The 115343-nt window shown below is 42.1% G+C and carries 95 protein-coding genes (1 of these 95 cut by a window edge); 45 read left to right on the forward strand and 50 right to left on the reverse strand.

Annotated features, from left to right (window positions below):
- The 7 genes from C8D94_RS06310 to C8D94_RS06340 all read left to right on the forward strand — a co-directional run.
- Window positions 1-816: T9SS type A sorting domain-containing protein (locus tag C8D94_RS06310; protein WP_147278504.1), on the forward strand; the 816-nt coding region annotated here is incomplete at its 5' end.
- Window positions 817-993: 177 nt separating this feature from the next.
- Window positions 994-3741, forward strand: coding sequence for a T9SS type A sorting domain-containing protein (locus C8D94_RS06315; protein WP_115123095.1), 2748 nt, complete (start codon window positions 994-996; stop codon window positions 3739-3741).
- A 79-nt stretch (window positions 3742-3820) separates the two neighbouring features.
- Window positions 3821-4822, forward strand: a complete 1002-nt coding sequence (locus C8D94_RS06320; RefSeq protein WP_115123096.1) for a glycosyltransferase — start codon at window positions 3821-3823, stop codon at window positions 4820-4822.
- 28 nt (window positions 4823-4850) lie between these two features.
- Complete coding sequence (locus C8D94_RS06325) at window positions 4851-5801, forward strand: YbbR-like domain-containing protein (protein ID WP_147278505.1); 951 nt, start codon at window positions 4851-4853, stop codon at window positions 5799-5801.
- A 5-nt stretch (window positions 5802-5806) separates the two neighbouring features.
- Window positions 5807-6391 carry a dephospho-CoA kinase gene (coaE, locus tag C8D94_RS06330; protein ID WP_115123098.1) on the forward strand — a complete coding sequence of 195 codons (585 nt, stop codon included), beginning with the start codon at window positions 5807-5809 and terminating at the stop codon, window positions 6389-6391.
- Between the two features lie 74 nt (window positions 6392-6465).
- Window positions 6466-8028 (forward strand): sensor histidine kinase, encoded by a 1563-nt coding sequence (locus C8D94_RS06335; protein WP_115123099.1) that lies wholly within the window; start codon window positions 6466-6468, stop codon window positions 8026-8028.
- 3 nt (window positions 8029-8031) lie between these two features.
- The gene (locus C8D94_RS06340) at window positions 8032-8748 is read left to right on the forward strand and encodes a response regulator transcription factor (protein WP_115123100.1); all 717 of its coding nucleotides are present in this window, start codon (window positions 8032-8034) and stop codon (window positions 8746-8748) included.
- A gap of 37 nt (window positions 8749-8785) precedes the next feature.
- Here C8D94_RS06340 and miaA read toward each other — a convergent pair whose 3' ends face one another.
- From miaA to C8D94_RS06360, 4 genes are read right to left on the reverse strand one after another with little or no spacing between them, the layout of a single operon-like run.
- Complete coding sequence (gene miaA / locus C8D94_RS06345) at window positions 8786-9706, reverse strand: tRNA (adenosine(37)-N6)-dimethylallyltransferase MiaA (protein WP_115123101.1); 921 nt, start codon at window positions 9704-9706, stop codon at window positions 8786-8788.
- Entirely contained in the window at window positions 9706-10569 is an 864-nt protein-coding gene (locus tag C8D94_RS06350; protein ID WP_245946213.1) for an ion transporter, read from the reverse strand. Before C8D94_RS06350 ends, miaA begins: the two co-directional genes overlap by 1 nt.
- A gap of 42 nt (window positions 10570-10611) precedes the next feature.
- Entirely contained in the window at window positions 10612-11991 is a 1380-nt protein-coding gene (locus tag C8D94_RS06355) for an exonuclease domain-containing protein (protein WP_115123102.1), read from the reverse strand.
- Between the two features lie 24 nt (window positions 11992-12015).
- On the reverse strand, window positions 12016-12675 hold the full coding sequence (locus tag C8D94_RS06360; RefSeq protein WP_115123103.1) for a YggS family pyridoxal phosphate-dependent enzyme: 660 nt from the start codon (window positions 12673-12675) through the stop codon (window positions 12016-12018).
- 113 nt (window positions 12676-12788) lie between these two features.
- Here C8D94_RS06360 and C8D94_RS06365 point away from each other — a divergent pair, with 113 nt between their 5' ends.
- Window positions 12789-13757, forward strand: a complete 969-nt coding sequence (locus C8D94_RS06365; protein WP_115123104.1) for a winged helix-turn-helix transcriptional regulator — start codon at window positions 12789-12791, stop codon at window positions 13755-13757.
- On the opposite strand, the gene C8D94_RS06370 is transcribed toward C8D94_RS06365, so the two are convergent.
- The 5 genes from C8D94_RS06370 to C8D94_RS06390 all read right to left on the reverse strand — a co-directional run bounded on the left by C8D94_RS06370 (window position 13754) and on the right by C8D94_RS06390 (window position 19153).
- Window positions 13754-14992, reverse strand: coding sequence for a DUF1015 domain-containing protein (locus C8D94_RS06370; protein WP_115123105.1), 1239 nt, complete (start codon window positions 14990-14992; stop codon window positions 13754-13756). The two genes, C8D94_RS06365 and C8D94_RS06370, sit on opposite strands and share 4 nt — an antisense overlap.
- Before the next feature lie 82 nt (window positions 14993-15074).
- Window positions 15075-15962 carry a 3-hydroxybutyryl-CoA dehydrogenase gene (locus C8D94_RS06375; protein WP_115123106.1) on the reverse strand — a complete coding sequence of 296 codons (888 nt, stop codon included), beginning with the start codon at window positions 15960-15962 and terminating at the stop codon, window positions 15075-15077.
- A gap of 70 nt (window positions 15963-16032) precedes the next feature.
- Entirely contained in the window at window positions 16033-17001 is a 969-nt protein-coding gene (locus C8D94_RS06380) for a Gfo/Idh/MocA family protein (protein ID WP_115123107.1), read from the reverse strand.
- 113 nt (window positions 17002-17114) lie between these two features.
- Window positions 17115-18446 (reverse strand): M28 family metallopeptidase, encoded by a 1332-nt coding sequence (locus C8D94_RS06385; RefSeq protein ID WP_115123108.1) that lies wholly within the window; start codon window positions 18444-18446, stop codon window positions 17115-17117.
- Between the two features lie 53 nt (window positions 18447-18499).
- The gene (locus tag C8D94_RS06390) at window positions 18500-19153 is read right to left on the reverse strand and encodes a M23 family metallopeptidase (RefSeq protein ID WP_115123109.1); all 654 of its coding nucleotides are present in this window, start codon (window positions 19151-19153) and stop codon (window positions 18500-18502) included.
- A gap of 120 nt (window positions 19154-19273) precedes the next feature.
- On the opposite strand from C8D94_RS06390, the gene C8D94_RS06395 reads away from it, so the two are divergent.
- Window positions 19274-20338, forward strand: a complete 1065-nt coding sequence (locus tag C8D94_RS06395) for a helix-turn-helix domain-containing protein (protein ID WP_115123110.1) — start codon at window positions 19274-19276, stop codon at window positions 20336-20338.
- Here C8D94_RS06395 and C8D94_RS06400 read toward each other — a convergent pair.
- Window positions 20330-21868, reverse strand: a complete 1539-nt coding sequence (locus tag C8D94_RS06400) for a nuclear transport factor 2 family protein (RefSeq protein ID WP_115123111.1) — start codon at window positions 21866-21868, stop codon at window positions 20330-20332. The two genes, C8D94_RS06395 and C8D94_RS06400, sit on opposite strands and share 9 nt — an antisense overlap.
- A gap of 107 nt (window positions 21869-21975) precedes the next feature.
- On the opposite strand from C8D94_RS06400, the gene C8D94_RS06405 reads away from it, so the two are divergent.
- A complete protein-coding gene (locus C8D94_RS06405; protein ID WP_115123112.1) occupies window positions 21976-23130 on the forward strand; it encodes an endonuclease/exonuclease/phosphatase family protein in 1155 nt (384 codons plus the stop codon).
- Window positions 23131-23188: 58 nt separating this feature from the next.
- Here the strand turns inward: C8D94_RS06405 and C8D94_RS06410 are convergent, their stop codons facing one another.
- The 4 genes from C8D94_RS06410 to C8D94_RS06425 all read right to left on the reverse strand — a co-directional run bounded on the left by C8D94_RS06410 (window position 23189) and on the right by C8D94_RS06425 (window position 29228).
- Complete coding sequence (locus tag C8D94_RS06410; RefSeq protein ID WP_115123113.1) at window positions 23189-24994, reverse strand: acyl-CoA dehydrogenase family protein; 1806 nt, start codon at window positions 24992-24994, stop codon at window positions 23189-23191.
- Between the two features lie 108 nt (window positions 24995-25102).
- Window positions 25103-26293, reverse strand: a complete 1191-nt coding sequence (locus tag C8D94_RS06415) for an acetyl-CoA C-acyltransferase (protein ID WP_115123114.1) — start codon at window positions 26291-26293, stop codon at window positions 25103-25105.
- Window positions 26294-26367: 74 nt separating this feature from the next.
- Window positions 26368-28776: a 3-hydroxyacyl-CoA dehydrogenase/enoyl-CoA hydratase family protein gene (locus C8D94_RS06420; RefSeq protein ID WP_115123115.1), complete on the reverse strand. Its 2409-nt coding sequence runs from the start codon at window positions 28774-28776 to the stop codon at window positions 26368-26370.
- Window positions 28776-29228, reverse strand: a complete 453-nt coding sequence (locus C8D94_RS06425) for a MarR family winged helix-turn-helix transcriptional regulator (RefSeq protein ID WP_115123116.1) — start codon at window positions 29226-29228, stop codon at window positions 28776-28778. Before C8D94_RS06425 ends, C8D94_RS06420 begins: the two co-directional genes overlap by 1 nt.
- Window positions 29229-29907: 679 nt before the next feature.
- Between C8D94_RS06425 and C8D94_RS06430 the strand changes: the two genes are divergently transcribed.
- The gene (locus tag C8D94_RS06430) at window positions 29908-31764 is read left to right on the forward strand and encodes a PLP-dependent aminotransferase family protein (RefSeq protein ID WP_115123117.1); all 1857 of its coding nucleotides are present in this window, start codon (window positions 29908-29910) and stop codon (window positions 31762-31764) included.
- A 25-nt stretch (window positions 31765-31789) separates the two neighbouring features.
- Here the strand turns inward: C8D94_RS06430 and C8D94_RS06435 are convergent, their stop codons facing one another.
- The 4 genes from C8D94_RS06435 to purL form a co-directional block, all read right to left on the reverse strand.
- Window positions 31790-32752 (reverse strand): VPGUxxT family thioredoxin-like (seleno)protein, type 2, encoded by a 963-nt coding sequence (locus C8D94_RS06435; protein WP_115123118.1) that lies wholly within the window; start codon window positions 32750-32752, stop codon window positions 31790-31792.
- A gap of 132 nt (window positions 32753-32884) precedes the next feature.
- Window positions 32885-34663: an AMP-dependent synthetase/ligase gene (locus C8D94_RS06440; RefSeq protein ID WP_115123119.1), complete on the reverse strand. Its 1779-nt coding sequence runs from the start codon at window positions 34661-34663 to the stop codon at window positions 32885-32887.
- A 107-nt stretch (window positions 34664-34770) separates the two neighbouring features.
- Entirely contained in the window at window positions 34771-37152 is a 2382-nt protein-coding gene (locus C8D94_RS06445) for a M14 family zinc carboxypeptidase (protein WP_115123120.1), read from the reverse strand.
- Between the two features lie 57 nt (window positions 37153-37209).
- Window positions 37210-40890: a phosphoribosylformylglycinamidine synthase gene (gene purL / locus C8D94_RS06450; protein ID WP_115123121.1), complete on the reverse strand. Its 3681-nt coding sequence runs from the start codon at window positions 40888-40890 to the stop codon at window positions 37210-37212.
- 229 nt (window positions 40891-41119) lie between these two features.
- On the opposite strand from purL, the gene C8D94_RS06455 reads away from it, so the two are divergent.
- The gene (locus tag C8D94_RS06455) at window positions 41120-43288 is read left to right on the forward strand and encodes a CARDB domain-containing protein (RefSeq protein WP_115123122.1); all 2169 of its coding nucleotides are present in this window, start codon (window positions 41120-41122) and stop codon (window positions 43286-43288) included.
- Window positions 43289-43401: 113 nt separating this feature from the next.
- Here the strand turns inward: C8D94_RS06455 and C8D94_RS06460 are convergent, their stop codons facing one another.
- Both C8D94_RS06460 and C8D94_RS06465 read right to left on the reverse strand, forming a co-directional pair.
- Window positions 43402-44451: an endonuclease gene (locus C8D94_RS06460; RefSeq protein ID WP_115123123.1), complete on the reverse strand. Its 1050-nt coding sequence runs from the start codon at window positions 44449-44451 to the stop codon at window positions 43402-43404.
- A 6-nt stretch (window positions 44452-44457) separates the two neighbouring features.
- The gene (locus C8D94_RS06465) at window positions 44458-45666 is read right to left on the reverse strand and encodes an RsmB/NOP family class I SAM-dependent RNA methyltransferase (RefSeq protein ID WP_115123124.1); all 1209 of its coding nucleotides are present in this window, start codon (window positions 45664-45666) and stop codon (window positions 44458-44460) included.
- A 107-nt stretch (window positions 45667-45773) separates the two neighbouring features.
- On the opposite strand from C8D94_RS06465, the gene C8D94_RS06470 reads away from it, so the two are divergent.
- Together C8D94_RS06470 and C8D94_RS06475 are read left to right on the forward strand one after the other, a co-directional pair.
- Window positions 45774-46814 (forward strand): sialidase family protein, encoded by a 1041-nt coding sequence (locus tag C8D94_RS06470; RefSeq protein WP_115123125.1) that lies wholly within the window; start codon window positions 45774-45776, stop codon window positions 46812-46814.
- Window positions 46815-46932: 118 nt separating this feature from the next.
- Window positions 46933-47925 carry a DUF695 domain-containing protein gene (locus C8D94_RS06475; RefSeq protein WP_245946215.1) on the forward strand — a complete coding sequence of 331 codons (993 nt, stop codon included), beginning with the start codon at window positions 46933-46935 and terminating at the stop codon, window positions 47923-47925.
- A 5-nt stretch (window positions 47926-47930) separates the two neighbouring features.
- Here the strand turns inward: C8D94_RS06475 and C8D94_RS06480 are convergent, their stop codons facing one another.
- From C8D94_RS06480 to C8D94_RS06510, 7 genes are all read right to left on the reverse strand, one after another.
- Window positions 47931-48362 (reverse strand): hypothetical protein, encoded by a 432-nt coding sequence (locus tag C8D94_RS06480; protein WP_115123126.1) that lies wholly within the window; start codon window positions 48360-48362, stop codon window positions 47931-47933.
- Between the two features lie 7 nt (window positions 48363-48369).
- Window positions 48370-48885 (reverse strand): hypothetical protein, encoded by a 516-nt coding sequence (locus C8D94_RS06485; protein WP_115123127.1) that lies wholly within the window; start codon window positions 48883-48885, stop codon window positions 48370-48372.
- A 21-nt stretch (window positions 48886-48906) separates the two neighbouring features.
- Window positions 48907-49461, reverse strand: a complete 555-nt coding sequence (locus tag C8D94_RS06490) for an RNA polymerase sigma factor (protein ID WP_115123128.1) — start codon at window positions 49459-49461, stop codon at window positions 48907-48909.
- Window positions 49462-49967: 506 nt separating this feature from the next.
- The gene (locus C8D94_RS06495; RefSeq protein WP_115123129.1) at window positions 49968-51794 is read right to left on the reverse strand and encodes an ABC transporter ATP-binding protein; all 1827 of its coding nucleotides are present in this window, start codon (window positions 51792-51794) and stop codon (window positions 49968-49970) included.
- Complete coding sequence (locus tag C8D94_RS06500) at window positions 51795-53513, reverse strand: phospho-sugar mutase (protein WP_115123130.1); 1719 nt, start codon at window positions 53511-53513, stop codon at window positions 51795-51797.
- Between the two features lie 156 nt (window positions 53514-53669).
- Complete coding sequence (locus tag C8D94_RS06505) at window positions 53670-54623, reverse strand: glycosyltransferase family 2 protein (protein ID WP_115123131.1); 954 nt, start codon at window positions 54621-54623, stop codon at window positions 53670-53672.
- A 12-nt stretch (window positions 54624-54635) separates the two neighbouring features.
- Window positions 54636-55166 (reverse strand): DUF4199 domain-containing protein, encoded by a 531-nt coding sequence (locus tag C8D94_RS06510; protein ID WP_115123587.1) that lies wholly within the window; start codon window positions 55164-55166, stop codon window positions 54636-54638.
- A gap of 186 nt (window positions 55167-55352) precedes the next feature.
- Between C8D94_RS06510 and C8D94_RS06515 the strand changes: the two genes are divergently transcribed.
- Together C8D94_RS06515 and C8D94_RS06520 are read left to right on the forward strand one after the other, a co-directional pair.
- The gene (locus tag C8D94_RS06515) at window positions 55353-55637 is read left to right on the forward strand and encodes a type B 50S ribosomal protein L31 (RefSeq protein ID WP_115123132.1); all 285 of its coding nucleotides are present in this window, start codon (window positions 55353-55355) and stop codon (window positions 55635-55637) included.
- A gap of 146 nt (window positions 55638-55783) precedes the next feature.
- A complete protein-coding gene (locus C8D94_RS06520; protein WP_115123133.1) occupies window positions 55784-56959 on the forward strand; it encodes a GlmU family protein in 1176 nt (391 codons plus the stop codon).
- Window positions 56960-57155: 196 nt separating this feature from the next.
- Here C8D94_RS06520 and C8D94_RS06525 read toward each other — a convergent pair whose 3' ends face one another.
- The 6 genes from C8D94_RS06525 to lysA form a co-directional block, all read right to left on the reverse strand.
- Window positions 57156-59591 carry a T9SS type B sorting domain-containing protein gene (locus C8D94_RS06525; RefSeq protein ID WP_115123134.1) on the reverse strand — a complete coding sequence of 812 codons (2436 nt, stop codon included), beginning with the start codon at window positions 59589-59591 and terminating at the stop codon, window positions 57156-57158.
- A gap of 74 nt (window positions 59592-59665) precedes the next feature.
- Window positions 59666-60505: an ABC transporter permease gene (locus tag C8D94_RS06530; RefSeq protein WP_115123135.1), complete on the reverse strand. Its 840-nt coding sequence runs from the start codon at window positions 60503-60505 to the stop codon at window positions 59666-59668.
- Between the two features lie 5 nt (window positions 60506-60510).
- Window positions 60511-61410: an ABC transporter ATP-binding protein gene (locus tag C8D94_RS06535; RefSeq protein ID WP_115123136.1), complete on the reverse strand. Its 900-nt coding sequence runs from the start codon at window positions 61408-61410 to the stop codon at window positions 60511-60513.
- Between the two features lie 141 nt (window positions 61411-61551).
- The gene (locus C8D94_RS06540; RefSeq protein ID WP_115123137.1) at window positions 61552-62610 is read right to left on the reverse strand and encodes a nucleoid-associated protein; all 1059 of its coding nucleotides are present in this window, start codon (window positions 62608-62610) and stop codon (window positions 61552-61554) included.
- Window positions 62611-62667: 57 nt separating this feature from the next.
- On the reverse strand, window positions 62668-63189 hold the full coding sequence (locus tag C8D94_RS06545) for an IS1096 element passenger TnpR family protein (protein ID WP_115123138.1): 522 nt from the start codon (window positions 63187-63189) through the stop codon (window positions 62668-62670).
- Between the two features lie 89 nt (window positions 63190-63278).
- Window positions 63279-64484, reverse strand: coding sequence for a diaminopimelate decarboxylase (gene lysA / locus C8D94_RS06550; RefSeq protein WP_115123139.1), 1206 nt, complete (start codon window positions 64482-64484; stop codon window positions 63279-63281).
- 216 nt (window positions 64485-64700) lie between these two features.
- On the opposite strand from lysA, the gene C8D94_RS06555 reads away from it, so the two are divergent.
- Window positions 64701-65636: a peptidylprolyl isomerase gene (locus tag C8D94_RS06555; protein ID WP_115123140.1), complete on the forward strand. Its 936-nt coding sequence runs from the start codon at window positions 64701-64703 to the stop codon at window positions 65634-65636.
- Between the two features lie 69 nt (window positions 65637-65705).
- Complete coding sequence (locus C8D94_RS06560) at window positions 65706-66236, forward strand: YfiT family bacillithiol transferase (protein WP_115123141.1); 531 nt, start codon at window positions 65706-65708, stop codon at window positions 66234-66236.
- Here the strand turns inward: C8D94_RS06560 and C8D94_RS06565 are convergent.
- Window positions 66233-67120, reverse strand: a complete 888-nt coding sequence (locus C8D94_RS06565) for an alpha/beta hydrolase (RefSeq protein WP_115123142.1) — start codon at window positions 67118-67120, stop codon at window positions 66233-66235. The two genes, C8D94_RS06560 and C8D94_RS06565, sit on opposite strands and share 4 nt — an antisense overlap.
- 102 nt (window positions 67121-67222) lie before the next feature.
- On the opposite strand from C8D94_RS06565, the gene C8D94_RS06570 reads away from it, so the two are divergent.
- The 3 genes from C8D94_RS06570 to C8D94_RS06580 all read left to right on the forward strand — a co-directional run bounded on the left by C8D94_RS06570 (window position 67223) and on the right by C8D94_RS06580 (window position 69132).
- A complete protein-coding gene (locus tag C8D94_RS06570; protein ID WP_115123143.1) occupies window positions 67223-67435 on the forward strand; it encodes a hypervirulence associated TUDOR domain-containing protein in 213 nt (70 codons plus the stop codon).
- Between the two features lie 138 nt (window positions 67436-67573).
- On the forward strand, window positions 67574-68191 hold the full coding sequence (locus C8D94_RS06575) for an L-threonylcarbamoyladenylate synthase (RefSeq protein WP_115123144.1): 618 nt from the start codon (window positions 67574-67576) through the stop codon (window positions 68189-68191).
- A gap of 104 nt (window positions 68192-68295) precedes the next feature.
- Entirely contained in the window at window positions 68296-69132 is an 837-nt protein-coding gene (locus C8D94_RS06580; protein WP_115123145.1) for an alpha/beta fold hydrolase, read from the forward strand.
- Between the two features lie 71 nt (window positions 69133-69203).
- Here C8D94_RS06580 and C8D94_RS06585 read toward each other — a convergent pair whose 3' ends face one another.
- From C8D94_RS06585 to C8D94_RS06605, 5 genes are all read right to left on the reverse strand, one after another.
- Entirely contained in the window at window positions 69204-70067 is an 864-nt protein-coding gene (locus C8D94_RS06585) for an OmpA/MotB family protein (protein WP_115123146.1), read from the reverse strand.
- A 114-nt stretch (window positions 70068-70181) separates the two neighbouring features.
- Window positions 70182-71174 (reverse strand): glycosyltransferase family 2 protein, encoded by a 993-nt coding sequence (locus tag C8D94_RS06590; RefSeq protein WP_115123147.1) that lies wholly within the window; start codon window positions 71172-71174, stop codon window positions 70182-70184.
- Window positions 71175-71420: 246 nt separating this feature from the next.
- The gene (locus tag C8D94_RS06595) at window positions 71421-73937 is read right to left on the reverse strand and encodes a M14 family zinc carboxypeptidase (protein ID WP_115123148.1); all 2517 of its coding nucleotides are present in this window, start codon (window positions 73935-73937) and stop codon (window positions 71421-71423) included.
- Window positions 73938-74199: 262 nt separating this feature from the next.
- Window positions 74200-74601 (reverse strand): PUR family DNA/RNA-binding protein, encoded by a 402-nt coding sequence (locus tag C8D94_RS06600; protein ID WP_115123149.1) that lies wholly within the window; start codon window positions 74599-74601, stop codon window positions 74200-74202.
- Window positions 74602-74665: 64 nt separating this feature from the next.
- Entirely contained in the window at window positions 74666-76420 is a 1755-nt protein-coding gene (locus C8D94_RS06605; RefSeq protein WP_115123150.1) for an ABC transporter ATP-binding protein, read from the reverse strand.
- A 120-nt stretch (window positions 76421-76540) separates the two neighbouring features.
- On the opposite strand from C8D94_RS06605, the gene C8D94_RS06610 reads away from it, so the two are divergent.
- The 4 genes from C8D94_RS06610 to yajC all read left to right on the forward strand — a co-directional run bounded on the left by C8D94_RS06610 (window position 76541) and on the right by yajC (window position 79534).
- Complete coding sequence (locus C8D94_RS06610; protein WP_115123588.1) at window positions 76541-77638, forward strand: Glu/Leu/Phe/Val family dehydrogenase; 1098 nt, start codon at window positions 76541-76543, stop codon at window positions 77636-77638.
- 92 nt (window positions 77639-77730) lie between these two features.
- On the forward strand, window positions 77731-78672 hold the full coding sequence (nusB, locus tag C8D94_RS06615) for a transcription antitermination factor NusB (RefSeq protein WP_115123151.1): 942 nt from the start codon (window positions 77731-77733) through the stop codon (window positions 78670-78672).
- A 62-nt stretch (window positions 78673-78734) separates the two neighbouring features.
- Window positions 78735-79214, forward strand: coding sequence for a DUF1573 domain-containing protein (locus tag C8D94_RS06620; RefSeq protein ID WP_115123152.1), 480 nt, complete (start codon window positions 78735-78737; stop codon window positions 79212-79214).
- Between the two features lie 20 nt (window positions 79215-79234).
- Window positions 79235-79534, forward strand: a complete 300-nt coding sequence (gene yajC, locus C8D94_RS06625; protein WP_115123153.1) for a preprotein translocase subunit YajC — start codon at window positions 79235-79237, stop codon at window positions 79532-79534.
- Between the two features lie 77 nt (window positions 79535-79611).
- Here yajC and pepT read toward each other — a convergent pair whose 3' ends face one another.
- Window positions 79612-80847 (reverse strand): peptidase T, encoded by a 1236-nt coding sequence (pepT, locus tag C8D94_RS06630; protein WP_115123154.1) that lies wholly within the window; start codon window positions 80845-80847, stop codon window positions 79612-79614.
- A gap of 87 nt (window positions 80848-80934) precedes the next feature.
- Between pepT and C8D94_RS06635 the strand changes: the two genes are divergently transcribed.
- The 9 genes from C8D94_RS06635 (at window position 80935) to C8D94_RS06675 (ending at window position 92042) form a co-directional block, all read left to right on the forward strand.
- On the forward strand, window positions 80935-81969 hold the full coding sequence (locus C8D94_RS06635) for a quinone-dependent dihydroorotate dehydrogenase (protein WP_115123155.1): 1035 nt from the start codon (window positions 80935-80937) through the stop codon (window positions 81967-81969).
- 3 nt (window positions 81970-81972) lie between these two features.
- Entirely contained in the window at window positions 81973-82587 is a 615-nt protein-coding gene (locus C8D94_RS06640) for a LysE family translocator (RefSeq protein ID WP_115123156.1), read from the forward strand.
- Between the two features lie 54 nt (window positions 82588-82641).
- The gene (locus C8D94_RS06645) at window positions 82642-83505 is read left to right on the forward strand and encodes a hydroxymethylglutaryl-CoA lyase (RefSeq protein WP_115123157.1); all 864 of its coding nucleotides are present in this window, start codon (window positions 82642-82644) and stop codon (window positions 83503-83505) included.
- A 5-nt stretch (window positions 83506-83510) separates the two neighbouring features.
- A complete protein-coding gene (locus C8D94_RS06650; RefSeq protein ID WP_115123589.1) occupies window positions 83511-85115 on the forward strand; it encodes a bifunctional metallophosphatase/5'-nucleotidase in 1605 nt (534 codons plus the stop codon).
- A 60-nt stretch (window positions 85116-85175) separates the two neighbouring features.
- Window positions 85176-85655 (forward strand): heme-binding domain-containing protein, encoded by a 480-nt coding sequence (locus C8D94_RS06655; protein ID WP_115123158.1) that lies wholly within the window; start codon window positions 85176-85178, stop codon window positions 85653-85655.
- 113 nt (window positions 85656-85768) lie between these two features.
- Entirely contained in the window at window positions 85769-86992 is a 1224-nt protein-coding gene (locus C8D94_RS06660; RefSeq protein ID WP_115123159.1) for a DUF4856 domain-containing protein, read from the forward strand.
- Window positions 86993-87075: 83 nt separating this feature from the next.
- Window positions 87076-88191, forward strand: a complete 1116-nt coding sequence (locus tag C8D94_RS06665; RefSeq protein WP_115123160.1) for an imelysin family protein — start codon at window positions 87076-87078, stop codon at window positions 88189-88191.
- Entirely contained in the window at window positions 88191-89555 is a 1365-nt protein-coding gene (locus tag C8D94_RS06670; RefSeq protein WP_115123161.1) for an HTTM domain-containing protein, read from the forward strand. Before C8D94_RS06665 ends, C8D94_RS06670 begins: the two co-directional genes overlap by 1 nt.
- Window positions 89556-89612: 57 nt before the next feature.
- On the forward strand, window positions 89613-92042 hold the full coding sequence (locus tag C8D94_RS06675) for a TonB-dependent receptor (RefSeq protein ID WP_115123162.1): 2430 nt from the start codon (window positions 89613-89615) through the stop codon (window positions 92040-92042).
- Here the strand turns inward: C8D94_RS06675 and C8D94_RS06680 are convergent.
- Window positions 92039-92287: a hypothetical protein gene (locus C8D94_RS06680; RefSeq protein WP_115123590.1), complete on the reverse strand. Its 249-nt coding sequence runs from the start codon at window positions 92285-92287 to the stop codon at window positions 92039-92041. The two genes, C8D94_RS06675 and C8D94_RS06680, sit on opposite strands and share 4 nt — an antisense overlap.
- A 215-nt stretch (window positions 92288-92502) precedes the next feature.
- Between C8D94_RS06680 and C8D94_RS06685 the strand changes: the two genes are divergently transcribed.
- Both C8D94_RS06685 and guaB read left to right on the forward strand, forming a co-directional pair.
- The gene (locus tag C8D94_RS06685) at window positions 92503-92940 is read left to right on the forward strand and encodes a 2-dehydro-3-deoxyphosphooctonate aldolase (RefSeq protein ID WP_170134731.1); all 438 of its coding nucleotides are present in this window, start codon (window positions 92503-92505) and stop codon (window positions 92938-92940) included.
- A gap of 138 nt (window positions 92941-93078) precedes the next feature.
- Window positions 93079-94551, forward strand: coding sequence for an IMP dehydrogenase (guaB, locus tag C8D94_RS06690; protein ID WP_115123164.1), 1473 nt, complete (start codon window positions 93079-93081; stop codon window positions 94549-94551).
- Here the strand turns inward: guaB and C8D94_RS06695 are convergent.
- Complete coding sequence (locus tag C8D94_RS06695) at window positions 94535-94789, reverse strand: hypothetical protein (protein ID WP_115123165.1); 255 nt, start codon at window positions 94787-94789, stop codon at window positions 94535-94537. The two genes, guaB and C8D94_RS06695, sit on opposite strands and share 17 nt — an antisense overlap.
- On the reverse strand, window positions 94789-95247 hold the full coding sequence (locus tag C8D94_RS06700) for an SRPBCC family protein (protein ID WP_115123166.1): 459 nt from the start codon (window positions 95245-95247) through the stop codon (window positions 94789-94791). Before C8D94_RS06700 ends, C8D94_RS06695 begins: the two co-directional genes overlap by 1 nt.
- Window positions 95248-95453: 206 nt before the next feature.
- On the opposite strand from C8D94_RS06700, the gene C8D94_RS06705 reads away from it, so the two are divergent.
- From C8D94_RS06705 to C8D94_RS06725, 5 genes are all read left to right on the forward strand, one after another.
- Window positions 95454-97361, forward strand: coding sequence for a peptidylprolyl isomerase (locus C8D94_RS06705; protein ID WP_170134732.1), 1908 nt, complete (start codon window positions 95454-95456; stop codon window positions 97359-97361).
- Window positions 97361-98215, forward strand: coding sequence for a peptidyl-prolyl cis-trans isomerase (locus tag C8D94_RS06710; protein WP_115123168.1), 855 nt, complete (start codon window positions 97361-97363; stop codon window positions 98213-98215). Before C8D94_RS06705 ends, C8D94_RS06710 begins: the two co-directional genes overlap by 1 nt.
- Window positions 98202-99620, forward strand: a complete 1419-nt coding sequence (locus C8D94_RS06715; RefSeq protein ID WP_245946217.1) for a peptidylprolyl isomerase — start codon at window positions 98202-98204, stop codon at window positions 99618-99620. Before C8D94_RS06710 ends, C8D94_RS06715 begins: the two co-directional genes overlap by 14 nt.
- 8 nt (window positions 99621-99628) lie before the next feature.
- The gene (locus C8D94_RS06720) at window positions 99629-100582 is read left to right on the forward strand and encodes an AAA family ATPase (RefSeq protein ID WP_115123170.1); all 954 of its coding nucleotides are present in this window, start codon (window positions 99629-99631) and stop codon (window positions 100580-100582) included.
- Between the two features lie 351 nt (window positions 100583-100933).
- Window positions 100934-103204, forward strand: a complete 2271-nt coding sequence (locus C8D94_RS06725) for an aconitate hydratase (protein ID WP_115123591.1) — start codon at window positions 100934-100936, stop codon at window positions 103202-103204.
- Between the two features lie 35 nt (window positions 103205-103239).
- On the opposite strand, the gene C8D94_RS06730 is transcribed toward C8D94_RS06725, so the two are convergent.
- Window positions 103240-103905 (reverse strand): C1q-like domain-containing protein, encoded by a 666-nt coding sequence (locus C8D94_RS06730; protein WP_115123171.1) that lies wholly within the window; start codon window positions 103903-103905, stop codon window positions 103240-103242.
- 227 nt (window positions 103906-104132) lie between these two features.
- Between C8D94_RS06730 and C8D94_RS06735 the strand changes: the two genes are divergently transcribed.
- Window positions 104133-104696: a TlpA family protein disulfide reductase gene (locus C8D94_RS06735; protein ID WP_245946219.1), complete on the forward strand. Its 564-nt coding sequence runs from the start codon at window positions 104133-104135 to the stop codon at window positions 104694-104696.
- A gap of 1 nt (window position 104697) precedes the next feature.
- On the opposite strand, the gene C8D94_RS06740 is transcribed toward C8D94_RS06735, so the two are convergent.
- Together C8D94_RS06740 and C8D94_RS06745 are read right to left on the reverse strand one after the other, a co-directional pair.
- On the reverse strand, window positions 104698-105270 hold the full coding sequence (locus tag C8D94_RS06740) for a YdeI/OmpD-associated family protein (RefSeq protein WP_115123173.1): 573 nt from the start codon (window positions 105268-105270) through the stop codon (window positions 104698-104700).
- A gap of 2 nt (window positions 105271-105272) precedes the next feature.
- Entirely contained in the window at window positions 105273-106895 is a 1623-nt protein-coding gene (locus tag C8D94_RS06745) for a M1 family metallopeptidase (protein WP_115123174.1), read from the reverse strand.
- Window positions 106896-107048: 153 nt separating this feature from the next.
- Between C8D94_RS06745 and C8D94_RS06750 the strand changes: the two genes are divergently transcribed.
- The gene (locus C8D94_RS06750) at window positions 107049-107690 is read left to right on the forward strand and encodes a protein-L-isoaspartate(D-aspartate) O-methyltransferase (RefSeq protein ID WP_115123175.1); all 642 of its coding nucleotides are present in this window, start codon (window positions 107049-107051) and stop codon (window positions 107688-107690) included.
- Window positions 107691-107779: 89 nt separating this feature from the next.
- On the opposite strand, the gene C8D94_RS06755 is transcribed toward C8D94_RS06750, so the two are convergent.
- The 3 genes from C8D94_RS06755 to C8D94_RS06765 all read right to left on the reverse strand — a co-directional run bounded on the left by C8D94_RS06755 (window position 107780) and on the right by C8D94_RS06765 (window position 111855).
- Window positions 107780-110257 carry a DUF5686 and carboxypeptidase regulatory-like domain-containing protein gene (locus C8D94_RS06755; RefSeq protein ID WP_115123176.1) on the reverse strand — a complete coding sequence of 826 codons (2478 nt, stop codon included), beginning with the start codon at window positions 110255-110257 and terminating at the stop codon, window positions 107780-107782.
- 25 nt (window positions 110258-110282) lie between these two features.
- A complete protein-coding gene (gene smpB, locus C8D94_RS06760) occupies window positions 110283-110750 on the reverse strand; it encodes an SsrA-binding protein SmpB (protein ID WP_115123177.1) in 468 nt (155 codons plus the stop codon).
- 139 nt (window positions 110751-110889) lie between these two features.
- A complete protein-coding gene (locus tag C8D94_RS06765) occupies window positions 110890-111855 on the reverse strand; it encodes a peptidoglycan DD-metalloendopeptidase family protein (RefSeq protein WP_115123178.1) in 966 nt (321 codons plus the stop codon).
- Window positions 111856-111925: 70 nt separating this feature from the next.
- On the opposite strand from C8D94_RS06765, the gene C8D94_RS06770 reads away from it, so the two are divergent.
- Both C8D94_RS06770 and C8D94_RS06775 read left to right on the forward strand, forming a co-directional pair.
- Window positions 111926-112672 carry a DUF6503 family protein gene (locus C8D94_RS06770; RefSeq protein ID WP_115123179.1) on the forward strand — a complete coding sequence of 249 codons (747 nt, stop codon included), beginning with the start codon at window positions 111926-111928 and terminating at the stop codon, window positions 112670-112672.
- 122 nt (window positions 112673-112794) lie between these two features.
- The gene (locus tag C8D94_RS06775; protein ID WP_115123180.1) at window positions 112795-113988 is read left to right on the forward strand and encodes a DegT/DnrJ/EryC1/StrS family aminotransferase; all 1194 of its coding nucleotides are present in this window, start codon (window positions 112795-112797) and stop codon (window positions 113986-113988) included.
- Between the two features lie 39 nt (window positions 113989-114027).
- Here C8D94_RS06775 and C8D94_RS06780 read toward each other — a convergent pair whose 3' ends face one another.
- Window positions 114028-115343: the 3' portion of a histidine kinase gene (locus tag C8D94_RS06780; protein WP_317047714.1), read on the reverse strand. 223 nt of this gene lie beyond the right edge of the window; the window shows 1316 of its 1539 coding nt (coding positions 224-1539); the start codon falls outside the window, past its right edge — the gene reads right to left on this strand; it ends in the stop codon at window positions 114028-114030.

A 115343-nucleotide genomic window follows, 5' to 3' on the forward strand; every position in this document is an offset into this window, starting at 1 on the left:
ACACTGGTATGTGTTGCTGAAAATGACGACTCCTGTGGGTTGCAATCTGAAGTTTCCTTCCAAGGGGACGGTAGCTCGACATATTATATACTCGTGAACGGTTTTGGCTCTGGAAGCTCTGGGGATTTCTCTCTTAATTTAGAGTGTGCTCCAGTACCACCACCAAACGATATGATAGTAAACTCTATTGATGTGGACGAGATAGGGTTTCCTTATACCGATCCAGCGGTGGCAATGCCAGCAGCGACCACAGAAGCAGGTGGTACACCGGCCAATTGTGACAATGCGGGCGTATTGGGTGTTTGGTACAACTTTGTGCCTACAATGGGAGGTACTGCCACGGCATCGGTAACGTCGCCAGCAGGGTTCACCTCTGTAACTTTTTACACGGCACCAGATGAGAATGCTGTGGAGACAGACCTTACTTTGGTAGACTGGTTCGATAACCAGTGTGTACCTGGAGTAGATGCCTCTATCCCTGTAACAGCGGGACAGGCATACTATGTATATGTTGCAAACCACGAGGGCATCACGGACATCGTGATCGATGGTGATTTCTTCCTTGGAGTTGGTGATGCAGTAGTAGATGGCTTTACCTATTATCCAAATCCAGCTAACGATGAGATCACATTGGATGCTGGAACACGCAGTATAGAAACAGCAACTATCTATAACATTTTAGGACAAACCGTTGTAGAGCAAACTGTAGGAGCTCCTTCAACACAGTTGAACGTTGCCAACTTGACCGTTGGAACCTATATCCTGAAAGTTTTGGTAGATGGTGAAACAGGAATCTACAAAATTGTGAAACAGTAGTATTCACTTATTTTTAGAATATATATAATCACCTCGGTTTGTTGACCGAGGTGATTTTTTTATGTCTCAAAACTAAACTTACCTAAATCGTTATGTTAAAATTTTTAAGAGAATAAAGGCAAAGACTGCCATCAAATTAGTATATTTAATGTTCAAACTATTAAACCTTAATTCATTATGAAAAAAATTACCATTTTATGGAGCATTTTGTTCTGTTCTCTCGGAACAATGTTTGCCCAAACGCCTGCAGAGCTTGCTGAAATTCAGGCAAACGATGCAATGCAAAACCAACCGATTGATATCCAGGAGTTACTGGATAGAAAAGAAGCGATAGGTACTACTGTACTTCCAATGTCGCATTATTTTTCAGCTGAAGAAATTTCAGCATTAAGAGCCTATGATAGTAACCAAAACAGAAATGTATTGGCCGATATCATTCCCACTGCAGGAGCGACCGAATCTTTTGCCGTTGCAGCTGGCGATACGTTCTTCGACCCAGGAGGACCAGGGGGAAGCAGTACAGGGGGAACACCGGGTAACTATCCAAATTGTGGATGTGTGACCCTTACCACCCTAACTGGGGTACAGGATATCAATTTCGATTTCTTTAGCGTATTTTCAACATTCGACTGGTTGCGTATCTATGATGGTGCCGATACCACGGGTACTGTATTGTATGACAATTCTGATACAGGAGCACAATCAGGAGACATTACAACTGCAGATATGGCTGCATCAACTGGTACTATGTTCAGCTCTACTACCGGTAATCTTACCTTTGAGTTTAATGCAACTGCAGTTGTGGATTATGGAGGATGGGAAGTATCTATTTTAAGTGCTGCTGGTCCAGGAGATTTTTATGTTAAAGATGGTTTCCCTGGTGATGCTTTTGGTACCATGCCACAGGCGGGGCCATACAACATCAACCCCATTGCAAATTTTGCGGATCAACTTTTTTCAGATGATTTTGCTGCAGATGGATTGTTGTATTCTATCGATTTCGGCTCTGGAAATTTAGTTACCGTAGATATTACGACAGGAGACAGAACCGTAATTGGTCCTACAGGTATGACGGCATCTCCCACAGGGATTTCGTATAATTTCTTTGATGGAACGATGTACGCTATCGATACCGATATCACCGAAACGACCCTATACACAGTAGATCTATCTACCGGTGCAGCTACCGTTGTGGGTACCACAGGTATCCCAGGGGGTATCTGGCTTGAGATTGACAATAATGGTGTAGGCTATATTGCTGATATCGTAAATGATGAATTCCACTCGATAGATTTGGCAACTGCCACGGCAACTTTGGTAGGACCTATCGGGCAGGATTTGAACTTTGCCCAAGAAGCAACTTACGATCATGACAATGATATACTGTATGCAGGTCTTTATAGTGCTGTAACCGAGATTAGCACCATAGATGTAACTACAGGAACTCCTACAATTTTAGGCTCTGGTTCATACGAAGCCGTTATGCTTTCCTTGGAAGGTGGCGAATTGTCTAATAATGTTTGTGAAGGAGCAGAGGATATTAACTGTGGAGATACAGTGACTGGTGATACATCGGACAATACAGACAATGGCGGTGCCAATGCTTCGCCAGATGAGTGGTACCAATATACCGGATCGGGATTTGAGGAAATAGTAACTGTTTCACTTTGTGACGGTGGTACTGGTTACGATTCATTTCTTACCGTGTACGACGCTTGTGGCGGAAATGTGGTGGCAGACAATGATGATTTTTGTGGATTACAATCTGAGCTTACCTTTACTTCAGACGGTACAACAACGTATTACATAGCAGTTGAAGGATTTGGCACTAACGCTGGAGCATATAGCTTAGCATTAAGCTGTATAGTTCCTTTAGACGATTGTGAAACTGCAGGAAGTATTTCTTGTGGCGAAACCGTATTGGGAAGTACTGCAAATGGAGCAACCCCAGACCCAACAGCGCCAGACTGTGGAGGCGGTAACGATGCTCCTGGAGTTTGGTACGTAATAGACGATACCTCTGGACTGGTAACCGACTATACGGTTTCACTTTGTGATGGCGGTACAAGCTACGACAGTAAATTGGTAGTGTATTCAGGAGACTGTGGTGCGCTGGTATGTGTTGCTGAAAATGACGACTCCTGTGGGTTGCAATCTGAAGTTTCCTTCCAAGGGGACGGTAGCTCAACATATTATATACTCGTGAACGGTTTTGCATCTGGAAGCTCTGGGGATTTCTCTCTTAATTTAGAGTGTGCTCCAGTACCACCACCCAACGATATGATAGTAAACTCTATTGATGTGGACGAGATAGGGTTCCCTTATACCGATCCAGCGGTGGCAATGCCAGCAGCGACTACAGAAGCAGGTGGTACACCGGCCAATTGTGACAATGCGGGCGTATTGGGTGTTTGGTACAACTTTGTGCCTACAATGGGAGGTACTGCCACGGCATCGGTAACGTCGCCAGCAGGGTTCACCTCTGTAACTTTTTACACGGCACCAGATGAGAATGCTGTGGAGACAGACCTTACCTTGGTAGACTGGTTCGATAACCAGTGTGTACCTGGAGTAGATGCCTCTATCCCTGTAACAGCGGGACAGGCATACTATGTATATGTTGCAAACCACGAGGGCATCACGGACATCGTGATCGATGGTGATTTCTTCCTTGGAATAGGAGACGAAACCATTCAGGGATTCAGTTACTATCCAAATCCAGCAACAAATGAACTTAATTTGCAGTCTGGAAATGGAACTATTGAGAGTGCTATTATTTACAACATCCTAGGACAGGAAGTTGTAAACCAAAATGTAGATGCTACCAATGCCGTACTGGATGTAGCCAACCTGAGTGTTGGAACCTACATGCTTAAGGTAGTTGTAAATGGTGAAACAGGAATCTACAAAGTTGTAAAGCAATAATGTAGTTTTTAAATAAACCAAAACAAGTCCCTCCAACCATTGTTGGGGGGATTTTTTTATTGCGTAACTTTGTTCTTGTATGGAGCGTAGCTATTCGTTTATTATTCCAGTGTACAATCGTCCGCAAGAAATCAAGGAATTACTGGAGAGTTTCTTGGTACTACAATTTTCAGAACCCTATGAAATTGTGATCGTGGAGGATGGAAGTGAAGATTCTTCAGAGAATATTGTGGGTGAGTTTTCAGAAAAACTTTCCGTATCCTACTATTACAAAGAAAATAGCGGCCCCGGCGATTCAAGAAATTTTGGGATGAAAAAAGCAAAAGGGAACTATTTTATAATACTGGATTCAGATTGCCTATTGCCATCGCATTACTTACAAACGGTAGATTATTTCCTAGAAAATTCTTATTACGATTGCTATGGTGGGGCAGATGCGGCGCATCAAAATTTCTCCCAACTACAAAAAGCCATTAACTATGTGATGACCTCTTTTTTCACAACCGGCGGTATACGTGGGTCCAAGAAAAGCATTAATAAGTTTGAGCCCAGAAGTTTCAATATGGGGATTTCAGAAAAAGCCTTTGTGGCAACCGGGGGGTTTTCGAGAATTCACCCAGGAGAAGATCCAGATCTTTCGCAGCGTATTGTAAAAGCAGGTTTTGAGACCACTTTTATACCAGATGCTTTTGTGTACCATAAAAGGCGTATCTCGTGGAAAAAATTTTTCACACAGGTAAAAAAGTTTGGGCTGGTACGCCCCATACTCAATAAGTGGCACCCCAATGCTGCAAAGATTACTTTTTGGTTCCCAACTATATTTGTCTTTTTTGTGCTGTTTTCAATATTGGCCGGCGTGCTTATTTCGTTTTGGTTATTGGTTCCATTACTGGTGTATATGGTATTGATTTTGTTGGACGCCAGTATAAAATCCAAAAACTTATGGATAGGTTGCCTAGCAGTGTTCGCTATGTTTATTCAATTCTTTGGGTATGGTTTGGCATTCCTCAAATCCAGTTTTTACGTAGGGTTGTTGAACAAAGACCCGGAAAAACAATTCCCTAAATTATTTTTTAAGTAACTTTTCCCAAAAATAACTTTCTTGCCCCATGGCCGCATCTATAAAAACCTTTAAGAGCATAAAGATTAATACCTTTTTTGTTTTCTTGTTGTTGGCCATTGTATTTTGGGGGCTCACCAAATTTTCAAAGGACAATACGGCAAAAATAAAGGCTACTTTTACCTATCAGAATATTCCCGTAAACTATCTTTTGGAAGAGGGCAATCCACAGGAAATCACCTTCGATATTACAAGTAACGGCTTCGATATCTTGCTCTATAAGCTGAAGTCGCCAAGTGTTGAGATTGATGTAGCAAAATATTTTGATGATACTACAGGGAGTGCACAAATAAATTCCGAAGACCTGAAAGATGAAATAACCAAGCAGCTTAACTACAAGGGGGCAAGCATCAGGAACCTATCCAATAACAGTATAGCGATTAAATTAGAGGGAATACAAACAAAGAAAATACCTGTTAGGCCACAGGCTAGAATCTTATATAAAAATGGTTTCAATGCAGTGGACAGTTTGCGAACCCGGCCAGATTCGGTCATTGTCTCTGGTCCATCTATTTTGTTGGATTCAATAAACGGAATTGCCACTAAGGAAATAATTTTGGAAAATGTGGACAAACCCATTAAAAATAGTGTAGCATTAGTGTCTCTACCCAACAGTTCCCTAACACTACATACTGAAACTGTTACCCTGCACCAAGACGTACAGGAGTTTGCACAAAAAAAAGTTTCTTTACCCATTACGTTGAAGAACCTTCCTGCCAGTGCAACCATTAAATTGATACCTGAGCGTATACAGGTTACATTTGTAGTACCCATAGAAAATTTTGGGTTGGTAACTGAAAGTGATTTTGAGGTTCTATGCGATTTTGAAGAAAGGAATTCCGAAGAAAACTTCTTAACACCCGTATTGTCCAAAAAACCCCCGTATGCCAGGAACATACAATTGTCGCCCCAAAAGATAGATTTTTTAATATTTAAGTAACCACTGTGAAAATAATAGGACTTACCGGAGGCATAGGCAGTGGTAAAACTACCGTGGCCAAGATGTTCAAGAACAATGGAGTGCCCGTTTACATTGCAGATGTGGAAGCCAAACTTCTCACGAACCGCTCCAAATACATTAAAAAGAAAGTTATAGCGTTGCTGGGTGAGAAGGCTTATAGAGAAGGCCACCTGGATCGAAAATTCGTAGCGAATATCGTGTTCAATGATACTGAAAAGTTAAAAGCCCTGAATGCTATAATCCATCCAAGAGTTGCACAGCATTTTTCTAGATGGATCAAAAAGCAGAATGCACCTTACTGCATCAAGGAAGCAGCTATATTGTTTGAAAATGGAGGCTATAAACAATGCGACCAAACCATCCTTGTGGTAGCAGATAGAGCAGTCCGGATACAAAGGGTATTACAAAGGGACAACACCACGGTTGAAGAAATTGAGGCGAGAATGAGCAACCAATGGGATGACGATAAAAAGAAAGAACTGGCAGATTACATTATAAAAAACACCACACTCGAAGAAACCCAAAAACAAGTTGACGCCATACATGCCAAACTCTCGAAAAGCCAGTAACCACAATCCCTCCTTACTGTTAACATTTGGTTAAACCACTCATCCCATAAATGTTAAAATCTTACTTTTGGGGGATGAACAAAAAATTATTCTTACTTCTTGTTGGGCTTATGTCGCTCTCCTTGGTGGGGATAATTTTCGTTCAAGGTTATTGGATTAAAAACGCATACAGGACAAAGTACGACCAGTTTAGTTATAACGTAAAAAACTCGCTTCTTAATGTTGCCTCTCAAATACAAGCAAGAGAGCTGGATACATACTATTCGATCTATAGCGATATTGTAGATAGTATAGGCAATCCCAACAGCATAACTTATAACGAGCTCTTGTACGCCACTTCCGATGGTAACAATTTTGAGAAAAGCGTTTTTTACAATAGCATTCTGGAGGAGGATTTTAAACTATCGGCCAATATATTGGATACTGAAATTGATAGTATCCAATTTAAGAGATTGACCAACCGAAAAGAAAGGTTTTTGATAAACAACGCATTGGATGGTAGTGACGGCCTGAATGCTAGGATAGAATCCATAAGCCGTCTTACAGAGTTTGAGAGAAACCAGTTTGATGCAGCTTTCAGGAATATTTCGGGAAAAAAGCCTATCCACCAAAGAGTGTCAAAAACCGAAATAGACACCCTGTTACGAAAACAACTGGTGGACCGCGGAATAGAGTCTCCCTTCGAGTATGCTGTTTTCAGTAGGGATCTTGCGACTAAGGTGCAATCTGAAAATTTTGAGGCAGATCCAGAGTATACCTACAGCACGCCTCTGTTTGTTAATGAAGACCTTAACACACAATACCAACTATACGTTAGTTTTGCCGATATGGAAAAGGAAGTGTTAAGCGGTATTTTGGGAATTGCCATTCTTTCCTTGATTTTTACGGGAGTGATTGTCTTGGCCTATAGTAGTGCACTTTCCCAATTGTTCAAACAACGGCAAATCTCCCAGATAAAAAGTGATTTTATTAATAATATGACCCACGAGTTCAAGACTCCTATCGCTACGATCAATCTAGCCTTGGATGCGTTAAAGAACCCAAAAGTTAAGGACAACAAAGAGTTTTTAACCCGTTATCTTAAAATGATACGGGACGAGAACCGAAGGATGCACGCCCAGGTCGAAAACGTTCTACGTATTTCAAAACTAGAGAAGAATGAGTTGGACCTGCCCAAAGAAAGACTCAAGATGCACGATATTATTGAAAACGCCGTATCCCACGTAGAGCTTATTGTTGAAGATAGGGGAGGGTATATTAAAACTCACTTTGGAGCATTGAAATCCTCGGTACTTGCCAACGATTCACACCTTACAAATGTTGTGGTGAACATACTGGACAACGGTATAAAATATTCCGAAGGGGAACCCAGGATAGATGTTTATACCGAAAACGTAAAAAACACTATAATAGTAAAAATTAGGGACCAGGGAGTTGGAATGTCCAAGAGTGTCCAGAAAAAAATATTCGAAAAATTTTACCGTGAACATACTGGCGACATACACAACGTTAAAGGCCATGGTCTCGGACTCGCTTACGTAAAAAGAATCTTGGACGATCACGATGCCCAGATTTACGTAGAGAGCGAAAAAGGAAAAGGAAGCACATTTATAATTAAACTACACTTAATATCATAAATTATGGAAACTGAAAACAAAAAAATTCTCTTAGTAGAAGACGATCCTAACTTTGGGACAGTACTTAAAGATTACCTTGCCATGAACGACTACGACGTTGTACACGCAAAGAACGGCATGGAAGGATTCGAAAAGTTTAAAAAAGACGATTACGACCTGTGTATCCTGGATGTAATGATGCCCTATAAGGATGGTTTTACCCTCGCTAAGGAAATCAGGGAGAAAAATGAAGACATCCCTATTATCTTTCTTACGGCAAAGGCAATGAAAGAAGATGTGTTAAAAGGATATAAAGTAGGGGCAGACGACTACCTTAACAAACCTTTTGACAGTGAGGTGCTACTCATGAAAATAAAGGCGATCATCCAGCGTAAGGCAACCGATAGTATTGCAGATAGCAAGCAATTTGAATTTGAGATTGGGAATTTCCACCTTAACTCCAAATTACGATTCCTTACCTATAAAAAAGAGGAGCCTAGTAAATTATCCCCAAAAGAGAACGAACTGCTTCGTTTGCTAGCACTTCATAAAAACGATTTAATGCCTCGTGAACTGGCCCTTACCAAGATTTGGAGGGACGATAATTATTTTACCTCACGAAGTATGGACGTATATATTGCCAAGCTGCGTAAATACCTGAGCAAGGACGATGGTGTAGAGATCATCAACATTCATGGTGAAGGGTTCCGCTTGGTAGTAAAAGACGAAGTAGACCAGTAAAATAGCATGATAGAAAGTGTCATAAACGCCACCTGAACTAGTTCGGGCTGGCGTTTTTGTATGTAATAAAATTTACTATTTCTTGCGGTGGTGTGGTATATGGGAACCAATGTATCTGCTCGTTTTTTCTAAACCACGTTCCCTGCCGTTTGGCAAACCTGCGCGTATTTTTCTTTATTTCTGAAACAGCTTCCTCTTTTGAAATCTCACCATCAAAAAACTGGAACAATTCTTTATATCCCACTGTTTGCAAAGCATTCAGGTCTTTGTGTGGGTATAGTTGCCTGGCTTCTTCCATCAGTCCGTTTTCAATCATAATGTCTACACGTTTGTTGATTCGCTCGTATATCTTTTCCCTTTCGGCAGTAAGACCAATGTATAAAGTATCGAAATTTCTTTCTGAAATGTCCTTTTTCAGAAATGAGGAAAATGGTTTCCCCGTACCCCGAATAATCTCTAAAGCACGTATCAACCTGTGTGGGTTTTGGATATCAGCATTTTTAAAATAGGTTGGATCCTTCTCTTTTAGTTCCCGCTGTAGGGATGTTAAACCGTGCTCTTCCAGTTGTTTGCTTAGTTGCTCCCGCACTTCTTTTTTAACCTTCGGAAATTTATCCAGACCTTTAACTACTGCGTCTACATATAATCCTGAACCACCTACCATCACAACCTTGTCGTGTTTTTTGAAAAGCTCCTTCAGTTTCAGTAAGGCATCCTTTTCAAAATCTCCTACGTTGTAGGGTTCAAAAATGCTTCGGTTCTGTATAAAATGGTGCGGTGCCGCATCAAGCTCTTCAGTAGTTGGTACGGCGGTGCCAATGGCCATTTCTTTAAAGAATTGGCGGGAATCTGCGGAGAGTATTTCGGTAGAAAAATGTTTGGCAATTTCAATGCCCAACGCCGTCTTCCCAATGGCAGTAGGGCCTACTATGCAAATAAGGAGGGGAGTGGGTGGCATTATGCTATAATATCTTCTTCGTGCAAAGGCGTTCCGCACTTGTGGCAAAAATCGGCATCGTCCCTATGTTTTTTTGCATTGCAATTGCTACAACTTTGTGAATTTACATGCACATAATTTGGATCGTCTATCTTGGGCTTGCCCATATTCTTAGTGTATTCAGCACTTACTATTCCTGTAGGAACGGCTATAATTCCATATCCCATAATCATAATTAGAGCGGCAATAAATTGCCCCAAGGGGGTTACAGGAGCAATGTCGCCAAAGCCTACGGTGGTCAAGGTTACAATACACCAGTAAACGCTCACGGGGATACTTACAAAACCACTTTCTTCGCCTTCAACTATATACATAACTGTACCTGCGATTATCGAAATTATAAGTACCGCAAACAGAAATACTAAAATTTTGGGCCTGCTGTCTAATAATGCCTTACGTAATTTGTTGGACTCACCAATGTAGCGTGTTACCTTTAAAATTCTGAAAACCCGTAATAATCGCAACGCGCGAACCGTAAGTAAAAAATTACTTCCTGCCAGTATAAACGATAGATACAATGGGATGGTTGAAAGAAAATCTATAATACCATAAAAACTGAAAATATACTTAGAAGGGTGCTTTATGGTCACGATCCGGGCTATATACTCAAAAGTGAAGAAGATGGTGATTACCCATTCGCCATAGTAAAGATAATCGTACACGAATTCTGGCCAACCCCGTACACTCTCTATCATCACAAAAACTACACTCAATAATATGAGGATGAGCAGCACTACATCGAACAACTTCCCCATTGGGGTGTCTGCCTCATAAATAATGGTGTGCAAATCTCTGCGCCACGTACTCTTTTTTGTAGGTTCCAAAAGCGAAAAGTTTTTCTATGCTATAAATGTAAGTAAGTTTCTTTAATTAACGGGGTCTGTTGCCAAGGGAATGATTTTAAGTACCCGTCGTTTCTTTAGGTAGGTTTGTATAATATGCTGTGCATCACGATTGTTTGCCATGGGGGTAATGATGGATTTTAGCACCTCTGGATTGGTTATCTGGTAATTTAAACTATAAAAACCGAACCCTTTGTACACCCCATTCTCAATAAGGATTACCGAGCGTTCGTCCACATCGCGGCCACGGTCTATAATGAGCATGTGCTGGTTGTAATAACTATATTCATCTAGGAACAATTTTGCCCTCACATTATAATCTTCTGCGGACTCTTTTTGGATACAGGCTCCCTCACAGTCTTTTACCGTATAATTGAAACAGTTGCCCTTGGTTTTATGCAGTCCAGTCAATTTTTGGCACAGATTGTATTTTTCAGTAATGGAATACAGAGAAGATTTTGCCTGCTGGTAATTGCTAAACGTGGTAATGGCTTTTTTTCTGGCATCTGCCTTTTCAATCTTTAAATTTATGTAGCCATTATCGTCCACAAAACTTCCCAATTGGTACTGAAACAGTGTACGTCTCAATGCTCTATTGTATTTCGGCTTTTTACGTTTTATTTCCTCACTTTCCTTTAGCAATGCGATGAGCTCGTTTCCTGTAAGTTCAAAAGTAACCGCAGCAACTTCCAGCTGGATTCTTTTCGATTTTCGGTTATCACTCGTAAAATGCTGGGTAAGCCGTTTTTTTATGTTCTTGCTCTTCCCTATGTATATAATCTCGCCTTCCTCATTGTGCATATAATACACTCCTGTTTCTGAGGGCATCTCAGCAATAAGGTTCAAAAGCTTTGTGTCCAGGTGGCGCTTAGGGTCTTTACGCACCGAAGCTTTTATGATCTCTTTGTCCAGATCCTTCTGCAGTAGCATTTTGAACAACTCTACCGTTGCCTTGGCATCGCCCTGTGCACGGTGCCTATCGGTAATAGGGATTCCTAAAGAGCGAACCAGTTTGCCCAGACTGTAGGAAGGCATATTGGGAATGAGTTCCTTTGCCAACTCTACGGTACAGAGCGTTTCTTTGTCAAAATCGTAACCCAACCGATCAAACTCTGTAGTCAAGATTCTGTTATCGAACTTAGCATTGTGTGCCACAATAATACACCCTTCGGTAATTTCAATAATACGTTTGGCCACTTCGTAGAACTTGGGCGCATTGCGCAACATTTCGTTACTTATTCCCGTAAGGTTTACCACAAATGGTTGGATTTTACGCTCAGGATTTACCAGGCTTGCAAATTGGTCTACAATTTTGTGGCCGTCAAAACGATAAATGGCTATTTCGGTAATGCCTTCTTCGTTATACTTACCACCAGTGGTCTCTATGTCTAGTATTGCGTAAATTAGTTGTGGATTGTTGCTATACGATTAATTATAATTTCTTTCTCCAAAAATTGCACTTCCTATGCGTACCATATTACTGCCTTCTTCAATAGCAATGGTATAGTCGCTGCTCATCCCCATACTCAAAATGCTGAAATTTTTGTGTGTCTTGCTGAAATCGTCATAGATCCGATTCAGGTTTTTGAATTCCCTGCGTACCTGTGCTTCATCATCGGTAAAGGTAGCCATTCCCATAAGCCCTACCACCGAAACATTTCCAAAATTTTGAAACGCTTCAGAGGCCAGTAACTCTTTCGCATCGGCTTCGCTTAGGCCAAACTTGGTATCTTCTTCAGCAATTTTTATTTGTAAAAGGCAGTCTATCGTTCTATCAACTTTCTTCGCCTGTTTGTTTATTTCCTTGAGCAATCTGGGGCTGTCCACCGCATGTATCAAACTTACAAAAGGCGCCATATATTTTACCTTATTGCGCTGTACGTGGCCTACCATATGCCATTGCACATCCTTGGGCATCTCCTGCCATTTGGATTCCATCTCCTGTACTTTGTTTTCTCCAAAAATGCGCTGTCCAGCATTATACGCCTCCATTAGCTCGCTCACGGGCTTGGTTTTAGAGATGGCTACAAGCGTAACATTTTCAGGTAACTCCTCTTTGTATTTTTGAATGTTTTCTGAAATATCCATACAGCTGCAAAAATAACGGAAAAGAGAATGTTTTTAGGGTTATAGCCTACTAAATATAAAATTAGTATATTGTTATTGGTTTACAGTTTACTGTAAACTGTAAACTATACTCAATGAAAGAGCAAATTTTTATTCTTCTCGCAGAGAGGGGGGAGCTTAGTGTTTCTGAAATTAGTGATATAGTGAATATCTCTAGGCAGATGGTACACCGTCACTTAAATGCACTAATGGAGGATGAACGCGTTTCCAAAATAGGAACTCCGCCAAGAGTTTTTTATAGGGTTCAAAAAAAGGAAAGCATTGATGTACCGAAACTAGATACTGAAATTGCTAAGTTCATTGAGGAAAATTTTATTCAGATTAACGAACAGGGGGTTCTGTTGGAGGGGGTAGAGGCTTTTGTTTACTGGTCTAAAAAAAGAAACCTACCTGTTGAAAAAACGGCCGTAGAATATGTGAAAACGAAAAAGAGATATAACGCTTACAAAAATGAAATCGGTTTGATTGTTGGTCTCAAAAAGCTTGAGAATACCAAGGGTTTTGGTACGATATACCTTAAAAACCTTTATTACAGTGATTTTTACGCAATAGAGCGGTTTGGGAAAACAACTTTAGGGCAAATGCTGTTGTACGCTAAGCAAGGTCAAGATCGGGGGATGATAAAAGATATTATAGCAGCTATTGAAGCACCTCTAAAAAAATTGGTAGAAAGTCAAAATATCGAGGCAGTAGGTTTTATACCACCTTCGGTTAAACGTGAAGTTCAAATAATGAACGAGCTAAGAAAAAAACTAAATTTCAAATTACCTATCATAAATATAGAGAAAGTACAGACAGAGATTACCGTACCTCAAAAAACATTGTCAAAACTGAACGATAGGATTTTGAACGCCCAAAATAATATTGTAGTTACAGAGAGGAACAATTTCAGCAAAATTTTGTTGATCGACGATGCTGTTGGCTCTGGCGCTACCATTAATGAGACAGCAGGTAAAATAGCAAAACGTAATGTTTCGCAGCACATCATTGGGTATGCTATAACTGGGAGTTATAAAGGTTTTGAAGTTATTTCGGAAGCCTAAAACTCATATATAGTAACCCCACTGCGTAATTTTGGTTCAATATAGGTGCTTTTTGGGGGCATGGTGAGCCCTTCGTCTGCTATTTGTTTCATTTCCTCTACGCTTACGGGCAAGAGACCGAAGCCAACTTTGTAATTTTCTTTATCCACCTCTCCTTTTACATACACCATATCTTTCTTTCCATCGGCATAGGCCAGGCGGGTATCGTTGCGTACATCGTCAATACCTAAAATGGGTTGGAGAATGGTTGTATAAAGTATGTGGGTGTCCAAACCTTCCAAGGCATTGTTGATGGTATAATTGTTTTTTCGTAGATAGAGCGAATAAAATTCCCCGTCCAAGTACATACTGAAATGATGTTTCTTTGAAGGTTTGTAATACGCAACGCCACGGTTTTCAATGCGGTACATAGCGTCCAACTGTATCAGGAATTCCTCTTTGCTAAGCCCGTTGAGGTCCTTTACCAAACGGTTGAATTCGTAAATCTTCAAATCGCTTTCGGGAATCAGGAAGCTCATAAAGTAATTGTATGGTTCGTCCCCTTTATGGTTTTTGTTTTCAGCTTTTAAGTTTGCTGCCAGCAATGCCGAAGACGACGAACGGTGGTGCCCGTCTGCAATATAAACAGCGTCCATCTCGGCGAAGTGTCCCTGGAGTTTTTCTACAATGGTCTTGTCATCAATATTCCAGACATAGTGGGTATCCCGGTAGGTAGTGGTAAATTCATACTCGGCGCGGGTTGCCATGACTTCAGCGATCATCTCATCAATTTCTGGATGGTCCGGATAGGTTAGGAGTACGGCTTCGGCATTAAAGCCCACTGTTTTCAAATATTCCTTAAAGGTATTCTCCCTGTACTCAATGGTAGACTCGTGTTTTTTGATGAGGTTGTTCTCGTAGTCCTCTGCACTTGCAGCAGCTACAATTCCATTGAATTCCAGCCCATCCCTATTTACGATTTTATAGAAATAATAGCAAGGCTCTCTATCCTGCATAAAAATTTCATCCTCCTTGAATTCCTGATACCTGTTACGTACCAATTGATAGCGCTGTTTCCCTGAAATTTCCTTTTGATACTTGAACCCGGGATTCAGGATTTGTAAAAAAGAAAATGGATTGTCCCGCAATCGCGACTCTCGCTCCTCTGGCGTATAGCTTTCGTAAGAGCGTGACGCCAACAAGCTTACCTTGTCCCTTGTGGGACGGACAGCTTTAAATGGTAGGATCGTTGGCATATCTTGGGTTTTGGTTTTTATGGGTTTAGCGTTTAAATCCGGATGGTATCCAGCATTTAAACGCTACACGTCTCAATAATTTTTAAGCAAACATTTTCGCTACGGTCTCTGCTTTTCTACTCTCGGAATAATCGTAAAAGCCTTCGCCACTTTTAACTCCCAATTTACCTGCCATCACCATATTTACCAGTAGTGGGCAAGGAGCATATTTTGGGTTTTTGAAACCGTCGTACATCACGTTCAGGATAGAAAGACATACGTCCAGGCCAATAAAATCTGCCAATTGCAATGGGCCCATGGGGTGTGCCATTCCCAGTTTCATCACGGTATCGATTTCTTGGACGCCTGCTACACCATTGTATAGGGTTTCAATGGCTTCGTTAATCATGGGCATCAAGATTCGGTTGGCCACAAATCCCGGATAGTCGTTTACCTCTACGGGTACCTTGCCTAGTTTTTTGGAGATTTCCTCCACCATATTGTACGTTTCTTGGCTGGTACTGTATCCTTTAATAATCTCTACCAGTTTCATGATAGGCACGGGATTCATAAAATGCATCCCAATCACCATCTCGGGACGGGAGGTCGCTGCTGCGATCTTGGTTATAGAAATTGAGGAGGTGTTGCTTGCCAAGATCGTGTCGTCCGGACAAAATCTATCCAGATCCTGGAAAATCTTCAGTTTGAGATCTACATTCTCGGTAGCAGCTTCCACGACGAGCCCAGCATATTCTACCCCTTCTTCCATATTGGTATAGGTGGTAATGTTGTTGAGGGTACGTTGTTTGTCCTCTTCGGTAATACGCTCCTTGGCAACCATTCTGTCCAGATTCTTGGTAATGGTGGCAACACCCTTATCTAAAGAGGCTTGCGAGATATCTATTAATTGTACTTTATAATCTTTTTGCGCAAAGGTATGGGCAATCCCGTTGCCCATGGTTCCTGCGCCTATAACTGCTACGTTTTTCATAGTAATGGTCCGTAAAGGGTGTATCTAATTTTAGTTAAACTTGGTAAATTATTTATTTTGAAAACTTTTGTTACAGCGTCTTAAAATTCTCAATCACCTGCATCGCTACGGTCAAGGCTTGTGCGCCTTGGGCTAAGCTTACTACAGGTTCTGTATTATTGTTAATGGCATCGGCAAAGGTTTCAAGCTCGTCCAAAATGGCGTTGTTGGGGTGTATGTCCGGATTGTCGAAATAAATCTGTTTTTTCACGCCTTCAGCATTGGTGAGGATCATCGCAAAATCGTCTGGATTTTTGGGTGCATCCTTCATTTTTACCACTTCTACTTTTTTCTCCAGAAAATCTACGGAGATATAGGCGTCCCGCTGAAAGAAACGGGCCTTACGCATTTTCTTCATAGAAATGCGGCTTGCTGTAAGATTGGCTACACAACCATTTTCGAACTCGATGCGTGCATTGGCTATATCTGGTGTTTCTGAAATAACCGAAACTCCGCTGGCGTATACATTTTTAACTGGCGATTGTACCACACTCAAGATGGCATCTATATCGTGGATCATCAAATCCAGCACTACCGAAACATCGGTCCCGCGCGGATTGAACTCTGCCAAGCGGTGTGCCTCAATGAACATGGGATTGTCCATCATGTCTTTTACGCCCATAAACGCTGGGTTAAAACGTTCTACGTGTCCCACTTGCCCTTTTACGCCCTGTTCTTTGGCAAGCTCCAGCAATTTTTGGGCTTCTTCTACTGTGTGGGTAATAGGTTTTTCAATGAAGAGATGTTTGCCTGCTTTCACTACTTTTTCGGCACAATAAAAATGGTGGATGGTAGGGGTTACAACGTCCACAACATCGCAAGCGTCTATCAATGTTTCCATGGTGTGAAAGCTCTTGTAGCCAAGTTCTTCTTCGATTTTTCGGGATGCTTTGGAATCGGCATCATAAAAACCCACAAGATTATATTTTGTAGATTCGTTCAGTAATTTTAGGTGAATTTTTCCAAGATGCCCAGCACCTAAGACTCCAGCGTTTAGCATGTGCGAATATTTTTAGCAAAGATACGGGTTTTGAAAGGAAATCGTATTGGGATGGTTTGGAACTAATATCAACAATTTTTGGGTTTTGGTATTTGTATCTCGAAACTCGTCTTTCAACGGAAAACTGCATTTGGAAACACTACTACACTCTCATGACCATTGGCTCCCACAGCTGAAATGCCAAAGAAGTAATTGTCTATCACGATACCCTTAAGGGTAAATTCTGAAACATCACCTACGTAACGGCTGTAATCCCAAGTTGGCGAAGTGGTATCGCGCCAATAAATTTTATACCCTACGGCACCTTCAACCCTATCCCACTTAAATTTTGCTGAAGGTTCCACTATACCGCCTATGGCGACATTTTTGGGGGCAGGGGGAGCCCAAGCCAAGCTCGCCATGGTAATCGCATTTACAGCGGTGAGTTTTTTTGCATATTCGAAATTAACAAATTTCAGTCTGTCACCGTATTCAATACCGTTCTCGGTACGGATATCCTGGTGCTGTTGGGTATAATTTTCATGGGCTTCCATAATACGCACCCCTGCAAATCCTAGATCGTTGAAGGGTCGATGGTGCCCACCACGCCCAAAACGATCCAATCGATAGATCATCATGGGGTTCATCTCTGGCATATAGGTTTCAGTGGTTTTGTGGACATAGCGCGCAAGTTGGCGAGAGATGCCATCTACCTCACCACCGTAAAAGCGTCTCCTTCTGCGTTCTTGCTCGGTTTCGGTGGGGGGAGTTGGTTCAGAGAAAATCCTAAAATCTCTATTGCTTATCACGCCGTCCACACCTTTTATATTGCCTATCATATCGTTGTTAAGTACGCCTATGATGTCCCAGCCCTCTTCTTTTGCCCAAGCTGCAAAACCTGCACCGCCAAAGAGTCCTTGCTCTTCACCACTTAATCCTAAATACACAATACTAGCATCAAAAGTATACTTGGAGAGTACCCTGGCAGCTTCTATGGCACCTGCCATACCACTGGCATTGTCGTTGGCACCAGGGGCATCTTTGGTAAAATCGCTACCATCGCTGTTTCGGGAATCTATATCGCCACTCATTATGATGTAGCGGTTGGGATATTTTGCGCCTTTTTGTACTGCGGCTACGTTTACGATCCAAGTATCCTTGGGGACACGCCGGTTACCTTCGGCCTTCACAAAGTCCTTTTGGTAAAATACATCCAGACAGTTGTTGCAATCTTTTGATATCGTTTCAAATTCGGTCTTTATCCATCGTCTGGCAGCACCAATACCACGGGTATCACTCACGGTATCGCTAAAGGTGTTTCGTGTACCAAAACCTGCTAGGGTCGTGATGTCTGCCTCAATTCTTTCAGCAGAAACAGCGTTGATGATGTCATATATTTTTGGGTTGGTTTGCGAGCTTACACTAACCGTTATAAGGACTGAGCAAATTAAAACAAGGTATTTCATAGCTAAAGTTTTTTTAAAAGTACAAAATTATTGTAGCTATGACTATGTATTTTTTAATAGGGCAATGCTTCATACGCCCTACCAGAGAGCAAACTTTTAGGGTTGGGATCTGTATTTTTGAATGTGTTGGGTACAGATATATACGGATAGGGCCAGCTATCCTGGGTAACCACAAAATGTAGATGCGGATACCCCGCTAATCCTGTCGCACCACTGTAGCCAAGGGTGTCACCCTGTTTAACCGTTTCCCCTACTGTTACAATAGCGCCATCTTTGGTGAGGTGCATATATTGCGCATAGGTGTTGTCAAAATGTCTTACCACAACTAAATTGTTGGGAAACTCCCCGTCAAAACCACTTTCGGTTACGTGTACAACCTTACCGTCACGGGAGGCCGTTATTATAGTGCCGATACTCATATTAAAATCGATGGCAAATTGGTCTGGCCCCCCAGCACTGTGAAAAGAACCTCCACAATGGCTCAGTCCAATAACATACGATTCTCCTACTGGATAGGGTAATACATAGGGAGATGTAGTCCATTCTGGATACGTAACATTGCAATTTCCCAGCGTAGGAGGGTTGTTGCCCACATTGTTACCATTTTCTGGACCTGCTCCCGTGGGGTTGTAAATATCGGGCCTATCATCTTCTGAACCACAAAAAGAAAGACCTATAAGGAGGAATACTACAAGAAAAAATTTCATAAGATTAGTTTTAGTTAAATGTAAGGTACTTAAGTGCTAGGCTCATAAAATTTAGGTGGTTTTAGAGTAAGAATAATTATTTTTAAATCGGTTTTTGGTTAAAACCTATATTTTTAGCGTATGGTTGAAATCCTCCGATATTTTATATTCTTTTATTGCCTGTTGGGAATCTTTATTGCAGGTGGATTGTTTTTTAGAAAACGTTCGCCGGCAAATATTACCTTGGCATTGTATATATTGCTATTCACTTTTGAGCAATTGGACTTTTTGTATACTACTAGTAACGTAGTTCTTATCTATCCTTCTTACTATCTTTATATGTATCCTATTTGTTTTTTGTTCGGTCCTTCGTTATGGCTTCACCTTAAATTTATAAAGGATCCCAAAGCAACATTTAAGTGGAAACATTTGTTGCACGCGATACCGTTTGTGCTCTTTATAGTTATAGCATTACTTCCACTATATCAACTTGGGGGTGAGGAAAGGATAGCTTATACCAGAGAAAATTTTATGAACCAAATGATGCCGCTCAATTATATTAGAACTGGGCACGTTACGCTCTACGGGGTTTTCTTGCTATTGGGTGTATCCAAGAATAGTTTCTATAAAAAGGATAAGGTTGGATTGTATATGTTGGTGATTGCCGTAATATATTTTGTAACGGCAGTTCTGCAGGTGTGCCTAACATTATTTGCAGATAGTTTTAGGCAGTTCTCTATTTTCTTTTTCTTAGGGTCTTCTATTTTCTTGATCGCTGGTTTTGTGCTGTATCGTTACCCAGAATTTTTGGAAGAAATACAAAAGAAATATTTTTCGAATACCTTACACGAAAAAGCTAAGCAGCGTATCGAAAAAAAAATAACTTCATCCAGAAATGAAATATCCCTTTTCTTGAAAAACAACTTAAAACTACGGGAATACAGCGCATTCATTAAAGAAAAACCGCACCATGTCTCACAAGTGTTTTCCGAAAACCTGAACACCTCGTTTTCTAACTTTGTAAACGAAATAAGGGTTAAAAACGCTGCGAGCCTTCTGAGAGACCCAAAAAAAGATAACTTAAAAATATTGGCCATTGCCTTTGAGAGCGGATTTAATAACAATGTTACCTTTAACAAGGCCTTTGTAAAGGAAATGGGCACTACACCGGGCAAATACAGAAAAAATAGAGCTTCCCTATTGTAAGAAAAACACCTTCGTTATCTTACCCTTGTTTATTTCGTATATAGCTACAGCATGAAACTCATTGCCATTTGCGGTAATAACTTCTTCATCTATAACAATGTTGCCAATGGTCATTCGTGTTGGTACGGTATAGGAAAGATCTGGGGTATTCTCGAAAAACTGGGTGTAGCCATTTCTCATTTCGGTTTTTCCCTTGCTTCTCAGTTGGTTGGGGTAGGTGTAGGTTTTAACATCTTCGGTATAGGCCTTTAAAAATTCTTCGATATCACGCTCGTTATAGGATTTCATTTGTGCTAGAACTGGAGGTAGTGGATCTTCAGCTTTTTTATTCGATATAAATGCCATGGACTGTATAAGGCCATCTTTGGTCTCATAAATGGTCATCTGCCTATTTGGTTTCCCGTTCACTGTTGCGATCTCTTCGTCTATAACATAGTTTCCAATCACTATTCGATCCTTTACTTCCACATTCCAACTTTTATTGTTTTTATAAAAGCGAGCATAGTTCTCTTTTAGTTTTTTCCTCCCTACATACATTGTATCGGCAGGGAAGCGGCTTACCACTACATCTTCAGAAAAAGCATTTGCAGAATTTTCCAAATCACCATTGTTAAAGGGAGCTATGTGGACGTCTACAATTTGCGAAGGGGTTTTCGTTTTCCTTTTAGCAGCAAAGGATATATACTTGCCGTTTGGGCTTACGGCAATGCGGGTAATGTCTGTTATATTTTGTTGGGACAGGTCTGCCATTTCGGTCCACTCACCAGGACCGAACATATCGTACACATATAATTTTGAGCCACTCCCTAGAATGAGGGTTGTGGAATCTATCCACGCGTAATCTTGTATCCCGATGGGCAGTTGGCAAACAAAGTAGGTCTCTTCGGCTTCCGCTACATCAACCAAGTATATATCGTGGTTTTTTTCTTCATTGATAACCGTGTAGCTCACATTTTTTGAACCGGGAACCTTATGTATGGAGCGTCCGGCATTTTCAACATATATTCCAGCTTCGTCCCTTGGTATATTAGCAATGACCAAATCCAACTGATTTCCAGCAAGTATTGAGGCCACCACCCAATCCTTATCGTAAAAAGCATAATAGGCAATTTCCAGCTCGCTCAATAGCATTTGGTAATCACCGTGGTCGGGATGTGAAAAGTCGTACTTATAGAGCCGTTGTAAACCCGTGGTGTCCAAGCGTACAGCGGTAACATACTCGCCTCCGGGCATCACCTTTGGGGAATACTCTCCTCCTGCTGTGGGGGCGTTTATGCGATGTTGTGTTTTTTCTGAAATGTAATACAGCATAATTTCCGTTTGCCCATTCTGGGTGCCCGCATACAGCAATCTATTATCATCCATAAAGTACGGTTGGTTATCGTACCCCTTGTTTTCTGATATGTTTCTGAAATTAGAAACCTGGAACAATGAGTCCCCCCTTTCCATATCAACTAAAAAGACATCGGTGTCGGGTTGTGCCGAAACATATAGAGAGAAAAAGACTAAAAGTATTGGAAGGATCTTCATTATAGCTGTTTAAGACTGAAAGGTACAAATATAGCTACAATGTGGACCAAGGAAATTTTATTACCCTACTAAAATACTTCGTTTTTAAGTTGTATTTTTGCAAGGCTATGAAAAAATTAGTATTGTGCTTACTCTTGCCAGGTTTTTTGTATTCCCAGTCGCTTGAAGACTTAGATTTCGGAACGCCAGAAACCCTGGATATCGTTACCTGGAATATCGAGTTTTTCCCTAAAAACAATCAGGCTACCATACAGTATGTAGTAGCGATCGTGGAAGCAATGGAGGCCGATATTGTTGCCATACAGGAAGTGGACGACTACTTTGCCTTTAACGAGCTCGTATCCTATCTGGACGATTATGGAGCCTACCGTATCTCTACCAACAATAGAGGCTTGGCATACCTTTACAGAAAAGATGTAGTACAGATAAATGATGGGTACGAGCTGTTTACACAATTGCCTGAGGCCGATAATTTTCCAAGGTTCCCCATGGTGCTGGATATTTTTTACGGCGGCGAAAGAGTAGTGCTTATAAACAACCACTTTAAATGTTGTGGAGATGGTGAGATTGATCCCAACGATATGTGGGACGAAGAAACCCGAAGGTTCAATGCCAGTACCTTGCTGAAAGCGTATATAGACCAAAACCTGGACGATGTGCCGGTAGTACTCCTGGGCGATCTCAATGATATTTTAACAGACCCTATGCAACACAACGTTTTCAGTGCTTTTTTGAACGATCCCGATGATTTTTTCTTTACCGATATTGACATTGCCCAAGGTACCGAGGCCAACTGGTCCTATCCTTCCTGGCCCTCCCACTTGGACCATATTTTGATTACCGATGAACTCTTCGATCTCTTTAATAGTACTGAAGGAAATGTAGAGACCCTAAAGATTGAAGATTATCTCACTGGGGGCTGGCAGGAATACGACCAGAATGTGTCTGACCACCGCCCCGTTGCCCTACAGTTACCTATTGAAGAGATTGTATTGCAAACTGATGAGTTCGCTATTGCCAATTCCGTATTTGTATATCCCAATCCTTTCAGTGAACGCACCATTTTTAAACTGCCCGAAAGTTTTTTAGAAACCAATATCGCTATATACAATGCCCAAGGACAGTTGGTACATGCTACCAGTGTTGATGCTGGCGCACGGGAGTATGTTTGGGAAAGTTCGCGCCATGCTTCAGGTTTTTACTTTGCTAAGGTGTATGCTGGAACCAATGAGATAGCTACTCTAAAACTAGTGATACAATAAAAAAACCGCCTCCAAAAGCTGAAGACGGCTTGCAATTGATCTAACCAATATTAAAAATTTAAAAGGGGTACGTATTCTCTGCCGTTACCTTTTCAGCGATCTTGTTACGCAAGGCAACTACATTGGGCATGTTTTGGTATTTGGTAAAACGTTTCAGTCCCACAAGCATCATTTTCTGTTCGTCTCCTTCAGCAAAGCTCACGATGCCTTCCTTGGCTTTTTGCGTTACAATGTCCACAGCATGGTATAAATATAATTTTGCCATTGCCACTTGATATTCTGCGTTGGCACCATTATTCTTTGAGGTCTTTTCAGCTCTCAGTATAGCACTTTCGGCCATATAGATCTCAATCAGGATATCGGCGCTCGCCAACAATAATTGCTGGTGCTGTTCTAGGTCCGGTCCAAATTTTTGTACAGCACTTCCTGCAACCATCAAGAACACTTTTTTCAGCTTGGCTACCATCGCTTTTTCTTCACTGAGCGTTTCTGAAAAATCTGGCGTATCAAAACTTGGGATGCCCATTAATTCCTTAGCAACTTCCTGGGCTGGATTTAAAAGATCTACGTGTCCTTTCATCGCTTTCTTTACCAACATTCCCACGGCCAACATACGGTTTATCTCGTTGGTCCCTTCATAGATACGCGAAATACGTGCATCACGCCATGCGGCTTCCATTGGGGTATCGGCACTAAAGCCCATTCCGCCAAAAATCTGGATACCTTCGTCACTACAATTTTGGATGTCTTCTGAAACGGCTACTTTTAAAATAGAGCACTCAATGGCATATTCCTCAACACCTTTCAGTTCGGCTTCTTGGTGACTGTTGCCTTGGCTTTCACGAATGGAGATACGGTCTTCAATATTCTTGGCAGCACGATACGAGGCCGACTCACCCACAAACACGTTTGTTGCCATTTCGGCCAATTTCGACTTTATGGCTCCAAATTTGGCGATAGGTGTTTTAAATTGAACACGGTCGTTAGCATACTCGGTAGCTTTCCAAATCACTCTTCGCTGCGCGTCCAAACAGGCGGCTGCTAGTTTTATACGGCCTACGTTCAAGGCATTCATGGCGATCTTGAAACCTTCGCCACGACCTGCCAGCATATTTTCTACAGGTACCTTGGTCTCGTTAAAGAATACCTGACGGGTAGAGGAGGAGTGGATACCTAGTTTCTTTTCCTCTTCGCCCATGGAAATTCCATTTTCGGGATCGTTCTCCACGATAAATCCTGTGATGTTCTTATCGTCCTCAATACGTGCAAAGACAATCATCACATCGCAGAAGCCTGCATTGGAGATCCACATTTTCTGTCCGCTAAGGCTGTAGTATTTTCCATCATCGCTCAGTACGGCTTTTGTCTTTCCACTATTGGCATCACTACCCGCTCCTGGTTCTGTCAAGCAGTAAGCGCCAAACCATTCGCCCGTAGCAAGTTTAGGGACGTATTTTTGTCGTTGCTCTTCAGTACCATACAGGGTGATGGGCATGGTGCCAATGCCAGTATGGGCTCCAAATGCGGTTGCAATACTTCCCGTAGCTCCCGAAATATAATCGCACACCAACATGGTGGTAACAAATCCCATTCCCAAGCCATCGTATTTTTCAGGTACTGCGATACCTAGGAGACCCAGTTCGCCAGCTTTGCGCATTACTTCTTCGGTGAGTTTATAATCTTTTGCTTCAAAGCGTTCTTTGTGTGGCCAGATTTCGCGATCTACAAATTCCTTTACCGATTCTTTCATCATTTTCTGCTCTTCTGAAAAATCTTCAGGAGTAAAAATGTCTTCACAAGGTGTTTCCTTTACCAAGAACTGCCCACCGCGAAGTATTTCTTTGTTTATTGTTTCTGTGCTCATTATTTTTTATTTCTTTAGAATGTCCGTTAGAGCGCAGTCGAGAACTAATATATATGATGTCTGGTCAATTTAAGGTCTCGACTGCGCTCGACCAGACAAGTGTTTTAACTATTTCAAAAATTCAAAAATCCCAGCAGCACCTTGTCCAGTCCCCACACACATGGTTACCATCCCGTATTGCCCCTGCATATTTCTTTTCCGCATTTCGTCGAACAACTGTACTGAAAGCTTGGCTCCTGTACAACCCAATGGGTGCCCCAATGCAATGGCGCCACCGTTTACGTTTACGATGTCCTTGTTTAAACCCAACTCACGAATTACGGCGAGACTCTGTGATGCAAAAGCTTCGTTCAATTCAATAAGTTTGATTTCGTCTTGTTTTAAACCTGCTTGTTCCAGTGCTTTTGGTATGGCCTTAACAGGGCCAATTCCCATAATGCGTGGCTCTACGCCCATAGCGGCATAATTTACCATACGGGCAATGGGTTCGATGTTCAGTTCCTTTACCATATCCTCGCTCATCACCATTACGAAGGCTGCACCATCACTCATTTGTGAGGAATTTCCTGCAGTTACGCTTCCACCTTGTGCGAATACGGGGCGCAATTTCGCCAATGCCTCTATGCTTGTACCTTTTCTTGGGCCTTCGTCTTTGTTTACCGTGTAGGTTTTAGTGGCTTTTTTGCCGTTTTCGTCCACGTAGGTTTGCTCCACTTCGATGGGGACAATCTGTTCCTGAAAGCGATCTTCGGCCTGAGCCTTCAATGCTTTCATATGGCTATTGTATGCAAACTCATCTTGATCTTCCCGAGATACATGGTATTGGTTCGCAACCGCTTCTGCCGTATTTCCCATGCCCCAATAGTAGTCTTCGTGACCGTTCTTTACGATGTCGTAATTCAGTTCTGGTTTGTAACCGGACATAGGTACACTACTCATACTCTCGGCTCCTCCTGCAATGATACAATCTGCCATTCCGCTCTGTATCTTTGCTGTGGCCAGTGCAATGGTCTCTACCCCTGAGGAGCAAAAACGATTCACGGTCATTCCGGGAACGTCAACGATGTCGAGCCCCATTAGGGAGATCAATCTTCCAAAATTGAGACCTTGTGACCCTTCGGGCATGGCATTACCCACAATCACATCATCTATTCGTTTTTTGTCGAGATTGGGCAGTTCCTTCATCATATACTGGATGGTCTCTGCAGCCAGATCGTCGGCTCTCTTAAATCTGAATAATCCCCTGGGTGCTTTCCCAACGGCGGTTCGATATGCTTTTACTATATATGCTGTTTTCATTTTTTTTTGCTTTAGGCTTTAAGCAGTTAAAATTTATTGCCTATGGCTTATTGCACTAGGCTTTAGGCTTAAATTTAATTACGTAACGGTTTCCCTTTTTGTATCATATGCTGCAAACGCTCCAGTGTTTTTCTCTCACCGGTTAGGCTCAAGAATGCTTCGCGTTCTAGGTCCAGCAGATATTGCTCGCTTACTTCAGTGGGCTCGCTCAAGTCGCCACCGGCCATTACGTAGGCCAATTTATCGGCTATCTTTTGATCGTGCTCGCTAATATAATTGCTGGCTTCCATACTGTCTGTTCCTACGTAGAACATTCCCAAGGCTTGTTTCCCTAACACCTTTACATCTTCTCGCTTAGGAGGTTGGGTGTAGCCCATATCGGCCATTTGTCTTGCTACGGCTTTTGCGGTCGCTATCTGTCTTGCTGTGTTCACCACCACAATGTCTTTTCCTGGTTTCAGGATATCCAGATCGTATGCCTCGTGGGCGCTGGTAGATACTTTTGCCATTGCTACGGTCAAGAAATGTTGACGCAAACGGTTCAGTTCTACATCATCTTTTTTAAAGGAATCACTCGCTCGAAGTGCCATTTCCTTGGATCCTCCACCGCCGGGAATCACCCCAACGCCAAACTCTACCAAGCCAATGTAACTCTCGGCTGCGGCCACTACACGGTCTGCGTGCAAGGTTAACTCGCAACCACCGCCCAAGGTCATTCCGTGGGGTGCCATTACCGTTGGGATAGAAGAGTAACGCAAACGCATTACCGTATCCTGAAAATATTTTACGGCAGCGTTCAGCTCGTCATATTCCTGCTCCACCGCCATCATAAAGATCATTCCAATGTTGGCACCAACCGAAAAGTTCTGTCCTTGGTTTCCAATGACCAATCCGTCGAATCTATCTTCGGCAATGTCTATGGCTTTGTTGATACCTGCCAGTACATCGCCGCCAATGCTGTTCATCTTACTACGGAATTCCACATTTAAGATACCATCGCCCAAATCCTGAACGGATACACCGCTGTTACTGAACACTTCCGAGGTTTCGCGAATATTGTCCAAAATAATAAAGGCATCCTGTCCGGGTACTTTCTTGTGGCTCTTGGAAGGAATGTCGTAAAAATACGTCTGCCCGTTCACCACACTGTAGAAGGATTCTACATTGGCGTCCAGCATTTCCTGTACCCAGTCGGCTGGCTTTTTCCCCGTTTCTTCAATAAGTTCGAGTCCTTTTTTTACACCCACGGCATCCCAAATCTCAAACGGACCGTGCTGCCAGCCAAAACCGGCTTTCATCGCGTCATCAATTTTGTAAAGCTCGTCGGTTATTTCAGGAATTCGGTGGGATACGTACGCGAACATAGCACCAAAGTTTCTTCGGTAAAATTCGCCTGCTTTGTCGTCTCCTTTTATTAAGATAGGGAAACGGTCTGCTACATTTTCAACCGACTTGGTTTTCTCCAGCGTTGCGAATTTCGCTTTTTTGCCTGGGCGGTATTCCAACGTATCTAAGTCCAAGCCTAAAATTTCAGTTTTACCGTCCTTATCTTTTGTTTTTTTATAGAATCCTTGTCCGCTCTTGCTTCCCAACCATTTGTTGTCCATCATGGTTTGGATAAAACCGGGCAGCTTAAACATATCGTGTTCCTCGTCTTCGGGAACATTTTCGTAAATCCCGTTGGCAACGTGTACCAAGGTGTCCAATCCTACTACATCCACAGTTCGGAAGGTGGCAGATTTAGGGCGACCAATAACAGGCCCCGTTAATTTATCTACCTCTTCCACCGTAAGGCCCATGTCCTTTACCAAATGGAACATCGCTTGTATGCCGTAGATCCCAATTCGGTTTCCAATAAAAGCTGGGGTGTCCTTGGCGACCACAGTGGTTTTCCCAAGGAACTTCTCGCCGTAATTGTCCAAGAAATCTAAAATCTCAGCATCGGTTTTTGGGCCAGGGATAATTTCGAATAATTTTAAGTATCGCGGTGGATTAAAAAAGTGTGTTCCGCAGAAATGCTTCTGGAAATCCTCGCTTCGGCCCTCGCTCATAAATTGAATGGGAATCCCCGAAGTGTTTGAGGTAATGAGGGTTCCTGGGGTGCGGTGTTTCTCTAAATTCTCGAACACTTGTTTCTTGATGTCCAAACGTTCCACCACTACTTCAATAATCCAGTCGGCTTTTGAAACTTTGGAGATATCATCTTCCAGATTTCCGGTAGTGATCCTGTTGGCAAAATCCTCGTGGTACAGCGGTGCAGGTTTGCTTTTTATGGCACTCTGCAAGGCTTCGTTCACCAAGCGGTTACGTACCTGTTTGTCCTCAAGGGTTAATCCTTTTGCTTTTTCTTTGTCGGTAAGTTCACGTGGGACAATGTCCAACAACAGAACTTCCACGCCAATATTGGCAAAATGGCAAGCGATACCGCTTCCCATAATTCCTGAACCAATAACGGCTACGTTGTTTATTCTTCTTTTTGACATTATGCTGAATGTTTTTTTGTAGGATAAATTTTCTTACTGTTTATGAGCTCCATAATAGTGGAGGCAACTTTTTTGAATGTATGTAGTTCTTCTTCGGAAACAGTTTCTTTAACTGCCTCGTCGAACCCGAACACCACACTTTTTGAAAACTCGCGCATCTCCCTTCCAAATTCGGTAAGGTGGATGAGGACCCCGCGGCCATCACTGGGATTGGGACGGCGTTCTATAAGGCCTTGCTGTTCCATTTTTTTAAGGGTGCGGGAAAGGGAAGTGGCTTCCATTCCCATCTTGGGGCCCAACATTGTACTGGGTGTACCCTCCTCTGGGTCTATGCTAATGAGCGCGAAGCCCGTAGCCATAGTGCTGCCCTTTTTTCCGGCCTCTTCGTTGTACAGTTTTTGTACGGCCATCCACGTACTCCTTAATATATAATCTATTGTTTTTTCTTTCAAGGGGTTGTTTTATTTTTTTGGAAAACCAAAGATAAGAAAAAAATACTATGCGTGCATAGTAAATAAAGAATTGTTTATCAATTTTTTGTTGGGTAGGGTATAAGGAAGTTAGTTGTTGTTGAGAAATACGGGCTTGTGGGGATGGGGATGATTTATACAGCATACTGTCAGCAATTTTTCAAATTTTACAAGAAAGGTTTATCTGAAAAAAATATCAAGAACCTAGTTTAAAAACTATTCCACTTGAGAACCATGGATTTATCAGTTTTATAGAAATAAATTTATTTGAGGAAGATATTTACGAGATAGACTACTATGGGTCGTTTGGGTTTTCTCCATCTAAAAGATTCTATATATTTAGGAGATGATGATATTTTGACAGAAATCTTGGACACATTTATAGAATCACAAGGAAAAAAGAAAAAATAAATTACACACAACAACGCATCCTATAAAAATCACGAGTATTTGTAAAGCAAGGGTTCGGACATTTTTCAAGCTCGCCAAATCCGCTAACTATTCATTAGATAGCCCAAAACAGCTTTACCACAAACAATAGCGAGCGATAGCAGCCCGTATGCTACCAGCAACTTTGGCTACGTTCTAAAGTCTGCCAACTACCAACTATCCACTGCCCCCTAATTTCCGTATCTTTGCACCTTCATAAAACCTACTGAAGATGCAACAACAAACCCCTCAAGAATTTATAGAGCAAATCCTCAACAATATGCCGTCGGGCTGGCTGCGCACCACTACGCACAGATTGGATATTTACGACGAGTCACTGGCCAAAACTCAATTTCTCGAACAATTTGAGGCATTGTACAAAGAAGGGGTGGCATCTACAACTGCTTTGGAAACTTTGCCAACGGCCTACGATTATATTAGGTTGGGGCATCCGTTATCCTGTGTCTTGGAGTGGGGGATGGCAAAGGAACTCAATCTGGACGCTGCCCACGTGATTAGCTTTCAATCGCAAACGGTTCCTGTGTTAGCTGTGTTGCGTAAAAATTTGCTGGATGGTAAGCAAACACAGATTTTATATACCCAAGAACTTCCGGATTGTTTTAATGCTGAGATCATTAAAGAAGTTTATGGCTATACTTTCGAGTTGAAAAAGATAGCTTCAGTTTCAGGAATAAGTGCCGCTGCTGCTGATTATGTGGGGAGTACGATTTTCATTTCAGAAGAAAAAAGCGTTAAAAAAGTTGATGTGCCCACTTCGGTAGATTTTCATATTTCCTTGTTGGGCGTACTGGGAAGCATCTTGACAATGCGCAGTAAAGATGCACAGGGCTATGTTTCGGCCATACAACATGTGAGAAGGCGTGAGACTATTGCGATGACGCCTGCTAACTCATTAACTGCGTTGCAATCTTTTATAGACCGGTCGGTTCTTAAAATTTCAGAAGGAAATATTCAGCAGGACAAAAAGAGCGTGCTTTCAGCTATTAAAAAGATAACGCAGGGACATACAGAAGCATTGGTAGCGAGTAGTGGTCTTTCTATGCAATATGCTATTATGATGGGGCTGGTGCACAACGCCCAGCAACAACACCCTGGCAAAGCGATTACATTTATTGTACCACCTAACTGTTATGGTGGAACCAACGACCAGGCAAGGCGAGTGGCAGCATGCCTGGAACATGTGGAGGTAGTAGATTTGCCGGTAGATGGCGATAATGATATGGTGCAGAGTATTGACAGGGTTTTGGATACCATAGCACAACGAGATGCCGTACCCTATATTATTGCCGAAATCCCTACCAACCCAAGAGTAGAGGTTCCAAACCTTGAAGCCTTAAAAAAGGCATTGAGCACTTCCCGAAAAACCAGCGAGGGCAATACCGCAATTCCTCCCGTTTTCATTCTTGACCAGACTTTTTGCCCTAATGTTAATTTTCTGGGTGAAGGCAGTATCTTGGCAAATGTCCAGACCATCTCTTACGTAAGTGGCTCAAAATTTCCCAGTGGTGGGCGATGTACTGCTGGATATTGCGTAGCCAATAAAAAAGCCTCAGCATTAGTTCCGAATATAAACACACACTTGAAATTATGCGATAATGAAGCTACAGGTTTACAATTGGAAATTTTGGCGGAGCAATTACCTTCTATGAACGAGCGTATTGCCAGGGCATATAACAATACCCGTGAGTTTGTAAATTTTATAGAAGAAGAACTGCCGGAAGCAAAAATAAATTTTGTTTCTGAAGCATTGGCGGAGCAAGGTTTTACACCTTCGGTATTTTCGTTGGACCTGCCTACCAAAGGTACTACACTCGAAGAAAGAGAACTTTACAAACGTGCCTTAAACCACAAACTCATTCATTTAATGATTACTGAAATCCCAACCGAGAGTAAATATTGCGTGAGTTACGGACAACTGAAAGGGTGCTACTGGACCATCCCCGCGACTTCTACCCAGGGAACCACTAAGGAAGGGGATAAGGATTATATCGCGAGAGTTTCGCTTTCAGCAAATATGGATCTGGAGCGGCACAAAGAGGTGTTTAGGGAGTTCCTGAAAAGTATCTAGCAACTTTTATATTTCAGCAAAAACACTATTGCACCGAAATTAATGTATTCCAATTCGCTTCAAAATCTTTATTGAACCGAACCGTTTTACCAATGGCATTAATATCTTTTAGCCACTTTTTTTGTGTAGGGCTTAAATATACTTCGGCTCTTTTTCGGCTGCCCAAGGCACTGTTGATTTTGGTGCGCTGTAAGGGTGATAGTGGGAGGTATTTATAGCTGGAATGTTGTAGGTAATAATCTTCGTCCTTTTCGCTCCAACGGAAATTTCCAGATTTAATGGGTTTCATCTTGTGTTGTACCGCATAGGCATCCAGTTTCTCTGCTGAAATTTCGGAAGGATCAAATTTTACTTTTACCACTTCACCATGTTGGAATCCGGCATTGGTCTCTACCACACCTTCTTGGCTGCCCAATTGTTTTTCGCCGGTCCAAAAGCAATACATCTTGTAGGTGCGTTCTTGGAGTTGGGAAGGGGTGAAGCTCAGTTCCTTGCCCAGAATTTTTACATATTCGGGAATTTCCTTCCCTTCTTTCTGTAGCGCTGAAACCATGGCGTTGTACAACCCTTTCGCCGAATAATCACTCGCAACCCGTTTTACCAAATTGTCACCATTACGGTCTACAATACGCACCACGGGATTGTTCCAGCTGGGTTCACCATATTTTTTCAGGATCTTGGCGTCGTTGCCACCTTTGTTGTTAAAAATGGCAAGAGGGATAAATTCGTTCTCAATAGCTTCGGTCATTAAGGGATTGCTCAATACATTGTGACCATAGTTTCGGCAGGTAGCACAGCCGGGAACCTCCTGGAAAAGTATCAATACAGGTTTGTTTTCTTTTGCTGAAAGGGATATAGCAGTATCGTAATCTCGAAGCCAAGCCACCTTTCCCAATTCTTCATCTTGGTTGTTTGGGTTGGTACGTTGTTGGGCAGTTGCTGAAATATATAGAATAGAACATACAGCAATTATTAAAATATTCTTCATAACAATTTTTTTAATAGGTCGTACAATTAAAAAACACTTACAGTTATGAGGTAAAAAAGCTGTATAAAAAGATTGGCAAATAATGCATCTTTTTATACAGCCTTTTTCTAATGTTTAAGGAATATATTGTTTCTACCTTCCGTACAGTCCTTCGTAGAGGTCTTTGTACATTTCTTTAATAACTTTACGCTTGGCCTTCATTGTTGGAGTAAGTTGACCACCTTCAATACTCCAAGTATCTGGTGTTAGGGCGAAGGTTTTTACTTTCTCCCATTTTCCAAAACGCTCGTTGTACTTGTCTACTTCTTTTTGGATACGTGCAATCAACTTTTCGTTTTTACATGCTTCGGCAGGATCTTCTGAAATGTTATGACCCTTCTTCTTGCTCCAATCTGCAATCCATTCCCAGTTGGGCTGTATGAGTGCTGCTGGCATTTTTTCACCTTCACCCACGACTAAAATCTGCTCTATGAAATTGGATTGTTTCATGGCGTTCTCAATAAGCTGCGGTGCCACGTATTTACCACCACTGGTCTTGAACATGGATTTTTTACGGTCGGTTATCTTTAGGAATCCCTCGCTGTCTATCTCACCAATATCACCTGTGTGAAAATAGCCGTTCTTTAACACCTCTTCGGTTTGGTCCGGGTCTTTGTAATAGCCTTGCATTACTTGTGGGCCTTTGATAAGGATTTCGCCATCTTCCGCTATTTTCACCTCGGTGTCTGGAAGCGGTTTCCCTACGGTGCCAATTTTAAAACCATTGTTGCGCATATCGTTTACGGACACTACTGGAGATGTTTCTGTTAATCCGTAGCCTTCCATCACAGGGCATCCCGCGGCATTGAATACTCGTGCGAGACGTGGTTGCAACGCTGCACTACCAGAGGCAATCGCTTTTAAATTCCCGCCCAGAGCTTCTTGCCATTTGCTGAAAATGAGCTTTCTAGCAACACCCAATTTAGTCTCATACCACCAGCCGTTCTGGCCGTAAGGTTCCCATTTCAGGCCTAAGTCAACAGCCCAAAAGAATAAGTTCTTTTTTACGCCGGTTAAGTCGTTCCCTTTGGCAATAATTTTATCGTATACCTTTTCAAGTAATCGCGGTACAGCGGTCATCACTTCGGGGTGCACTTCTTTTAGGTTATCGCTTATGGTTTCCAGATTTTCAGCAAAATGGATGCTCACGCCGCAATACTGGTACATATACAATAACATGCGCTCATAAATATGGCACACAGGAAGAAAGCTCAAGGCTTTACTCTTCCCCATTTCAATGGGGAGGCGCCCTTTACTGTGCTTGGCATTGCTTGCAATGTTTTTATGGCTCAACATGACACCCTTGGGTTTTCCGGTAGTTCCCGAAGTGTATATAAGGGTGGCCAGATCGTCTTCGTTTATGGCATCTTTTCGTTTCTCAACTTCATCCTGGAGGTCCTTGTTGTCATCGCCCAAAGCAATTACCTCCATCCAGTTGGGGCATCCGTCTATGGCATCAAAACAATATACGCCTTTAAGGCTAGGGACGTTCTGTTTAATTTTATTGATTTTTTCCAAAACCTCGTTACACGACACAAACACGTATTTCGATTCGGAGTGGTTCAACACGTATTCGTATTCTTCTTCAGAAATGGTGGGATAGATGGGTACGTCCTGCGCTCCGGTTTGAAGGATACCAATGTCACAAATATTCCATTCGGTACGGTTGGTCATAGAAATAATGGCAACCTTATCGTTAGGTTGTACACCTAATTTTATAAGCCCACGACTTATTGCGTTGGCCTTGTCTATATATTCTTGGGTTGAGGTTTTTACCCATTCTCCGTTTACCTTGCTCACTAGGGCGCCGTCTTGGGGATAGGTAGCTAATTGATAATACGGAAAATCGAAAAGTCTTTTTGGATCGGTCATAAGTGCTAAATATTGTAGTTATGCAAAATAGGGAAAAATATTTAGTTTTTTACCATAAAAAAAAGGAGCCCATTATGAACTCCTTTTTTGATCTATGTGGTTGAAAACTACTGTTTCACGATCTTAACAGTTTGCACGGTGTTTTCTGAAGTTAATCGCATCAAATATACCCCGTTGGCAAAATTGCTGTAGTCTACTGTAGTGTTATTCGAGTTTTCTGAAGAAGAAAACACCAATTGCCCTTGAATGTTGAAAACTTCAATCGAATAGCTAGCAATCTCGGTCTTGATGTTCAAGATATCTTCTACAGGGTTAGGGTAGAGTGTGAATACGTTTATGGAAGCTTCTTCGGCATTTAATGTGCTTTCCTCCACAACACTAATGGTGAGATCATCAAAATAGAAACCATCACGTCGCTCAGCCCCGTCCGAAGCAAACTGGAAACGCACCAAAATAGTTTCGCCCAGGTAATCGCCCAAGTCTATCTCTTCCAGTACCCAATCGTTTTGTGTGCCATCGTAAAGGGGTTCTCCTTCAGGCTGAAAACCGTTGTTGCTACCTGCATTGGTGAAATTACCACATTGTGGCTCCCAAGAACCACCGTTGTTGGTGCTTACTTCTACCTGAACATAATCCCAATTGTCCTCGATCTCCCACTTGGCGTAGAACGAAAGACTTGCCCCAATTGCCGAGGTCAGATCCACAGGACTAGAGAGGGTAATGGTTTTGTTCTGGTTGTTTTGATAGTTACCGTTAGGGGAATCGGTTATAGAGCTTGAAGGTGAAACAAAAGTGTCTGTTGTTGTAGCCCAGCCGTTGTTGTTGTAATTTGCCGTGGTACTATCTCCGTTATCCTCAAAGACAGGGGTTAGGCTCCCGAACTTTTTTGTTACCAGCGTAGCGGTGTTGTAACTGCCGTTGTTCACTACCAACTCGTACACAATATCGTCTCCAGCTTGAGTGCCTGCGGCAATGGTAAGGTCTATACTTCCAGTTTGTTCTTCCAGCAAATCCATCCCGGAGAAGGTGTTGCCATTACCCACAAAAGCAATATTTGCAGAAATAGGGTTTAAGGTTACCGAAAAGTTTCCACTCCCGGCAACGCCCAATCTTTTTAAGGTATAGTCTGCTGAGATAGTTCCTTCGTTACCCACATACAATGGACCGGTTGGGGTAACGGCGGCAAAATTATTTACCATTTTAGCAGACGTAAGGTTCAAATACATCATTCCCTTGCAAATAGGTTCAATTTCGCTGGAGGGTGGCCAGAATGCAGGACCAATTTCGGGGGTGAAAGCATATATTTTGTCGTGGGTGCCCACCGTGCCGTACATAAAGTCGTCGCTTGTGCCAGCAGCAGGATATAAATCTGATGATATCTGGTTGGTAAACCCATTCCTTGAAACCAGCTCGTCGCCTACTGCCTCGAACAAATCGTTTTCTGGGGTAGGGGTGTTGTCTTCATAGCCAAAAGGGTACAACAGTAAATTTCCGTGGGTATGGTTGTTGAGTGCGATCACGAAATTATGGTTCTCTACAAACCATTTCATTGCCTGGTTCTCTACTTCAGAGAAAGGTGCTGTACCTCTGTACACTTCGCTACCGGTATTTCCAGAGGTTCCTTGTCCTCCCCAAGCACCATTGGCTGGATTTCCGTTTATATAATAATCGTAGTTACGGTTGTTGTCCACCCCATGGCCGTTTTTTCGGTTCTTTCGCCAAAACCCTCCTCCGTTGGGATCGGTCTTTTGATTGTAAAGATAGCCGTCCGGGTTTAATACAGGTACAAAATAGAGTTCGGTGTTGTTTACGATATTCTGTACCTCGGGGTCGGTATCGTAGTTTTCCAACAGATACCACATATAAAAAACCAATTGCGACAACGATGCAGGTTCGCGTGCGTGATGGATGGCCGAATATAATATTTGTGGTTCGCCCTCGGCAACATTGGGGTTGTCGCTAATCTTTACCCACTTAATGCCGTTGCCACCAATAGAAGGGGTTACCGAGTTGTCCGGCTGGCCTTCGGTTACAAAATTGCTTATGTTTTCCTTTGCCGTGATGAGGTTAGGGTAGAGGGACTGCATTTCGTCCAGTTCGTCCAGGAGTTCTTGGTAGGTTAGGTAACCGCCCATACTCCCCAAGTTAAAATTGGCTGGGGTCTCATGATCGTTTCCACTTTCGGCACAACCGGGATTTCGTGTTGGGGTTAGATTTCTGTTTTGCTGCAAAAAATGCTCTTTGGCATCTTCCACCAAAACCTCTACTTGAAAACCTGCCGCACGAACCCTTTCCAATTCTGAAACTGAAAATTCTGAGATCACAAAATGTCCCTTTTTGTGGATGCCGTGGTCTACGGCCAAACCAAGTGATTCCATAATCTCCAATGCCCCAGGATTGGTATAGGAAATTTTAGCTTTTTGATATATTTCCTGTGCGAATACTGCAGTGGTGAGAAAAAAACTGAAAAGGAGTAGTGTGTGTTTCATAGTCAAAGTTTATACGAAGTGTGTTTTTCTATAACGGCTTGGAAATTTACATAGTATCTACGCTTTTTTCTCCAACCACTTCCTAGCGTTCACAAAACCTTCCAGCCACGGGGTAATCTCGTCGTTTTTGCCGTTGGGGTAGTGTGCCCAATTCCACGAAAAGGTAGAGCGCTCCAGATGCGGCATCATTACCAAGTGCCTTCCTGTGGCATCGGTCATGATGGCTGTGTTGTAGTCGCTTCCGTTGGGATTGCTGGGGAACGCATCATATCCATATTTTCCTACGATATTGTAATGGCTTTCAGGTTTCGGAAAACTGAATTTCCCTTCCCCGTGCGCGGCCCAAATTCCCAAGGTAGTACCCGCAAAACTGGACAGCATCACAGAGTTATTCTCCTGTATGGCCACTGAAGTAAAATTACATTCAAATTTCCCCGTACTGTTATGGAGCATTTTTGGCTTCTCATCGTCTTCTGGGGTCAATAAGCCCAGTTCAATGAACAATTGGCAACCGTTGCAAACGCCCAGTGAAAGGGTGTCCTCTCGGTTAAAGAAATCTTTTAGTGCTTTATTGGCCTTCTCGTTGTAGAGGAACGCTCCTGCCCAGCCTTTTGCACTTCCCAGCACATCACTGTTGGAAAAACCACCCACGGCGGCTATGAATTGGATGTCCTCTAAGGTTTCACGACCGCTTATCAAATCGGTCATGTGTACGTCCTTCACATCAAATCCAGCGAGGTACATCGCGTTTGCCATCTCGCGCTCACTATTGCTTCCTTTTTCGCGGATAATGGCGGCCTTAATTTTTGTGTCGTTTTTGCTACGCTCCGTATGGCAATCTTCAAGAGTATTTATGTATTGCTTCGGAAATGTAAACTGGAGCGGTTGCTCCTTATAATTGTTGAAACGTTCAGCAGCCTTCTCTTCACCACTTTGTTTTCTGTCCAATAAATACGAGGTTCGGTACCACGTATCCCGCATTTCAGCAATTGAAAGTTTCAAGTTTTCGGAATGGTTGGTAATCTCGAGCACATCACTTTCAGTAACCGAACCAATTTTTACGGCTTTGATATTCTTTTCAGCAAAAACGGTTTCAACGGAAGCATCGTTTTTCGCTTGAATCACCACGGCACAATTTTCAGCAAACAGCGTCTTTGCAATATCTTTTTCGCCTAAAGCGGAAAGATCAACAGTAGCTCCAAGGTTGGTGTCTGCAAAGCACATTTCCAGCAGCGTGGTGATCAACCCACCAGAAGCGATATCGTGTCCTGCGGTGATATTTTCTTCAGCAATCAAGGTTTGTAGCGTGTTGAAAACAGTTTTTACGTAACCTGCGTCTTTCACCGTTGGAGCTTCCTCACCCACGGCATTTAATATTTGTGCAAAGGAGGAGCCACCCAATTTAAAATCGTCTTGTGAAAACGAAATATAGTAGAGACTGCCCGCATCTTTTTGCAATACAGGTCCTACTACTTTCGAGATAGCATTACAATGCCCAGCTGCCGAAATGATAACGGTGCCCGGTGAGATCACTTCCTCGTTTTTATATTTCTGTTTCATGGAAAGGGAATCCTTCCCAGTGGGGACATTTATGCCCAGGTCTATGGCAAATTCGCTCACGGCCTCTACGGCTTTGTAGAGTCTTGCATCCTCACCCTTATTATTGCACGGCCACATCCAGTTGGCAGATAGTGAAACGCTTGTAAGTTGTTCTTCCAACGGTGCCCAAACTATGTTCGTCAAGGCTTCGGTGATAGAGTTTCTTGCACCTGCCACGGGGTCTATAAGCCCTGAAATAGGGGAGTGTCCTATGCTTGTTGCGACACCATTTGTACCATTATAATCCAACGCCATTACTCCGCAATTGTTCAAGGGTAACTGCAATGGTCCTGCACATTGTTGTTTGGCCACACGGCCCCCTACGCAGCGGTCCGCCTTGTTGGTGAGCCAATCCTTACAGGCAACGGCTTCTAACTGTAATACTTGTGAAATGTATGTTTTTATGTTAGCGACATCGTATTGGGGATTTTCATAGTTTCTTGCTACTGAAATATCTTTCATGATGGTTTTAGGGGAGCTCCCAAACATATCTGCCAGCTCAAAATCCATGGGTTTTGCACCCGTGGTCTCACTTTCAAAAACAAATTTATAATCGCCCGTAACATCTCCTACCTGGTACATTGGCGAGCGTTCGCGATCGGCGATGCGTTGTAGTTTATCAATATATTTTTCTGAAATAACCAATCCCATTCGTTCTTGGGACTCGTTACCAATAATCTCTTTGGCCGAAAGCGTGGGATCGCCCACGGGTAGTTTGTCCAGATCTATCTTGCCACCAGTTTCTTCCACGAGTTCGCTCAAACAATTTAAATGCCCGCCGGCACCATGGTCGTGAATAGAGACAATTTCGTTATGGTCGCTCTCCACCATCCCGCGAATAGCGTTGGCGGCACGTTTTTGCATTTCTGGGTTGGAACGTTGTATGGCATTCAGTTCGATACCGCTGGAAAATTCACCTGTATCTGCACTGGAAACGGCGGCACCGCCCATTCCAATACGGTAGTTCTCACCCCCCAGAATAACAACTTTATCCCCTTTGTTGGGTGTGTCCTTTATGGCTTGGTTTGCCTTCCCGTAGCCAATTCCCCCTGCAAGCATGATCACCTTATCGAAACCCAATTTGCGGGCGTGCTCCTCATGCTCAAATGTTAATACAGAACCTGCTATGAGCGGTTGCCCAAATTTGTTCCCAAAATCTGAAGCTCCGTTACTGGCCTTTATCAAGATGTCCAAAGGTGTTTGGTACAACCAGTCGCGCTCGTCCATGGCTTGTTCCCAAGGACGGTTTTCTTCCAATCGTGAGTAGGATGTCATATACACAGCGGTCCCTGCAAGGGGCAATGATCCTTTTCCACCTGCCAAGCGGTCGCGTATTTCCCCACCGCTACCTGTTGCGGCACCATTAAAAGGCTCTACCGTAGTAGGAAAATTGTGGGTCTCGGCTTTCAGGGAGATAACACTGTCAAAATCCTTGCTTTCGTAAAATTCAGGAACATCCGGAGCTTTTGGGGCAAATTGCGTGGCTTTAGGGCCCTTTACGAATGCAACGTTGTCTTTGTATGCCGAAACAATCCCGTTGGGGTGCGCTTCAGAAGTTTTCTTTATCATTTTGAAGAGGGAGGAGGGCATTTCCTCTCCATCTATCACGAAGGTCCCGTTAAATATCTTGTGGCGGCAATGCTCACTGTTGGCCTGACTGAATCCAAAGACTTCACTATCGGTCAGCTTTCGGCCCAAACGAGTCGCGAGGTTCTCGAGATAGATGACCTCTTCGTCGCTAAGGGCTAATCCCTCGGCGTTATTGTAAGCGCCTATATCATCAATTTCAAGGATGCCTTCAGGCTCGATATTGATGGTGAAAATAGCTTGGTCCAACTGCGGATATTTTTGTGACAGCATGGGGTCGTAGTCTGAAAAGTCTTCGGCTACGTTTTCAAAGGTTTCAATACGTATAATGCCTTCAATGCCCATGTTTTGGGTGATTTCAACAGCATTGGTACTCCACGGGGTAATCATGGAAGCTCGTGGACCAATAAAAAAATCCGCTATTGCGGACTGTTCTATCTTGGGTTGGTTGCCAAAGAGCCATACCAATTTTTGAGTGTTTTCTGAAGTTAACTCCCCTTGGGTCTGTACTGCAAAAACGTGGTTTTTTGCATTTCCGAAGAAGTGGATCATCCGCTTTAAATTTTAGTGCTTTTGTTGCTTAAACAACTGCTTGTTTTGAAGTGGCAAAGGTAGGTAAAAAATAGGTTTTTTTATATACTTAAAACAGTCATTATGTTAGTATTGCCAACTCATAATTTTTTCCTATAGGTTATTTTAGTAAATTGCGCTATATTCTTAAAAGGGTTGAAAGTACTCATTATATTCTTCGACTCACCACTATAATTATTAATAAACTATTATGAAAAAGAAATTATTTTTTGTGCTTGGCGCAATGGTCTTGAGCCTAACGGCTTTTGGACAAGAGAGTGCCACTGCTACTGTAGTATCCCAAGGTGAATTTATTGGAAAGACCATCCCCTTGCGCGATATGCCAACCATCGATGAGTTGGAAAATTTTAACAACGACGATGCTAAGGAAATTAAGCATTACATAAAAAGAGGAAATGAACCAGTTAATGAATCAACTGCGCTTCCCCTAAATGGAGATCCTGTACGTCAAGCTAACCAAGGAACAAGGGAGCAACTTAACATACTTCAAAATTTTGATGGGGCTTCTGTAGCTGAGGGACAGGCCATTCCCCCAGATCCAACTGGCGCCGTAGGTCCTAACCACTATGTACATTCTGTAAATGTTGTGGTGAAGATTTTTGATAAAGTAGGAAATTTACTTGCGGGCCCTACGTTTTTGGGAACATTCTTAGGAAATGGTTCTAGTAACGGAGATCCTATCGTAATGTATGACCATTTAGCTGATCGCTTTTTTGTGAGTCAGTTCCAGATTTCAAACAATGCTTTGATAATTGGAATTTCCGACACTCCCGATCCAACCGGATCCTATAATGTATATTCATTCCCATTGGACGCTTTTCCAGACTACCCACACTATTCCGTTTGGCATGATGGATATTATATGACGGCCAACAAATTTCAAGGAAATACTATTTATGTTCTTGATCGTGCGAGTATGATTGCGGGACTTCCTAATCCTACTATAATAGGATTCAATTTACCCCAGGTGGTTAATAATCCTGCGGCAGTATTTAGTCCAGAACCAGCAAATCTTATAGGAGACACGTTTGACCCAACTTCACCAGCTTACATTGTTTACTTACAAGACGATGCTTGGGTAGGTGTTAGTGAAGACCATTTGAAGGTTTGGGAAATTGATGTGAACTTTGCAACCCCAGGAGCTTCAACTATATCCAACCCAATAGAGATTACAACTGCACCTTTCGATTCTTTCTTGAGGCCATTTGGTACTGGAGATGTTGAGCAGCCAGGGACTTCACAGCGAATAGATGCCATAAGTGGAGTAATTTCTTATGCTGCGAATTATAGAGCATTTCCAACCTATAATTCTTGGGTAATTACTTTCAATGCAGATGTAGGAGGAATAACTCCAGGAGTACGTTGGATCGAGCTACGAAACGATGCAACGAACGATTGGACCATATTCCAAGAAGGAACGTACGCTCCAGCCGACGGCGAGTCTAGATTTATGGGAAGTGCCGCAATGGACGAAGATGGAAACATTGGCCTAGGATTTAATATAGGTAGTGAAAATACGTTTGCAGGAATACGTTATACTGGACGATTAGATGGTGACGACCTTGGTGAAATGACATTTCCTGAAAGTACCATCGTGAACGGTAATGGAAGACAAACCAACACCAACCGTTTTGGAGATTATACACACTTGAGCATGGACCCAGACGGAGTAACCTTTTGGTTTACGGCCCAGTACATGGCAGCAAATAATTTCTGGAGAACGAGAATCGCTTCGTTTAGGATTTCTCCAAGTTTGGCCAACGATGTAGGGTTCTTTAATTTTGTCTCTCCACAGGACGGAGCTTTAGGTAATGCAGAAACTGTAGAGGCTAAGATTTACAACTTCGGAACTGACCCACAATCTAACTTTGATGTGGAACTTTACCTGGATGGAAATTTAGTAGCTACTGAAACCTTTACAGGAACCATCCAGCCCCAAGAAGAAGTAAACTACATATTCAACCAAACGTTAGATCTTTCAGCACCAGGTACTACATATAGTATTGAAGCTAGAACCGATTTGGCTGGAGATGCCAATGCACCAAACGATGGTTTTACTATTGAAGTTGACAATACTACGCTATCTGTAGGGGATGCAGAATTTAACAGTGGCGAGTTCACCATCGTACCTGCTTCACAAAAAGTGTACGATATCACTTTTACCACGAACAAAAATTATGGTGATATATCCTACGAGATCTATAACACTATAGGACAGAAACTTTATACTGGCGTTATGGATGCCCAAGGAAATGAGCATACGGCACGTGTGGATATGAACACTTCTCCAATAGGTGTTTATTTTGTAAAACTTACCAATGGCGATCTTAAAGCCTCTAAGCGCTTTATAGTACGATAGTCTTTTTTATTATAGGTATTAAACTGAAAAAAGTGCCCACTTAGGGCACTTTTTTGTTTGATATCAGCGATGTGGTTAAATGTTTTTTTATTACTGCCGAATTGGTGCTGAAACTATTGTTTGCTAATTCTCTTTGTAATAGTACCGTTTGCCGAAACTATTTTTAAAAAGTAAATGCCTGATTGCATTCCTTGGGTGTTGATCTTTGCGATGTCATCATCATTTGATTGAAGGGTTTGAAGTAACCTTCCATTAACGTCATATACTGAAATTTCTTCTAGCGGAACTGAAGTGCTGGTGCTTACAAAAACGTTGTCCAGTACTGGATTGGGATACACACTTACATCTATAATATTGTTTTCAGTAACTGAAAGATTGCTCCATCTATCCTCTGCCTGTGGGCCTCCCCATATTGCCGTTGCCAAAGCCGGCTGGTCTATAAAAGGGTTTCGGTTGCCATATACGTTTTGAAGATACGGGTTTCTCTGGTCTTCCATTTCTGAAACGGGATCGTCCACATTCCATTGTAGGTATATTTGTAACATCTGGGTACTGCCTTGCAACGGGCTGTTTCCGTTCAAAGAGGGTAGGCAACGGTCACCATAGCGAGTGTACATATACATCATCATACGGGCTACATCACCTTTCCACTCGTCTCCAGGGTACCAATCTCCACTTCCCACATCACCAGCAGGGCCAGAGCCGGTTGCAAACCTTTTAGTTCCCTTGTTGTTGTTCATTTGCTGGTCGCTTGGGCGAATGTTGTGGGGGTCTGCGGCAATGCCCGTAGTGCTGTTGCTGGGGCTCCCCATTTCGGGGTTTGCATTAGAAGTGGCAAAGACATGCTCCCTGTTGTAATCGCAACCCGTGCCACCAAAGTCATCTTTGTCTCGGCTTCGATCTGTAGTGCAATTGCCATCATTATCGTTGGAACCATAGACTAGCAAGACGTTTGCACTGTTGTCTGGGTCTTCGTCGGTTATCTTTACCACGTCCCTAATATCTCCGTAATTGAAACTAGGGTTTGCGTTGCTTATTTTATTCTGTAGTTCAATGTAGAGCGCTTGACCTGTCAGGGTTACGTCTACATCATCATAATAAGGCTGTTGTGCCAGAGCCAGCGTTGAGGTAAGAACTAAAAGGAATAAAATTATCTTTTTCATAAGTTTTTATTTTTTTTGGAGTAATGCAATGTAAAACCCATCAAAACCAGTTTTATGGGCGTACAAATTTTCTTCGGAAAGTAATGTAAACGCTTTTCCTTCCTCACGATTCAAAAATGCTTTTACCTGTTCGGCATTTTCAGAAGGTAAAATGGAGCAGGTAGCATACAACAATTGCCCACCATCTTTCACCATTCTTGAGTAAGAATCCAACAATTCACGCTGGGTGTCCTTGATGTTCTGGATTTTTTCAGGATTCAGTTTCCACTTACTGTCCGGGTTTCTCTTTAAAACGCCAAGACCAGAGCATGGGGCGTCTATCAAGACCTTATCTGCCTTTCCAATTAGTTTTTTAATAACCTTGGTGGAATCGATAAGTCGTGTTTCAATATTGTGTGCACCGTTTCTACGGGCCCTGCGTTTTAGATCGTTAAGCTTGTTTTGGTAGATGTCCAGAGCGACCACTTGTCCTTTATTTTCCATCAATGAGGCCATGTGCAAACTTTTGCCCCCAGCTCCTGCACAAGCATCTACAATGCGCATTCCGGGTTCTGGATTTAATACTTGAGCCACTCGCTGTGATGAGGCGTCCTGCACCTCGAACCAACCTTTCTTGAATGCTTCAGTAGTAAACACATTGGAGCGCTCCTTGAGTTGCAGGGCGTGTGGGTATCCTTTTAAGGTCGCTGTTTCCACATCTTCGTCCAAAAGTGAGTTTTGTAGTTCTTTCACCGTGGTATTTAATGTGTTTGTGCGTAAAATAACCGTTGCCTGGTGGTTAAGGGCAGCAATCTCCTTATCCCAAAGTTTTCCCATTTCGTTTTCACCCAATTGGTCCAACCAGTCTGGGATGGACTCCCGGAGAGCTCGAGTTTGTATGGCTTCGTCAAACCTACCTTTTATACGTCGTGTCGGGGTGTCCTCAAATTGTGGCCAATCGGGGATTTTTATACCATTGAGGGTAGCCCATACCGTGAATAACCTAAAAAGGTTGGGGCGGCTGTACGGCATCTTTACTTCGGCAATTTCAGCATAGAGGCGTCTCCAGCGTACAATGTCGTAGGTAGTTTCAGCAATAAAACTTCGGTCGCGCGAGCCCCAGCGTTTATCCCTTTTCAGGGTGTTGCGCAATACCTTGTCTGCTTGCTTATTTTCATTAAAGATTAAATGAAGCGAGTCTATGGTTGCAAATACAAGGTTTCTGTGTAATCTCATGGGTTTGTGTATTTTGTATCCCTTTTCAGCAAAATGCTTCGGAATACAGCGGTGCAAAGGTACTACAATCCCAACGTTTTCATTACTTTTGAAAAAACCTTTTTAGCATGCGTATTTTAGTGTTGCTGTTAGCAATAGGGCTAACCATCTCTTGTACTTCAGAAACTGAAAACTCTTTCTCCACGGTAGCCATAACCCCAGTATTTGTAGATAGTTTGAGCATACGGGCCATTGCTCCACTGGATGAAAATGCTGTATGGTTTGCTGCCAATAGCGGTAGGGTAGGGCTCATAGATGGGAAAACACCTAAACTGGCAAGCATTCAGTATGAAGATACCGTTCTTGAATTTCGTGCTATCGCCAAGACCAAAAAAGCGGTTTTTGTGCTAAGCGTTGCCAATCCTGCCGTTTTGTATAAAATAGGCGTGGACAAAAGGGTGGCCACAAATATTGAAGAAGTGTATGTTGAGGAGGCCGAAACCGTTTTTTACGATTCCATGGCATTCTGGAACCAAAAAGAAGGTATCGCCATGGGTGATCCTACTGATGGATGTCTCTCCATAATCATAACAAGGGACGGGGGCAATACTTGGGCAAAATTAGCCTGCGACAAGCTGCCCAAAACCGAAAAAGGCGAAGCGGCATTTGCTGCGAGTAATTCCAACATTGCACTCTTTGGAGACCATGCTTGGCTGGTCTCGGGCGGAAAGCGCGCCCGAATTTTCCATAGCGCCGATAAAGGTGCCACGTGGGAGGTTTTTGAAACCCCTATTATACAAGGAAAAGCAATGACGGGTATTTACAGTGTAGATTTTTATGATGAAAAAACGGGCGTTGTCTTTGGTGGAAACTGGGAAGATAAATCCTTTAACGAAGGTAATAAGGCTATTACCCGTGACGGGGGTAAAACTTGGAAGCTCCTAAGCAACGGGAAGGGGCCTGGGTACCGTTCTTCGGTTCGGTTTGTGCCGGGAACCAAGGGAAAGGGGCTAGTGGCCGTGGGCTCTCCCGGAATTTCTTACAGTCCGGACCAAGGTGCAACCTGGCAAGAACTTTCAACCGAAGGATTTTATGCGCTCGAATTTGTAAACGATTCGGTTGCTTTTGCCAGTGGGCGAAATAGAATCTCAAAGCTTACTTTTAAATAAACCGCCAACTGTATGGGACTACTTTCATCGATCTTCAAAAAAAAATGAACCTCAAATTTCAACGAACCAAGAATTTTTGGACTGGTTTACGCAGCATGAAAAACAATTCCACGCAGTTGTGAAACAGCACCATTGGATTGAACGTGATTTTTTGAAAAAATTAAATCCAAAACTTGCCAATTTGCGTTCGGGCTATAATTTGTTGACAGGGATGATGAATGAGGAAACCGCCGAACTTATCATAACCCCAGACAGGACTATTTCCAATTTTGTGGAAGAATTGATAGCCGCTGCTCCTGATTTGGAGGGCGGGAAATTTACTGCCTTAAAACCACCGGTTGATATTCCAGATTTTGGGATTGAAATGGCTGGGTTCAAATTTGATGCAACAACTCTGTCTTTTTATGCGAATGAAAACAAGAAGTTTCCGGATGAAATTGATATAACCATTTGTTACGATTCGTTTACAGAGCATGAAGAGCCTCAAATAACCAACGGGGTTTATATTTTTCTGGATAATTATTTAGGGGAATTAAACTCAATAACAATTTTGGATAATGTAACAGTGACAAATGTTGCAGAGGCTGAAAAAGAATTAGTTCCCATCTCAAAACTGAAGGATTACTTGGTTTGGAGAGAGAAAGAATTTGTAGAAAAATACGAAGGCGTACGTCATAGTACAGAAAACGACACCTACCATAGCCTACAAGCTGAGCTTCCTAATGGGAAACCCCTTATTGCGATCATAAATACCGATTTACTTTCTTGGGACAGTACGGCCTCGCATCCTTGGGTTATGGTGCTTACAATTTTGTATAAGCCAAAGAACGACTCTGGAATGCCAGATGAGAATACCTTTACTGAATTAGATGCTATTGAAGAAAACTTGTTAAAAGAGTTGAAAGATAAAGATGGTTTTCTGAACATAGGCAGGCATACCGCAGATGGCGAACGCATTATTTATTTTGTGTGTAAAGATTTCAGAAAACCCTCGAAAGTGGCTGATAGGGTTTCAATGCAGTACAAAGATAGGTTTAGTATTTCAGTAGACATTTTTAAGGACAAGTACTGGCAGTCCCTTCAGCGTTTTAACCCAAACACCCATCTTTAGTATAATCAATTCCCTCTTTTTTTCTTAAACCGTTCTAAAAGTTGCCGTTTAAAATCTTCTTCGGCCTTGCGGAGAAGGATGATTTTTTTTGGGGGGATGATTCCTTTCAGGTCTTTTACCAATTGCCTAAATGTTTCCAACTCCTTCTCTTTAATGGTAATGCTTTTTTCTATGAGGGCTGTTGCTTCAGCATTGGTCAAGGACTCAAAATCATCCTTAATTTTTTTAATGATTTCTTTACGCTCGGTCCTTCGCAGTGCATGCAATTTTTCCTCACTTGCATTGTAAATAGGCCAGAACTCTTCGGCTTCCTTGGTCGTTAAGTCCAACTCTTTGGTAATGTGGGCCACTTTTAGGGCTTTTATCTTCTCGTGTTTGCTTTGGGCAAAGAGTGCCGTGGTAAAGCAAAGGATTAGGAGTATGAGTGCTTTTTTCATGAGTAAGTTATTCTATGAGTAATGAGTTGTCATCTAAGTTGTTATATAGGTATTCGCTCAAATTTTCTTCTGAAATTTCTTCGGAAGCGACCATAAGCGCATCAAAATCCTCGTCGTTCAGGTATGTTGCAATTTCGTCTGGGGTGAGTTCTAACGAACCCTCTTCCAGATACGCCGAAATAGACGTACTGTTTATATCCTCCAACGATACGGTGCCATTTCCAAAGGGATACAGGGTAAATACCACGGCAAGGACTGCGGCAATTCCCGCTATGCTGTACCAAATTGATTTGTTGGTACTGTTTTGCTGTTTTGGAGTTTTGGTAACGTGAACCTCCCAGCCAGCAGTTTTGCTGGTTTTGAGTATGGTATCTTCAACAGCGTCAAAATACCCTTCAGGGACGGTAAAGCCATTGTTTTCAGGCAATGGCACTTCTTTGAGCTTAGCGAGTACACGAGCATCCAATGCCTCGAAGTATCCTTCGGGGACTGTAAAACCGGATTTGTTTTTATTCTCTTCCATAGCTATGGTTGGACTGTTAATTTACAAAATGGTTTCATTGGTTTGTAAATGTGCTTTTATCTTTTTAACCGCAATATGGTAGCTGCTCTTTAGCCCGCCTACCGTGGTATCCAAAATATCTGAGAGCTCTTCGTAGGTATGCTCTTCAAAATATTTCATATTAAAAATGAGTTGCTGCTTCTCCGGCAACGTGGCAATGGCCTTTTGTAATTGTAATTGTATGGCATCGCCTTCAAAATATACATCGGTCTCCAGGCGTTCCAGGGTTTGTTGTTGTAATTCTTCGCTTGTTATGCCCTGTCTCTTGGCTCGCTTCTTTATATAGGTAATAGCTTCGTTTGTGGCAATGCGGTACAGCCACGTATACAATTTGCTATCACCCTTAAATTTATCAATATTTCTGAAGACCTTTATAAAGGTATTTTGTAGTACATCGTCTGCGTCGTCGTGGGATTTTACGATATTCCGTATATGCCAGTACAATCGTTCTTTATAGGTAGATACCAATATCCTGAACGCTTCTTCTTTTTCTGAAGGCGCTTGTAGTAACTCAACGAGTTCTTTTTCTTGAACCACTAGCTAGTATTTAATTTAAATATAGGACTTTTGATTTCATAAATGGTTTAACCTTATGACAATACGCTTATTGATTTTCGATAAAAAACAAAAATATCCGATAAAATGCTTAAAAATTTTATTTTGTAGGAAAAAAGGATTACTTTTACTCCATACTACTTATGTATAGTTCGTCATTATTAGCCCCAAGCGTAATGCGAGCACACTAAAAACGGGTCTTAGCGGGGGCTGACCCGTTTTTTTATTTCCTTAAAATTAAAATAAATTTTTGTAGGAATAAAAACTGCAAAAACAACTAAACATCGATAAAAAGCAATATATATTCGATTAAATGCAATTTTTTTTTGGAGTTTCCAAAAATCCGTTTATATTTACATCATAATTAATTACTTATGTAAGTATAGTGTCGCGAGCCCCAAATGTGGCACTATAACATTAAAAGAGAGCGGAGCCCCAACCGCTCTTTTTTTATGCCAAAAATATAACGAGTACGTTTGGTGAGTACCCTATTCGAAACTCTGCATTTCTACGAGGCTATGATATACGCCTTCTTTGGCGAGTAGTTCTTCATGTTTCCCTTTTTCTACAATTTCTCCTTTGTTCAGGACCACAATGGTATCTGCATTTTGTATGGTGGAGAGCCTATGGGCAATTACCACAGAGGTGCGGTGCTGCATCATTTTTTCAAGGGCATCCTGTACCAGGCGCTCGCTTTCGGTATCCAGGGCAGAGGTGGCCTCGTCCAGCACCATAATGGGTGGATTTTTTAGCACGGCTCGGGCAATGCTAAGGCGTTGTTTCTGGCCGCCACTCAACTTATTTCCTCCATCACCTATGTTGGTGTCAAGGCCCGCGGGAAGTTGTTTTATAAATTCGTAGGAATTACTAATCTCGGCGGCTTCTTTTAGTTCCTCATTAGACGCTGTGGGCTTTCCCAATTTTAAATTATTGGCTACCGTATCGTTGAAAAGGATAGAGTCCTGCGATACAATTCCCATAAGGCCTCGCAAGGATTCTTTGGATATGTTTCGAATATCCACCCCGTCTATCTCTATGCTTCCTTCGTTCACGTCGTAAAAACGTGTCAACAAATTGGCTATGGTACTCTTGCCGCTACCGGATTGTCCAACGAGCGCCACGGTTTTTCCTTTCGGGATTTCCAATGAGAAGTTTTTCAATACGTATTGGTCCTCATATTTAAAGGAAATATTCTTTATACTAATGGAAGCGTCGAATTCCTTTTTGTGAACTGGGTTTTCAATATCTGTAATAGTATTTTCGGCTTCCAAGAGTTCGAGGATCCGGTGTGCAGAACCATCGGCACGTTTGACCGAATAGCTCGCTTTTGCAATGGCTTTCGCCGGGGTTAAAATATTGTAGGCTAGCATAATGTATCCTAAAAAGAAACTGGCTTCCAACGTGCTGTCCACAAATACCAAATAACCGCCGTATACCAAGAGGATACCAATAGTAATAATCCCCAGTAGCTCACTTAATGGGGAGGCCAAATTCTGGCGGTTCATCACGCTATTGGAATATTTATAAAACCGCTGGTTACTGTCCTCGAATTTATTCTGAAATATTCGCTCTGCATGGAAGGCTTTAATAATGCGCAACCCACCCATGGTTTCTTCCAGAATGGAGAGAAAGGTTCCTTGTTCCTGTTGTACCTTTAATGAGCCTTTTTTCAACGATTTACCCACCCGAGAAATCAAAAAACCGGATATGGGCAAAAAGATGAATACGAAGAGCGTAAGTTTCGGGCTAATAAAAAGCATGGTGATCAATGAGAACAGAATGGTCAACGGTTCGCGAACTATCATTTCCAGTACGGAGAGCACCGAATTTTTCACTTCGTCCACATCGCCACTCAGCCTCGAAATGGTGTCGCCTTTCCGCTTTTCAGAATAAAAAGCCAGGGGAAACGAAATCACCTTACTGTACAGATCGTTACGGAGATCCCTAAGGACACCGTTACGCATAAAGGTAGAATAGAACATCGCAAGGTAATTGCTCAAATTCTTAAGCAGAAATAGTAAAATGATAATCCCTACCATATACATAAGCACCTTGAACTCACCGTATTTGTTGATGTTTTCAATAATAAAATAGTTGAGGTATTCCTGCGAATAGTCCTTCACGTTGGAAAACCCTTCGTAAACGGGTTCCTTTACTGGGGTACGTTCCTTGCTGAAGATAATTTCGAGCACAGGAATAAGTGCCACGAAAGAAAGGGTGCTAAACAGCGCATACAATACGTTGAAGAAAATGTTGAGAAACGCAAATTTCTTGTACGGATAGGCGTAGCGCAGTATTTTTTTGAAATAGTTCATCTAGTGTACAGCCAATTGCTGTTGTATGTTTTTTATTTTTTGCTGAAGGATCTCTTCGGCATTTTGGGTTCCCGGGGGCGTGTGCACGCTTATGTAAAATTTTATCTTTGGCTCTGTACCACTGGGGCGAGCGGCAATTTTACTGCCGTCCTCTGTGTAATATATCAAGACATTGGAACGGGGAATCTCAATAATCTTTTCTGAATTATTGGTCAAGTCCTTCGCTTTGCCCGTGTCGTAATCCTCTAAGGTGATCACACGGCTGCCAGCAATTTCATTAAACGGTTGTTCCCGAAGGTTCCTCATCATCTGTACAATCTCCTCTGCTCCTTTTTTACCTTTTTTTACGACTGAAATAAGTGCCTCACTGTAATGGCCGTACTCTTTAAACAACTCCTGAAGGTATGTGTATAAGGTGCTGTTTTGTGCTTTGCGTTGCGCGGCCATTTCGCAGGCCAATAGAGTAGCGGTCACGGCATCTTTATCGCGAACAAAATCGCCCACCATAAAACCAAAGCTTTCTTCACCACCGCCCACAAACTGTAGCTCTGGGAAATCCTTTACCATCTTGGCAATCCACTTAAAGCCTGTAAGGCCTTCTTTGTAGGTCACTCCAAAATCTTCGGCAATGGCCCTTACCATGGGGGTGGAAACAATCGTGGAGGCCACAAACTGCGCGCCATCCAGTTTTCCTTCTTTTTTCCACTGTGTTAAGAGGAAATGGGTCATGAGTACCATAGCTTGGTTTCCGTTAAGGATGGTCAAACCACCCTCGTTGTCTCGCACTGCAATGCCCAAACGGTCGCAGTCAGGGTCTGTACCTATAACAATGTCCGCATCTTTATCATTGGCAAGCTGAAGAGCCATTTCCAGTGCTTCCGGTTCTTCTGGGTTCGGGGAGGCCACCGTAGGGAAATCTCCGTTTGGAGTGGCTTGTTCCTCAACAATGTGAACATTTGTGTATCCTGCTTTTTCCAATACCTTCGGAACCATAGTAATGGAGGTTCCATGCAGCGAAGTGAACACAATTTTTAAGTGTTCCTTTGCTGCTACTGAAGTATTGAAACTTCCGTTTTTTACCGAAGCTTCAGCAAATGCTTCATCAATTTCAGCATCTATCAAGGTAATGGCAGCTTCATTTCCATCAAAATTGATGGCATCGTAGCCCAGCGAATTTATTTCAGCGATCACCCTGGCATCCTGGGGAGGTACCAACTGGCCACCATCTTCCCAATATACTTTGTAACCATTGTATTCTGGCGGATTGTGGCTTGCAGTGAGTACGATACCACACTGGCAGTTCAAATGTTTTACGGCAAAGGAGAGCTCTGGCGTGGCGCGTAGTTCAGAAAAAAGAAAGACTTGAATGTTGTTTGCGGCAAAAACCTTTGCCACTGTTTGTGCCAATTCCTTACTGTTATGGCGGCAATCGTAGGCAATCACTACTTTGCACTGTTTGTTGGGAAATTGTTTTTTAAGGAAATTTGAAATTCCTTGGGTATTCTTGCCCAGGGTATATTTGTTAATTCGGTTGTCACCTACGCCCATGATACCTCGCATACCCCCGGTGCCAAACTCTAGGCTTTTATAAAAGCTATCTTCCAGTCCCTGCGGGTCGTGGGCTATCATCTCTTTTATAGTTTTTTGGGTCTGGGCGTCGAAGGTTGGGGTGAGCCAAACATTTACACGTTCTAAAATTTCAGGAGCTACGTAAACCATGTATGTTGTATAGTGTCTTTAATGGTGCAAAAATACGGAAATGAAATGGGTTGGGGAATTGGTTGGTTTATGAAATCGTGGATTGGTGACTTGGTAAGTTTTGAGTATATTTTAAAACTAGCTGAGGAGCAGCACCCATACGCTTACGGCACAAAGCTAAACCACCACATTTCGCCGCTCTTTAATGCGGTAGTTGGGCGAGTCTTTTTTGTTGCGGAGTATCAATTCGCCAATAAAGCCGGCTAAAAACAATTGGGTTCCCAAGATCATTGCAGTCAATGCTATAAAAAACTCTGGCCGTTCGGCAATGAGTCTTCCGGTCTTGTTGATAAACAGCTTGTCAATGCCCAAATATAGTGCAAAACAGAAACCCACGAACAACATCACGGCACCCCAAGCACCAAAGAGGTGCATAGGGCGTTTCCCAAACCTGGACACGAACCAAATGGTTATAAGGTCTAAAAAGCCCCTGATAAAACGTTCGGCGCCAAACTTCGTGGTACCGTATTTTCGTGCTTGGTGCTGTACCACTTTTTCGCCTATCTTATTAAAACCTGCATTTTTTGCCAACACTGGGATATAACGGTGCATCTCTCCAGTGACCTCAATGGTTTTAATAACATCCTTTTTATAGGCTTTAAGCCCACAGTTAAAGTCATTGAGCTTTACACCCGATGTTTTCCTGGCGGCAAAGTTGAACAGTTTTGAAGGCATGTTTTTTGAGACAACCGAATCGAACCGTTTCTTTTTCCAGCCCGAAACCAGGTCGTATCCCTGCTCTGTTATCATTTGGTAGAGTTCGGGTATTTCTTCCGGGTTGTCCTGCAGGTCGGCATCCATGGTGATGACCACGTCGCCTTTTGCAAGTGCGAACCCTGCGTGGAGTGCTTGCGATTTGCCGAAATTCTTCAGGAACCTAATTGCTTTTACCTCGGGGTGTTGGGAGGCAAGGGTATCTATAATTTCCCAAGAGCCATCGGTACTGCCATCGTCTATAAAGATGATTTCGTACAAAAAACCATCGGGCTGCAGGGTGTTTGCAATCCAATGGTACAGTTCTGTAAGTGATTCTTCTTCGTTGAGAAGTGGAATAACGATAGATAGGTTCATTCAGCAAAAATACTAAATATGTGCGGGTCTGTTTACTTTCATTACCAAACCTGAAATGAGGGAGATGATGAATCCGAAGAAAAGCGTCATGATTATTGAAATGGCTGAAATGATCAAGGGACTCATCATTGTTTCAGAAATACTCATGGCCATATCTATTTGCTCTTGTGTCATATTCGGGTTTTGTTCGATCATGTTCTCTTCGGTAGCGGCAAGCATATTGGTCGTGAAGTCTGGTTCAATAACATTCATAAAGATAATATTGAAGATAACCCCGAAAATTCCAGCGACGATTGCAACTGCCAGCCCAACCTTAATGGCCTCTCCAAGACTCAAGAAGCCTGAGTTTTCTTTTTTAAAAGTCTTTATTCCAAGTACTATACATATAATCATCGCAATAAAACCTATTGCTCCTTGCCACCAAGGCTGTTCGTAGGTCATATCCATCACGTATACAACTACGCTTAATAATACAGTGAACAGTCCTAATACTGCACCATAGGGCAATGCGATTTTTTTAACTGAAGCTTTTTGAGTTTCCATTTTTGTTGAAGTTTTTTGGTTTGTTATGTTAGTACCCAAAAATAAACAATTGTTACACGCCACCAACAAAACACTATTTTTGTTGTGGAATATATAAAACTCCAAAAAAATAAATTTTTGTATTGTGGCATTTATAAAAATCCTTACATTTGCACACTCAAAAATCGGAGAATTAAAGATAAGACGATGAAAAAAGATATACATCCAGATAATTATAGAGTAGTAGCGTTCAAGGATATGTCCAACGACGAGGTTTTCTTGACAAAATCTACCGCAGAGACCAAAGAGACCTTGGAGGTTGATGGTGTAGAGTACCCATTGGTAAAATTGGAAATCTCAAGAGCGTCTCACCCGTTCTATACTGGTAAGTCTAAGCTTATCGATACCGCTGGACGTATCGACAAGTTTAAGAACAAGTACGCAAAGTTCAAGAAACCTGCGAAAAAAGAAGAAGCAAAAGATAGCGAGTAAGCCAACTCCTTCTTAGTTACTATATTAGTGAGCCTTCGAGAAATCGAAGGCTTTTTTTGTTGCTTTGCTTAAAATTAAGCCAACATCCTTAGTTTGTGACAATAGTTCTTTATTTTTGGATCAAACCAAAAAATCGTACTTCGAAAATGAACTATATCCTCTTTGACGGCAGTGTGCGCAACCAGTTACTACCCTTTACCTTTACCCGTCCCGTGGCAGATATTCGCGTGGGTATCCTCACCCTGCGGGAGAAATGGGAAAAACACCTGGGCTTTACCACCACTACCATCACAGAGGAGTATCTTTCCGAAAAATGGCCCATGGTGGAGCTGGAGAAAAATGTCTTGATAAACGCATCTTTTGTTCCCTCACCAAATTTGGCTAATATGGTAAAAAATCTTTCAGATAACCAAGCGGTTTTTTATGAAGACGAACCCATAGCTTTTTTTACTGCGGAAGAGCAAGAAGTAGATTTTGATACCTACGATGTAATACAATACACCCATGACGATATCTTTAGGATTGAGCATACGTGGGATATTTTCTCGAAAAACCACGAAGCGATAAAAAGAGACTTCGAGCTCATTACCCAAGGAAGGGAAAGCCAACCCATTCCGGAAAAAACAGTTGCTTTTAACGAAAAGCTCATATTTATCGAGAAAGGAGCCAAACTCCCGCTCTGTTCCCTAAATGCTTCTGAAGGCCCTATTTACATAGGTAAAGATGCAGAAATTATGGAAGGTGCCATGATACGTGGACCTTTTGCCCTGTGCGACCATGCAACCGTAAAGATGAACGCCAAGATTTACACAGGCTGCACCATTGGACCCCACAGTAAGGTTGGGGGAGAGCTTAACAATTCTGTGATCATGGGGTATTCCAATAAAGGGCACGATGGATTTTTGGGCAACGCTGTAATAGGCGAATGGTGCAACTTGGGTGCCGATACCAACAATAGCAACCTAAAGAACAATTATGCCGAAGTACGCCTTTGGGACTACGAGACCGAACGATTTGCCAAGACGGGGCTTCAGTTCTGTGGGTTGATGATGGGGGACCACAGCAAATGCGGTATCAATACTATGTTCAATACGGGAACGGTGGTTGGTGTAAGTGCCAATATTTTTGGTAGCGGATTCCCAAGAAATTTTATCCCAAGTTTTAGTTGGGGCGGAAGCGGTGGTACCACAACCTATAAAACCAACAGGGCATTTGAGGTGGCAAAAATAGTGATGGCACGTCGCGGAGTAGATTTTACTGAAGAGGATGCAAAAATTCTGGAACACGTGTTTGAGGAAACTGCGCAGTGGAGGCGAGGCTGATCCATTATGGTTTTGAATTTTACACTTGTTGTATATAAAAATTGTCCATCTAATTTATTGATTGATTTTGAGATTTGAAAATCGTGTAAAGATCACTTAAGAAAATTAATATTTACCAGCCACTAACAAGTTCTCGATATAAATTTTTCTCATTTCAGTCGAAAAACCCACTCGAACAGACGAATTACAATTGCTTTCAATAATTAACATACAAATCTCCTAAATAGGCATCAGGGAACTGAGGGTCGTTAAGCTGTAGCACATAAAAGTATACCCCAACAGGCACTACCTTGTCCTGTTGTAGGATTCCAGTATTCGGAATCCCGTCCCAGAGTCCATCTTCATTACCCCCTTCGTAGATAAGGTTGCCGTGGCGACTGTAAATCTTTAAGTTGAAGTCTGGAAACACATCGAGTAAAAACTGGATTTTGAATACATCATTAAGCCCGTCTCCATTGGGGGACATACCCTCCGGAATGGTAGGTTCGCAATTTTCGGTTTCCAGCAGGAAAGAAGCAATGGTAAAACAGATTTCATTTTCCAAACGCACAAATATCTCTTGAGGATCGCTGGTGTTTGTGTACAGTTCAGGGTCTAATATTGGGTTAATGTTTGCAATAGCATCTTCTTCCGAAGTGAAATAGGTAATGGTATCATTGTTATTTGTAGAGATTAACTCTTCATTCTCTGTTAGGTCAAATTGCGCCATGTCGTTGCCTTGGTCACATTCCAGTATATCTGGCAAGGGGCCAATGGGCGGGATTTCTCCAAAGGTCACATCAATTTCAAACGTATTGTTGGTGTCATCCAGTTCAAACACAACACCGTTGCCTGTCCCATCGTCGTCCACCACGAGCAATAGTGTAAACGTGTTGGGTACATTGGGAGACAGGGTGAGCACCAAGACCCCTGGCTCACTACCACCTTCGGGGATTTCATTTTCAGTTTCGGCCTGTGCCACCAGTGTGCCGTCTAAATAAAATGCAATGGGAGTATTTGCGGGTAATGGTGCCGTACCCAGAGTGTTGAATACCGTATACATAATAGTGAGGTCTCTTTGGCGGCAAGCATTGAGATTGTTGGTAATGGCAATGGTAGCGTCCGGCAGGGGGCACACTGTTATCTCTATCATAAAGCTACCTATGCTAAAACAATCTGGATTGGAGGCACGTACCCAAATGGTCTGTGGGTTTTCAATATTTTCGTAGTCTCCAGGATTGGGGATAGGGTCTATGTCGTTCTGTGCATCGTCTTCAGTTAAGTGAAAAGTAATGGTATCTGCATCGGTTACATTCTCGGTTGCTTCTGTTAGGTCAAACGTTTCGGTGCCCACTACATCGCACTGCTCTAGGTCCTCAAGGTTTGAAACGTCTGGGAACACTTTCAAGCTTACCTCTACCGTAAAGCCATTGTTGGTCTCATCCAGTTCGTTTACAATACCTACACCGCCACCAGTGTCGTCCACAAAAGCACTTAATAAAAAATCGGCGGGAATGGCTTCCGGAATGGTGAGATCTATCGTACCACTTTCCGATCCATCAATAGGCAGTACCATTGTAGTGGCTGCTTGCCCTACCAAACTGGAATTTGCATAAAACGCAATGGGCGTGTTTGCAGGAAGTTCCCCCGTACTGTTCACGTTAAAAACGGTATAGTCTACCGTAATGTCACGGTCGCCACAATCGTCGGCTCCTGTAACTTCGTCAATCATAATAGTGGCATCTGGTAATTCTACGTTAAGTACTGTGATAATATTATTTATCATCACCAAATCCTGCCCGGAGGTCACTTGTATATCTGCCGTGGTGTCACCAGGGTTTATGTTGTTTTCAATGCTGTACACATCAAGATCCATATTATACAAAACATTGGATCCTGTAAAAGAATTCGTCCCGTTAAACTGATTGTCCGATGGATTTAGCGGTGGGTTGCTCAAAATATTTCCATTAATGGATAGGGTTTCGTTTACGGCAATACCTTGATCTCCCTCCCAGGCCAAAAACCCGATCTTGGCACCGGTATTGTCCAGTACGTTCAAGTCCTCCAAGAGGATGTTTATCTGCGGATTTGAGGCCGAAACCCCTTCCAGTCCATCAAACAAGATTATTTGGTTGAGGGGTAGGGAAGCGTCTTCATAAATAACATACATAGCCCAACCCCCAAAATTGGTCCCCGTGCCGCCATTGGCAGAACAAAAAGGAATGATGTCCTCCGTGAGGTCGAGTTCAGAAAGGGTATAGGTTCCATTGAGGGTGGCAGCCACGATACTGGTTACATCTGCATAGGCAGCAAAATAGTTGTAGGTGGTGGTTCCGTTATCAAAAATATAACTGAAATTCCTTTCAGAAATAATAGGGTTTCCGTTAAGCGCCACCTCAAAATCACCCTCGCCAGATCCTGCCCAATACAAGGCGGCCGCTACTACCGTTTGTCCCGGTTGCAGGGTGAGGTCTGCGCTGCTTTCAGTCAATATTTCACAAGGGGCATTTCCATTGTTTTCAGCAAGGTTGAGGGTGTTTCCAAGTCCTGTGTAATCGAAACGCCCGTTAAATTGTTGAAACTGCCCGATTTCTTGAGCTGTTGCAACACAGGTAATGAGTAATAAAATGGAAAGAAGGTAGCGGTTTTTCATACTGAAGGATTGGTAGCTAAATATAAGGAATATTTAGTACCCAATGCGCCCATAGCCTTACAGTTTACGATAATTTATAAATCGCGACGTTTCAAGATTACGTAGCTCCAGTAAACAAACAATAGCGTCCAAATGCTCACGATTAGGATGGGCATAAACCCAACCTCGTAGGTTTTGGTAAATTCTTCGCCCAATTGGTTGGCGGCAGACTGTACGGCGCCCAGTCGCGAAAAGGGTTCTTTTATGAGATCGGACATAGCGTCCAATGGGAAAAAATTGTATACGGTTTCAAAAAGATTTACTTCAGTCTTTACTCGAATGTACTGGAAGAGTATCGCTACCAAACCTTCAAAAATTTGCCAAATTACCAGGAAACCAATAGCGAATGCCGAACGTTTTACCCAAATACCCAAAAACATACAGAACGAAAAGAACCCGACCAGTTTAATGAAGTATGCGAACAAATATTCTAGGTCGCTGAAAATAATACCCATTTCCTTATAATCTGAAAACACCAAGCCCAAGATCATCGAGACTATAAAAACAAATACGGTTGAAACTATTGCAAACAGAACGACCGTAAGGAATTTTGAGATGATAAACTCTCTCTTGCTCAAACCATCAATTAAATTTTGTTTGAGCGTTCGGTAGCTGTACTCATTGCTCATCATGGAAACAATCACGATGGCCAAGAATATCTTGAGTATTGCCGCGATATAGGTGTTGAAATGCCAGATGTACGGAAAGTTGAAAATTCCTTGATCTGCTATCCTGAAATTGACGTTCGCAAAATCGAATTCAATAGAAGCAATGGCCGAGATAAAGAGTATGAGCGAGAAATACACGATCGATATTACTTTTACCGAACGGTTGTATCGTAGTTTTTGAAGTTCTATGGAGAGTAGTCGTAACATAGTGGTTAGTTGAGGTTTTTGGTGATTTCTAGGAACTGTTCTTCAAGGCTTTCTTTACGTTTTACCAAGTGCGACAGGGCTATTCCCTTGGCGTGCATCTGCCTGTTGAATTCTGAGGCATCCATAGGTTCATTTAAATACGCAACCAAATTTTCGCCTTCTTCCTTTATGGTCCCAAAAGCTGGGTTTGTGGAAAGCTCGGCCTGCAATTGCTGTTTGTTGGCAGCGCTCACCACAAAAAAGCCGTGGCTGGCGTTCATCCCCTCAACACTTCCGCTATAAAGACTAACCCCTTTCCTGAGAATTACTACGTGGGTACACACCTTTTCTACTTCATCCAAGAGGTGCGAGGCCAACAGGATAGTTGTTCCTTGGCTGGCTATCACCTTTATTATCTCACGTATTTGGTGTATTCCCTGCGGGTCCAGACCGTTGGTGGGTTCGTCCAGAATCAAGATTTCAGGATCGTTCAATAATGCCGAGGCTATGGCAAGGCGTTGTTTCATCCCCAGGGAAAATGTACTGAACTTACTGTGCTTACGCTCGTAAAGTTCGACCACTTTAAGCTTTTCGTCTATTTTTGAGGTGTCTACACCCTTGATCTTACATACGAGTTCCAGATTCTGGGCCGCGGTCATGTACGGGTAAAAGTTGGGGCGTTCAATTATGGCACCTACTTTTTTCAATGCCTCGTGTGTAGATTCGGTTCCGTTGAACCAGCTATAATCGCCGCTGGTTTTATTTACAACATTAAGTACAATGCCAAGTGTAGTGGACTTCCCGCTTCCGTTGGGCCCCAAGATTCCGTAAACGTTCCCTTTCTCAATACTGAAAGAGAGATTGTTCACGGCGGTAATGGGACCAAATTTTTTGGTGAGATTGTTTAAGGTAAGGATTGTTTCCAAGTGAATGGTTTTTGGAGATTAGCTAAAAGTATGACGAACGAGGAGGCAATTTGTTACAATTATATATCTCCCAAATTTCAAGCTCCAAACCCCAAAAAAGAAACCTGTCTTTTTTGAGATTATACAAAAGCACAACCTTTCTCAGGATTTCTGCTCTTTGTTGAAATACACCAAGTAATAGTACATCTGCTTTTCCTCATCCCAGCCTTTTTCAACGAATTTTTCGGCACTCTCGGGGTTTATGAAATCCATCTTTATCTGGATGTTGGTATCCAGGTTGATCACGTTCTTTATTTTTTTCCGTGCTGCCGAAACTGCTGTATTTGCAATGGGGAAAGTGGTTACGTCCTCGATTTTGTACTTAGGGGCCTGTTCGGTTTTGTAGTGCTTGAATTCTGGGATAAGGTCTGGGTTGTCCAAAACCTCGTTCACAAAAAGGCTTTCCTCAAAATTATCGTTCTTGGCAAAATGGTTCACCGCACGGTTCATAAATAGTACTTCTTGCTGCTTGTCCTCGGCGGGTAGTACTACGTCTTTTGCAAAATCTTGACAGAATTTCAGATACTTTTTTGTGTAAAAATTATCGTCTGCCAATGCCTCGACCCCTAGAAAACTTTCCAACCAATAGCGGGCATCGTAGCGGTTACTGTCTACCGAAAGTATTTTGTATCCCTCTTCCTTACTCTTGTTGAAAATGATAGCTCCTTTGTCCAGCTTGTTCAAGTTTACACCCTGTTGCAACACGGCATCCAACTGGTTCTCGCTTTCTGAAAATTGAAGAAAATCCTGTTTCAGTTCAGATTTAAAGATTCCTATAGCATCCACTTTTTCATTATCCAGCTGAAGATTTTCCATATATGCGATATATACTTCACCACTTTTAATATGTGGGTGCATGGACTGGTCAAAAAGGTATCTCGCTACTTTCTTGCTCTGCTCGTGGATGGTGTCCGGATTGGCAAATCCTTCTGAGACTATATTGAACAAATCGTGGAACTCGAGATCTGCCTCGTGCTGAAAGTTGAAGTAGTTCTCTTCCTTGTCCCGAAACGGTTTCAGGAAAAACTCCTTGAGCAAAGGTGTTATCTCGTCGTCCATCTCGTAGGGCGAAGCTGATAGGAAAATACCTTCGTTGCGACTTTTGTTGCCTACACGGTGAATGGAAAGGGAGGCTATATGGGTGTTATATAGGTTTATCATGGAAAGGTTAAAGGCTTACAGCCTAGGGTTTAATTTAATACTACGGGTTGTCTTGACTCAATTCCAGTTTTCATCAAAATCCAGATTGTCGTAATCATCGGCGTCCAGGCCGTATTCGTCGTCTTCGTCAAAATCGTCCTCGCCGTCTATCTTTTCAGCAATAAATTCCTTTTCGGGAGCTTGAGCAGGAATCTCACCGTGGGAATACATCAAGTTGGGGTAGGGCATCCCGGGTTCGGGTTCGGTGATTTCAGCAAGCTCAACCATAAAGGTCCACATATTCAAGAAATCGTACACATACAAAAGCCTGGGTTGTTTTTCCCACACGGTATCCTCTAAAATGGTCTCGCTCATGGTGCGTACGGTATCGCCACCCTCGCTCATATCGAAAAGGGCAATCTCCTCACCCTGTTCCCATAGTTCGTTGCTCACGTAAAACGATGCCATTTCCTGCCCGTCAAACCCGAAAGCTTGGGTAATGGCGTTGTGGAAATCTTCCATGGTGCTAGAGGCTTCTATTTCAATATCCCTGAACACATCTTCTTGCGTATCCAGAATAGCTCTAAATCTATAAATCATCTCCTAGAATTTTGGAGTGCAAAGATAAGGGATTGCCACTAAACCAAAGAGAGAAGAAACAGCCGATTTAAAATAAAAACACCACCCAATTATAGCTCCGCCACAACTTGGTTGGCTAGCAAATCCTCGAAGATTTCCCTTTTACGTATCAGGTGTGCCTTTCCTTTGTACCATAACACTTCGGCAGGACGGTAGCGGCTATTGTAATTGCTCGCCATGGAGAAACAATAAGCTCCTGCGTTGCTAAAGGCAAGGATGTCGCCTTCGGTAATCTCGGCGATACGACGGTTGTTCGCAAAGGTATCGGTTTCACAAATATATCCCACTACACTATAAAAGCGGTCCCTGCCATGTGGATTGCTTATGTTCTCAATCTCATGCTGGGCGTTGTAGAGCATTGGGCGTATTAAATGGTTAAAGCCGCTATCTACTTGGGCAAATACAGTAGATGTGGTTTGTTTTACCACGTTTACCGCTACCAAAAATTTTCCGGACTCACTTACCAAAAACTTACCGGGCTCAAAGGCAAGGGTAAGTTCTTTTCCATAATCGGCGCAAAATTCGTTGAAGCGCTTGGTGAGCTTTTCACCCATTTCTTCCACATTGGTTTCAATGTCGCCTTGCTTGTAGGGTACCTTGAAACCACTACCAAAGTCTATAAACTCTAGGTTGTCGAAATGTTTGGCCGTTTCAAATAAGATTTCCGAGGCATACAAGAACACGTCAATATCTAAAATGTCGCTCCCCGTATGCATATGTACACCGTTAATGTGCATCCCAGTATTTTTTACGATACGCTGTATGTGCGGGAGTTGGTGTATGGAAATACCAAACTTGCTATCTATATGCCCCACCGAAATATTGGTGTTGCCACCCGCCATCACATGCGGGTTTATCCTTATGCATACAGGTGTTTTAGGGTATAGCGTTCCAAATTGTTCGAGGATAGAGAGATTGTCAATATTTATTTGCACTCCCAGCTCTCTAGCTTTTTCAAGCTCCTTCAACGAAACACCGTTTGGGGTGTAAATAATGTCCTGTGCCGCTACACCAGCTTCCAGGGCCAGCCGTACTTCTTGGATGGAAACAGTGTCCATTCCGCAGCCAAAGCTGTTCAGTAATTTCAATACCGAAATGTTAGAGAGGGCCTTCACGGCATAATTAAACTTCACCTGTTTCACACCCTTAAAAGCCTTTTGCAAGCGTTTGTATTGTGCTTCCATGGTTGAAGCGTTGTACACATACACAGGGCTACCAAACTCCTGCGCTACTGCTAAAAGGTCTTGGTGTGTCATTTTTTCTGAAATTTAAGTTGTTTTAAAATTTAAGTTGGTAAAAATAGAACCTGTTGCATAGCTGATTCTTAAAGTTTTTATAAAGTTTGGAATATTGGGTGTTTTCTTACATCCAAACCAAGGTCTTTAAGCACTTTTGCTTTAGGATTTTGTACCTTTGCACCTTTATTTACCGAAGCAGAACGCTCACTAACATATAATTTTAAAACCGAAGAAATGCAAGAAGGAATCTACGCAAAGATTACAACCGAAAAAGGAGAAATACTAGGAGAATTGTATCACAAAAGAACCCCGGGAACAGTGGGTAACTTTGTGGCACTGGCCGAAGGAAACCTGGAAAATGAAGCAAAGCCACAAGGCACACCGTACTACGACGGATTGAAATTTCACCGTGTAATCCCAGATTTTATGATTCAGGGAGGTGACCCACAGGGTACAGGAGCTGGAGGACCGGGATATAGGTTTGACGATGAGTTCCACCCGGAATTGCGCCACGATGGGCCAGGGATGTTCTCTATGGCAAATGCAGGACCGAGTACCAACGGGAGCCAATTTTTTATCACTCACGTAGAGACTCCTTGGTTGGACAACAAGCACACCGTGTTTGGGAAGGTGGTTGAGGGACAGGACGTGGTAGATAGCGTTGCGCAAGGCGATACCATGCAAAAGGTTGAGATTATAAGAGTAGGCGAAGAAGCACAAGCTTGGAACGCTGTCGAGAATTTCAGAAAATTCAATGGAGCCAAAGAAGAGCGCGAGGCAGCTGCCAAGAAAGCCCAAGAAGAGCTGTTAACCAGTATTTCTGAAGGCTTTGAAGAAACCGAGAGCGGTCTTCGCTACCAGATCATCCAAAAAGGGGATGGAGCCAAAGCCGAAAAAGGAAACACAGTGGCCGTACATTACAAAGGTATGTTTGCAGATGGGGGCGTGTTCGATTCGTCCTATAAAAGAGGTAACCCAATTGAGTTCCCAGTGGGAATGGGCAATGTAATTGCAGGTTGGGACGAAGGTATCCAGCTTTTGCAAGTGGGCGACAAGGCTCGTTTTGTAATCCCAAGCCACTTAGGTTATGGTGCACAAGGAGCCGGTGGAGTAATTCCTCCCAACGCTACCTTGGTCTTTGATGTAGAATTGGTGGACGTGAAGAAATAGTGCACAACTTGTTAAGAACAATTTAAACAGAACGCTCTGGGAAACTGGAGCGTTTTTTAGTTTTGTTGTATGAACATAGAAGCACTACAATATCCCATCGGAACATTTAAAAAACCTGAAAACATTTCAGAAAAAGATATTCAGGAAGCCATCACCATTCTTGAGATCTTTCCAGAGCAGTTACGTTTGCTCACGGCACATCTGCCCGAAGATACGTTAAAACAACCCTACAGACCCGAAGGCTGGACCATAAGACAACTTATCCACCACATAGCCGATAGTCACCACCACAGCTATACGCGCCTAAAATGGACACTTACCGAAGATACCCCAGCTATTAAGGGCTACAATGAAAAAGATTGGGCGGCATTGGGAGATAGCACAACCATGCCTATTGCGTGGTCGCTTACACACGTAGAGGCATTGCACTATAAAATGACATACTTACTGAAATCGTTGACAACCGAACAGTGGGAGCGTACCTACCAACATCCTGACAAGGAAGAACCCACAACGTTGAAGGAGCATACCTTGATCTATGCTTGGCATAGTATGCACCATTTTGCACATATCAAAAATGCATTGGACCGCATGGACTAATCTATTACCAGATATGTATTGATGTAAGTTGATATCTTGTCCTGTAAATCTTGGTTATCTGCCTCACTCCAGTCGTTACCGTGGCCTCCTTCATAGACAGAAAAAATATGCTCTATATTGTTTTGGGTGAGCGCTGTATCCAAGCTTTCACCATTGGACAAGGGGACTAATGGGTCAACAGTTCCGTAGAAAAGGAGTGCAGGGCTGCTGCTGGCTGAAACCTGTTTTGCGGGACTTATGGCCTCGGCTAGATTGGTACCGTTTGGATACTGGGATGCATCTACCAAGAAATTCAATGCTAGTTGAAACTGCGGGTCATTTACATAAAAAGGATCCGTAAAATCTGATGGGCCTACAATATCTGCTACAAACTTTACCTGGTCTGTACTGTCGTATACAAAATCGTACATCAAAGAGAGGTGGGCTCCGGCACTCACGCCTATCATCCCAAATTCTGGTTTAATCTGTAACGTTTCCCGCTCATTGGTAAGTTTATCGATCGCGGCTTTAAGATCCAAAAACTGATTGGGAAAAGCTGGCGTGTTGGGCAGTGCTGCCAATACATAATTAATATTTACAATGGCGTGGTTGGGGTGCGTGCCCTCCAAAAGAGTTACTGTAGCGGTCATATCAGCTTTGTCGCCAGAGGTCCAACCACCCCCGTGTACCAAAAGGAGAACCTTTGTTTTTTCGGCAGTGCGGCCTTCGGGTAAATAGATATCGTACGCTTGTTGTGGACTGCTTCCGTAGGAAACATTTAGCATAGTTTCGGCTGCTAGCGGAGTTTCATTTTGTGGCTCCGTTGTGTTTTCATCTGAAGAGCATCCCGAAACAGCTAGTATCAATATGCTGAAAAAATATAGTGGATGTATAATCATTTTCATCTTGAACGGTTTAGTAGGGTAACGTAAAATACTGGATTTTATGTTAACAAATTGTTATTCGGCGGCGTTTTTGTTTCATTTCAGTTTATATTAAAACAAAAAATGATACAGAAAGGAACCAAGGTACAATGGAAGTGGGGCAATGGCACCGCAACCGGAAAAGTGATTGAAACCTATACCAAAGAAACAACCAAGACCATAAAAGGTAATAAGGTTACCCGAAAGGGGGAAGAAGGGAACAAAGCACTCTATATTGAACAGGAAGGTGGTGATAAGGTCCTAAAATCCGAAAGTGAAGTCACTAGGACGGATTGAACCGTGGCTAGTTCTTTTAGGATATTCCAATCTAAATAAAACACACCAAAACGCTACAAAGATATTTGTGATTTGGGTTTTGTTTTATTGGGATTTCTAAGTCGCTTGGCGTATCTTTAGTCTACTAATATAACAACTATGGCACAATTCATAAAAATTTACGAAGACAACCCCAACCCGAAGGACATAAAAAAAGTGGTGGATGTACTTAAAGATGGCGGTTTGGTAATTTACCCGAGCGATACCGTTTATGCCTTGGGGTGCGACATTACGAATAACAGGGCATTGGAGCGGGTAGCACATCTTAAGGGTGTGAAGCTGGAAAAGGCCAATTTTTCCTTTGTGTGCGAGGACCTTAGTAATTTAAGTGATTATGTGAAACAAATAGATTCGGCTACCTTTAAATTGTTGAAACGTGCACTTCCGGGGCCTTACACCTTTATCCTACCTGGCAACAACAATTTACCTACTGTTTTCAAAAAGAAGAAAGAAGTGGGTATACGCGTGCCGGACAATTCCATAGCTAGGGCCATTGTGAGCCAATTGGGAAATCCTATAATTTCTACTTCCATAAAAGATGAGGACGAAGTGATAGAGTACACCACAGACCCTGAGCTAATCTTGGAAAAGTGGGGGAAGTTGGTTGATGTAGTGATAGACGGTGGTTATGGAGGTAATGTAGCTTCAACGGTTATCGATCTTACTGGGAGCGAACCCGAACTGATACGGGAGGGAAAAGGGAGCCTTGAGATTTAAATCGCTCTTAACACTTTCAGTTAAAATAGATATAATCTCCCTCATATGTTTCATTCTGAATGTTTTGTGAAGTATCTTCATGTCCATAATCAATAAAAAAAGCTATGAACTATTTTGCAACAACTTCACAAGAAAAAACAAAGTCCATCAATTTGTACTACGAGGATTTCGGCGAAGGCCTACCCGTACTATTGATACACGGTTGGCCATTGAGCGGACAAATGTTCGAATACCAAAAACAGGCCATTATAGATGCAGGTTTTAGATGTATTACGTACGACAGGAGAGGCTTCGGGAGAAGCGACAAACCTTATGCTGGCTATGATTACGATACCATGGCGCAGGACTTACGTGATTTGATAGACCATTTGCGTTTAAACAATGTTACCCTTATTGGATTCTCTATGGGAGGCGGTAAAGTAGCACGTTATGTAGGAAAGTACGGTACCGATAAACTTTCAAAAGTGGTTTTTCTTAGCTCCATTGCACCGTTTATGTTAAAAACCGATGATAACCCAGATGGGGTGCCCGCCGAAACTTTTGAAGAATTCAAGGACGCTATAAAGAGCGACCGCCTAGGTTTCTTGGGAGACTTCGGTAAAAATTTCGTGAATTACGACGATAACAAGGATAAAATAAGCGATAAGCAAGTCCATTTTAATTGGAACATTGCATCACACGCTTCACCCAAAGCAACATTGGATTGTATCGATGCCTTCGGAAAAACAGATCTACGGGAAGATGTAAAGAAAATTGATATTCCTTGCTTGTTCGTCCACGGAGATGCAGATCGAGTTGTACCTATAGATCCCACCGCAAAACAAGGGCATTCGTTAGTTAATGATAGTAAACTAGAGGTGATTAAAGATGCTCCACATGGTTGTGTTTTCACACATACCGAAAAGGTGAACGATATATTGGTTAGCTTCTTAAAAAGTTAACCCTTTTAAATTTCCGCAAAAAAAATCCCGACAATTTTTGTCGGGATTTTTTAGTTTTTAATGGTGTCCTTTTATTGACCACCTTCTTGGCTCAACTCTTCCATAGAGTTTTCAACCATTTCGTAGAACTGGTCTATCTTAGGCAGTACATAAATTTTTGTTCTTCGGTTTATAGAGCGGTTCTCGGCAGTGTCGTTAGATACCTTTGGTATAAACTCTCCACGGCCCGCAGCAATAAGTTGCGAAGGATTGACTCCAAGATTAACAAGCTCTCGTACAATTGCTGTAGAACGCTTCACACTCAAGTCCCAGTTGTCCAATAAGGGTCCGCTTTTGTAAGGTACATTATCTGTATGTCCTTCAACCAAAGCTTCAAAATCTGGTTTGTCGTTTATTACCGTGGCCACTTTTCCTAGTATTTCAGAGGCACGGTTTGTAATTTGGTAGCTACCGCTCTTAAAGAGTACTTTATCGCTCAAGGAGATAAAGACCACACCTTTCTCTACATTAATCTCAATATCTTCATCGTCTAGACCAACTTCTTTTTTCAAGCTGGTTACCAAGGCAAGTGTTACACTATCCTTACGGGTAAGGGCATCCTGTAGTCTACGTATGGTAAGGTCCTTTTCTTGAAGGCTCTCTAGGGATTTCTCAAGATTTTCAGCACCTTTTTTGGTCAAATCGGTAAAGTCGCCCACCTGTCTTATCAGGTCGCTATTGGTAGCGTTGAGGGAAGCAACTTGGCTTTTTAGGCTTTCATTCTGCGCTCTCAAACCCGACCGCTCTTCCAAACAATCGTTCAGTTTCACAGTTGCGGTATTCAAAAGATCCTGAGTCTTTTGCTGTTTGTCTTCCAACTCTGCATATTTCTTTTTAGAAACACAAGAAGTAAAAAACAAACCAGAACAAAGGGCCAACACAATTAGTTTTTTCATTGTTTTATTTTTTAAGTTGAATTATTGTAAATGTTTTAACATTAAATCGATTACCAAAATTAAAAAATGAAACACGACCATTACTAGGATTAACAATACTTTAAGTAAAAACAACTAAAGGTTTGGGTATTTCTTTTTACTTAAGAAGAAATACTGCCAAACTATCGAGGAAACCTGATAATACCGAAGGTTTGAAGCCCATTTTTTACGTTTTTGAAGAAACTTTGGCAACAATCCATAAAAGCTGAAATGCGCCCTTAGGATCGCAAAAAAATGCGAAAATTTGCCCTGTATTATAAACTGAAATCCTGCGATGCCATCCCAAAGCATTCGCTTAAAGATACACCACCACACCTTACTGCCCTTTACGTTTTTAACCAGTGCCAGGAGCGTGTTTCTAAAATTGTAAAATGTTTTTTGGGGATTTGCAGCTCCCAGAGTGGCTCCCCCCACGTGATATACCGAAGCACTCCCTACATATTTAATAACGCCTCCCAGACTTCGCATACGCCAGCAAAGATCAATTTCTTCCTGGTGCGCAAAAAAATCCTCGTCAAATCCTCCCACTTGTTTAAAGGCGTGATTGGTTACAAAAAGACACGCTCCCGTTGCCCAGAAAATTTCAGTAATATCGTTGTATTGATTTGTGTCTTTCTCAATGGTACTGAAAATTCTGCCACGACAGTAGGGGTAGCCCAGCTTGTCTATAAACCCACCGGCCGCACCGGCATACTCAAACTTAGACTTATCTTTAAAGTCGAGAATCTTGGGCTGCGCCGCAACCAATCTATCATCGCTTTTAAATGCTGAAAGTACTGGTTGCAACCAGTTTTTGGTGACTTCAACATCGCTATTGAGTAGTACAAATATATCTTCGGAAAGATTTGCTAAGGCGTCGTTATAACCCTTAGCGTATCCGCCATTTTCAGTATTTCGAATTACCTGAACCGTAGGGAAATTAGCAGAAACATACACAACAGAATCGTCTGTAGATGCATTGTCGGCTACATATACCGTTGCTTCCTGGGAAAACTGCACCACGGATGGGAGAAACTGCTCCAAGAGTGCTTTTCCGTTCCAGTTTAAAATGATTACTGCTGTTGTCAATTGATATTTTTATAGTTGATTGTTTTGAGTCCCTGACTGCCGGTAGGTTAGCGGTAGTTTCAGTTTTTTTAATGTTTCACTAAAGTTCCAATGCTCAAACCTTAGAGGTTGCCAGTACATCTGCTTAAGAAACCTGTGAGGTTACTCCAGCACTAAAACCCACAAGGAGGTCTCGTGCCTCGACAACACCTTTTGGGTTTTTGCTGCGAGCGAAGTATCCTACCAACCACCCGCTACCAACCCCATTTACATTTCATCCCCAAAGAAAATTGCATTCATCAACAATTTGTTGGTTCCGTACCAGAAGGCCCTAAAATTCGTGTTATCGGTAAAATAGACCACTCGCCCACGGCCCAGTCTTTCGGTTTTAAAGGGAACGGTGTTTTTAAGTTCCTCTAAATTGGGTTTTGAGATATAGCCTGCCAGCAATGGGCTTTCTGTATATTGAATTGGGTTGTTGTAACTGTTATCGTCCGCTTCTACAAATAACGTGGTGTTTCTGAACATAGGTAATGTAGTATTGCTATATCCAAAGGCAATGGGGTGGGAGCGGTCCAACTTTGCTTCAAAAATAGCACCTCCAATTACTTGTGCTCCAAAATAGTCCCTTCGTTGTTCAAAAGAGATAGCTTTTGCCGTGTCCTGCTTTTTCTTGAAACTCAATTTTAGGAATTCGTTTTTTTCAAGAAAACGGCCTGCGTTGCGATAACCAATAAGAGTACCGCCGGCTTTCACCCAATCTTTCAACGTTTCGGTATCGTCTTTATCCAAAGCACTGCCCCAGGTTGCGGGCAGGATAATATCGGTATAACGGTTCAGGTCCATCCGGCCAAAATTCTTGGTGTCCAGCTTGGTAATCATCATATCGTATCGGGTGTCAAAAAGATGCCATATTTCCCCTGCGTCGTATGGATTGACTCCTTCACCTACCAAAATGGCAACCTTAGGTTCTTCAATCGCCCTAAATTGCCCGCTTCCTAAGTCTATGCCCTTGGTGAGACCTGTTTGTACGCCAGTGATTGTCACACCTGTTTGTTTGCTTACATCTGCCAGAAATTGATTGAGTTCACTCCCTTGTAATTTTTGGTTTTGTACCGGAATAAGAACGGTTCCGTAGTCGTATTCTTTATTCTCTAAGCTGAAAGGACTCATTCCTACTTTGGCCCTAAGCCCTTCTTGTAGTATTATGTTGAGGGCTTTTGGGCTGTAATACTCATGCCACTCCATTAAATACCCGTAATTAGAATTATTGGGAGCGTTAGGGGTTTTCAATTTTAAGTCGGTCACTTGGGAACCAGCTTGGCTCAAGGCTACATCTTCGGAATAATCTAGATTGAACGCCAATGGGAACGTCCAAGCCGAAATATCGTAGAATAGACTGTCCTGAAACGTAGTACGCTTTTCGAACATTGCATTTACCAATCGAGATTGGCGTTGATTTTTCGGGATGATATAGCTGAATCCTTTTTTATAGGTTTTACCATCTTTTGTGAAATTGTTTTTCACTTCGTGGAATTTCACTTTGTGCCGTTGTAGGATCTCAGCAAGGGCGTTCACCTTTCCAGCATCTTTTTCATCGCCAAAAACAATGGCGCCAGTACTTGCTTCATTCCTGGCATCGTTAAAAAATTGACGTTGATAGTCTAAAATTTCGGCACGCATTCCCACGGCAGCTTCAAGCGTAGATAATGCAGCAGTGAATTGGTTACGGATGGTAAACGGAAAGGTCAATATGCCATTATCGCTCTCTTGTGCGTGCCCGCGAGAAGAGGCCTGCTCGAAAAGAATGCCTATCCCTCCGTTTATGTCCGGGAAGGTACTTCCTTTTCCGTAATAGAAATCGTCAAAATTTTCTTCGGTATAGTAAAAGCTGCCTATTTTGTCCAGTGCCTTGGCGTGGTAGTTCCCAATCTTGCCTGTGAGTTCTTGATTCAATTTTGGCGTTAAGGGGTGTGTCCTTGAAGGAATCCCTGGCTGGAAGAAGAAACTGGAATTGGTGCCCATCTCGTGATGGTCGGTCAATATATTGGGGTACCATTCGTGAAAGGTCTCTATGCGTGCACGACTTTCAGGAAGTTGCACGGGAAGCCAATCGCGGTTCATATCGAACCAATAGTGGTTGGTACGACCGCCAGGCCAAACTTCGTCATATTCACGGTCGTACGGGTCTGGATTTATATTTTGGCTCTTGTGCATATTTGCCCAATAGGAAAATCGTTGCAAACCATCTGGATTGAGCGAGGGATCGAATAGAATAACCGTATGGTCTAACAGTTCGTCAATCTTTGGTCCTTGTGCGGCCGCAAGGTAATAGGCTACGGCCAAAGCTGCGTTAGAGCCACTGGGTTCGTTTCCGTGGATTGAAAACCCTTGATATACCACAATGGGCATAGTCGAGGTGTTTAAAGAGTTACTGCCGCTCTCAGTCAGGGCCACATGGTTTTGCCTAATGTTATCTATATTGTTATGGTTTGCTGGCGAGGTAATGATGAGCAATTGCAGTGGGCGCCCCTCAAAGGTGGTGCCCCTGTCCTCCAGGGTAATACGGTCGCTGGCATCGGCAAGCGCTTTCATATAATAAGAGAGCTTGTCGTGTGTGATGTGCCAATCGCCAACTTCGTGGCCTATGGCACTTTTAGGGGTGGGGACGGCTGGATTATATGTTACATCCTCTGGGAGGTAGTAGTCCAAATCTACAGTATAATCTTGTGCGACTGTTGTTAGGGTAAGTGTAAAAAGAAATAGTTGCAATAGTTTTTTCATGGTGAAATTTAAAATGTTAGTCCTTGCGTAAGTGATTTAAGCAATATCTTTTTTATATAATTTGTTGATTAAAAAGACACTTCAACTGCGCTCCGTGTAACAAAATACGACAAACAAAAAGGTATAGCCGAAAGTCTACCCGCCGGCAGGCAGGCCCGACCCTCTGGAGCTTTTCTGCGAAAGAGGGTTACGCCACTTTCGTAAAAATAAAAAAACCGTCTCGAATTAGGAGACGGTTTTAGGTAAAATAATAGGGTTGCGATTAAATATCGTCAAAATCAATATCGGTAAAGTTGGAGGGTGCTGGCTCGTCTGCAACGGTTCCTGCTTCTGGAGCACTTTGCGGTCCGCCAACGTTCTCTTCTTTTTTATAATCACTTTGGTGGCGTTCGCTAATCACTTCTTCTCCTTTTTCCTTGATAATATAATCTATCATCTCGCCAACGTGCTCTCTAAACTCTGCAAAATCTTCTTTGTAAAGGTAGATTTTGTGTTTCTTGTAATGGTAAGAACCGTCGTCGTTGGTAAATTTTTTACTTTCGGTAATGGTTAGGTAGTAGTCGCCTGCCTTGGTAGATCGTACATCAAAAAAATAGGTGCGGCGTCCTGCGCGCATTACTTTGCTGTAGATTTCTTCTTTCTCCATCGAATATGAATCGCTCATGATTGTTTTTGTTTTATACGTGTGCCAAAAATCAAAAAAAAAACCAAATAAGCCAAATGAACAGCTACATTTCTTTTTCGGAAAGTTGTTTATTGTAGAGTTCTTTGTAATAACCCTCTTGATTTGTAAGCTCAAGATGAGTGCCTTGCTGAATGATCTTGCCTTCTTCGAGGACGATTATTTTATCGGCATTTTTTGCTGAAGAAACCCTGTGGCTCACGATAATTGTGGTTTTATTGGCCGAAATATCATGCAGGTTTTGAAGTATTTCCTCTTCGGTTTCAGTATCCACTGCAGAGAGGCAATCGTCAAACAAAAGTATCTTGGGATCTTTTATGATGGCACGCGCAATGGAGACCCGTTGTTTTTGTCCACCGCTCAAGGAGATACCACGTTCGCCCAATACGGTGTCGTAACCGTTTGAGAAGCCTACTATGTTTTTATGTACAGCAGCATTCTTTGCTGCTTCCATCACTTCCTTATCGGTGGCTTCCTCTTTCCCGAACTTTATATTGTTCTTAATGCTATCACTAAAAAGAAAGGCATCCTGCGGAACATATCCAATGGCCTCACGTATGTTTTCCAAGTTCCGTTTTGCTATGGGCGTACCGTCTATGGTAAGGGTGCCACGCTGCACATCGTAGAGTCTACCTATAAGTTCCAAGATGGTAGATTTGCCACTTCCCGTATTGCCAACAATTGCTAGGGTCTCTCCAGCTTTTACTGAAAAGGTTACATTTCTTAAAGCCGTGATGTTGGTGTCAGGATAGGTAAAGGTAATGTTGTTGAAAGCGATAGTTCCTTCTACGGTTTCAACCTTGGTCGTTGTGTTTTGTATTGCGGGCACCTCGTTCAGAAATTCGTTGATACGTTTTTGGGAGGCTTCGGCCTGTTGCACCATAGAGCTTACCCAGCCTACAATGGCAACGGGCCACGTAAGCATATTCACGTAGATTAGAAACTCTACAATCGTCCCAAAATCAATTTCGCCATTTATGTATTGGTTTCCGCCAATGTAGATAACCAGTAAATTACTGGCACCAATGAGCAAGATCATAAGCGGGAAGAAAAGTGCCTGCACCCGTGCTAGATCTATATTTTTGTCACGGCTTGTTTCTGCCAGTGTTACAAAACCGTTGTTTATACGGGGTTCTATTCCATAAGCTTTTATTACTGAAATCCCACTAAAACTCTCTTGCGCAAAAGTGGTGAGCCTGGACAAGGTTTGTTGTACTATGGTACTGCGCTTATGTATGGCCTTGCTCAACTTATAAATACAAATAGAAAGCACTGGGAGTGGCGCAATTACATACAGTGTGAGCATTGGGGCTTTATAGAACATATAAGACAACACCACGATAAAAAGGGTAATTGTAGTAGTGCTGTACATAACTGCGGGGCCAGCATACATGCGTACTTTTCCCACATCTTCACTAATACGGTTCATAAGATCGCCCGTTCTGTTCTGTTTGTAAAAATTAAGCGAAAGTCTTTCGTATTGCTTGAAGACCACGTTCTTTAAATCGAATTCAATATATCGGGATACCACGATAATGGTTTGTCGCATAATGAAGGTAAAAAATGCTGCGAGTAGGGTAGTGCCCAGGATGAGAAGGATGTTTTTTATGAGCTCGGATTTTACGTACTCCAGGTCGGTTACATTCCCGCGGATATATTCGTCAACAATATTCACCGTATCGCCAATAATGATGGGCACGAATAATTTAAAGACAGCCGCTACAATGGTAACCAACAGCCCCAATAGCAACCTTCCCTTATATTTTAAGAAAAACCGGTTAATATATTGTAGTTCTTTCATATAAGTTAAAATTTCTGTCTTATGGATTAGTTATTTAACAACTATTTTTTTTGCGGTTATGTTAATTTAAGAGTACTTTTGCACGTCCTTTTTAAGGATGTCATAAAAAATGAAAATTCTATGGTAACTGACGTAGTAAACACAAAAGATCTAAATAAAATAGCCCCGGTCTTTGGCCAACTTTCTTTCGATAATCATGAACAAGTTGTTTTTTGCAACGACAAAGATACAGGTTTAAAAGCAATAATTGGTATCCACAATACCGTCTTGGGCCCAGCTTTGGGAGGTACAAGAATGTGGCAATATAACAGTGAGTGGGATGCATTGAACGATGTGTTGCGTCTCTCTAGGGGAATGACCTTTAAGAGTGCAATTACGGGTCTTAACCTTGGTGGAGGAAAAGCCGTGATCATTGGTGATGCCAAAACCCAAAAAACACCAGAGCTCATGAAGCGTTTTGGTGAATTTGTACACTCTTTGAGTGGAAGGTACATCACTGCCGAGGACGTAGGGATGGCCACTGCCGATATGGACTTGGTTCGTACCGTTACCCCTTATGTTACAGGTATTTCTGAAGAGATGGGAGGGGCAGGAAACCCATCGCCCATTACGGCCTATGGTGTGTTTATGGGGATGAAAGCTGCAGCTAAGCACGCCTATGGGACCGATGTGCTGGAAGATAAAGTTGTGTACGTAGAGGGTATTGGTAATGTAGGTGAGGCCTTGGTAGAAAATCTTTCCAACGAAGGCGCCAAAGTTTACATTGCAGACATTAACCAAGAACGCTTGGAAGAAGTTCGCGACAAATATAATGTGGATATCTATGGAGGTAGAAATATTTATGCTGAAGAAATGGATATTTACGCACCCTGCGCTTTGGGAGCTACCATAAACGACAATACAATCCATCAATTAAAGGCAAAAGTTGTTGCGGGAGCAGCCAATAACCAACTAGCAGAAGAGTTGAAGCATGGAAAAATGCTACGGGAAAGAGGCATTCTCTATGCCCCAGATTTCTTGATAAATGCCGGAGGAATTATAAACGTATATGCCGAACTGGAGAATTATGGCAAGCAGGAAATCATGCGCAAGACCGAAAACATTTATAATACTACCCTAGAAATTTTGAAAACTGCCGAAGTTAAGGACATCACCACACACCAAGCAGCTTTTGAGATTGCACAGTCCAGGATAGATGCCAGAAAGAACGAAAAATAATTTTTTCGGCTCGATATTATAGTATCTTTGCAGCGCACGAATATAAAATTTGTGCGCTGTATCATTTTCACACCAAAAGTTCTTTATAAATTATGCTAACAAGAAGACATATTAGGGTTAAAGTTTTACAATCTATATATGCTTTCAACCAGACCCAACATGCCGATCTGGACAAGCAGGAAAAATTTCTTTGGTACAGCATAGAGCAAATGCATGACCTTTACGTGCTATTGTTGCAGAGTATGGTTGCCCTTACGGAACATGCGGAGGACTACTTGCTCAAATCCCAAAAAAAACACCTTGCAACAGCTTCTGAAAAAAATCCCAGTAGACGTTTTGTAGATAACAAGGCCGTAGCGCTTTTGGCAAATAACTCCTATCTTCAGGAAATACTGAAAAAGAAAAAGTTGAACTACTGGAAAGAAGACGATGAGTACATAGCCATCCTTTTTAAAAGTCTCATTGAAAAAGACTGGTATACCGACTATCTTTCTAAAAAACAAACCTCCTTTAAAGAGGACAGGGCTTTTTTGATACAATTGTACAAAGAGGTGATCGCTCCCAATGACAAACTATACGAATATATCGAGGACAAACGTCTTACCTGGGTTGACGATTTCCCCATCGTGAACACGGCCATCGTGAAAATGTTGGGTAAAATCTCTGAAAGTAACACCGCAGCCGTAATACCATCCCTCTATAAAAACGACGACGATAAGGAATTTGCCCTACAGTTGTTGAGAAAAGTTATTTTAAACGAAGAAAAGCTGGCCTCGCACATAGATGGAAAAACACCAAACTGGGACAAGGACCGTATTGCCGAAATAGACTTTACCATCTTGAAAATGGGCATTGCAGAGTTTTTGCACTTCCCTTCCATTCCCGTACGGGTCTCCATTAACGAGTATCTGGAAATCTCGAAAGAATACAGCACCCCCAAGAGCAGTATCTTCATAAATGGCATACTGGATAAACTGGTAAAGGAATTTTCAGAAAAGAAGACCTTAAATAAAATAGGGCGCGGCTTGCAGTAAGTGCAAAAAAATGGTTATTTTTAGCCCTTGAAATTTTCAAATAAATTTAAATTAAGAATACTATGAAAAAATCATTTTTAATCGTTGCTGTACTTTCGGCTTTCATTTTTACTTCTTGTAAGAACGATGCTTCGGAAAAAGTTAAAGAAGAAAACGTTGCAGCAGCAGCAGACAGAGACGAAAACGCAGGAAAGTTTCCAGTGATGCAGTTTGAGAAAACCGTACACGATTTTGGTACTATCGAGCAGGGAACAAACGTAGAGCACATATTCAAGTTTACAAACACTGGGGAAGCACCTTTGGTGATTGTAGATGCTAAGAGTAGCTGTGGATGTACAGTTCCTTCTTACCCAAAAGAGCCAGTAGCTTCTGGAGAGACAGGAGAATTGCTAGTAAAGTTTAACGGTAGTGGAAAAAACCAAGTAAGTAAGACCGTTACCATAACTGCAAATACCAAGGCCGGTAAGGAAACCCTACAGATTAAAGCGTTTGTAAACCCTAAGGATGGAGCTGCAACAGGAACTCCACTTAGCGGAAACTAAAAAACGTATAATCCCTTTTTATGGAATCATTACAGAGTTTTGCCCCACTTATTTTAATGTTCTTGGTTGTGTATCTTTTTATGATACGCCCACAAATGAAACGCTCTAAGAACGAGAAAAAATTTGCTCAGGACCTTAAAAGAGGAGACAGGGTGGTGACCAAAAGTGGAATGCACGGGAAAATCCTCGATCTTTATGACGATGGAACCTGCATTATCGAAACCGGTGCCGGTAAAGTAAAGTTTGAACGTTCTGCCATTTCCATGGAACTGAGCCAAAAACTGAACGAAGCCAAAAACTCAACGATCCAAAAAAAGTAAATAGCTTTATAAAACCGAAAAACCTCGCAATGAATGTTGCGAGGTTTTTTTATGCTGAAAATTTTAAACCATTACTTCTACTTCTCGGGAACTAGTTTTGCAATGTTCACGATCACTTCAATGGCCTTTAGCATACTCTCCACAGGAACATACTCATAGCGCCCGTGAAAGTTATGTCCTCCTGCAAAGATGTTGGGGCAGGGAAGGCCCATAAAGCTCAATTGTGAGCCATCTGTACCCCCACGAATAGGTTTTATAATAGGTTTAATGCCTGCTTGCTGCATGGCCTCTTCGGCAATGTCAACAATGTGCATCACGGGTTCAATCTTTTCCCGCATATTGAAGTATTGGTCCTTGATTTCAATGGTGACCACTTCTTTTTCGAACTGCGAATTTAACTCGTCTGCCAATTTTAGCATCATTTCCTTTCTGGCTTCAAAATGCTCCTTGTCATGGTCACGGATAATATACTGTAGCTTGGTGCTGTCCACCTCTCCCTCGATGCTGTACAGATGGAAAAATCCTTGTCTGTCCTCTGTGTGCTCCGGTGTTTCCAGTCTTGGTAGTGAATTTATATAGTCTGTAGCAATGTACATGCTGTTTACCATCTTCCCTTTAGCATAGCCCGGATGCACTATTTTTCCCTTTACGGTAACAACAGCACCTGCAGCGTTAAAATTTTCGTATTCCAACTCGCCAATTTGGCTTCCATCCATGGTATATGCCCAGTCTGCACCAAATTTTTCTACATCAAATTTGTGGGCGCCACGACCTATTTCTTCATCGGGCGTAAAACCTACCCGTATTTTTCCGTGTTTTATTTCAGGATGCTGGATGAGGTATTCCATAGCCGAAATAATTTCAGCAATGCCCGCTTTGTCATCGGCTCCCAAAAGGGTGGTGCCGTCTGTAGTGATAAGGGTTTGGCCTTTGTACAATAGTAGGTCGTCAAAATCTTTTGGGGAGAGCACAATGTTTTCGGCTTTGTTCAACACAATATCCCCACCATTGTAATTTTCGATTATTTGTGGTTTTACGTTGGCGCCGGTAAAATCTGGTGTCGTATCAAAATGCGATACAAAACCAATAGTGGGTACTTGTTTTTCAATATTTGATGGAAGCGTGGCCATGATGTACGCGTTTTCGTCTATCGTTACATCTTGCATGCCTATTTCCTTGAGTTCCTCCACGAGCGCATTGGCAAGATCCCACTGCTTTGCGGTACTGGGCGTGGTGTCACTTTCAGGGTTGCTTTCGGTATCTACGGTTACGTAACTTATAAATCGGTTAATGAGGTGTTGTTTTGCTATCATCTTATCTGAAATTTCAGTACAAATTAACGGAATAACCCAAACATGTTTAGCGGTTTTAATACTATTTTTGCATCATAACTTGCCATTATGTACAAATCTATACTACGTCCCCTGTTATTCAAAAAAGATCCTGAAGAGGTACATCATTTCACCTTCAATATGGTAAAGGGACTTCACGGGCTGGGTTTTGGGGGGATTTTCAGGAGTATATACAAAAAAACCGATGCTCGACTGGAACGCAATCTGTTCGGACTAACCTTTCCCAACCCTGTGGGTCTGGCAGCCGGTTTCGATAAGGATGCTAAGCTGTACAAAGAGTTGGCTAATTTTGGGTTTGGGTTTGTTGAAATTGGCACTGTCACCCCAAAGCCTCAGGAAGGGAACCCCAAGAAACGTCTATTTAGGTTGAAAGAAGACCAAGCCATAATCAATCGGATGGGCTTTAACAATGGCGGTGTTGCCGAAGCTGTAGAGCGCTTAAAGAAAAACCCGAAACCAGGTGAAAAAGGACACGTGTTGATAGGTGGGAACATTGGTAAGAACAAGGTAACCCCCAATGAGGAGGCTGTTAGCGATTATAGTATTTGCTTTGAAGCGCTCTTCGACTATGTAGATTATTTTGTGGTAAACGTAAGTTCCCCAAATACTCCAAATCTGCGAGCCTTGCAGGACAAAGAACCCCTGACAAAACTCTTGCAAACACTTCAGGATAAAAACAGTGAAAAACCACGGCGAAAACCCATCTTATTGAAGATTGCCCCAGATTTGACCAACGAGCAATTATTGGATATTATCGATATCGTTTCAGACACAAAAATTGACGGGGTAATCGCCACCAACACTACCATTTCACGAGAGGGGTTACAATCTGAAAACAAAACCGAAACAGGCGGACTGAGTGGAAAACCCTTGACACAACGGTCCACCGAAGTAATACGTTTCCTGTCGGAAAAAAATAATGGGGCATTTCCCATTATAGGAGTGGGGGGTATCCACTCTGCAAAAGATGCGTTGGAAAAACTAGATGCTGGAGCCAGCCTCGTGCAGCTTTACACAGGATTTATTTACGAGGGACCCTCACTTATCAAGCGTATTAATAATACGTTGCTTTCAAGGTCTTAGTGTATGGTAGAAATGCTTTTGTCTTTTTGCCTCGCAACTTTTGTATTGGCCATTTCGCCAGGGCCGGACAATATTTATGTGCTCACACAATCGTTGGCGCACGGCAGTAAAAGCGGTATTGCTACCACTGCTGGGTTGATTAGTGGGTGCATAGTGCACACGGTCCTGTTGGCATTCGGAATTTCGGCATTGATCACGGCCTCGCCCAATTTATTTTTTATCATCAAATGTGTGGGAGCTGGGTATTTACTGTATTTAGCGTATAAGGCATATCGAGCCGATGCTGGTATTTCGATTACCGAAAGCGATACCCCAAAAAAACCTGCTTGGCAGTATTTCAAGATTGGGGTGTTCATGAACTTGGTAAACCCAAAAGTGATGCTCTTTTATATTGCTTTTTTTCCAGCTTTTCTATGGAATCCTTCGGGAGATACCGTGCTTCAGTTTTTTATCCTTGGAAGTGTTTTCATGGTGGTTTCTTTCGTAGTGTTCAGTAGTATCGCGCTTTTGGCTGGAACCATATCAACCTATCTGCGAAGCCAAAAAGGGGTAGGGTTTTTTCTGAAATGGTTGCAGATACTGGTTTTTATAGGAATAGCTATTTTTATTTTTATTTGAAAATTCACAACTCGGTCTTTATAAATCGTGCTTCAAATAGTATCTTTGGAAGTGATGCAATATGTAAAGATAATAGAATGTCCCCGCGATGCCATGCAGGGCATAAAAGATTGGATTCCCACCCAAAAAAAGGTGCAGTACATACAATCGCTGTTACGCTGTGGTTTTGATACCATAGATTTTGGGAGTTTTGTCTCTCCCAAGGCCATTCCACAAATGAAGGACACCGCCGAGGTGCTTTCACAGTTGGATTTATCAAAAACCGAAAGCAAGTTACTCGCTATCGTTGCCAATGTTCGGGGTGCCAAAGCTGCCTTGATGCATCCAGAAATTCAATATTTGGGCTACCCGTTTTCAATATCGGAAAATTTCCAGATGCGCAATACCCACAAGACCATTGCACAATCTATCGAGGTTTTGAAAGAGATTTTAGAGCTCGCCGCCATTCAGGATAAAGAGGTCGTTACCTATCTTTCTATGGGTTTTGGCAATCCCTATGGCGATCCTTGGAATGTCGAGATAGTAGGAGAATGGGCCGAGAAGCTGGCCGAGATGGGTGTTACCATTTTATCGTTAAGTGATACGGTGGGTACTTCAACACCAGAAATCATTGAGTACCTTTTTTCAAACCTGATACCTGCCTATCCCAATATTGAATTTGGCGCACACCTGCATACCACACCCACTGCTTGGCACGAAAAGGTGAAATCTGCTTACGACGCAGGCTGTCGCAGGTTCGATGGGGCTATACAGGGCTTTGGCGGATGTCCCATGGCAAAGGATGATCTCACGGGAAATATGCCCACCGAAAAAATGCTCAGTTTTTTTACTGCTGAAAAAGTAGATACAAACATCAATCCCATGAGTTTTGAAAGTGCCCATAATGAAGCTACTAAAATCTTCACCAAATACCACTGATGAATATGAAACTGAAATCGAAGTCTAACGGTACCCTGGAGAGGGGCAAGAGGGGTGTTTTATCTAACATCTTTTCTCTCTACATTCTTTTCTCAATTCTCTCTCTTCTTACTTTCAGCTGCAAACCCCCTTCCTCAACTACAAAGGCAAAAGACACCAAGATCACCTTTAAGATTGTGCAGATGAACGATGTATACGAGATAGCCCCCCTTGGAGGTGGGAAATACGGCGGTCTCGCACGGGTGGCGCACGTGGTAGATTCCATAAAGATTAAAACCCCAAATACATTTCTTGTAATGGCGGGCGATTTCTTGAACCCGTCACTGCTGGGAACCGTAAAGGTAGATGGTGAGAGGCTTCAGGGAAAACATATGATCGATGTGATGAACGCTATGGGAGTGGATCTTGCAACGTTTGGAAACCACGAATTCGATATTGATGAAACAGACTTTCAAAAAAGGTTGAACGAATCTAAATTCGATTGGACATCGGCCAATGTGTTTCAACAAACCGAAGCAGGACCAACAAGTTTCCATGTTATCAAGAATGGGGATTCCCTGCGAATTCCGGACACGTTTACATTTCAGATAAAGAAAGCAGATACCACAGCGTTGGAGGTGGGCATCTTTAGCGTTTCCATAGATTCCAACCCGAAAGACTATGTGTATTACAGTGACTATCTCTTGGAGGCGCAAACGGCATTTACGACCCTTAAGGTTAAGAAAAGTGATGTAATCCTTGGGCTCACACACCTAAGTCTATCCCAAGATATTGAAGTGGCAAAAACACTGGAGGAGGTGCCATTACTCATGGGTGGCCACGAACATAATAATATGTTGGTACCCGTAGAAAACACAACCATTGCCAAGGCCGATGCCAATGCCAAAACTGTGTTTGTCCATACCTTTGTGTACGATCTAAAAACCAAAAAACTAACCATATCACCAGAATTGTTTCCTATAACCGATGCTGTAGCATCAGCCCCGAAGGTACAAGCGGTAGTTGACAAATGGAACGCCATACTGGATGAAAAAATAAAGGAAGTAATCGCTAACCCCAATGAGGTGATTTATGATGCAACCCCGCCCTTGGATGGTACCGATGCCGCTAACCGCAGCAAACAAACCAACTTGGGGCATATCATTACCAGAGGAATGGCCTATGCTTATGAGGATGAAGTGGATTTGGTTTTTGTAAATGGAGGCTCCTTTAGGCTGGACGACATGTTACAGGGTAATATCACCAGTCTCGATATGTTCAGGGTATTACCCTTTGGGGGGAGTGTGTTAAAAGTTAAGCTGAAAGGTAGTTTGCTTACAAAAGTGTTGGACTATGGTGAAACACAAGCAGGTACGGGAGCCTACTTGCATCGCTATCTGGTTGATAGGGGCCCCACGAGCACCCCTTGGTTGGTAAATGGCAAGCCCATCGAGGATAAAAAAATATACACCGTTGCCACAAGCGATTTTCTGCTGAAAGGTTTTGATATCCCTTTCTTGACTCCTGAAAATGAAGGCGTGGTCGAAGTGTATGAACCCTCAGAGACCCAATTGGCCGGGGACATTCGTAAGGCAGTGATAGTGTCTCTAAAGGAAAGCAATAAATTCTAGACCTTTTAATTAGAATTGTTCTAAATAATATTTAGCTTTGCACTTTAAAACCCTAACAACATGAACAAATTTCTAAAATATTTCTTATTGCTGGCCCTCACAGCATTTGTAGTCATCCAGTTTATACGTCCCGAAAAGAACAACGGAGGCTATGAAAGCGTTATGGCCTTTGAGAAAGAAACCAACCCCAGTGCCGAAGTAGCCGATATCTTAAAAACCAATTGTTACGATTGCCATAGCAACCAAACGCAATACCCTTGGTATGCAGAGATTGCCCCTATTTCCTTCTGGCTGGACGAACATATCGAGCACGGAAAGGGACATTTTAATGTTTCGGAATGGGATAGTTACTCCACAAAAAAGAAAGACCATAAACTCGAAGAACTTATAGAATTTGTAGAAGAAGGTGAAATGCCACTGGATTCCTACACGTGGTTACACGGCGATCTCTCTGAGGATGAAACCAAGCTCCTCCTGCAATGGGCTGGGCTTACGAGACTTAAGTATAAAGAAAAACTTGAAGTTTCCCTGAACCCATAACAGTCCTTATTTTTATTTAAATTTATTCTAAATAAGCTTGTGTGTTTTACACAGGCTTTTTATTTTTGCGCTGAAATAATCAATTATCTATATTCAGTCTAAATAAATTTAAAATGAAAAGAATTTTTTTCTCTACCCTAATTATAGCAGCAATCTTTACCTCCTGTTCCTCAGACGACGATGCGGGAACCCCTATTTCTGAAAACGTAGAAGCCCCAGCAACCTATACTTTTGAGCGTGACGGACAATCTACCGTTTCCTTCAGTGGACAGACCACAAGAATCCTAATGGCTGGAGAACTTGTTTCGGCTTTCAACGATTTCGATAATGCTACCCAAGAATCCCTTCAGAATATGTTTGCCCACGTTGAGGGTGCTGAAGATTTCAGTGATCCAGATTTAAATGCTTCTGATAAGAGTGTACGTAGCAAAACAGCTGCTTCTAAAGACTTTTTTGGAGCAAATGCTACCGAGTCTTCACAAATTAAAGCAACTTTCGACGGGTACATCGCTACACAGATCAACGAAGTGTTCCCAAATCAAAATGTAGCTGCGACTCCTGGCGTTGCAGGACAGATTGCAGATGGCTCTTCTGCTAGGTACGTTACAGGAAATGGGTTGGAAATGAACCAAACCTTCGCCAAGGGGTTGATTGGTGCCCTAATGGCAGACCAAATGCTGAACAACTATTTGGGAACGGCCGTGCTGGACGAAGCCGATAACCGTGAAAATAATAACAATGATGTAACGGCCGAAGATAAACCATACACCACCATGGAGCATAAATGGGACGAGGCGTATGGATACCTTTTTGGTGCCAGTACCAATGCAGCAAATCCACTTCAAACGCTAGGTGAGGATGATGCTTTTCTCAATAAATATCTTGGAAGGGTAGAGGGAGATAGCGATTTTGCAGGAATAGCCCAAGATGTTTACGATGCCTTTAAGCTGGGACGTGCGGCAATTGTTGCAAAGAACTACGAGGTGCGTGATGCACAGGCTGAAATTATCCGTGAAAAGATTTCAGAAGTGATCGCTATTCGCGCTGTACATTACCTACAAAGCGGAAAGACAGCTATAGAGAACCAAGATTTTGGGGCAGCATTCCACGATCTTTCTGAAGGATACGGTTTTGTGTACAGCCTTCGATTTACCAGAAACAATCAAGATGATATGTCTTATTTCAGCAGAAGCGAAGTAGATGGGTTTATAGAAGATATAATGACGGAAGGTCCCAACGGGCTTTGGGATGTAACACCCGCCACTCTGGATGCAGTATCAACGGCCATAGCTGCCAAGTTTGACTTTACGGTAGCACAAGCCGCAACAACAGATTGAATTTGAAGTAGCCAAAGCAACCTATTTCTATGTAAAGAAATAGGTTGCTATTTTGTATTTTTGCACCCCCTAAAAAAGATCCGATGACAAGAAAAATTTTGATACTTTTTGCCTTTATAGCAGTAGCTTACGCGTGTTCCGAAAGTGACGATACGGGTTCTCCAGGCACCAATGACTCGTTTGACCGCTCCTTAATGCTCGTACATTGGGCAGACAACATTATTATTCCTTCTTACCAAGATTTTGTACCCGCAACGGTTAATTTAAGAACAAGTACAACTATTTTTGTGGATGAGCCTACGAGTACAAGCTTGAACGATCTGCGCCAAAAGTGGGAAACAGCGTACCTTTCTTTTCAAAATGTCTCAATGTTCGAGATTGGCCCGGCCGAAATGGTTCGATTTCGCGATAGGATGAATACCTATCCAACAAATATTTCTGAAATCTCACAACTCATCGCAAATGGCACCTACGATTTCAGCCTACCTTCAACCAACGATGCCCAGGGGTTCCCAGCAATGGATTACTTGCTCAATGGACTTGGTGACGATAGCGAAACATTGGCGTTTTACACTACCGATACAAATGCCGAAGCCAACCGAAATTTCTTGGCAGATCTTGCCAACGCTATACATACACTCTCTGAAAATGTACTGGCTGATTGGTCCAGCAGTTTTCGTGACGATTTTGTGAACAACGACGGATCGTCTGCCTCTGCTTCGGTAGATAAGTTGACCAACGATTATATCTTTTATTATGAAAAAGCCCTTCGTGCGGGAAAAATAGGGATTCCTGCAGGTGTTTTCTCTAACGACCCACAACCCCAAACGGTGGAAGCTATGTATGCTGAAGATTTTTCAAAAGCATTGGCAATGGAATCTCTGCAAGCCACCGAGCGCTTCTTTAAGGGACAATCCTTTAATGGAAACCAAGTAGGACCAAGCTATGAAGCCTACCTTGATTTTTTAAATACCATTAAGAACGGTGAAGATTTAGGTAGTTTGATAAACAGCCAGTTTACCAAAGCAAAAACCGAGCTGAACGAACTGGACGACAATTTTGTGAACCAAATCGAAACGGACAATTCAAAAATGCTTGAAGCATACGACGAGCTGCAACGTAATGTAATCTTGCTGAAAGTGGACATGCTACAAGCTTTGAGCATAGATGTAGATTACGTGGATAGCGATGGTGACTAATGAAACCACTACTTGAAAAATATATGGAAAAGAGTACGGAGGCCGCCCCACTGGCGGTCTTTCGTATTTTTTTTGGTGTAATGATGTTTTTCAGTATCGTTCGCTTTTGGGCCAATGGGTGGATTTCAACATTATACATCGAGCCTGAATTCCATTTTTCTTATTACGGTTTCGAATGGGTAAAACCAATGGGAGCTTTTACGTATGTTTTGTTTGCTGTTTGTGGTCTTTCAGCCATAGCGGTTTCAGTGGGGTATAAGTACCGTATAGCCATTGTTGCCTTCTTCTTGAGTTTTACGTACATCGAGTTGATGGACAAGACCACCTATCTAAACCATTACTACTTTATAAGCTGTTTGGCCTTCCTCATGATTTTTCTGCCTGCTGAAAGATATTTTTCCGTGGATGCAAAACATAATCCTGAAAAAGCCAGTTTTTATGTACCACAATGGACCATCGATACCATTAAGATCTTGTTGAGCATGGTTTACCTTTACGCCGGTCTCGCAAAATTGAACAGCGACTGGCTCCTAAAGGCAATGCCACTAAAAATCTGGTTACCTTCAAAATACGATATCCCGTTTCTTGGAGATTTGTTACAGCAAGAGTGGGTGCACTATGCTTTTAGTTGGGGCGGTGCTGTTTACGATCTTGCTATCCCATTCTTGCTATGGAACAAAAGAACACGCTGGTTTGGTTTTGCTTTAGTGGTTGTTTTCCACGTATTGACCCGCGTATTGTTTCCCATAGGGATGTTCCCATTCATTATGATAGTGAGTGCGCTCATCTTCTTTAATGCCGGGTTTCACCACAAGGTGCTATCTTTCGTTTCAAGGATGTTCAGGATTTCAAAAGATATTTGGGATGCGGAAATCAATACAGTAAAAGTTACTTCATCCAGAAGCTTTCAGTTTTATATAATTGCTGGATTTTTGGTGTTTCAGCTCTTGTTTCCGTGGCGCTATATACTGTACCCGGGCGAACTCTTCTGGACCGAGGAAGGCTACCGTTTTTCGTGGCGTGTCATGTTAATGGAAAAAGCTGGCTACGCCCAATTTAAAATAAGGGACGGAGAGACTGGAAAACAATTTTTGGTCAATAACAGCGACTTTCTGAATCCTTTTCAGGAAAAACAAATGAGTTTCCAACCAGATTTTATCGTAGAATATGCACACTTTTTGGGAGAACATTTCAGCAGTCAGGGACACGAGAATTTGGAAGTATATGTAGAGAGTTACGTCGCACTCAATGGAAGATTGAGTAGGCCATACATTAACCCCGAAGTAAATTTATTGGAAGTAGAAGATACTTTTGCACCAAAGGATTGGATACTTCCGTTCAACGATACTATAAAAGGACTTTGATTAAAAGACCTTTCAGGTTTTTAAAACCTTGAAGGGACTGGGAAAAAGAATATATAAATGAAATTGAAACTAAGTATCCTACTTATCCTCATTGCCGCTACGGTTTCAGCACAAATAACCCTTCGCGGAACTATTAATGCTGAAGCTACCGGAGCCCCCATTGCCAATGCTGAGGTATATATAACCAACCTTTCAAGAAGCACCACGACAGATGCCGAGGGAAATTATGTTTTTGAAGATCTTCCACAGGGAAGCCATACCATAGTGGTCTTTAGTTTTGAATATGAGATTGGAGAAAAAACGGTACAGCTTTCCGGAACGACACAGCTTAATTTTAGATTACCACTTTTGGGCGAAACACTTACCGAAGTACTCATCACCAAACGTAAAGAACGCATTTTTGCATTAAAGCAACTCCGTGATGTAGAGGGTACGGCAATCTATGCAGGAAAAAAGAACGAGGTAGTTGTAATGGATAATCTCACGGCTAATATTGCCACGGGTAATGCCCGCCAGATCTATGCCCAAGTAGTTGGGCTTAATATCTACGAAAACAATGATGCAGGGTTGCAATTGAACATAGGTGGAAGGGGGTTGAATCCCAACCGTACCTCCAATTTCAACACACGCCAAAACGGTTACGATATTTCTGCCGATGTCTTGGGCTATCCCGAAAGCTATTATACCCCTCCTGCCGAAGCCATAGACCAAATAGAGGTTGTGCGTGGTGCAGCCTCATTACAGTACGGAACCCAGTTTGGGGGCCTCATAAATTTTAAGCTGAAGAAACCCAACCCCAATAAAGAAATTGAATGGATTTCACGCCAGTTTTTGGGCAGTTACAATCTGTTTACCAGTTTCAATAGCTTGAGTGGCACCGTAGGTAAGGTGGGGTATTATACCTACTTTAATTACAAAACTGGAAACGATTTCAGGCCCAACTCACAATTTGACAGCTACAACGCCTTTGCAAAGGTGGCTTACGAAATTTCAGAAAAGACAAAGCTAACCGGCGAGTTCAGTTTTTTGGATTATCTGGCACAACAGCCCGGAGGTCTTACCGATAGCCAATTTGAAGAAGACCCAACCTTCAGCAACCGTACCCGCAACTGGTTTAAGGTAAACTGGAAGTTGTATTCGCTATTGTTGGAGCATCAATTTTCAAAGAAAACTGAGATGAGCCTAAACCTCTTTGCCTTGGACGCCTCCCGAAAAACAGTAGGATTTCGTGAAAATCGTGTGTCACAGGTGGACAATCTTGACGCCCCACGAGAGTTGATCGTGGGACAGTTCAGAAACTGGGGTGCTGAGGGTCGTATCATTACCCGTTATAATCTGCTCGAAAACGAGAACACAATTCTATTGGGCGCTAAATATTACCAGAGCAACAACCAAGAACGCCAAGGGCCAGGAACCAATGGTAGTGATGCCAACTTCAGTTTTGCAGATGCCGAATTTCCCAACTATGCAAGACAGAGTGATTTTACGTTCCCAAATGTGAACGTTGCATTATTTGCTGAAAATATCTTTCAGTTCTCCGAAAAATTTTCAGTGACACCCGGGCTCCGTTTTGAATACATAAAAACCGAAAGTGAAGGAACCTACAAACAGATAAATTTTGACAATGCTGGGAACCCTATCTTAAACGAGACCATCCCCGACAACCGAACGTTTGATCGCTCGTTTGTCCTCGTGGGAGTAGGATTGAGCTATAAAGTGAGCAAAAATTTAGAGGCCTACGGAAATTTTAGCCAGAATTACCGCTCGGTTACCTTTAACGATATCAGGATTACCAATCCGTCGCTCACCGTGGACCCAAATATCACAGATGAAAAAGGGTTCACTGCAGATCTGGGAGTGCGTGGCACTTTTAAAAACGTAGTACGGTACGATGTGGGCACATTCTTTTTGAGCTATGAAGATAGGCTAGGGGTGATCTTGCGAGCTGTGAGCGATATACAGCAGGAGCGCTTCCGTGGAAATATTGGTGATGCCGTGACGTATGGTGTGGAAAGTTTTATAGATTGGAATATCTGGAAAACATTTTCAGCTAACGAAAATTTCAGGCTCAATGTGTTCTCAAATGTAGCGTTGACCGATAGTGAATACACTTCCTCCCAAGAAAACAATGTAGTGGGCAATAAGGTAGAGTTCATCCCCAATGTCAACTTAAAAACTGGGATTGGGTTTGGTTATAAAAATTTTTTGGGAAGCTTGCAGTACACCTACCTAAGCAAGCAATTTACCGATGCCACGAACAGTGAACGCGATTTTACAAGCCAGAGCGGTATTGTAGGGGAGATTCCTGCGTACGACATTTTGGACCTATCGATACGTTATACTTACAAAATGTTCCGTCTGGAAACAGGGATAAATAACTTACTGGACAATCGTTATTTTGTACGAAGGGCAACGGGCTACCCAGGGCCGGGGATTATTCCCAGCCAACCCAGAACGTGGTATGCTGGGTTGCAGTTTAAAATTTAGGCATTTGCCTGCTGTGGTGCCCAAGCAGCGCATAGCATTCCTGGAGCAGCTTTGTCCGGGTTGGCACAATCACTCTCTTCGTAGCGGGCGCAGGTCACGCAATTACGGTCGTCCTTGAGTTGAGTTTTCATTTCAAAACTGTCACAGGTATAGTGGTTGTTCACCATTACCTTATGAACGGAGCAAACGTCCCCCTCCATTAAATTATCACAGTTTATACAGTTGTGTGCGAGTCTAATAGCCATAACAATTTTTTTCAAATTCAATTTAAATTTATGGTACTTAGCATTAAGAACAAATATAAATAGCTGTTTTAAAGGAATTTGTATTTAGATTGATTTAAGATAGAAGGGATTAAGTTCAATTTTTGATTGTAATGGTTTTGGAAAAAAACTAAATCTTCGATTTTGAAAAATTGATATAGATTTAAATTTTAGTAAATTGACTGAAATTTTAATTCATGAAGAAAATATTATTGTTACTTATAGTGCTATTGTGTTTAGCATGTGGCGCTAAGAAACCTACTATTTTGAGCAGTTCGTCAAACCCCATGGCAACTTCACTGGATTATGAACCATTTATTGATGTGTCTGAATATTCCACAGACAAAGAATATGGTTTGGTAGAGGATAAACCTATTAAAGTGGGTGAAAAAAGCGCTATAAACCAGAGGCGCTATATTGCCTCGTTAGCTGGTCCAGAAGGTCAGGTACTGTCATTTTACCGAGTGGGGAGTTGCTGTCCCTATGCTAGTGAAAATGGACTGAGTGGTACTGCGCTTGTAGATGTTTACTCTGTCACTTACAAAGGCTTAAAAAAGCCTATTATGCTTTACATCAGTTTTTATGATTTTGAGACCTTAATGATACCAGAGGGTTTCACAAAGCGTGAGATATAGCGTTGAGGTATTGTGAAATTACGGGCAAAGTTTCTTTATTCTATTGACAGAATGACCATTTCCTAATTTATTTAAGTATATTTGCACGCAATTAATAGGTAACCACTTTCCATACTTCAGGAAGAAAATTTAATTGCGATGACTGCACACAACAACAAAATTCTAGGCGAAGGTTTAACGTATGACGATGTACTGCTGGTACCCGCCTTTTCCGAAGTATTGCCCAGAGAAGTTTCTATACAAACAAAATTTTCCCGTAACATAACCTTGAACGTCCCCATAGTATCCGCTGCAATGGATACGGTTACCGAAAGCGCCATGGCCATAGCTATAGCCCGTGAAGGTGGAATAGGGGTGCTGCACAAAAACATGACCATTAAGCAGCAGGCGGCAGAGGTTCGTAAGGTGAAACGGGCCGAGAGCGGGATGATACAAGACCCTGTTACGCTTAAAAAGAACAATACGGTTGGCGATGCCCAAAATACTATGCGCGAATACAGCATTGGCGGAATACCAATTGTTGACGATGCAGGAAAGCTTATAGGTATAGTAACCAATCGCGACCTGCGATTTGAGAAAGACTACGAGCGCAAGTTGGAGGATATCATGACTTCTGAAAATTTGGTTACCGTAAGCCAGGGAACATCTTTAAAAGATGCTGAAATAATCCTCCAAGAAAACAAGATCGAAAAACTGCCAGTCGTTGAAGAGGACGGAACCTTGTTGGGGCTCATCACATTTCGTGACATTACCAAACTTACCCAAAAACCAATCGCAAATAAAGATAACTACGGAAGGTTACGCGTAGCAGCGGCATTAGGGGTTACCGCAGATGCCGTACAACGTGCCGAAGCCTTGGTAAACGCACAAGTGGACGCCGTGATCATTGATACGGCACACGGGCATACAAAGGGCGTTGTACAAGTATTGAAAGAGGTAAAAAAGAATTTTCCGGAACTTGATGTAGTGGTAGGGAACATCGCAACTCCCGAAGCTGCCCAATATCTAGTGGATGCTGGGGCAGATGCCGTTAAAGTGGGGATTGGCCCTGGGTCTATTTGTACGACACGCGTGGTCGCAGGGGTTGGGTTTCCTCAGTTTTCAGCAGTGCTTGAGGTTGCTGAAGCCATTAAAGGTACCGGTGTGCCAGTGATTGCCGATGGAGGTATCCGGTATACAGGAGATATCCCAAAGGCCATTGCAGCTGGGGCAGATTGTGTAATGCTGGGTTCTTTATTGGCAGGAACAAAGGAATCTCCAGGCGAAACAATTATCTACGAAGGGAGAAAGTTTAAGAGCTACCGCGGAATGGGATCGGTAGAAGCTATGAAAAAAGGCTCTAAAGATCGTTACTTCCAAGACGTGGAGGATGATATTAAAAAATTGGTGCCAGAAGGCATTGTGGGGCGCGTGCCCTATAAAGGCGAACTCGTAGAGAGCATGACACAGTTTATTGGCGGACTTCGTGCCGGGATGGGATACTGTGGCGCTAAGGACGTTGAGACCTTAAAGAAAACAGGTAAGTTCGTAAAAATTACTTCCTCAGGAATCCACGAGAGCCACCCGCATGATGTGACTATTACCAAGGAGGCGCCTAATTATTCTCGTTAGAAGTCCCGCGGTACAATTGACCTCTATTCGGTTTCAGGCGAATACGGAGTTCATCCATCATATTTTTTGCAACCACTAGATAGGCGATATAATGCAGGTCGTTCACCTTTTCAGTATCGCAAATGGTATCTTGTAGACCTTCAGTTTCAGCAAACTCCTGTAAATGTTTGGCGTGATGTGTTGCAATGGGTTCGGCATTGGGACCTCTAAAATCCCAGATGAGTTTTATGCGCTCCATTAGTTCTCTTCGGCTACAGAAGTCCCGTTTTCAACAAAACTCTTAAAATCCTCCATATATTTTTTCGATTGTTTCTTAAAGGCACCGGGCATCAAGAAGCCCATCAGTTTCATGCCAAAACCTTTAAACTGAAATTCGCTTTCGCTTATCCACTTGGTAGTGTTGCTGTCTACCTCGTGAAAATAATTGTTCTGTATGTTGTGCACACCTTTGGCGCTATAAGTGGCGTGAAACGCTGTCGGGAAATCGTTTTTAATAATCGTTTCGGTTAGCGCCATATCCCTTTTGCCCATTTTGTAATGTAATTGCATCTGGGCACCTTCTTTGCCTGGGGCACCTCTAAGTTGTTCGTAGCTTATGAGCCCGCGCTGCCAATGCTTCATGTTTTCGGGATTGTCCATTTTTTCGACTACTTCGGTTCTTGGCCTGTTTATTGTTATCTCTGTTGTGTATTTCATGGTATATGTATTACTGCATACAAGATACAAATTTTTAAGATCTATAAATTTTCGACGTACTATTTACAACTTAAAAACGTTTCACGAAATAGCACAACAAAGCGCTATAATTTGTTATTTTTGCACACTTTAAATAAAACATCTTATTCCATATGAAAAGAAATCTTGGCTTATGTATCGGTTTTTTATTTGTGACAACTATTTTTTTGGGTCAACAGAAAAAGGATGTGTTGTTGACCATAGATGGAGATCCCGTTTATGCTTCTGAATTTACCAGGGTTTACCAAAAAAACCTTGACCTTGTTCAGGATGAGAGTCAAAAATCTGTTGAAGGGTATCTAGACCTGTTTATAGACTATAAGTTAAAGGTTAAAGAGGCCTACGAACAAGATTTGGACGAGAAAAAAGAGTACCAAAAAGAGTTCAAAAAATACCAGGAACAGCTATCGAGATATTATATCTATGAAGATAATGTGACCAAAGATTTAGCAAAAGAAGCCTACGAACGTGGGCTCGAGGAGATTGAGGCATCACATATTTTAGTTACATCTTCGTATGCAGATGTACCAGAGGACACCTTAAAGGCCTATACTAAAATCAAAAACATTAGGGACAGAGCCTTGGCAGGTGAGGATTTTGAAAAACTGGCCAAAGAAACCTCAGAAGAACCCAATGCAGATAAAACTGGAGGGAACCTTGGGTATTTTTCAGTTTTCTCGCTAGTGTATCCTTTTGAGACCGAAGCTTATAATACAAAGGTTGGAGAGGTGTCCAATATCGTTAGGACACGTTTCGGCTATCATATAATTAAAGTTCACGATAGGAGGGAAAGGTCCACTCAACGAACCGTATCCCACATAATGATTTCCGATAGGGAAGACGATACCCGCACCTTCGATCCGGAAGAGCGTATCAATGATATTTACAAGTTGTTACAGCAGGGACAGACCTTTGAGGACTTAGCGAAGCAATATTCCGAAGATAAAGGTTCTGCCGGTAATGGCGGTAGGCTGAGACCCTTTCGAAAAGGAGAGATAAAAGCAAAGGTCTTTGAGGACAAGGTGTTTGCCATAAAAACCCCGGGGACCTATACCGAACCTTTCAAAAGTGTAGTGGGATGGCATATCGCACGCCTAGACTCTATTCACGGAAAGTCAAGTTTCGAAGATGAAAAAGCCGAATATGAGCGTCGTGTCAAGGACGGTTCTAGATCGAAAATAGTAGTGGCAGCTGTTGCCAATACCATAAAAGATAAATATGGTTTTGAAGAAGGAGCTCCGTATCTGGATTATTTTGAAGACTTCATAGGAGAAGACCTTGTAAAGAAAAGATGGGAGTATACGCCCGTACCCGAAGAAGACGATAAAGTGATCTTTACCATTGGCGACCGCAAGCACTATTTTTCAGATTATGCTGAATATATTAGAGAATTTCAACGTGTAATGCGAAACTTTGGCAGTGTGCGCGACGCTCTATTGTATTTTTATGATATGTTCGAGGCCGAAAGTGCCAAACAATACTACAAGGACAAGTTGGAGGAAGAAGACCCAGAATATGCCGGTGTTATCACAGAATACAGGGATGGTCTTCTTATTTTCGATTTAATGCAAACAAACATCTGGAACAAGGCAAAAAAAGATACCGTTGCCGCAAAAGCATATTATGAGGCTAACAAGGAGCAGTACCAGTGGAAGAAACGAGTGGGTGCCGTAGTGGTAAACAGTACCAATGCTGTTTCGGCACAAAAGGCAAAACAGATGCTAGAAAATGGGGAAACTGTTGAAGCCATCAAAAAACAATTGAACACCCCTGAAACCGTAAACGTAATTATTAGCGAGGGTAAGTTTGAAGAAGGTGCCAAGGAATTACCAGCTGGTTTTAGGATGGAACAAGGAATTTTTGAAACAAAGGATCAAGATGGTCGTTATACTATTGTAAAGGTCAACCAAGTATTGCCGCCCACCACAAAAGAGTATGAAGATGTTAGGGGACGGGTCATGACAGCACTACAGCAACAACTTGAAGAAGATTTCATGGACAACCTCCGTAACAAATACAATGTAGAAGTGCGTAAAAAAACCTTAAAAAAGCTGAAGAGAAAACTAGATAAGTAATGAAGGTATACTTTATCCTGTTTATAGTGTCTCTAGGCTTTGTAAGTTGCGATTACTTTAAGTCTAACGAGACCCTCGTGCCTATAGCTAGGGTAAACAACAGTTACCTCTACAAAGAGGATATAGCAAAACTAATTACCGAGAACACTTCAAAAGAAGATAGCACACTTATTGTAAATAGCTACATAAACCGTTGGGCTACGCAGCAGCTGTTTATGGACCAGGCCATCATCAATATTTCCGAAAACAAACAGGAGGTCTACAATAAGTTGATTGAAGACTACAAACGGGACCTCTACACCGAAGCCTATAAAAACAAAATAGTGGGCAAGCAATTGGACAGTACCGTCTCTCAGCAGGAACTATTGGTTTTTTATGAAGAGAACAAAGATAACTTTAAGTTGAACGAGGAGTTGTTCAAAGTACGCTATATACACGTGGCCGAAGGTTATAACAATCTGGATAGGACTGCGAAAAGGCTCGAGACCTTCGCCGAAGAGGACCTAAAGATGCTAAATAGCGAAAGTATAAAGTACAAGGCTTTTAACCTTAACGATTCCATTTGGGTGAAACGCAGCGCTTTACTCGAGGCCCTGCCAGTGCTTAATACAGTTGATGACCAAAAACTAAAAAAGTCTAATTTTTTCCGTGTACAAGACTCATTAGGAGTATATTTGGTGAAAATTGAAGATAAACTAAATCCTTCAGACACTGCACCATTACCATACATAGAACCTACCATAAAACAGGTGATTCTCAACAAAAGAAAATTGGAACTCATAAAAAAAATTGAAAAAGACATTACAACAGATGCTATTAAAAACAATAATTTCGAGATATATGAAGATGAATAGAACACTGTTCCTTATCACCTTACTTTCTACTTTTGCAATGCAAGGGCAGGATAGTTTGGTAAGCAACATACAAGAAGTTACGCAGGTTGCAGATACAGTAAAAAAGGTTCCACAACGTTACAAGGTAGAAGGAGTAGCAGCAGTGGTTGGAGACTATGTTGTGCTGGATAGCGATATAGATAAGGGATACCTTGAGTTCCAGCAGCAAGGTGTTTCAACCGAAGATATTACACGGTGCCAACTTTTGGGAAAGTTAATGGAGGATAAGCTCTATCTCCACCAAGCGGTACAGGATAGTATTGTGGTGGGCGATGCCGAAATTAACCCAGAAGTAGACCAACTTATGCAATACCTTACCGCTGAAATTGGTAGCGAGGAAAAACTACTGGCTTTTTATAGAAAGAACACCCTTCCCGAATTGAGGAGCGAATTGTTCGAGGCCAGAAAAAGCTTGAAACTAGCTGGAAGAATGCAGGCCAAGGTAGTAGAGAATGTAGAGATTACCCCAGAGGAAGTACGAGAATTTTTCTTTGCGATCCCAGAGGACGAACGCCCTGTATTTAGTGCAGAAGTAGCCGTGGCACAAATAGTTGTAGAGCCAGAGATCACTAAGGAGGCCAAACAAACCGCAATAGACAGGCTAAACGAAATGCGACAGGACATTCTTGAGAATGGAGTGAGTTTTGCTACAAAGGCGGGATTATATTCAGAGGATGGCTCTAAGACCCGTGGAGGACTCATTGAAGGTGTGAAGCGCAACTCACAATATGTAAAAGAATTTAAAGATCAGGCATTCTCTTTGTTGGAAGGCGAAATAAGCGAGCCTTTTGAAACACAGTTTGGATTTCATATACTTAAAGTAGATAAAATTAGAGGACAGGAAGTAGACGTTCGCCACATTCTTGTATACCCTGAAGTACCTCAGTCCAGTATAGATGCTGCAAGAGAGAAGATTGAAACCGTTCGTAAAGCAATTGTGGACAGTACCATAACCTTCAAAAACGCAGCTATTCAATATTCCGAAGAAGAAGACACCCGTAACAATGGTGGCCAACTCGTAAACCCAGTTACGTACGATACTTGGTTCGACCTAACTAAAATGGACCCTGAGCTAAGTGCCAAGGTGTACAACCTAAAACCGGGCGAGGTATCCAAGATCTTTGTGGAGCGCGACCGTACCGGAAAGGCAAGTTTCAAGATTTATACGGTAACCGATAGAAAAGAAGAACACCCAGCCGAATACGTCACAGATTATGAGCGTATAAAGGAACTGGCGTTAAAGGAAAAACAAATCAGGGCAATTGAAGACTGGCAAAATAAACAGATAAAAGAAACTTACGTAAACGTTAACGAAGACTATCAAGAATGTGAGTTTTCTAGCGATTGGGTGAAAACAAGTAATTAAAATATATTATGGGAGACGTAGCGGCAGTAGAGCAACTCGTAAAAAAATATAACGCACTTAGGCAAGAGATAAAAAAAGTAATTGTAGGACAGGACGAAGTAGTAGAGCAGGTCTTGCTGTCTATCTTCTCGGGAGGTCACGCATTGCTCATTGGTGTGCCGGGACTGGCCAAAACATTGCTCGTAAATACTGTTGCCCAAGCATTGGGGCTTAACTTTAAGCGAATCCAGTTTACGCCAGATCTTATGCCCAGCGATATCTTGGGTTCTGAAATCTTAGACGAAAACAGAACTTTCAAATTTATTAAAGGTCCCATTTTTGCCAACATCATCTTGGCCGACGAGATTAACCGAACCCCTCCCAAAACACAGGCAGCACTTCTGGAAGCAATGCAGGAAAGAGCCGTAACGGTGGCAGGGCACCATTACAAGTTGGACCTGCCATATTTCGTGCTGGCTACCCAAAATCCAATTGAACAAGAAGGAACATACCCATTGCCAGAAGCACAGTTGGACCGTTTTATGGTAGCAATTAATCTGGACTACCCAACTTTCGCTGAAGAAGTAGAAGTAGTAAAAACTACTACAGGAGGTACTACCCAACAGGTAGATGCTCTTTTTTCTGCTCAGGAAATAATAGACTATCAGGAACTCATAAGAAAAATTCCTGTGGCGGATAATGTTGTTGAGTACGCAGTAACCTTGGTGGGCAAAACAAGACCAAAAAGTCAAGCAGCGCCGGAAATTGTAAAAAATTACATAGATTGGGGAGCAGGGCCAAGAGCTTCACAAAACCTTATCTTGGGAGCAAAGGCCAATGCAGCACTACACGGAAAGTTCTCACCAGATATCGAGGATGTGCAAAAAGTGGCCATTGGTATCTTGCGCCACCGTCTCATCAAAAACTACAAAGCAGAGGCGGAGGGGCTTACCATCGAAGAGATCATCACAAGTTTGTACTAGACACAGCCATACATAAAGAACAAACTTCTTCTTTTACTTTATTTTGAATTTTTGTTAAGAGCCTACTTATTTAGTAGTAGTTAGAGTTGCTATTGGGATTTTTAAGTTTCTTTTAAGAGAAATGGGTGCCTATTTTCATACTTTATCATTACCAATTTAATAAAATTAATTCAACAAAATTGATGATTTATTAATTTTAATGAATAAAAAGTGTCGTTTTTTAAAAAATATTCAGCAAATTCACTAAAGTGTTGGTGTATTTTTAAAAGATAACCAATTTCATTACTTTTGCATGAGTTTCAAAACAGCAAAGACTGTTTAGAAAATACATCAAACCAAAAAATAAAATATATGGCTTTCGATATAGATATGATCAAAGAGGTATATGCCCAAATGGCCGAGCGTGTGGACAAAGCACGTGAGATTGTGGGTAAACCTTTAACCCTTTCAGAAAAAATACTTTATAACCACCTTTGGGACGGGATGCCCACTAAGGCATTTACCAGAGGTAAGGATTATGTGAATTTTGCACCAGACCGTATCGCTTGTCAGGACGCAACTGCCCAAATGGCCTTGTTGCAGTTTATGCAAGCAGGAAAGGACAAAGTTGCAGTGCCCACGACCGTACACTGTGATCACTTGATACAGGCCAAACAGGGTGCCAAGGAAGATTTAAAGAGAGCCAACGAAACCAGTAACGAAGTTTTCGATTTTCTAGAGTCGGTTTCCAATAAATATGGGATTGGTTTCTGGGCACCGGGCGCAGGGATTATTCACCAAGTGGTTTTAGAAAATTACGCCTTTCCCGGCGGGATGATGATAGGGACCGATAGCCATACCGTTAACGCAGGTGGTTTGGGAATGGTTGCTATAGGAGTAGGTGGGGCAGATGCCGTGGATGTAATGGCAGGAATGGCTTGGGAACTTAAATTTCCCAAACTCATAGGGGTTAGGCTAACTGGAAAATTGAGTGGTTGGACAGCCCCAAAGGACGTAATCCTTAAAGTTGCTGAAATCTTGACCGCTAAAGGAGGAACCGGAGCTATTGTCGAATATTTTGGCCCTGGCGCAAAAGCTATGTCCTGTACAGGAAAAGGGACCATTTGTAATATGGGTGCCGAAATTGGCGCGACTACTTCTACTTTTGGTTATGACGACTCTATGGAGCGCTACCTAAAAGCCACGGAAAGAGCCGATGTTGCCGAAGCAGCCAATAAGGTACGCGAATACTTAACGGCCGATCCTGAAGTATATGAAAGCCCAGAAGAGTATTTCGATCAAGTGATCGAGATTAACCTATCAGAGCTTGGTCCTTTGCTCAACGGTCCTTTTACACCAGACCTTTCTACCAACGTAGGAAAAGAAATGACCGAAAAGGCCACTAAGAACGATTGGCCAATACAGGTAGAGTGGGGATTGATAGGTTCTTGTACCAATTCAAGTTACGAGGATCTTTCCAGAGCATCCTCCATAGCACAACAAGGGATTGACAAAGGATTAAAAATTAAATCGGAATTAGGGATCAATCCAGGTTCAGAGCAAGTACGCTACACTGCCGAACGTGATGGTATCTTGGGAATCTTTGAGGATTTGGGAGCTAAGATATTTACAAATGCCTGTGGCCCCTGTATTGGCCAGTGGGCAAGGTACGAGGATCCTAAAAATGCACCAAAGAACAGTATTGTGCACTCCTTTAACCGAAACTTTGCAAAAAGAGCAGACGGAAACCCTAATACACACGCTTTTGTGGCATCGCCAGAATTAACGGCGGCAATTTCCTTTGCAGGACGTTTGGATTTTAACCCAATGACCGATACGCTCATAAACGAGAACGGTGAAGAAGTAAAATTTGAAGAACCTACAGGCTGGGAGTTGCCACCAAAAGGATTTGCTGTAGAAGAAAATGGATACGTAGCACCTAGGGAAGACGGTAGTAGTGTTGAGGTAAAAGTTGCTGAAGATAGCGAGAGACTCGAGCTATTAACGCCTTTTGAGCCTATTAAGGATGAAGACTTGAGCAATGTAAAGTTATTGATAAAGGCCTTCGGAAAATGTACTACAGACCATATCTCAATGGCAGGACCTTGGTTACGCTATAGAGGACACTTAGATAACATTTCCAACAACTGTTTGATCGGTGCCGTGAATGCATTCAACAAAAAGACAAATTTTGTAAAGAACCAATTGGACGGTGAATACGGTGGTGTACCTGATACACAGCGTGAATACAAAAAGAAAGGTATATACACCATAGTAGTGGGAGACCACAACTACGGCGAAGGTTCCTCAAGGGAGCACGCGGCAATGGAGCCTCGTCACTTGGGAGTAGCGGCAGTACTGGTAAAGAGTTTTGCCCGTATCCACGAAACAAATCTTAAAAAGCAGGGTATGTTAGCGCTTACGTTCGAAAATGAAGCAGACTACGATAAGATCCAAGAGGACGATACCTTCAATTTTGTTGATATTGCTGAATTTGCTCCAGACAAACCACTAATCTTAGAGGTGACCCACGCAGATGGTTCCAAGGACACGATCAAGACAAACCACACCTATAACGATGCACAAATTGGTTGGTATAGAGAAGGTTCGGCCCTTAATATGATAAAGAAGCAAAATGCCTAACAAAAAAAAGCCCATTTTTAAAAATGGGCTTTTTTTTATCTTATTTGGTGTATATAGAAATAGGAAGTAGATGTATCTCCTTGGATATCTATAGAGCCCAAGGCAATGTCTCCTACAATTGAAAAAGTTATTTCATCTCCTGGAGCTAATTGAAGTAACGTCCCTATTGTTCTTACAGGTGGGGTTACGTTTGTGGATAATAACGTAATGTTGGCAAAACTATTTTCCTGTACCACCATTCCATTTTTATTTATTTGCACGCCAATACTGGATGCGGCACTTATGGTTGATGAAAGTGCAACTTGTGCTTTTACCTCATAGATCCCTGCTTCGGTAGCTACAAATTTATACTCTGAAGTATTAAATTCATTATTGATATCAAACTCCATTTCATCGAAAGGAATAACGGCGGAACCGCTTAAAAGCGAAAGGTTGAGTAGTCCGGAGGTGCTAAATGACCCTTTAATTGCAGAAGGTAGCCCTTTGGCAATTACATCTTTAGCAGTCATGCTGGTTATTACCCCGTTATCGCTTGCAAGGATATAATCTTTGCTAGATTGTAGATTACTGCTAGGGGGTACTTCTCTGATTCTTACGGTTCCATCAACATCAAGTGTTTCGGTAGGTGCTGTAGTTCCAATTCCAATTTGGGAAAATGCATTAATACTTACTAATAGTAGAACATAACTTACTTTTTTCATTTTAAAAAAATTTATACTGGGGAGTATAGCTTTAACAAATATAATGCATTTAATCGATTAAAAAAGCATTTCAACGAACATTGTTAGTGTTTAAACGAAAGCAGTAAGAATTTTCTTTATAAAATACATAGGTAAAATTGTACTATCTATTGTTTTATAATCTTAAGATATATTCGATAATAGTGTTTTTTTTATGGCTTTGCGCCAAAAAGAATCATATTTGCATAATGATGAAGTTTTTAAATAAACATTGGAAAACTATATTGCTGTTATTAATCGTGGTATTACTCTTTATACCACAAACGGGAACCCCCATAAAAGTGTTTTTCAACAGGATACTTGCTTTTAGCCCTTCTGAAATTGCTTCTGAAGAGCAAGAGTCCCTCTCAAATTATTATTGGGAACTAAATGATTTGAATAATGGGACCATAAATTTTTCTACTGCTGAAGGAAACGTAACACTTGTAAACGTTTGGGCCACCTGGTGCCCACCCTGCATCGCCGAAATGCCCTCGATGCAAAAACTCTACGATTCCTATAAAAATAAAATGGCTTTCTATTTTGTCTCTCTTGAAGATACCAAAACGCTGAGGCAATTTGCTGAAAAGAAAAACTACACCTTCCCCATATACACCACACAGCAAAAGTTTCCGAAAGAAATACAGACCAATAGCTTTCCAACTACTTACCTACTCTCCAAAAGCGGAAAGATAGTGATGGTACAAAAAGGTGCTGCAGATTGGAACAGCGAAACAGTGCACAACACCATCGATGCATTGTTGGCAGAGTAGCCTATTGCCTGGATTTTTCATTATTTTCACAAAGGCCTATAATCGCTACTATTCGCTTATCCCGGGTAGTTTGTCTCTTGGCACTGTGCAACCAACTTAGATATGCTTTTCGATAACTTGGGCTGAAGTTTTTATAATTCTCGAATGCTTTTGGATTTTTGTTAAACTGTTCTTGAAGATCTGTGGGGACAACCAAATTTTCAACATCGTCCATAGCACTCCACGTACCTGTTTTTTTTGCTAAGGCAATTGTCTTATAGCCGCTCTCGTGTATGAGACCTTCTTGTTCAAGTTGTTTAACGTAGCTTTTGTTCAGTTTGCTCCAAGTACTTTTGGGGTTCCGTGGGCAAAAGTACTGTCGTCGCCTTCCATTGCCTAAAGATTTTACAGTGCTGTCTATCCAGCCATAACAAATAGCCACTTTTACTGCTTCTTCCCATCGCATAGTGGGGATATTGGTCTCTAGCTTATAAAAAATTAAATAGACACCTTGGGGATACTGGTCATAGTGTTTTTGTAACCATTCACGCCACTCAGCATCTCTTTCAAAATAAAGCTCTGGTTTCTCTTCCACATTTAATCTATCTGTTGAAAATCCACATAAAAATCACGTTTTACCTTTGCATTTTCTATTTTAAACTCATAAGAAAGGGTCTTCCATCCATTCTCTGGGAAAATCCATTTTTCTTTATCATTGAGAACGATAATTATTGGCATATCAAAACCTTCCACGATGTTGGTATATCGAAAGCTAAGATTTTTCCCGTCTATTTTGTACTCCACTTTCGGTATATTGGTAGTACGCAGGTACTGTTCCCAAAATTCGGTGAGATCAATTCCAGAAAGTTCGCTTATATAAGTTTCCACCTGTTTACTGCTCACGGTTTGGTGGTAAAATTCTTTGTTGAGGCCACGCAGGATATCGCGCCACTTTTCGTCGTCCTCAATTAATTGCCGTAGCGTGTGCAAGATGTTGGCGCCCTTATAGTACATATCGCTACTGCCTTCTTGATGCACGTTATAGGTGCCAATGAGCGGACGGTCGTTCCGGATGCTTCTGCGGGTGCCGATAGTATATTGGGCGGCGGCCTCTTTTCCAAAGTGGTAGTCTAGATACAGCCCTTCGCTATAGGCCGTAAATCCTTCGTGTATCCACATATCGGCTACATCTATGTGCGTAATGTTGTTCGCAAACCATTCGTGTCCTGCTTCATGTATGATAATAAAATCGAATTTCAATCCCCAGCCCGTTCCGCTCAGGTCACGACCCAAGTAACCGTTTTTATATCTGTTCCCGTAGGTAACACTGCTCTGGTGCTCCATACCTAAATAGGGAACTTCCACCAGTTTAAAACTATCCTCATAAAAAGGGTAGGGACCAAACCAATGCTCGAAAGCCTTCATCATTTTTGGCGCTTGTTCAAATTGTTCTTTGGCCTTTTCAAGATTGTCGCGAAGTACCCAATAATCCATATCCAAATATCCCTTGAGCCCCTCGTATTTTTCCTTGAAATTTACATAATCGCCAATATTGATGTTGATGCCGTAATTGTTAATGGGATTGGACACTTTCCACTCGTAAGAGGTAGTTTCGGCATCCTCGATAATTTTTGTCAATCGGCCGTTGGCAACACTGGTAAGACTTTTGGGAGCGGTAATTCTTATACGTGCGCCGTTATCGGGTTCATCATAGGCGTGGTCTTTATTGGGCCACCAAATACTCGAACCTATGCCTTGGTTGCTCGTTGCAATAAAATGGTTATCGTTGTTATCTCTTTTCCAAGACCATCCACCGTCCCAAGGTGCATTTTTAGCTTCTTGCGGCTTTCCCGAAAAGTAGAGCTCTAGTTGTTGCTGGCTCCCTTTTTTCTGTTTTTGCTTAAGGCTAATAAAATGTGCGGCACCTTCTGAAGTGAACGACAATGCAACACCATCCTGTACAATACTGTCCAGCTGCATCGGGGCCTGCAAGTCTATTTGCATGACGTCTTCTTTCCGAAGGACCTTGTAGGTAATTATATTGGTTCCTTTTATAAATTTTTCTTCTGGAAAAACTTCTACATCCAGATCGTAATACAATACATCCCACCAAGCCCTTTCTGGAGTTATACTACCCCGAAGGGTATCTGCACGTGTAAATTCCTGTGCTTGAAGCATCGTAAAACTGAAAAGAAAAGCGACTAAAAGAAAATGTTTCATGTATATAAAAATTGTATTGAAAGATACCTACATTTTGGTAATTGCCAAAGTTGTACCATTTTTTAGTGATGTGAGGTTTTATATTGAAATATTTGAAATTTTTTCAGTAATGCCACCTTGTAAATTGCCGTTTTGTTTCCGTACTTTGTAACAATGAAGGACACCCCGAAACATCAAGGATTGCGTAAAAAGTTGGTGCAGACCCTCGAAAGAAAAGGAATTGCAAACCCAGAGGTATTAAAGGCAATAGGTTACATTCCCAGACATTTATTTATGGATTCGGGGTTTTTGGACCATGCCTATGTGGACAAGGCATTTCCCATCGCTGCAGACCAGACTATTTCACAACCTTACACCGTAGCAAGACAAACAGAATTATTAGACCTTAAAAGAGGCGATACTGTACTGGAAATAGGGACAGGGAGCGGCTACCAGACCGCCGTATTGTTGGAAATGGGGATGCAGGTGTACTCCATAGAGCGGCAACACGAACTCTTTAAGATAACGAAACGTTTTCTACCAAAGTTGGGGTACCGTGCCAAAAAACTTGTCTTTGGTGATGGATATAAAGGGCTCCCGGAAACAGCACCGTACGATGGAATAATTGTAACCGCAGGAGCTCCCTACGTACCCAAGCCCTTGTTGGCCCAGTTAAAAGTAGGAGGGAAGTTGGTGATACCCGTTGGGGAACACTCACAAATCATGACCGTATTTAACAGAGCATCTCCAACTAATTTCGAAAAAGAGGAATTTGGGGAGTTTAGGTTTGTACCATTATTGGAGGATAAGAATTGAAGTACACTCCTTGAGGAGTGGTAGGGGAAGTTTTCAGAAAAGTAGATCTATTTTTTTAATTAAACATTCTGAAAATTAGGATACGGTTCTTAATCGATTAAATTCAAAAACTTCAATCCAAAGATAAAGGCTCCATCGCTGCCTCCGTTGTAATACGATTTCACATAATCCAACCGAAGGAAACGAAATTTTCCCCAGCCCAAGTTGTCAATCCCAATGGAGTATTCCTGGTAGGGTTTGCTGCCCTCAACACTCAGCAAATGGGCGCCTGCTACTAAATTGAAATTTAGTTGGTTAATGCCTGGTATCTTCCCAAGGATCCACCCACGGAAGTCGTGCTCAAAATGTCCCTCAAAATAGCTTTTATTGGTACTAAGATCGTAATAGGGCAACAAGTTGAATACATTGGTGTAGCTACCCGAAGTCCCCACACGTGTCTGGTTTCCATTAAAGTGTTGGTAATCTACAAAACTTATGTCCACTCCGTTAAAAAACGTTCCTCCTTTTAAATTATAGAAAAACTCACCTTTATTGCCCGCGTTCACCTGTTGATACAGACGTGCGCTCAACTGGCTAAAATCGTAACCGTCTATGGAACTGCCCAGACCATTTTCAAAAGTGATGGAGAGCGAAGGATATTTTTCGCTACCTAGATTGAACTTCCCGTCAGGAAACGAAATGTACTTTTGCCCAAAGGTTATAGCTGCCGTAATCGTACTTTTGAATATACTGTGTTCCTGTACACCGGGGATCTCAAAACCCAAAGGACTTGTAGGATTGTTGGAAGTATAATCAACATCGTCATTGGGGATGGTCACATAATCTGTATTGTTGAACAATGGTTTTCGTTCCTGATAGCTAAAATTTGTGAACAACCGTAGCCCATTAAAAAGTTCCTGGCTATAACTACCGCCCACATACGTGAGATCGTACACCTTCATATAGTTACGTTCAAAAAACAGGGTTGAAAAAGTATTTATCAAAGGACTAATGGGCTCGCTGGAATTGAACTGTTGCACACGACTACCACCAAACACGCCCAACCGCAGCCGGTTGAACCAATTAAAATTTTTGGTAACGCTTCCCGTAAACCGAACCCTATCCTCTGCTATACCGTATGTGGCATCCACATTTGCCCTGAACCAATTGGTGCGGCTATCGTCCTCCCAACTATAATAGGAGAACCCTGCGCCTTCGTTCCATCCCTGCACGGTGTTAAAATTGATATTGGGAAAAGGTCCCTCGTAGCTAACCTCCCACTGGTCGTAACTATTTTTATAGGTATAACCGGTGATGGGAGACAACACCTTAAATTTGTTGCTTACCCTGTCTATGGAGTCTAAATACGTTTCAGATTTCCGGAGGATTTGTATGCTGTCTTTTTTAATGTAGTCTGTTAACTCTTCATTGGTAAGCGGGACAGGGCGTGTGCCTTTCCAGAAGAGACTATCCTTTTTATTGGCTTCGGGCTCAAAGGAAAGCACTTCGTTAGTGAAAGATTTTTTACTGAAATTTGGCTCAAAATCATAATTACTGTACACGGCAATAAACCTTCCGTCTCCCTTAAAGCCAATAAAACTAAACCCAAAATCGATGGTCTGGGAGAGTTTAACCCAAAAATCCTTTTCGGGATCGTATTTAAAATTCTGCTTAAAAAACAATTTTGTTACCATGGGTACTTGTATGGCTTCCCCAGTGGTGCTCAACTCTACACCGTACAGTTGCCAATCGTCTTCAACGATATAAATATATCCTTCCCAAACCCGATCTTTAGGACGCTTGGGCGTTACCTTTATTTTGTTGATGAGTTTGGAGCCTTCATAAAAAACACCATCCAGTTTGTATCTATAATAGGAAAGCGCACTGGCAGCGATGGGTGATACCACCGAGGCGTTTAGATCGGTTGTATTTTCATAGAACGAAAAATTAGCTTCTTGCGCACTGTTAAAACTGAAACCGTTGTCGTTTCCGCTCACCTTGCTGGCAATTATCTTTTCCTTGAAATCGTCCGGTTGTTGGTAGGCAATTTCGCTTATAGTTTCTGAAAGATATATAATGCCCGTCCGGGTGCTGTCCAATTGCCCGTCAAAATCGCCTACTTCCTGCCCTAGGATTTTTTCGGGCAGATCTTCCACACGCCAGAGGCCGCGGGAGTAGAAATCGGCTTTGTATTCTGAAATTTTATCGAGGTTTATCTTACGCCTTGCAATGGTCTCGCGAATGATTCGGTAAGCGGGATCCTCTGAGGCATCTACCACTACTTCATCAAGGCTTACAGATTCTTCGGCCAAACTAACGGAAAGGATATACGGAAAAGAATTTATGGTAACCTGTTTGGTAACCGTTTTAAAACCCAGGAATTGATAGATAATTGTGTATGCTCCGGGTTGTGAGACATTGAGCTCATAATTGCCATCGTCATTGGAGGTGGTACCCACGTAGCTACTTTCTAGGTATATGTTTACAAAAGCGAGGGGCTCTCCTTGGGTATCGGTCACTTTGCCGACTATTTGGGCTTGGGAGACACAGCTTATGAATAGCACTACAACAACAATGAATTTTTTCATGAACAGTTTTTGCTTTTGTGACTGCCTAATTATTAAACGCCTTCTTAATCCTACTCAAGTTTCGTTTGCTGTCGCGATCCTTAATGGCTTCACGCTTATCGTACTGTTTTTTACCTTTTGCGAGGGCAATCTTTAGTTTTGCGAGGCCACGATCGTTAGTGTACAACAATAGCGGGATAATGGTAAGCCCCGTATTGCGCACTTCCTTGTGTAGCTTTTTAAGCTCGTGTTTGTTCAGCAATAATTTTCGCTCACTCTTGGGATTGTGGTTAAAGTGGGTGGCATGCGAGTATTCCTGCACGGTCATATTTACCACGAACAGTTCTCCATGGTCGTTGAACTCGCAAAAGCTTTCGGCAATACTGGCTTTTCCCTCTCGGATGGCCTTTATCTCTGTACCCGCAAGCACGATTCCGGCCGTGTAGGTATCCAGCAGCTCGTATTCAAACTTTGCTTTTTTGTTCTTTATCTTAATGTTTTTCTGAAGACTCATAAGTAAACAAAGGTAGTAGAAATTTTATTGAAAAATTAGGTGGAGCATCACGCTTTATGTGTCACCCTGAGCTTGTCGAAGGGCAATAGCAATCAATAATACTTCGACGGGCTCAGCATGACAGTTCTTTTACAATTGGTTATTTCTCTGGCATGGCGATCCTATCCAACCGTACGGGGCTGTAGTCCTTTTTCAATTCGCCATTCACAACCACTTCTTCAAAAAAACAGCGTACTCCTACAGCGGTCATCAAGTTGGGACCGTCCTGTATGTGCAGGTGGAGGTGCGCTTCGCTGGAATTGCCTGAGTTTCCCACATTACCCAAATACTGCCCCTTTTTTACCGTGTCGCCAACTTTTACAGCTATGGTGCCTTTTTCCAAATGGGCATAGACTATGTATTCGTCATTATCGGTTTTAAGTATGACGCTGTTGCCCAGAACTTGTGCAGCATTCATGATGCCTGGGCGGTTATCTTCCACACCTGTAATTACCTCATGCACCTTGGCATCGCAAACGGCATATAACGGTTGGCCAAAAGCGTAATAGTCTTCATTGCGGGTACCACTGCGCTGGTAGGATCTATTGTTCTTTCCCAGTTTCAGAAAATCGAATGCACCTTGCTGCACCTTGGTGCTCACGTGATAGTTCTGTGCTTTCTCCGTACCACCCCAAAACGTCAACCATTCACCATCAAAGGGAAGGCGCAGTTTTGTGATGTTTCGCTCAAATTTTGGAGGTCTATTTGTTTCAACTGGTTTGAATAACAGACCAGCAATTTCATTAGCGTCGTTCACATAAATCCCGATATTTTGTTGTCCGTTCTCAAAAGTTCCTAAAAAAGAGTCGCGGCCTCCGTCGCTTTCCACAAATGTGAAACTGGTAAAATTTCCAAAGTTTTTCTGAAACGTACCCAACAACTGCCGTATAGCCATAGGGCTCACTTTTTGTTTGAACGACTCACTCAACATGGCATGTATGGTGTCGTATTGTTTGGCATTGTAATTATCTTGAACTTTTGTGAGTGCCAGGACGTTTTTTTCAGATTGGGAAAGAAATGGAGTGGCTATTAAACCCAACGCCAATAAAAATATATACTTTTTCATCTCGAACTATTTTTGAAAGGATTGCCTATTATACGTGACCAATTGGCTACTTTTGTTACAAAGATAACGTATGAGACCCTTTTTCATTTTATTGCTTTTATTGATCTTCTTAAGTTGCCAAGAAGAAGACAAGCTCACTGCCAATGCCATTGTGGATAAAACAATAGAGAATGCTTGTAACGGCAATTGCGAGCAAGCCGAAATTGAATTTATCTTCAGAAAAGTAAAGTACAAAAGTACTAGGCAGGACGGCAGTTACATTTTGGAACGAAATTTTATCGATTCCATTGGCGCCGTTAGAGATGTGCTAACAAACAAAGGCTTTAAAAGATTTGTAAACGATTCCGTACAGAAACTAGCCGATACTACCGCCCAAAAATATGCTGAATATGTAAACTCTGTCCATTACTTTGCACAATTACCATTTGGGTTAAATGCTCCTGCTGCCCGAAAAGAACGGGTTGGGGAAGCCAAGATAAATGGGGCCGAATATTATGAAATACAAATCACCTTTAATGAAGAAGGTGGCGGTACCGATTTTGAAGACGAATTTGTGTATTGGATCCACAAGGAGGATTTTACGGTAGATTATCTCGCTTATAGCTATCAAGTAAATGGGGGTGGCATTCGGTTTCGTGAGGCATACAATCCACGGGTAGTTAAGGGGATTCGCTTTGTGAATTACAATAACTACAAGCCAAAAGGTAAGGACATTCCTTTAACCGAATTGGATACTTATTTTCAAAAGGACGAACTGGAATTGCTATCCAAAATAGAAAACGAAAATGTTTCGGTAACACTTCTGGACACCGAATAATTTTCCACCGTGATATTTCTCAATCCCCAACGCAACTACTATCTTTGTTTGTATCTCTAAAAAGGACAATCCCTTATTTATTTGGGATTTATGAATTTGTTAATTTGGAATTTTAAAGATTTATGCCCGGATTTGAAGTTTTTGGCGCCGAAGAGCGCAAGCAAGTAAACGATGTACTGGAAACTGGAGTGTTGATGCGCTACGGTTTTGACGGAATGCGTAACAACCACTGGAAAGCAAAGGAGTTTGAAATTGCGTTTGCAAGGCGAATGCAAAGTGAGCACTGCCAGTTGGTTTCTAGCGGGACTTCTGCCTTAACAGTATCCTTGGCAGCAGCTGGAATTGGTGCTGGCGACGAAGTGATTATGCCTACCTTTACATTTGTAGCAAGTTTTGAAAGCATCATGATGCTGGGAGCCGTTCCCGTACTTGTGGATATAGATGACACACTTACCCTGGATCCTGCAGCCGTCGAGGCGGCCATCACACCAAAAACGAAATGTGTCATGCCTGTACATATGTGCGGTTCTATGGCCGATCTGGCTGCGTTGAAGGCTATTTGCGACAAACACGATTTACTGTTATTAGAAGATGCCTGCCAAGCTATAGGCGGTTCCTACGACGGAAAACCACTGGGGAGCTACGGCGATTTGGGTTGTTTTTCGTTCGATTATGTAAAAACGATTACTTGTGGTGAAGGTGGCGGAATAATCACCAACAACGAGCAATACAAACTACACGCAGACCATTACCAAGATCACGGCCACGACCATGTAGGGAACGACCGTGGTGCCGAAACCCATCCGTTCTTGGGCTATAATTTCAGAATTTCTGAACTGAACGCTGCCGTTGGATTGGCACAGTTGGATAAATTGGACGGAATCCTAAAAACCCAAAAGCATAACTACACCATTATGCGTGAGGCTCTTTCAGGTATTGAAGGTGTTACTTTTAGGCGAGTTCCCGAAGGCGGTGTAGAGAATTACAGCTTTGTAAACTTCTTTTTACCCACGCAAGAGTTGGCCGAGAAAGCCCATAAAGCATTGGGCAAAAACGGCGTGGACGCCTGTTTCTATTGGTTCAAGAACAATTGGCACTATATAAACGGTTGGGAACACCTCAAAGATTTGAAAAGCCTAGGAAATCTTTCTTCAGACATAAAAAACCAGATACAGGATTTGAATACTACCGATTTCAGTAAAAGTGATGCCTGGATGGGGCGTACCGTTTCTTCTCTGGTTAAAATAGGATGGACCGAAGCACAGGTAAAAGACCGTGCCGAAGCGATGAAGAAGGCTATTGAGAGTGTACTGTAATTGATTGCTATTTGTTTAAATAAATATTCGGCTTTAGATTTATTTAGTTGGTATTAATATAGTTACATTGGTGCCAGCGGGTTTGTCGTCTTTGTAAATATCTGTAAATTTTAGGCTGTAGTTTCCTTCATAATCATTGCTAAAATGTATTAAGCGCTCTTCAGAAAGTTTAATACCGAAGGAAGTTCTTTTGTGTAGTTTCTTCTCCTTTAGCTTTCTGGCCTTTACCCTTCCAATACCATTGTCTATAATTTCTATTCGTAACTGTAAATCGTTTTCTTTTGAAATATGGATGCTTAGTTTTTTGTCATCTTCTTTTAGGGAGAGTCCATGCCATATAGCATTTTCAATAAACGGTTGGGTTATTAATGACGGTATTTTTATGGTATTTAGATTTAAGGATGTGTCTACATTCAGTTTAAGGTCTATGGCATTGTTAAAACGTATGTTTTCAATTTTTACATAGAGTTTCATTGTTTCCAATTCTTCCAATAGTGAAATTTCCCGAGAGGCTGTTGAGGCCAGAATTTTCCGGATTAATTTTGAAAATTTATTAAGGTAAAAAACCGCATTTTCTTTTTCGCTGTCTATAATGTACCTTTTAATGGAATTAAGGGAATTAAATATAAAATGAGGGTTCATTTGGCTTCGCAGGGAGGATAACTTTAATTCGGCCAATTCTTTTTCGTACTTGGTTTTCAGGTTTTTGATTTTTGCTTCTTCTGCCTTTTTGCTCAGTGTTTCTAGATCTGTTTCAAGCTGCAGTTGAATTTCATTACGCAATTCTTCATTTTGCTTTAACTGAACTATAAGTTCTTTGTCCGCTCTGTTCTTTTCTTGCAAAATAACGCGCTGTTTATGGCCAAGCCCCAACGAGAAAAGCATGTTCTCGAGTACGACACCTATATAGAATATAAAAACAAACAACATGCTCTCGTTGCTAGAGAAGAAATGAAATCTGGATTCTATTAGTGCCAATATGGAAAAAAATAAAAAAGTAGCAGAACCTATAACAATGTAGTATTTCAAAAATCCTTCTGCTTTTAGTAAAGGAATGTAACAAACCAAAGCAAATAGCGTAAGTACAAAAGACATAAAATAGTAGGTGGCATCATACACCTGCTCGCTATTTCCAAATTGTGCAGTTATCTCTATGCCAATATTTAAACTGAATAGAACAATGACACCCCAAAATACAAAACGGCTCCATTTTTTTGAATACGACTTCAGGTTTACAAAGGAGAAAGCAAAAATAAAGTAGACGGTGTTGTATGCCCATTCAATATTAATGCTGAAATAACTTATGAAATTCACGTAAGGCGTGAATAAAGAATAGTCGTGCAAAAAAGTGTTTT

It is taken from the genome of Marinirhabdus gelatinilytica, from assembly GCF_003353425.1.
GTDB lineage: Bacteria > Bacteroidota > Bacteroidia > Flavobacteriales > Flavobacteriaceae > Marinirhabdus > Marinirhabdus gelatinilytica.

What these genes read in the sequence shown, in the direction of transcription:
- C8D94_RS06315 (WP_115123095.1), top strand. Translation starts at nt 994, where the DNA reads ATGAAAAAAATTACCATTTTATGGAGCATTTTGTTCTGTTCTCTCGGA.
- C8D94_RS06320 (WP_115123096.1), top strand. Translation starts at nt 3,821, where the DNA reads ATGGAGCGTAGCTATTCGTTTATTATTCCAGTGTACAATCGTCCGCAA.
- C8D94_RS06325 (WP_147278505.1), top strand. Translation starts at nt 4,851, where the DNA reads ATGGCCGCATCTATAAAAACCTTTAAGAGCATAAAGATTAATACCTTT.
- C8D94_RS06335 (WP_115123099.1), top strand. Translation starts at nt 6,466, where the DNA reads ATGAACAAAAAATTATTCTTACTTCTTGTTGGGCTTATGTCGCTCTCC.
- C8D94_RS06340 (WP_115123100.1), top strand. Translation starts at nt 8,032, where the DNA reads ATGGAAACTGAAAACAAAAAAATTCTCTTAGTAGAAGACGATCCTAAC.
- miaA (WP_115123101.1), bottom strand. Translation starts at nt 9,706, where the DNA reads ATGCCACCCACTCCCCTCCTTATTTGCATAGTAGGCCCTACTGCCATT.
- C8D94_RS06360 (WP_115123103.1), bottom strand. Translation starts at nt 12,675, where the DNA reads ATGGATATTTCAGAAAACATTCAAAAATACAAAGAGGAGTTACCTGAA.
- C8D94_RS06365 (WP_115123104.1), top strand. Translation starts at nt 12,789, where the DNA reads ATGAAAGAGCAAATTTTTATTCTTCTCGCAGAGAGGGGGGAGCTTAGT.
- C8D94_RS06370 (WP_115123105.1), bottom strand. Translation starts at nt 14,992, where the DNA reads ATGCCAACGATCCTACCATTTAAAGCTGTCCGTCCCACAAGGGACAAG.
- C8D94_RS06375 (WP_115123106.1), bottom strand. Translation starts at nt 15,962, where the DNA reads ATGAAAAACGTAGCAGTTATAGGCGCAGGAACCATGGGCAACGGGATT.
- C8D94_RS06380 (WP_115123107.1), bottom strand. Translation starts at nt 17,001, where the DNA reads ATGCTAAACGCTGGAGTCTTAGGTGCTGGGCATCTTGGAAAAATTCAC.
- C8D94_RS06385 (WP_115123108.1), bottom strand. Translation starts at nt 18,446, where the DNA reads ATGAAATACCTTGTTTTAATTTGCTCAGTCCTTATAACGGTTAGTGTA.
- C8D94_RS06390 (WP_115123109.1), bottom strand. Translation starts at nt 19,153, where the DNA reads ATGAAATTTTTTCTTGTAGTATTCCTCCTTATAGGTCTTTCTTTTTGT.
- C8D94_RS06395 (WP_115123110.1), top strand. Translation starts at nt 19,274, where the DNA reads ATGGTTGAAATCCTCCGATATTTTATATTCTTTTATTGCCTGTTGGGA.
- C8D94_RS06400 (WP_115123111.1), bottom strand. Translation starts at nt 21,868, where the DNA reads ATGAAGATCCTTCCAATACTTTTAGTCTTTTTCTCTCTATATGTTTCG.
- C8D94_RS06405 (WP_115123112.1), top strand. Translation starts at nt 21,976, where the DNA reads ATGAAAAAATTAGTATTGTGCTTACTCTTGCCAGGTTTTTTGTATTCC.
- C8D94_RS06410 (WP_115123113.1), bottom strand. Translation starts at nt 24,994, where the DNA reads ATGAGCACAGAAACAATAAACAAAGAAATACTTCGCGGTGGGCAGTTC.
- C8D94_RS06415 (WP_115123114.1), bottom strand. Translation starts at nt 26,293, where the DNA reads ATGAAAACAGCATATATAGTAAAAGCATATCGAACCGCCGTTGGGAAA.
- C8D94_RS06420 (WP_115123115.1), bottom strand. Translation starts at nt 28,776, where the DNA reads ATGTCAAAAAGAAGAATAAACAACGTAGCCGTTATTGGTTCAGGAATT.
- C8D94_RS06430 (WP_115123117.1), top strand. Translation starts at nt 29,908, where the DNA reads ATGCAACAACAAACCCCTCAAGAATTTATAGAGCAAATCCTCAACAAT.
- C8D94_RS06435 (WP_115123118.1), bottom strand. Translation starts at nt 32,752, where the DNA reads ATGAAGAATATTTTAATAATTGCTGTATGTTCTATTCTATATATTTCA.
- C8D94_RS06440 (WP_115123119.1), bottom strand. Translation starts at nt 34,663, where the DNA reads ATGACCGATCCAAAAAGACTTTTCGATTTTCCGTATTATCAATTAGCT.
- C8D94_RS06445 (WP_115123120.1), bottom strand. Translation starts at nt 37,152, where the DNA reads ATGAAACACACACTACTCCTTTTCAGTTTTTTTCTCACCACTGCAGTA.
- purL (WP_115123121.1), bottom strand. Translation starts at nt 40,890, where the DNA reads ATGATCCACTTCTTCGGAAATGCAAAAAACCACGTTTTTGCAGTACAG.
- C8D94_RS06455 (WP_115123122.1), top strand. Translation starts at nt 41,120, where the DNA reads ATGAAAAAGAAATTATTTTTTGTGCTTGGCGCAATGGTCTTGAGCCTA.
- C8D94_RS06460 (WP_115123123.1), bottom strand. Translation starts at nt 44,451, where the DNA reads ATGAAAAAGATAATTTTATTCCTTTTAGTTCTTACCTCAACGCTGGCT.
- C8D94_RS06465 (WP_115123124.1), bottom strand. Translation starts at nt 45,666, where the DNA reads ATGAGATTACACAGAAACCTTGTATTTGCAACCATAGACTCGCTTCAT.
- C8D94_RS06470 (WP_115123125.1), top strand. Translation starts at nt 45,774, where the DNA reads ATGCGTATTTTAGTGTTGCTGTTAGCAATAGGGCTAACCATCTCTTGT.
- C8D94_RS06480 (WP_115123126.1), bottom strand. Translation starts at nt 48,362, where the DNA reads ATGAAAAAAGCACTCATACTCCTAATCCTTTGCTTTACCACGGCACTC.
- C8D94_RS06485 (WP_115123127.1), bottom strand. Translation starts at nt 48,885, where the DNA reads ATGGAAGAGAATAAAAACAAATCCGGTTTTACAGTCCCCGAAGGATAC.
- C8D94_RS06495 (WP_115123129.1), bottom strand. Translation starts at nt 51,794, where the DNA reads ATGAACTATTTCAAAAAAATACTGCGCTACGCCTATCCGTACAAGAAA.
- C8D94_RS06500 (WP_115123130.1), bottom strand. Translation starts at nt 53,513, where the DNA reads ATGGTTTACGTAGCTCCTGAAATTTTAGAACGTGTAAATGTTTGGCTC.
- C8D94_RS06505 (WP_115123131.1), bottom strand. Translation starts at nt 54,623, where the DNA reads ATGAACCTATCTATCGTTATTCCACTTCTCAACGAAGAAGAATCACTT.
- C8D94_RS06510 (WP_115123587.1), bottom strand. Translation starts at nt 55,166, where the DNA reads ATGGAAACTCAAAAAGCTTCAGTTAAAAAAATCGCATTGCCCTATGGT.
- C8D94_RS06515 (WP_115123132.1), top strand. Translation starts at nt 55,353, where the DNA reads ATGAAAAAAGATATACATCCAGATAATTATAGAGTAGTAGCGTTCAAG.
- C8D94_RS06520 (WP_115123133.1), top strand. Translation starts at nt 55,784, where the DNA reads ATGAACTATATCCTCTTTGACGGCAGTGTGCGCAACCAGTTACTACCC.
- C8D94_RS06525 (WP_115123134.1), bottom strand. Translation starts at nt 59,591, where the DNA reads ATGAAAAACCGCTACCTTCTTTCCATTTTATTACTCATTACCTGTGTT.
- C8D94_RS06530 (WP_115123135.1), bottom strand. Translation starts at nt 60,505, where the DNA reads ATGTTACGACTACTCTCCATAGAACTTCAAAAACTACGATACAACCGT.
- C8D94_RS06540 (WP_115123137.1), bottom strand. Translation starts at nt 62,610, where the DNA reads ATGATAAACCTATATAACACCCATATAGCCTCCCTTTCCATTCACCGT.
- C8D94_RS06545 (WP_115123138.1), bottom strand. Translation starts at nt 63,189, where the DNA reads ATGATTTATAGATTTAGAGCTATTCTGGATACGCAAGAAGATGTGTTC.
- lysA (WP_115123139.1), bottom strand. Translation starts at nt 64,484, where the DNA reads ATGACACACCAAGACCTTTTAGCAGTAGCGCAGGAGTTTGGTAGCCCT.
- C8D94_RS06555 (WP_115123140.1), top strand. Translation starts at nt 64,701, where the DNA reads ATGCAAGAAGGAATCTACGCAAAGATTACAACCGAAAAAGGAGAAATA.
- C8D94_RS06560 (WP_115123141.1), top strand. Translation starts at nt 65,706, where the DNA reads ATGAACATAGAAGCACTACAATATCCCATCGGAACATTTAAAAAACCT.
- C8D94_RS06565 (WP_115123142.1), bottom strand. Translation starts at nt 67,120, where the DNA reads ATGAAAATGATTATACATCCACTATATTTTTTCAGCATATTGATACTA.
- C8D94_RS06570 (WP_115123143.1), top strand. Translation starts at nt 67,223, where the DNA reads ATGATACAGAAAGGAACCAAGGTACAATGGAAGTGGGGCAATGGCACC.
- C8D94_RS06575 (WP_115123144.1), top strand. Translation starts at nt 67,574, where the DNA reads ATGGCACAATTCATAAAAATTTACGAAGACAACCCCAACCCGAAGGAC.
- C8D94_RS06580 (WP_115123145.1), top strand. Translation starts at nt 68,296, where the DNA reads ATGAACTATTTTGCAACAACTTCACAAGAAAAAACAAAGTCCATCAAT.
- C8D94_RS06585 (WP_115123146.1), bottom strand. Translation starts at nt 70,067, where the DNA reads ATGAAAAAACTAATTGTGTTGGCCCTTTGTTCTGGTTTGTTTTTTACT.
- C8D94_RS06595 (WP_115123148.1), bottom strand. Translation starts at nt 73,937, where the DNA reads ATGAAAAAACTATTGCAACTATTTCTTTTTACACTTACCCTAACAACA.
- C8D94_RS06600 (WP_115123149.1), bottom strand. Translation starts at nt 74,601, where the DNA reads ATGAGCGATTCATATTCGATGGAGAAAGAAGAAATCTACAGCAAAGTA.
- C8D94_RS06605 (WP_115123150.1), bottom strand. Translation starts at nt 76,420, where the DNA reads ATGAAAGAACTACAATATATTAACCGGTTTTTCTTAAAATATAAGGGA.
- C8D94_RS06610 (WP_115123588.1), top strand. Translation starts at nt 76,541, where the DNA reads ATGGTAACTGACGTAGTAAACACAAAAGATCTAAATAAAATAGCCCCG.
- nusB (WP_115123151.1), top strand. Translation starts at nt 77,731, where the DNA reads ATGCTAACAAGAAGACATATTAGGGTTAAAGTTTTACAATCTATATAT.
- C8D94_RS06620 (WP_115123152.1), top strand. Translation starts at nt 78,735, where the DNA reads ATGAAAAAATCATTTTTAATCGTTGCTGTACTTTCGGCTTTCATTTTT.
- yajC (WP_115123153.1), top strand. Translation starts at nt 79,235, where the DNA reads ATGGAATCATTACAGAGTTTTGCCCCACTTATTTTAATGTTCTTGGTT.
- pepT (WP_115123154.1), bottom strand. Translation starts at nt 80,847, where the DNA reads ATGATAGCAAAACAACACCTCATTAACCGATTTATAAGTTACGTAACC.
- C8D94_RS06635 (WP_115123155.1), top strand. Translation starts at nt 80,935, where the DNA reads ATGTACAAATCTATACTACGTCCCCTGTTATTCAAAAAAGATCCTGAA.
- C8D94_RS06640 (WP_115123156.1), top strand. Translation starts at nt 81,973, where the DNA reads ATGGTAGAAATGCTTTTGTCTTTTTGCCTCGCAACTTTTGTATTGGCC.
- C8D94_RS06645 (WP_115123157.1), top strand. Translation starts at nt 82,642, where the DNA reads ATGCAATATGTAAAGATAATAGAATGTCCCCGCGATGCCATGCAGGGC.
- C8D94_RS06650 (WP_115123589.1), top strand. Translation starts at nt 83,511, where the DNA reads ATGAAACTGAAATCGAAGTCTAACGGTACCCTGGAGAGGGGCAAGAGG.
- C8D94_RS06655 (WP_115123158.1), top strand. Translation starts at nt 85,176, where the DNA reads ATGAACAAATTTCTAAAATATTTCTTATTGCTGGCCCTCACAGCATTT.
- C8D94_RS06660 (WP_115123159.1), top strand. Translation starts at nt 85,769, where the DNA reads ATGAAAAGAATTTTTTTCTCTACCCTAATTATAGCAGCAATCTTTACC.
- C8D94_RS06665 (WP_115123160.1), top strand. Translation starts at nt 87,076, where the DNA reads ATGACAAGAAAAATTTTGATACTTTTTGCCTTTATAGCAGTAGCTTAC.
- C8D94_RS06670 (WP_115123161.1), top strand. Translation starts at nt 88,191, where the DNA reads ATGAAACCACTACTTGAAAAATATATGGAAAAGAGTACGGAGGCCGCC.
- C8D94_RS06675 (WP_115123162.1), top strand. Translation starts at nt 89,613, where the DNA reads ATGAAATTGAAACTAAGTATCCTACTTATCCTCATTGCCGCTACGGTT.
- C8D94_RS06680 (WP_115123590.1), bottom strand. Translation starts at nt 92,287, where the DNA reads ATGGCTATTAGACTCGCACACAACTGTATAAACTGTGATAATTTAATG.
- C8D94_RS06685 (WP_170134731.1), top strand. Translation starts at nt 92,503, where the DNA reads ATGAAGAAAATATTATTGTTACTTATAGTGCTATTGTGTTTAGCATGT.
- guaB (WP_115123164.1), top strand. Translation starts at nt 93,079, where the DNA reads ATGACTGCACACAACAACAAAATTCTAGGCGAAGGTTTAACGTATGAC.
- C8D94_RS06695 (WP_115123165.1), bottom strand. Translation starts at nt 94,789, where the DNA reads ATGGAGCGCATAAAACTCATCTGGGATTTTAGAGGTCCCAATGCCGAA.
- C8D94_RS06700 (WP_115123166.1), bottom strand. Translation starts at nt 95,247, where the DNA reads ATGAAATACACAACAGAGATAACAATAAACAGGCCAAGAACCGAAGTA.
- C8D94_RS06710 (WP_115123168.1), top strand. Translation starts at nt 97,361, where the DNA reads ATGAAGGTATACTTTATCCTGTTTATAGTGTCTCTAGGCTTTGTAAGT.
- C8D94_RS06715 (WP_245946217.1), top strand. Translation starts at nt 98,202, where the DNA reads ATGAAGATGAATAGAACACTGTTCCTTATCACCTTACTTTCTACTTTT.
- C8D94_RS06720 (WP_115123170.1), top strand. Translation starts at nt 99,629, where the DNA reads ATGGGAGACGTAGCGGCAGTAGAGCAACTCGTAAAAAAATATAACGCA.
- C8D94_RS06725 (WP_115123591.1), top strand. Translation starts at nt 100,934, where the DNA reads ATGGCTTTCGATATAGATATGATCAAAGAGGTATATGCCCAAATGGCC.
- C8D94_RS06730 (WP_115123171.1), bottom strand. Translation starts at nt 103,905, where the DNA reads ATGAAAAAAGTAAGTTATGTTCTACTATTAGTAAGTATTAATGCATTT.
- C8D94_RS06735 (WP_245946219.1), top strand. Translation starts at nt 104,133, where the DNA reads ATGATGAAGTTTTTAAATAAACATTGGAAAACTATATTGCTGTTATTA.
- C8D94_RS06745 (WP_115123174.1), bottom strand. Translation starts at nt 106,895, where the DNA reads ATGAAACATTTTCTTTTAGTCGCTTTTCTTTTCAGTTTTACGATGCTT.
- C8D94_RS06750 (WP_115123175.1), top strand. Translation starts at nt 107,049, where the DNA reads ATGAAGGACACCCCGAAACATCAAGGATTGCGTAAAAAGTTGGTGCAG.
- C8D94_RS06755 (WP_115123176.1), bottom strand. Translation starts at nt 110,257, where the DNA reads ATGAAAAAATTCATTGTTGTTGTAGTGCTATTCATAAGCTGTGTCTCC.
- smpB (WP_115123177.1), bottom strand. Translation starts at nt 110,750, where the DNA reads ATGAGTCTTCAGAAAAACATTAAGATAAAGAACAAAAAAGCAAAGTTT.
- C8D94_RS06765 (WP_115123178.1), bottom strand. Translation starts at nt 111,855, where the DNA reads ATGAAAAAGTATATATTTTTATTGGCGTTGGGTTTAATAGCCACTCCA.
- C8D94_RS06770 (WP_115123179.1), top strand. Translation starts at nt 111,926, where the DNA reads ATGAGACCCTTTTTCATTTTATTGCTTTTATTGATCTTCTTAAGTTGC.
- C8D94_RS06775 (WP_115123180.1), top strand. Translation starts at nt 112,795, where the DNA reads ATGCCCGGATTTGAAGTTTTTGGCGCCGAAGAGCGCAAGCAAGTAAAC.